The sequence below is a fragment of the Streptomyces sp. NBC_01352 genome, assembly GCF_036237295.1.
Classification (GTDB): domain Bacteria; phylum Actinomycetota; class Actinomycetes; order Streptomycetales; family Streptomycetaceae; genus Streptomyces; species Streptomyces plumbiresistens.
In genome coordinates this window covers 1,707,620-1,821,702 of the sequence record NZ_CP108354.1, presented here as the reverse complement: position 1 = coordinate 1,821,702, position 114,083 = coordinate 1,707,620, and the positions used below count along the sequence as shown (strand labels likewise).

The 114,083-nt window shown below is 70.9% G+C and carries 99 protein-coding genes and 5 pseudogenes; 47 read left to right on the top strand and 57 right to left on the bottom strand.

Translation table 11 applies throughout. From position 1 onward, the window contains the following. Nucleotides 1-131: 131 nt before the first annotated feature. The 3 genes from OG252_RS08740 to OG252_RS08730 all read right to left on the bottom strand — a co-directional run bounded on the left by OG252_RS08740 (nt 132) and on the right by OG252_RS08730 (nt 2,085). On the bottom strand, nt 132-647 hold the full coding sequence (locus OG252_RS08740) for a hypothetical protein (protein WP_266450802.1): 516 nt from the start codon (nt 645-647) through the stop codon (nt 132-134). Nucleotides 648-890: 243 nt separating this feature from the next. After that, nucleotides 891-1,655: a bestrophin-like domain gene (locus tag OG252_RS08735; RefSeq protein ID WP_266450804.1), complete on the bottom strand. Its 765-nt coding sequence runs from the start codon at nt 1,653-1,655 to the stop codon at nt 891-893. A gap of 172 nt (nt 1,656-1,827) precedes the next feature. Then, complete coding sequence (locus tag OG252_RS08730) at nt 1,828-2,085, bottom strand: hypothetical protein (RefSeq protein ID WP_329335004.1); 258 nt, start codon at nt 2,083-2,085, stop codon at nt 1,828-1,830. A 416-nt stretch (nt 2,086-2,501) separates the two neighbouring features. Between OG252_RS08730 and OG252_RS08725 the strand changes: the two genes are divergently transcribed. The 3 genes from OG252_RS08725 to OG252_RS08715 all read left to right on the top strand — a co-directional run bounded on the left by OG252_RS08725 (nt 2,502) and on the right by OG252_RS08715 (nt 6,656). Then, nucleotides 2,502-3,479, top strand: a complete 978-nt coding sequence (locus OG252_RS08725) for an SCO0930 family lipoprotein (RefSeq protein ID WP_266450807.1) — start codon at nt 2,502-2,504, stop codon at nt 3,477-3,479. A gap of 232 nt (nt 3,480-3,711) precedes the next feature. Further along, nucleotides 3,712-4,524 carry an SAM-dependent methyltransferase gene (locus tag OG252_RS08720; protein WP_329335002.1) on the top strand — a complete coding sequence of 271 codons (813 nt, stop codon included), beginning with the start codon at nt 3,712-3,714 and terminating at the stop codon, nt 4,522-4,524. Further along, nucleotides 4,521-6,656 (top strand): putative bifunctional diguanylate cyclase/phosphodiesterase, encoded by a 2,136-nt coding sequence (locus tag OG252_RS08715; protein ID WP_266450809.1) that lies wholly within the window; start codon nt 4,521-4,523, stop codon nt 6,654-6,656. Before OG252_RS08720 ends, OG252_RS08715 begins: the two co-directional genes overlap by 4 nt. 22 nt (nt 6,657-6,678) lie before the next feature. Here OG252_RS08715 and OG252_RS08710 read toward each other — a convergent pair whose 3' ends face one another. After that, nucleotides 6,679-7,524 carry a LysR family transcriptional regulator gene (locus tag OG252_RS08710; RefSeq protein WP_266450810.1) on the bottom strand — a complete coding sequence of 282 codons (846 nt, stop codon included), beginning with the start codon at nt 7,522-7,524 and terminating at the stop codon, nt 6,679-6,681. Nucleotides 7,525-7,653: 129 nt separating this feature from the next. On the opposite strand from OG252_RS08710, the gene OG252_RS08705 reads away from it, so the two are divergent. After that, nucleotides 7,654-8,544: an NAD(P)H-binding protein gene (locus tag OG252_RS08705; RefSeq protein ID WP_266450811.1), complete on the top strand. Its 891-nt coding sequence runs from the start codon at nt 7,654-7,656 to the stop codon at nt 8,542-8,544. 6 nt (nt 8,545-8,550) lie between these two features. Here OG252_RS08705 and OG252_RS08700 read toward each other — a convergent pair whose 3' ends face one another. Then, nucleotides 8,551-9,438, bottom strand: a complete 888-nt coding sequence (locus OG252_RS08700; protein ID WP_266450813.1) for a LysR family transcriptional regulator — start codon at nt 9,436-9,438, stop codon at nt 8,551-8,553. 119 nt (nt 9,439-9,557) lie between these two features. Between OG252_RS08700 and OG252_RS08695 the strand changes: the two genes are divergently transcribed. The 5 genes from OG252_RS08695 (at nt 9,558) to OG252_RS08675 (ending at nt 14,803) form a co-directional block, all read left to right on the top strand. After that, the gene (locus tag OG252_RS08695) at nt 9,558-10,226 is read left to right on the top strand and encodes a succinate dehydrogenase (RefSeq protein ID WP_329334998.1); all 669 of its coding nucleotides are present in this window, start codon (nt 9,558-9,560) and stop codon (nt 10,224-10,226) included. Nucleotides 10,227-10,228: 2 nt separating this feature from the next. Next, nucleotides 10,229-12,181: a fumarate reductase/succinate dehydrogenase flavoprotein subunit gene (locus tag OG252_RS08690; RefSeq protein ID WP_266450817.1), complete on the top strand. Its 1,953-nt coding sequence runs from the start codon at nt 10,229-10,231 to the stop codon at nt 12,179-12,181. Continuing rightward, on the top strand, nt 12,178-12,927 hold the full coding sequence (locus OG252_RS08685; RefSeq protein ID WP_266450819.1) for a succinate dehydrogenase/fumarate reductase iron-sulfur subunit: 750 nt from the start codon (nt 12,178-12,180) through the stop codon (nt 12,925-12,927). The genes OG252_RS08690 and OG252_RS08685 overlap by 4 nt, the downstream gene beginning before the upstream one ends. 308 nt (nt 12,928-13,235) lie before the next feature. After that, nucleotides 13,236-14,006 carry a GNAT family N-acetyltransferase gene (locus OG252_RS08680; protein WP_329334994.1) on the top strand — a complete coding sequence of 257 codons (771 nt, stop codon included), beginning with the start codon at nt 13,236-13,238 and terminating at the stop codon, nt 14,004-14,006. Continuing rightward, nucleotides 14,006-14,803, top strand: a complete 798-nt coding sequence (locus OG252_RS08675; protein ID WP_329334992.1) for a lysophospholipid acyltransferase family protein — start codon at nt 14,006-14,008, stop codon at nt 14,801-14,803. The genes OG252_RS08680 and OG252_RS08675 overlap by 1 nt, the downstream gene beginning before the upstream one ends. Here OG252_RS08675 and OG252_RS08670 read toward each other — a convergent pair. Next, nucleotides 14,800-15,387, bottom strand: a complete 588-nt coding sequence (locus tag OG252_RS08670; protein WP_329334990.1) for a TetR/AcrR family transcriptional regulator — start codon at nt 15,385-15,387, stop codon at nt 14,800-14,802. The two genes, OG252_RS08675 and OG252_RS08670, sit on opposite strands and share 4 nt — an antisense overlap. 84 nt (nt 15,388-15,471) lie before the next feature. Here OG252_RS08670 and OG252_RS08665 point away from each other — a divergent pair, with 84 nt between their 5' ends. Beyond that, the gene (locus OG252_RS08665; RefSeq protein ID WP_329334988.1) at nt 15,472-16,431 is read left to right on the top strand and encodes a DMT family transporter; all 960 of its coding nucleotides are present in this window, start codon (nt 15,472-15,474) and stop codon (nt 16,429-16,431) included. On the opposite strand, the gene OG252_RS08660 is transcribed toward OG252_RS08665, so the two are convergent. After that, nucleotides 16,406-17,416, bottom strand: a complete 1,011-nt coding sequence (locus tag OG252_RS08660) for an LLM class flavin-dependent oxidoreductase (RefSeq protein ID WP_329334986.1) — start codon at nt 17,414-17,416, stop codon at nt 16,406-16,408. The two genes, OG252_RS08665 and OG252_RS08660, sit on opposite strands and share 26 nt — an antisense overlap. Nucleotides 17,417-17,572: 156 nt before the next feature. Here OG252_RS08660 and OG252_RS08655 point away from each other — a divergent pair, with 156 nt between their 5' ends. Continuing rightward, entirely contained in the window at nt 17,573-18,304 is a 732-nt protein-coding gene (locus tag OG252_RS08655) for a nucleotidyltransferase domain-containing protein (protein WP_329334984.1), read from the top strand. Here OG252_RS08655 and OG252_RS08650 read toward each other — a convergent pair. The 4 genes from OG252_RS08650 to OG252_RS08635 form a co-directional block, all read right to left on the bottom strand. Further along, nucleotides 18,247-19,419: a GTP-binding protein gene (locus tag OG252_RS08650; protein WP_329334981.1), complete on the bottom strand. Its 1,173-nt coding sequence runs from the start codon at nt 19,417-19,419 to the stop codon at nt 18,247-18,249. The two genes, OG252_RS08655 and OG252_RS08650, sit on opposite strands and share 58 nt — an antisense overlap. Nucleotides 19,420-19,425: 6 nt before the next feature. Then, nucleotides 19,426-19,596, bottom strand: coding sequence for a 50S ribosomal protein L32 (gene rpmF, locus OG252_RS08645; RefSeq protein ID WP_095750490.1), 171 nt, complete (start codon nt 19,594-19,596; stop codon nt 19,426-19,428). An 86-nt stretch (nt 19,597-19,682) separates the two neighbouring features. After that, a complete protein-coding gene (locus OG252_RS08640) occupies nt 19,683-20,093 on the bottom strand; it encodes a (2Fe-2S) ferredoxin domain-containing protein (RefSeq protein ID WP_329334971.1) in 411 nt (136 codons plus the stop codon). Nucleotides 20,094-20,148: 55 nt separating this feature from the next. Then, nucleotides 20,149-21,363, bottom strand: a complete 1,215-nt coding sequence (locus OG252_RS08635; protein ID WP_329334969.1) for a right-handed parallel beta-helix repeat-containing protein — start codon at nt 21,361-21,363, stop codon at nt 20,149-20,151. A gap of 98 nt (nt 21,364-21,461) precedes the next feature. Between OG252_RS08635 and OG252_RS08630 the strand changes: the two genes are divergently transcribed. Beyond that, entirely contained in the window at nt 21,462-21,953 is a 492-nt protein-coding gene (locus tag OG252_RS08630) for a phosphatase domain-containing protein (RefSeq protein WP_329334967.1), read from the top strand. A 39-nt stretch (nt 21,954-21,992) separates the two neighbouring features. Here OG252_RS08630 and OG252_RS08625 read toward each other — a convergent pair whose 3' ends face one another. From OG252_RS08625 to egtA, 5 genes are all read right to left on the bottom strand, one after another. Beyond that, nucleotides 21,993-22,208, bottom strand: coding sequence for a dodecin (locus tag OG252_RS08625; protein WP_266450839.1), 216 nt, complete (start codon nt 22,206-22,208; stop codon nt 21,993-21,995). Between the two features lie 106 nt (nt 22,209-22,314). Further along, nucleotides 22,315-23,277 carry an L-histidine N(alpha)-methyltransferase gene (gene egtD / locus OG252_RS08620; RefSeq protein WP_329334966.1) on the bottom strand — a complete coding sequence of 321 codons (963 nt, stop codon included), beginning with the start codon at nt 23,275-23,277 and terminating at the stop codon, nt 22,315-22,317. Beyond that, nucleotides 23,274-24,065 carry an ergothioneine biosynthesis protein EgtC gene (egtC, locus tag OG252_RS08615; RefSeq protein WP_329334964.1) on the bottom strand — a complete coding sequence of 264 codons (792 nt, stop codon included), beginning with the start codon at nt 24,063-24,065 and terminating at the stop codon, nt 23,274-23,276. Before egtC ends, egtD begins: the two co-directional genes overlap by 4 nt. Next, nucleotides 24,065-25,405, bottom strand: a complete 1,341-nt coding sequence (gene egtB, locus OG252_RS08610; RefSeq protein ID WP_329334962.1) for an ergothioneine biosynthesis protein EgtB — start codon at nt 25,403-25,405, stop codon at nt 24,065-24,067. The genes egtC and egtB overlap by 1 nt, the downstream gene beginning before the upstream one ends. Next, nucleotides 25,402-26,781, bottom strand: a complete 1,380-nt coding sequence (gene egtA / locus OG252_RS08605; RefSeq protein WP_329334959.1) for an ergothioneine biosynthesis glutamate--cysteine ligase EgtA — start codon at nt 26,779-26,781, stop codon at nt 25,402-25,404. The genes egtB and egtA overlap by 4 nt, the downstream gene beginning before the upstream one ends. A gap of 312 nt (nt 26,782-27,093) precedes the next feature. Here egtA and OG252_RS08600 point away from each other — a divergent pair, with 312 nt between their 5' ends. Then, nucleotides 27,094-27,918 carry a TIGR02452 family protein gene (locus OG252_RS08600; protein WP_329334958.1) on the top strand — a complete coding sequence of 275 codons (825 nt, stop codon included), beginning with the start codon at nt 27,094-27,096 and terminating at the stop codon, nt 27,916-27,918. Here OG252_RS08600 and OG252_RS08595 read toward each other — a convergent pair. The 4 genes from OG252_RS08595 to OG252_RS08580 form a co-directional block, all read right to left on the bottom strand. Next, nucleotides 27,903-28,349 carry a type II toxin-antitoxin system PemK/MazF family toxin gene (locus OG252_RS08595; protein ID WP_266450850.1) on the bottom strand — a complete coding sequence of 149 codons (447 nt, stop codon included), beginning with the start codon at nt 28,347-28,349 and terminating at the stop codon, nt 27,903-27,905. The two genes, OG252_RS08600 and OG252_RS08595, sit on opposite strands and share 16 nt — an antisense overlap. A 95-nt stretch (nt 28,350-28,444) precedes the next feature. Next, complete coding sequence (locus OG252_RS08590; RefSeq protein ID WP_329334955.1) at nt 28,445-29,932, bottom strand: SPFH domain-containing protein; 1,488 nt, start codon at nt 29,930-29,932, stop codon at nt 28,445-28,447. A 134-nt stretch (nt 29,933-30,066) separates the two neighbouring features. After that, nucleotides 30,067-30,285: a hypothetical protein gene (locus OG252_RS08585; RefSeq protein WP_266450852.1), complete on the bottom strand. Its 219-nt coding sequence runs from the start codon at nt 30,283-30,285 to the stop codon at nt 30,067-30,069. A gap of 26 nt (nt 30,286-30,311) precedes the next feature. Then, on the bottom strand, nt 30,312-31,736 hold the full coding sequence (locus tag OG252_RS08580; protein ID WP_329334953.1) for an amidase: 1,425 nt from the start codon (nt 31,734-31,736) through the stop codon (nt 30,312-30,314). Nucleotides 31,737-31,992: 256 nt separating this feature from the next. On the opposite strand from OG252_RS08580, the gene OG252_RS08575 reads away from it, so the two are divergent. After that, nucleotides 31,993-33,381: a glycoside hydrolase family 43 protein gene (locus tag OG252_RS08575; protein WP_266450855.1), complete on the top strand. Its 1,389-nt coding sequence runs from the start codon at nt 31,993-31,995 to the stop codon at nt 33,379-33,381. A gap of 463 nt (nt 33,382-33,844) precedes the next feature. Here the strand turns inward: OG252_RS08575 and OG252_RS08570 are convergent, their stop codons facing one another. Continuing rightward, on the bottom strand, nt 33,845-34,246 hold the full coding sequence (locus OG252_RS08570; RefSeq protein ID WP_329334950.1) for a RidA family protein: 402 nt from the start codon (nt 34,244-34,246) through the stop codon (nt 33,845-33,847). Between the two features lie 101 nt (nt 34,247-34,347). Between OG252_RS08570 and OG252_RS08565 the strand changes: the two genes are divergently transcribed. Next, nucleotides 34,348-34,731, top strand: a complete 384-nt coding sequence (locus OG252_RS08565; protein ID WP_266450857.1) for a winged helix-turn-helix transcriptional regulator — start codon at nt 34,348-34,350, stop codon at nt 34,729-34,731. Nucleotides 34,732-34,907: 176 nt separating this feature from the next. Here OG252_RS08565 and OG252_RS08560 read toward each other — a convergent pair whose 3' ends face one another. Together OG252_RS08560 and OG252_RS08555 are read right to left on the bottom strand one after the other, a co-directional pair. Continuing rightward, a complete protein-coding gene (locus OG252_RS08560; RefSeq protein WP_329334947.1) occupies nt 34,908-35,030 on the bottom strand; it encodes a hypothetical protein in 123 nt (40 codons plus the stop codon). A gap of 77 nt (nt 35,031-35,107) precedes the next feature. Then, nucleotides 35,108-35,614: a CGNR zinc finger domain-containing protein gene (locus OG252_RS08555; RefSeq protein WP_329334945.1), complete on the bottom strand. Its 507-nt coding sequence runs from the start codon at nt 35,612-35,614 to the stop codon at nt 35,108-35,110. A gap of 113 nt (nt 35,615-35,727) precedes the next feature. On the opposite strand from OG252_RS08555, the gene OG252_RS08550 reads away from it, so the two are divergent. The 4 genes from OG252_RS08550 to OG252_RS08535 all read left to right on the top strand — a co-directional run bounded on the left by OG252_RS08550 (nt 35,728) and on the right by OG252_RS08535 (nt 41,185). Continuing rightward, nucleotides 35,728-36,603: an alpha/beta fold hydrolase gene (locus tag OG252_RS08550; RefSeq protein ID WP_329334943.1), complete on the top strand. Its 876-nt coding sequence runs from the start codon at nt 35,728-35,730 to the stop codon at nt 36,601-36,603. A 286-nt stretch (nt 36,604-36,889) separates the two neighbouring features. Further along, complete coding sequence (locus tag OG252_RS08545) at nt 36,890-39,145, top strand: MMPL family transporter (protein WP_329334941.1); 2,256 nt, start codon at nt 36,890-36,892, stop codon at nt 39,143-39,145. A gap of 7 nt (nt 39,146-39,152) precedes the next feature. Continuing rightward, on the top strand, nt 39,153-40,511 hold the full coding sequence (locus OG252_RS08540) for a sensor histidine kinase (protein WP_329334939.1): 1,359 nt from the start codon (nt 39,153-39,155) through the stop codon (nt 40,509-40,511). Next, nucleotides 40,508-41,185, top strand: coding sequence for a response regulator transcription factor (locus tag OG252_RS08535; RefSeq protein WP_266450866.1), 678 nt, complete (start codon nt 40,508-40,510; stop codon nt 41,183-41,185). Before OG252_RS08540 ends, OG252_RS08535 begins: the two co-directional genes overlap by 4 nt. A gap of 568 nt (nt 41,186-41,753) precedes the next feature. On the opposite strand, the gene OG252_RS08530 is transcribed toward OG252_RS08535, so the two are convergent. Genes OG252_RS08530 through OG252_RS08515 form a run of 4 tightly spaced genes read right to left on the bottom strand, consistent with a single transcriptional unit; the run spans nt 41,754 to nt 44,417 of the window. Beyond that, the gene (locus OG252_RS08530) at nt 41,754-42,608 is read right to left on the bottom strand and encodes an ABC transporter permease (protein ID WP_329334937.1); all 855 of its coding nucleotides are present in this window, start codon (nt 42,606-42,608) and stop codon (nt 41,754-41,756) included. 11 nt (nt 42,609-42,619) lie between these two features. Then, the gene (locus OG252_RS08525) at nt 42,620-43,549 is read right to left on the bottom strand and encodes an ABC transporter ATP-binding protein (protein ID WP_329334935.1); all 930 of its coding nucleotides are present in this window, start codon (nt 43,547-43,549) and stop codon (nt 42,620-42,622) included. After that, nucleotides 43,546-43,899, bottom strand: coding sequence for a transcriptional regulator (locus OG252_RS08520; RefSeq protein WP_266450870.1), 354 nt, complete (start codon nt 43,897-43,899; stop codon nt 43,546-43,548). Before OG252_RS08520 ends, OG252_RS08525 begins: the two co-directional genes overlap by 4 nt. Continuing rightward, nucleotides 43,896-44,417 carry a hypothetical protein gene (locus OG252_RS08515; protein ID WP_329334933.1) on the bottom strand — a complete coding sequence of 174 codons (522 nt, stop codon included), beginning with the start codon at nt 44,415-44,417 and terminating at the stop codon, nt 43,896-43,898. The genes OG252_RS08520 and OG252_RS08515 overlap by 4 nt, the downstream gene beginning before the upstream one ends. A 118-nt stretch (nt 44,418-44,535) precedes the next feature. On the opposite strand from OG252_RS08515, the gene OG252_RS08510 reads away from it, so the two are divergent. Further along, the gene (locus tag OG252_RS08510) at nt 44,536-44,676 is read left to right on the top strand and encodes a hypothetical protein (protein WP_329334931.1); all 141 of its coding nucleotides are present in this window, start codon (nt 44,536-44,538) and stop codon (nt 44,674-44,676) included. Between the two features lie 73 nt (nt 44,677-44,749). Here the strand turns inward: OG252_RS08510 and OG252_RS08505 are convergent, their stop codons facing one another. From OG252_RS08505 to OG252_RS08485, 5 genes are all read right to left on the bottom strand, one after another. Continuing rightward, a complete protein-coding gene (locus OG252_RS08505; RefSeq protein ID WP_329334929.1) occupies nt 44,750-45,178 on the bottom strand; it encodes a VOC family protein in 429 nt (142 codons plus the stop codon). A 285-nt stretch (nt 45,179-45,463) separates the two neighbouring features. Continuing rightward, nucleotides 45,464-46,306: a carbohydrate ABC transporter permease gene (locus OG252_RS08500; RefSeq protein WP_329334927.1), complete on the bottom strand. Its 843-nt coding sequence runs from the start codon at nt 46,304-46,306 to the stop codon at nt 45,464-45,466. 3 nt (nt 46,307-46,309) lie between these two features. Continuing rightward, nucleotides 46,310-47,314, bottom strand: a complete 1,005-nt coding sequence (locus OG252_RS08495; protein ID WP_329334925.1) for a carbohydrate ABC transporter permease — start codon at nt 47,312-47,314, stop codon at nt 46,310-46,312. A 63-nt stretch (nt 47,315-47,377) separates the two neighbouring features. Next, nucleotides 47,378-48,718 (bottom strand): ABC transporter substrate-binding protein, encoded by a 1,341-nt coding sequence (locus OG252_RS08490; RefSeq protein WP_329334923.1) that lies wholly within the window; start codon nt 48,716-48,718, stop codon nt 47,378-47,380. A 77-nt stretch (nt 48,719-48,795) separates the two neighbouring features. Then, the gene (locus tag OG252_RS08485) at nt 48,796-49,818 is read right to left on the bottom strand and encodes a LacI family DNA-binding transcriptional regulator (protein WP_266450885.1); all 1,023 of its coding nucleotides are present in this window, start codon (nt 49,816-49,818) and stop codon (nt 48,796-48,798) included. 181 nt (nt 49,819-49,999) lie between these two features. Between OG252_RS08485 and OG252_RS08480 the strand changes: the two genes are divergently transcribed. Next, nucleotides 50,000-51,349 (top strand): mucin-1, encoded by a 1,350-nt coding sequence (locus tag OG252_RS08480; RefSeq protein WP_329334922.1) that lies wholly within the window; start codon nt 50,000-50,002, stop codon nt 51,347-51,349. A gap of 29 nt (nt 51,350-51,378) precedes the next feature. Further along, nucleotides 51,379-52,590 carry a glycoside hydrolase family 1 protein gene (locus tag OG252_RS08475; RefSeq protein ID WP_329334920.1) on the top strand — a complete coding sequence of 404 codons (1,212 nt, stop codon included), beginning with the start codon at nt 51,379-51,381 and terminating at the stop codon, nt 52,588-52,590. A 42-nt stretch (nt 52,591-52,632) separates the two neighbouring features. On the opposite strand, the gene OG252_RS08470 is transcribed toward OG252_RS08475, so the two are convergent. The 3 genes and pseudogenes from OG252_RS08470 to OG252_RS08460 all read right to left on the bottom strand — a co-directional run. Continuing rightward, nucleotides 52,633-53,178, bottom strand: coding sequence for a kinase (locus OG252_RS08470; RefSeq protein WP_266450889.1), 546 nt, complete (start codon nt 53,176-53,178; stop codon nt 52,633-52,635). A gap of 59 nt (nt 53,179-53,237) precedes the next feature. Next, a pseudogene (locus OG252_RS08465) lies at nt 53,238-53,332 on the bottom strand (MarR family transcriptional regulator); the annotation flags it as partial. Between the two features lie 35 nt (nt 53,333-53,367). Then, nucleotides 53,368-54,081, bottom strand: a pseudogene (locus OG252_RS08460) (glycosyltransferase family 9 protein); the annotation flags it as partial. Nucleotides 54,082-54,122: 41 nt separating this feature from the next. Between OG252_RS08460 and OG252_RS08455 the strand changes: the two are divergent. Beyond that, nucleotides 54,123-54,776, top strand: a pseudogene (locus OG252_RS08455) (MFS transporter); the annotation flags it as partial. Nucleotides 54,777-54,802: 26 nt separating this feature from the next. Here OG252_RS08455 and OG252_RS08450 read toward each other — a convergent pair. After that, the gene (locus tag OG252_RS08450) at nt 54,803-55,516 is read right to left on the bottom strand and encodes an anti-sigma factor antagonist (protein ID WP_329334917.1); all 714 of its coding nucleotides are present in this window, start codon (nt 55,514-55,516) and stop codon (nt 54,803-54,805) included. Nucleotides 55,517-55,646: 130 nt separating this feature from the next. On the opposite strand from OG252_RS08450, the gene OG252_RS08445 reads away from it, so the two are divergent. After that, complete coding sequence (locus OG252_RS08445; protein ID WP_266450891.1) at nt 55,647-55,979, top strand: helix-turn-helix transcriptional regulator; 333 nt, start codon at nt 55,647-55,649, stop codon at nt 55,977-55,979. A 28-nt stretch (nt 55,980-56,007) separates the two neighbouring features. Here OG252_RS08445 and OG252_RS08440 read toward each other — a convergent pair whose 3' ends face one another. Both OG252_RS08440 and OG252_RS08435 read right to left on the bottom strand, forming a co-directional pair. Then, nucleotides 56,008-56,772, bottom strand: coding sequence for an ABC transporter permease (locus tag OG252_RS08440; protein ID WP_266450893.1), 765 nt, complete (start codon nt 56,770-56,772; stop codon nt 56,008-56,010). A gap of 133 nt (nt 56,773-56,905) precedes the next feature. Then, nucleotides 56,906-57,853 (bottom strand): methionyl-tRNA formyltransferase, encoded by a 948-nt coding sequence (locus tag OG252_RS08435; protein WP_329334914.1) that lies wholly within the window; start codon nt 57,851-57,853, stop codon nt 56,906-56,908. Between the two features lie 247 nt (nt 57,854-58,100). Between OG252_RS08435 and OG252_RS08430 the strand changes: the two genes are divergently transcribed. The 10 genes from OG252_RS08430 to OG252_RS08385 all read left to right on the top strand — a co-directional run bounded on the left by OG252_RS08430 (nt 58,101) and on the right by OG252_RS08385 (nt 81,500). After that, entirely contained in the window at nt 58,101-59,456 is a 1,356-nt protein-coding gene (locus OG252_RS08430; RefSeq protein WP_266450895.1) for a lysine N(6)-hydroxylase/L-ornithine N(5)-oxygenase family protein, read from the top strand. A 176-nt stretch (nt 59,457-59,632) separates the two neighbouring features. After that, nucleotides 59,633-60,691, top strand: coding sequence for a FecCD family ABC transporter permease (locus tag OG252_RS08425; RefSeq protein ID WP_329334911.1), 1,059 nt, complete (start codon nt 59,633-59,635; stop codon nt 60,689-60,691). Next, the gene (locus OG252_RS08420) at nt 60,688-61,779 is read left to right on the top strand and encodes a FecCD family ABC transporter permease (protein WP_329334909.1); all 1,092 of its coding nucleotides are present in this window, start codon (nt 60,688-60,690) and stop codon (nt 61,777-61,779) included. The genes OG252_RS08425 and OG252_RS08420 overlap by 4 nt, the downstream gene beginning before the upstream one ends. A gap of 39 nt (nt 61,780-61,818) precedes the next feature. Further along, nucleotides 61,819-62,658 (top strand): ABC transporter ATP-binding protein, encoded by an 840-nt coding sequence (locus tag OG252_RS08415; protein WP_266450898.1) that lies wholly within the window; start codon nt 61,819-61,821, stop codon nt 62,656-62,658. 112 nt (nt 62,659-62,770) lie between these two features. Next, the gene (locus OG252_RS08410) at nt 62,771-63,829 is read left to right on the top strand and encodes an ABC transporter substrate-binding protein (protein WP_329334907.1); all 1,059 of its coding nucleotides are present in this window, start codon (nt 62,771-62,773) and stop codon (nt 63,827-63,829) included. Nucleotides 63,830-63,832: 3 nt separating this feature from the next. Then, nucleotides 63,833-65,620 (top strand): ABC transporter ATP-binding protein, encoded by a 1,788-nt coding sequence (locus tag OG252_RS08405; protein WP_329334905.1) that lies wholly within the window; start codon nt 63,833-63,835, stop codon nt 65,618-65,620. 57 nt (nt 65,621-65,677) lie between these two features. Beyond that, nucleotides 65,678-76,594 carry a non-ribosomal peptide synthetase gene (locus tag OG252_RS08400; protein WP_329334903.1) on the top strand — a complete coding sequence of 3,639 codons (10,917 nt, stop codon included), beginning with the start codon at nt 65,678-65,680 and terminating at the stop codon, nt 76,592-76,594. Further along, nucleotides 76,581-78,284, top strand: coding sequence for an ABC transporter ATP-binding protein (locus OG252_RS08395; RefSeq protein ID WP_329334901.1), 1,704 nt, complete (start codon nt 76,581-76,583; stop codon nt 78,282-78,284). The genes OG252_RS08400 and OG252_RS08395 overlap by 14 nt, the downstream gene beginning before the upstream one ends. Before the next feature lie 358 nt (nt 78,285-78,642). Further along, on the top strand, nt 78,643-79,452 hold the full coding sequence (locus tag OG252_RS08390) for an MHYT domain-containing protein (RefSeq protein WP_266450903.1): 810 nt from the start codon (nt 78,643-78,645) through the stop codon (nt 79,450-79,452). A gap of 44 nt (nt 79,453-79,496) precedes the next feature. Next, on the top strand, nt 79,497-81,500 hold the full coding sequence (locus tag OG252_RS08385) for a sensor histidine kinase (protein WP_329334899.1): 2,004 nt from the start codon (nt 79,497-79,499) through the stop codon (nt 81,498-81,500). Between the two features lie 32 nt (nt 81,501-81,532). On the opposite strand, the gene OG252_RS08380 is transcribed toward OG252_RS08385, so the two are convergent. Continuing rightward, the gene (locus OG252_RS08380) at nt 81,533-82,636 is read right to left on the bottom strand and encodes an alpha/beta hydrolase-fold protein (protein WP_329334897.1); all 1,104 of its coding nucleotides are present in this window, start codon (nt 82,634-82,636) and stop codon (nt 81,533-81,535) included. A gap of 87 nt (nt 82,637-82,723) precedes the next feature. On the opposite strand from OG252_RS08380, the gene OG252_RS08375 reads away from it, so the two are divergent. The 3 genes from OG252_RS08375 to OG252_RS08365 are packed head-to-tail and all read left to right on the top strand — an operon-like array spanning nt 82,724 to nt 84,747. Continuing rightward, entirely contained in the window at nt 82,724-82,936 is a 213-nt protein-coding gene (locus OG252_RS08375; RefSeq protein ID WP_307678831.1) for an MbtH family protein, read from the top strand. 6 nt (nt 82,937-82,942) lie between these two features. Further along, entirely contained in the window at nt 82,943-84,520 is a 1,578-nt protein-coding gene (locus tag OG252_RS08370) for an amidohydrolase (RefSeq protein ID WP_329334893.1), read from the top strand. Beyond that, entirely contained in the window at nt 84,517-84,747 is a 231-nt protein-coding gene (locus OG252_RS08365) for a hypothetical protein (RefSeq protein WP_266450909.1), read from the top strand. The genes OG252_RS08370 and OG252_RS08365 overlap by 4 nt, the downstream gene beginning before the upstream one ends. 68 nt (nt 84,748-84,815) lie before the next feature. Here OG252_RS08365 and OG252_RS08360 read toward each other — a convergent pair whose 3' ends face one another. After that, nucleotides 84,816-85,361 (bottom strand): isochorismatase family protein, encoded by a 546-nt coding sequence (locus tag OG252_RS08360; protein ID WP_443068394.1) that lies wholly within the window; start codon nt 85,359-85,361, stop codon nt 84,816-84,818. A 308-nt stretch (nt 85,362-85,669) separates the two neighbouring features. Between OG252_RS08360 and OG252_RS08355 the strand changes: the two genes are divergently transcribed. Together OG252_RS08355 and OG252_RS08350 are read left to right on the top strand one after the other, a co-directional pair. Beyond that, complete coding sequence (locus OG252_RS08355) at nt 85,670-86,224, top strand: TerD family protein (RefSeq protein ID WP_406497104.1); 555 nt, start codon at nt 85,670-85,672, stop codon at nt 86,222-86,224. Between the two features lie 27 nt (nt 86,225-86,251). Beyond that, nucleotides 86,252-86,908 (top strand): annotated as a pseudogene (locus OG252_RS08350) (flotillin family protein); the annotation flags it as partial. Between the two features lie 21 nt (nt 86,909-86,929). On the opposite strand, the gene OG252_RS08345 reads toward OG252_RS08350, so the two are convergent. Then, nucleotides 86,930-87,511, bottom strand: a complete 582-nt coding sequence (locus OG252_RS08345) for an Rv1733c family protein (protein WP_266450911.1) — start codon at nt 87,509-87,511, stop codon at nt 86,930-86,932. Between the two features lie 198 nt (nt 87,512-87,709). Here OG252_RS08345 and OG252_RS08340 point away from each other — a divergent pair, with 198 nt between their 5' ends. Then, on the top strand, nt 87,710-88,723 hold the full coding sequence (locus tag OG252_RS08340) for a PucR family transcriptional regulator (protein WP_329345103.1): 1,014 nt from the start codon (nt 87,710-87,712) through the stop codon (nt 88,721-88,723). A 22-nt stretch (nt 88,724-88,745) separates the two neighbouring features. On the opposite strand, the gene OG252_RS08335 is transcribed toward OG252_RS08340, so the two are convergent. From OG252_RS08335 to OG252_RS08310, 6 genes are all read right to left on the bottom strand, one after another. Next, nucleotides 88,746-90,551 (bottom strand): RICIN domain-containing protein, encoded by a 1,806-nt coding sequence (locus tag OG252_RS08335; protein ID WP_329334891.1) that lies wholly within the window; start codon nt 90,549-90,551, stop codon nt 88,746-88,748. Nucleotides 90,552-90,591: 40 nt separating this feature from the next. Then, nucleotides 90,592-92,727, bottom strand: a complete 2,136-nt coding sequence (locus OG252_RS08330; protein WP_329334888.1) for a beta-galactosidase — start codon at nt 92,725-92,727, stop codon at nt 90,592-90,594. Nucleotides 92,728-92,774: 47 nt separating this feature from the next. Then, the gene (locus OG252_RS08325; protein ID WP_406497108.1) at nt 92,775-93,707 is read right to left on the bottom strand and encodes a carbohydrate ABC transporter permease; all 933 of its coding nucleotides are present in this window, start codon (nt 93,705-93,707) and stop codon (nt 92,775-92,777) included. Beyond that, nucleotides 93,704-94,600 (bottom strand): carbohydrate ABC transporter permease, encoded by an 897-nt coding sequence (locus OG252_RS08320; protein ID WP_329334886.1) that lies wholly within the window; start codon nt 94,598-94,600, stop codon nt 93,704-93,706. Before OG252_RS08320 ends, OG252_RS08325 begins: the two co-directional genes overlap by 4 nt. Before the next feature lies 1 nt (nt 94,601). Continuing rightward, nucleotides 94,602-95,993, bottom strand: a complete 1,392-nt coding sequence (locus OG252_RS08315; RefSeq protein WP_329334884.1) for an ABC transporter substrate-binding protein — start codon at nt 95,991-95,993, stop codon at nt 94,602-94,604. 372 nt (nt 95,994-96,365) lie between these two features. Further along, nucleotides 96,366-97,508, bottom strand: a complete 1,143-nt coding sequence (locus OG252_RS08310; protein WP_329334882.1) for a LacI family DNA-binding transcriptional regulator — start codon at nt 97,506-97,508, stop codon at nt 96,366-96,368. Between the two features lie 153 nt (nt 97,509-97,661). On the opposite strand from OG252_RS08310, the pseudogene OG252_RS08305 reads away from it, so the two are divergent. The 3 genes and pseudogenes from OG252_RS08305 to OG252_RS08295 all read left to right on the top strand — a co-directional run. Continuing rightward, nucleotides 97,662-97,810 (top strand): annotated as a pseudogene (locus OG252_RS08305) (alcohol dehydrogenase); the annotation flags it as partial. Continuing rightward, the gene (locus tag OG252_RS08300; RefSeq protein ID WP_266450917.1) at nt 97,807-98,472 is read left to right on the top strand and encodes an SDR family NAD(P)-dependent oxidoreductase; all 666 of its coding nucleotides are present in this window, start codon (nt 97,807-97,809) and stop codon (nt 98,470-98,472) included. The pseudogene OG252_RS08305 and the gene OG252_RS08300, both read left to right, overlap by 4 nt. 40 nt (nt 98,473-98,512) lie before the next feature. Continuing rightward, nucleotides 98,513-98,905: a hypothetical protein gene (locus OG252_RS08295; RefSeq protein WP_329334880.1), complete on the top strand. Its 393-nt coding sequence runs from the start codon at nt 98,513-98,515 to the stop codon at nt 98,903-98,905. 45 nt (nt 98,906-98,950) lie between these two features. Here OG252_RS08295 and OG252_RS08290 read toward each other — a convergent pair whose 3' ends face one another. The 3 genes from OG252_RS08290 to OG252_RS08280 form a co-directional block, all read right to left on the bottom strand. Next, a complete protein-coding gene (locus OG252_RS08290; protein ID WP_266450918.1) occupies nt 98,951-99,172 on the bottom strand; it encodes a helix-turn-helix domain-containing protein in 222 nt (73 codons plus the stop codon). Continuing rightward, the gene (locus OG252_RS08285; protein WP_329334877.1) at nt 99,172-99,669 is read right to left on the bottom strand and encodes a DUF2975 domain-containing protein; all 498 of its coding nucleotides are present in this window, start codon (nt 99,667-99,669) and stop codon (nt 99,172-99,174) included. The genes OG252_RS08290 and OG252_RS08285 overlap by 1 nt, the downstream gene beginning before the upstream one ends. Nucleotides 99,670-99,736: 67 nt before the next feature. After that, complete coding sequence (locus OG252_RS08280; RefSeq protein ID WP_329334875.1) at nt 99,737-100,828, bottom strand: fatty acid desaturase family protein; 1,092 nt, start codon at nt 100,826-100,828, stop codon at nt 99,737-99,739. 513 nt (nt 100,829-101,341) lie between these two features. Between OG252_RS08280 and OG252_RS08275 the strand changes: the two genes are divergently transcribed. After that, nucleotides 101,342-102,523, top strand: coding sequence for a N(5)-(carboxyethyl)ornithine synthase (locus OG252_RS08275; protein WP_329334874.1), 1,182 nt, complete (start codon nt 101,342-101,344; stop codon nt 102,521-102,523). 21 nt (nt 102,524-102,544) lie between these two features. On the opposite strand, the gene OG252_RS08270 is transcribed toward OG252_RS08275, so the two are convergent. The 3 genes from OG252_RS08270 to OG252_RS08260 all read right to left on the bottom strand — a co-directional run bounded on the left by OG252_RS08270 (nt 102,545) and on the right by OG252_RS08260 (nt 106,789). After that, on the bottom strand, nt 102,545-103,759 hold the full coding sequence (locus tag OG252_RS08270; RefSeq protein ID WP_329334872.1) for an LCP family protein: 1,215 nt from the start codon (nt 103,757-103,759) through the stop codon (nt 102,545-102,547). Nucleotides 103,760-103,789: 30 nt separating this feature from the next. Next, the gene (locus OG252_RS08265) at nt 103,790-105,868 is read right to left on the bottom strand and encodes a bifunctional polysaccharide deacetylase/glycosyltransferase family 2 protein (protein WP_406497116.1); all 2,079 of its coding nucleotides are present in this window, start codon (nt 105,866-105,868) and stop codon (nt 103,790-103,792) included. 264 nt (nt 105,869-106,132) lie between these two features. Next, nucleotides 106,133-106,789 (bottom strand): pectate lyase, encoded by a 657-nt coding sequence (locus OG252_RS08260; protein WP_443068393.1) that lies wholly within the window; start codon nt 106,787-106,789, stop codon nt 106,133-106,135. Between OG252_RS08260 and OG252_RS08255 the strand changes: the two genes are divergently transcribed. Beyond that, nucleotides 106,776-107,162, top strand: a complete 387-nt coding sequence (locus OG252_RS08255; protein ID WP_266453242.1) for a hypothetical protein — start codon at nt 106,776-106,778, stop codon at nt 107,160-107,162. The two genes, OG252_RS08260 and OG252_RS08255, sit on opposite strands and share 14 nt — an antisense overlap. A 235-nt stretch (nt 107,163-107,397) precedes the next feature. Next, nucleotides 107,398-108,231, top strand: coding sequence for a hypothetical protein (locus OG252_RS08250; protein ID WP_266450923.1), 834 nt, complete (start codon nt 107,398-107,400; stop codon nt 108,229-108,231). A gap of 13 nt (nt 108,232-108,244) precedes the next feature. Here the strand turns inward: OG252_RS08250 and OG252_RS08245 are convergent, their stop codons facing one another. After that, on the bottom strand, nt 108,245-109,285 hold the full coding sequence (locus OG252_RS08245) for an LLM class F420-dependent oxidoreductase (protein WP_406497118.1): 1,041 nt from the start codon (nt 109,283-109,285) through the stop codon (nt 108,245-108,247). A 71-nt stretch (nt 109,286-109,356) separates the two neighbouring features. On the opposite strand from OG252_RS08245, the gene OG252_RS08240 reads away from it, so the two are divergent. After that, complete coding sequence (locus tag OG252_RS08240) at nt 109,357-110,607, top strand: Nramp family divalent metal transporter (RefSeq protein ID WP_266450925.1); 1,251 nt, start codon at nt 109,357-109,359, stop codon at nt 110,605-110,607. Nucleotides 110,608-110,641: 34 nt separating this feature from the next. On the opposite strand, the gene OG252_RS08235 is transcribed toward OG252_RS08240, so the two are convergent. The 3 genes from OG252_RS08235 to OG252_RS08225 all read right to left on the bottom strand — a co-directional run bounded on the left by OG252_RS08235 (nt 110,642) and on the right by OG252_RS08225 (nt 114,015). Continuing rightward, entirely contained in the window at nt 110,642-112,120 is a 1,479-nt protein-coding gene (locus OG252_RS08235; RefSeq protein WP_329334869.1) for an aldehyde dehydrogenase family protein, read from the bottom strand. Nucleotides 112,121-112,187: 67 nt separating this feature from the next. Next, nucleotides 112,188-113,195, bottom strand: a complete 1,008-nt coding sequence (locus tag OG252_RS08230) for an LLM class flavin-dependent oxidoreductase (RefSeq protein WP_329334868.1) — start codon at nt 113,193-113,195, stop codon at nt 112,188-112,190. 46 nt (nt 113,196-113,241) lie between these two features. Further along, a complete protein-coding gene (locus OG252_RS08225) occupies nt 113,242-114,015 on the bottom strand; it encodes an enoyl-CoA hydratase/isomerase family protein (RefSeq protein WP_266450928.1) in 774 nt (257 codons plus the stop codon). Between the last annotated feature and the right edge of the window lie 68 nt (nt 114,016-114,083).

Here is a 114,083-nt window from a genome sequence, read left to right as displayed (position 1 = left end):
CGAGTCCGACACGTGATCTGGCCTCCCCCCTTCGGAGACAACGGATCGCACGTGCGCAGGCCTTCGCCCCGGTCCCTTCTTCAGGGATCCGGGGCGAAGGCCTGCGCGGATCACGCGGACGGGCGGTGCGCTCAGGCGCCGTCCTCGTCGGTGCGGCGACGGGAGAAGTGGTACGCGGCCCCGACCGACCCCGCGATGAGCGCGGCTCCCAGGCCGATCTCCTTGAGGTCGAACCCGGCGAAGCTGCCGCCCTCACCGGCGTGCACACCCCGGCTCGGGTGCACCGGCACCGGAGTCGGCGGGACCGGGCGGTCACTGGCGATGGTCAGAGTGGCGTTCTGCCAGAAGGTGCCGCAGTGGAACGTCACCTCGTACAGGGCGCCCGGTTTGGCGTCCCAGTCGACCATGGCGGTGGCCGATGTCTGGCCCCTGCGGATGGTGATGTCGTCGAAGACGCCGGAGGTGACGAGCACGTCCTGGTCGCAGCCGGTCGCCCGCAGGGCCACCTGTCCGCCGGCCGCGATGGTCGAGGGCAGGACGGCGACCCGGAAGCCGGAGCTCTCGGCGCTCGCCTGGGCGACGCAGCCGGTGACGGTCAGGGCGCTCACGCCCAGCAGTGCGGCCGAAGCGACGCGTATCGCGCGCATGATGAATCCTCCGGGTCCCCGAGGAGCAGGCGCGGACCTTTTCCGCTTGCGCCGGAAATGCACCTCGATGACCGAAACGCTAAGAACAGGTGTGCGTCTTGGCGATCGCAGTAGCGCGAATGGGGCAAGCGTGTGGGCCGCTCGGGCGACCGCGTTCCTGCGGCCGGGGGACGGCGGCGGCGTGCCGGGCGCTCCCCCGGCCGACTCTGTGGTGAGGACCTGTCGGCGGGCGCGGCGGTGCCCTCAGCCCTTGATGCCCGGGAAGAGACTCAGGAACGGGTCGGCCGAAGCGGTGATGCCCCGGCTGTAGGGCGCGTCGAAGTCCCAGATCAGGAAGAGCAGGAAGGCGATCAGCGCGGAGAACAGCCCGGCGAGGACCAGTTCCCGTGCCGTACGCCGGATCTGCAGCGCGAAGATCATCCCGATCGTGACGACACCGCCGCCGATCAGTCCGAACCACACCACGCCCGGCATGGTCGGTGCGGCCGAGTCCGCCCGGGCGTTGCGCGCCTGGTCCGCGGCGGCCATCTGGTCGAGGACCGGCTGGTAGGCCTGGGCCTCGAAGTCGGTCTTCGGCTGGTAGTCGGTGACGTCCGCGCGGACCTGCTGCAGGAGCTCGGTGCCCCGCTCGGTGACCTGACCGTTGTCGGCCATCCACTCCCACTCGGTGGTGACGACGTGTCCGACATAGGCGTTGACATCGTCCCGAATACGGTCACGGGCGTCGGCCGGGTAGACCCGGACCCGCTCCGAGATCTCGTGCAGCGCCTGTGCCTCCGCCTGGACATGGTCCTGCGCCGCGCTGCGCGCCTCCCAGACTCCCGCGATGGCCAGACCCAGGACGATGGCGTACACCACGCCGATCCACATCGTCATGTACTCGATGACGTCCGGCGTCTCGCTGGGGTCCTCGTCCTCGGGCGCCCTGCGATCCCGTACGACGGTGATGACGACCACCACGACGCAGGCGGCCAGCATCGCGAGGGTGAGAACAAGCCATTCCGGCAAGGGGTGCCTCCATGATCAGTACTAGCGCGGCCGCAGCGCGGCGACGGCGATCACCGCGGGGACGGTGATGAGCAGGACGTAGGTGACCGGCGACGTGGCGCCGTGGGCCGTGCGTTCGCGGGGGTGGCGCGCCGTGTACCGCGGATAGGTGACCGGGGCGGCGGAGGGGCGCTCAGTGGGCTTCGCCGACGGAGTCGGAGTCGGGGTCGGGGGCGGCGGAGGCGGGGGCGGAGTCGGAGTCGGAGTCGGTGTGGGGGTCGGTTGCGGACGGGGTGGCGCGGGCTGCGGTGCCGGTGGTGGCGCCGGCGGCGGCTCGGGCGTCGGGGTCGGCTTCGGCGGCGTGGGCGTAGGAGTGGGGGTGGGCTTCGGTGGAGTGGGGGTGGGCGTCGGAGTGGGGGTGGGTGTGGGTGTGGGCGTGGGGGTCGGGCACGGCGGAGGGGGAGGCGGTGGGCAGGCCGGGGGAGTCGGCCAGGTGAGGCCGCCGGCGACCGCCACCGCCTGCGTGCCGCCCGGCCCCGTCGAGGCGAAGGCGCAGGCGTCGGCCACGGCCACCTCGGCCGGGGCGCCCACGAGCAGCCACGTCAGTGCCAACAGGGCAAACGCCCGTATGGCAGGGGCGGGTTGGGTCGGTTCGGGTCGATGCACGACGGAGATCATGAGGCCTGGCGCGCCCTCGCACGCCCGGCCACGAGGGGATTGCCCCGAAAGAGGGAACCCCCGGAGTCACAGGTTTCGAAAAGAAATGTTCGAGGCGTTTGAACACAACCGTGTCCCCCGTGCGTACCCATGGTCGTGCAGCGGCGCAGCAGGGCGTTGCAACACCTTTGAAAGTATGGGGAGTTGACGATGAAGACCTCCTGGCGGAGCGCCTCACTCGTGGCGAGCGCTGCGGCCGTGCTGGCGCTGACGACCGCGTGCGGCCAGGAAGGCGGCACACCGTCGACCGGCAGCCAGAACGTCGGCGCGACGGCCGCGGCGGGCGACTACACCGTGGGCGGCATCGGTACCGGTACCGCTTCCGGCACGAGCACTCCGGAGGCCGGGCAGGGCGCAGCGGCCCAGGCGTCCACCGCGGGCGAACTGAACGTGTCCACCAACGCGGAACTCGGCAATGTGCTGACCGACAGCGCCGGCCTTACTCTCTACCGCTTCGACGAGGACACGGCCGAACCGCCGAAGTCCAACTGCAGCGGCGACTGTGCCACCGCCTGGCCGCCGGTTCCCGCGGACGACGCGGAGGCCGGTGCCGGTGTCGACGCGTCGCAGCTCGGCGAGGTCACCCGCGCCGACGGCACCAAGCAGCTGACCATCGGCGGCTGGCCGGCGTACCGCTTCGCGAAGGACACCAAGGCCGGCGATGTCGCAGGCCAGGGCGTGGGCGGCAAGTGGTACGCGCTGGCCCCCGACGGCAAGAAGGCGAAGAACGCCGCCGCCGCCGACCTGCCCGGGCTGTCCACCCGCAAGGACCCCAAGCTCGGTGAGATCGTCATCGACAAGGACGGCCACACGGTCTACCGCTTCATGAAGGACACGCAGTGGCCGATGTCCACCAAGTGCACCGGCGACTGCCTGGACAAGTGGCCCGTCGTCGCACCGGTTGACGCGAACGACACCAAGGGCATCGATCTGCAGGGATCCACGCCCAACCGGGGCTATGTGGTCTTCGACCGCCCCGACGGCATCAAGCAGCAGTCCATCGACTGCGTGCCGATCTACACCTTCGCCGGCGACAAGAAGCCCGGTGACACCAACGGCCAGGGCGTCGGCGGCACCTGGTACGCCGTGGCACCCGACGGCAAGCCGGTCGGAGCGCCCGGGCAGTAGCAACGGCGTATCCGATCAACCGGTCCGCCCCCTCCGCGCCGCACGGAGGGGGCGGACCGGTTTGCCGTCGTTCACCGCACTTTTCGTGACGGATGCGGCCGGGCATCAAATCGGCACGTGCCGCAGGCAGTGACCGGGAACGGACGGTCAATTTCCGTTTCTGCTCGCTCCATTGGCGGGCGATCAGTAGCCTCTGCTCGAACACCGGATCGCCTACGCCTTGGAGAGATAGATGGAGCGTCCCGCCTGGGCCCCACGAAGCATCGACATCTCGGTGCCGAGCGTTTCGCGCATCTACGACTACTACCTGGGCGGTTCGCACAACTTCGAGGTCGACCGGGAAGCGGCCCGCAAGGCCATGGAGTTCATGCCGGGTCTGCCCAAGATCATGCAGGCGAACCGGGCGTTCATGCGCCGCGCGGTGCGCTTCGCCGTCGACGAGGGCATCACCCAGTTCCTGGACATCGGCTCGGGCATCCCGACCTTCGGAAACGTCCACGAGGTGGCCCAGGCGGCGTGTGGCGACGCGCACGTGGTGTACGTGGACCACGACCCGGTGGCGGTGGCGCACAGCGAGGCGGTCCTCGCGCGCAACGAGGGCGCGGGCGTGGTCGCGGCCGACTTCCGCAAGCCCCAGGAGATCCTCGCGAGCCCCGAAGTGCAGCGGCTGATCGACCTGAACCGGCCAGTGGCGCTGCTTCTCGTTGCCATACTGCACTTCGTGGAAGACGCGGACGACCCGTACTCAGCGGTGGCCGAACTGCGCGACGCGCTCGCGCCCGGCAGCCTGCTGCTCCTGACGCATGCCTCGTACGAGGGAGTCCCGTTGCCGGCGGAACGGGCGGAGGGCGCGGTGGACGTGTACAAGGACATTCGCAATCCGCTGATCATGCGCTCGCGCGAGGAGATCGCGCGGTTCTTCGAGGGGTACGACATGGTGGAGCCCGGACTCGTGGCGATGCCGCACTGGCGGCCGGACACCGCACCGGAGGACGAGGATCCGTATGCGTTCTCCGGGTTCGCGGGCGTGGGGCGTACGGCGTGAGCGCGGAACCGGACGGGCCCGAGGACAGACTGCGGCGGTTCGCGACGATCTGGAGCCGGGCCGTGTTCCCGGTGACCTCGACGTCCGCGACCCGGCCCGAGTTCGAGCAGCAACTGCTGCCGCTGGCCCGGCGGTTGAGCGAGGCGCTCAAGGCCAGGACCTACGACGCGGACGAGGCGAAGGCGGTGGGCGCCGCCCTGGTCGACGTGCACTGCACCGACCCGGAGGCGCTGAGCCGCACCCTGGACTGCGTGGACGCCTACCTGGTCCTCTACTGCGGCGAGGACGGCGTCCAGGAGGATCTGCGGGCGCGCGCCGCTCGGCTGCAGCACGCCATGGCCGCCGGGTTCGCCGCGGCGCTGCGCGAGCGGACGCTGGCCGAGCAGGAGGCCATCGCGCAGGCGGCGTTGCAGGCGCAGGGCGTGGTCGCCCAGGCGCTGCACGCGACCGAGGCCCGTTTCCGCGCCGTGTTCGAGGGTGCGGCCATAGGCATCGGCATGGCCGACCTCGAAGGCAACGTCCTCCAGGTCAACGGCGCGCTGCTGCGCATGTTCGGCGTCTCCGAGCAGACCATGCGCGACCGCAACGTCATGGAGTGGACGCACGCCGAGGACGCGCCCCAGACCTGGAAGCTCTACGAGGAACTCGTCCGCGGCGAGCGCGAGCACTACCACACGGAGAAGGCCTTCCACCGCCCCGACGGAACGGTCCTGTGGACCAACCTGACGGTCTCCCTGCTGCGCGACGCCGACGGCAACCCGCAGTATCAGCTGGCCCTCATGGAGGACACCACCGAGCGCCGCCTGCTCAATCTGCGGCTGCGCTACGAGGCCACCCACGACGCGCTCACCGGCCTGCCCAACCGCACCTTCTTCTTCGAGCGCCTGGAGAAGGCACTGGGCGCCGGGAAGGGCCAGCGGTTCGGGCTGTGCTACCTCGACCTCGACGGCTTCAAGACCATCAACGACAGCCTCGGGCACGCGGCCGGCGACCGGCTGCTCGTCGAGGTCGCCGACCGGCTGCAGTCCTGCGCGACCGCACCCGGCGAGATGGTCGCCCGGCTCGGCGGCGACGAGTTCGTGGCGCTGACCACCGGGGCCGACACCGAGCGCGAGGTCGACGAGCTCGCCGCGCGCATCATGAACGCGATGATCGCCCCCATCAGCGTCGACGGCCGTGAGCTGACCGTGCGCGGCAGTATCGGCATCGTCGAGGGTCCGGCGGGGGAGCGCAGCCCGGCCGAGGTGCTGCGCAGTGCCGACATCACCATGTACCGGGCCAAGTCGGCGGGCGGCAACCGCTTCGAGCTCGCCGACCCGGAGGCCGACGCCCGTGCCATCACCCGGCATGGGCTGACCACGGCGCTGCCGACGGCTCTGGACCGGGGCGAGTTCTTCATCGAGTACCAGCCGCTGGTCCACCTCGGTGACGGCAGCGTGCGCGGGGCCGAGGCGCTGGTGCGCTGGCTGCATCCGCAGCACGGAGTGCTGGGGCCCGACCGGTTCATCCCGCTCGCCGAGCACACCGGGCTGATCGTTCCGCTGGGCCGCTGGGTCCTGGAGCAGTCGGTGCGCCAGGCCCGGGAGTGGCGGGAACGGTACGACGCGGCGGTCCCGATGCGGATCAACGTCAACCTCTCGCCCTGCCAGCTCACCCATCCCGGCCTGGTGCAGGACACCGTCGACATCCTGGAGCGCATGGGCGTCGAACCCGACGCGCTCTGCCTGGAGGTCACCGAGTCGGCGCTGATCGGCGCCGACGACGATCTGCTGAAGCCGTTGCGGCGGCTAGCCGAGATGGGCGTCGACATCGCCCTGGACGACTTCGGCACCGGCTACTCGAACCTGGCCAACCTGCGCCGTCTGCCGGTGAGCATCCTCAAGCTGGACCGCTCCTTCACCCAGAGCATGCAGCAGTTCCCGGCCGACCCCGTCGACCTCAAGATCGTCGAGGGGATCGTCTCCCTCGCCCACAGCCTGAACCTCGCGGTGACGGTGGAGGGTGTGGAGACCGGCGCCCAGGCCGAGCAACTGCGGATACTGGGCTGCGACACCGCCCAGGGCTGGTACTACGCCCGCCCGGGCCCACCGGAGCGGCTGCACGAGCTGGCGCTGGTGGACGCGACGGGCTGAGCCGAGGCGGTCGTACCGGATCTCAACCCGACTGCCGCTCCCGTACGGTGTCGGCCACCGACGTGGCGGCGCGGACCAGTGCGGCCGTGGCCGTCGAGCGGGACTGTTGCGGCCAGGCGATGGTCAGGACCGCGGGCGGCGCGTCCGGGGCCGGGCGGTAGACGACGCCCGGGCGCGGATAGCGGGCGGCGACCGAGGCAGGCAGCAGAGGGACGACGTCGCCCAGTGCGACGAGCATGAGCAGTTGGGCGAGGTCGCGGCCTTCGCTGCGGATCTCCCTGAGGTGGCGGCGCAGTTCACCGGGGTGCAGGCCGAGATCGGCGAGTGTCACGTGGTCGCGGGCGGCGAGCGGGTGCCCGGCGGCGAGAGCCGCGACGCGGGGTTCGGCGGCCAGCGTCTCGGCGTCCAGGCCGGTGCGGTCGAACGGTTCGTGGACCAGGGCGGCGTCGGCCTCGCCCTGGCGCAGCAGCCGCGGTTGTTCGTGCCACCCGCACAGTCGCACGGCGACGGGTACGGCCGCCGGCTCGTCGGCGTAGCGTGCCAGGATCGGCTCCAGCAGGCCCGCGTCCCCGTCGGCCTTGACGGCCAGGACCAGCTTCGGCTCCGGGGCCGCGGCGCGCCGGGCCCGCCGACCGGCCGCCTCCAGCGCCTCGAGGGCGAACCGCGCCTCGTCGAGCAGCACCGTGCCGGCCGACGTGAGGACCACGGTGTGGGTGGTCCGCTCGAAGAGGGTGGCGCCGAGCTCCGTCTCCAGTTGGCGGATCGCGCGCGACAGGGGCGGCGGGGAGATGCCCAGCCGCTCGGCGGCGCGGGCGAAGTTGAGTTCCTCGGCGACGGCGACGAAGTAGCGCAGCAGGCGGGAGTCCACAGGTGCCCCTCTGGAATCGGTATTGCCCTGAGGGTAACAAGCGAGAGGGAAGCGGTCCTTCAGTTCGGGCAGGCCGGGCCGCAGGCTCGACGACGTCAAGTGAAGCGTTCCTCGAGGGAGTTACTTTTCATGATCGTCGTCACCACTCCGACCGGCCAGATCGGCAGCCAGGTCCTCGACCGCCTCCTCGACGCCCCGGAGGACACCGGGGGGATCCGGGTGATCGTCCGGGATTCCGCCCGCCTGTCCGCGCGGGCGCGGGACCGCGTCGAGGTCGTGCAGGGCTCGCATGCCGACCCGGCCGCGTTGAAGGAGGCGTGCGCGGGCGCCGACCGCGTGTTCTGGCTGGTACCGCCGACGCCCGGCGCCGACACCGTCGAGGGCCACTTCCGCGCCTTCACCGAGCCGATGTGCGAGGTGATCGGACAGCAGGGCGTCGAGCGGGTCGTCGGCGTCTCCACCCTGGGCCGGGGTGTGGCGAAGAACGCCGGGCAGATCTCGGCGTCGCTCGCCGCCGACGACGCGATCGCGGCCACGGGCGTGCACTACCGGGCGCTGTGTGCGCCGTTCCTGATGGAGAACCTGCTCCACCAGGCACAGTCGATCCGCGACGCGGGGGTGCTACGCGTGGCACTGGCCCCGGACCGCGTCCTGCGGACCTGCGCCACCCGCGACATCGCCGCCGAGGCCGCCCGGCTGCTGCTCGCCCCCGACTGGACCGGACGGCGCGACGTCCCGCTGGCCGGACCTGACGACCTGACGCCCGAGGGCATGGCAGGGGTCCTCTCCGAGGTACTGGGCCGGCCGGTGCGCGTGGAGCGGACGAGCAGCGCGGAGCACCGGGAGACGCTGCGGCGCTTCGGGGCCACCGAGGCCTGGGCGCGGGGTCTGGCCGACATGGTGGACGCCCTGAACGAGCAGGGCTTCTACGGCGCCGACGCGCCGACCACCCCCGAGTCCGCGCCCACCGGCTTCCGCGAGTGGTGCGAGGAGGTGTTCGGGCCGGTCGTACGGGGCTGAGCCGCCTCAGCGCTCCAGCAGCATCCGCTGCAGCTCCCGTGCCGCCCGCGGCGGAGCCACGTCGCTGCGGTGTGCGAGGGCGATGATCCGATGCAGTCCGGGCCGGGCCAGCGGAGTGACCCGCAGCCCGCGCCCGGACCGGGTCGCCACCATCCGCGGCACGACGGCCACGCCGAGCCCCGCCCGTACGAACCCCAGCACCGCGTCCATCTCCCCGCCCTCCACCGCGAAGTCCGGCTCGAAGCCCTCGGCGCGGCACGCCGCCACGGTCAGCTCGCGCAGGTCGTAGCCGTGCCGGAACATCACCAGGCGCTCGCCCTCCAGGTCGGCGATCCGGACCGTGCGCCGGCCCGGGCCGCCCGGCGCCGGTGCCTCCGGAGACGAGACGACCACCAGGTCCTCCCGCAGCAGCTCCACCGTCGTCAGCGCGGGGGAGGGCGTCGGCAGCGGGAGGACGACCAGAGCCAGGTCGAGGGCGCCGCGTGCCAGTTCCCGTACGAGATCGTGCGAGCCGCCCTCCTCGATCAGCAGCCGGATGCCCGGGTAGCGGTCGTGGAAGGCGCGCAGCACGTCCGGCAGCAGACCCGTGCACAGGCTCGGGGTGGCGCCCAGCCGGACCCGGCCGCTGCGCAGCTGCACCAGTTCCAGCACCTCGTGGCGGGCGGTGTCCGCGTCGGCGAGGATGCGCCGGGCCAGCGGCAGCAGGGCCTCGCCCGCGTCGGTGAGCGTGATGTTGCCGCGCGCCCGGAGGAACAGATCCGCGCCCAACTCCCGCTCCAGCGCCTTGATCTGCTGCGACAGGGACGGCTGGGCGACATGGACGAGTTCGGCGGCGCGGGTGAAGTGCCGGGTCTCGGCGACGGCCACGAAGTACTGGAGCTGCTGGAACTGCATGGGCCTACGATAGCCGCAGGCTATGGAATCAAGCCGGACCATGTCTTGGACCGATCAGCGGCGCGCCCGTAGCGTGCTGTGACATGGCTCTGGCAACGCGGACGGACCGACGACCGTCCATGGCACGCACCGTGTGGGACTCCTCCGTCGGCAAGAAGTCCGTGATGGCCGTCAGCGGCCTGATCATGCTGCTGTACCTGGTCGCCCACATGATCGGCAACCTGAAGATCTTCTTCGGCGCGGGGGAGTTCAACCACTACGCGCACTGGCTGCGCACCGTCGGCGAGCCGTTCATGCACTACGAGTGGACGCTCTGGCTCATCCGCGTGGTGCTGGTGGTCGCGGTGGTCGCCCACGCCACGTCCGCGTACCAGCTCAGCCGCCGCGACATCAAGGCGCGCCCCAGCAAGTACGTCCACAAGAAGCCGCGGGCCAGTTACGCGACGCGCACCATGCGCTGGGGCGGGATCATCCTCGGTCTGTTCATCGTCTGGCACATCCTGGACCTGACGACCGGCACCGTGCACCCCGGCTTCCAGGCGGGGCGCCCGTACCAGAACGTGGTGGACACCTTCTCCACCTGGTACGGCAACGTGATCTACATCGTCGCGATGCTCGCCCTCGGCCTGCACGTCCGGCACGGCTTCTGGAGCGCCGCCCAGACCATGGGCGTCGGCAGCCGGGCCCGTGACCGCGCCCTGAAGACCGTCGCCAACGTCCTCGCGCTGCTGCTCACGGCCGGCTTCATCGCCGTACCCGTGGGCGTCATGACCGGAGTGGTGAGCTGAAGATGACTGCTGAGTACGTGGATTACACGACCGGAGAACCGGTCGTCGACACGAAGGCCCCCGCCGGACCCGTCAACGAGCGCTGGGACAAGCGCCGTTTCGAGGCCAAGCTGGTCAACCCGGCCAACCGGCGCAAGCACACCGTGATCGTCGTCGGCACGGGTCTCGCGGGCGGCTCCGCCGGCGCCACCCTCGCCGAACAGGGCTACCACGTCGTCCAGTTCTGCTACCAGGACTCCCCGCGCCGCGCCCACTCCATCGCCGCACAGGGCGGCATCAACGCGGCGAAGAACTACCGCAACGACGGGGACTCGGTCCACCGTCTGTTCTACGACACGGTGAAGGGCGGCGACTTCAGGGCGCGCGAGTCGAACGTCCACCGGCTCGCGCAGATCTCCGTCGAGATCATCGACCAGTGCGTGGCGCAGGGCGTGCCGTTCGCGCGGGAGTACGGCGGTCTGCTCGACACCCGCTCCTTCGGCGGCGTCCAGGTGTCGCGGACCTTCTACGCCCGAGGGCAGACCGGTCAGCAGCTGCTCCTCGGCGCCTATCAGGCCCTGTCCCGGCAGATCGCCGCCGGGAACATCGAGATGCACCCGCGGACCGAGATGCTCGACCTGATCGTCATCGACGGGAAGGCGCGCGGGATCGTGGCCCGGGATCTCATCACCGGGCGCGTCGACACCTACTTCGCGGACGCCGTCGTCCTGGCGAGCGGCGGCTACGGCAACGTCTTCTACCTGTCGACGAACGCCATGAACTCCAACGCCACCGCCGTCTGGCGGGCGCACCGGCGCGGTGCCTACTTCGCCAACCCCTGCTTCACACAGATCCACCCCACGTGCATCCCGCGCACCGGCGAGCACCAGTCCAAACTGACGCTGATGAGCGAGTCGCTGCGCAACGACGGCCGGATCTGGGTGCCGAAGGCCAAGGGCGACGACCGGCCTCCGAACAAGATCCCCGAGGACGAGCGCGACTACTACCTGGAGCGCATCTACCCGTCCTTCGGCAACCTGGTCCCGCGTGACATCGCCTCCCGCGCCGCGAAGAACGTCTGCGACGAGGGCAGGGGCGTCGGACCCGGCGGGCAGGGCGTGTACCTCGACTTCGCCGACGCCATCAAGAGGATGGGACGCAAGGCGGTCGAGGCGAAGTACGGCAACCTCTTCGACATGTACCAGCGGATCACCGACGAGGATCCGTACGAGGTGCCGATGCGGATCTATCCCGCCGTGCACTACACCATGGGCGGGCTGTGGGTGGACTACGACCTCCAGACCACCGTCCCCGGCCTGTTCGCCGTCGGTGAGGCCAACTTCTCCGACCACGGGGCGAACCGGCTCGGCGCCTCCGCCCTCATGCAGGGCCTCGCCGACGGCTACTTCGTGCTGCCGGCGACCATCAACGACTACCTCGCCCGCAACCCGCACCACGAGGCCGTCACCGCCGAACACCCCGTCGTACAGGAGGTGCTGGCGGAGACCGAGGACCGGCTGAACCTGCTGCTGAGCGTCGACGGCGACCGCACCCCCGACTCCTTCCACCGCGAGGTCGGCGAACTCATGTGGGAGTTCTGCGGCATGGCCCGCACCGACAGCGGACTGCGCAAGGCGCTGGAGCGGATCCCTCAGATCCGCGAGGAGTTCTGGCGGCGCATCAAGGTCCCCGGCACCGGCGAGGAGTTCAACCAGTCGCTGGAGAAGGCCAACCGCGTCGTCGACTACCTGGAGCTCGCCGAGCTCATGTGCCTCGACGCGCTGCACCGCGCCGAGTCCTGCGGCGGCCACTTCCGGGAGGAGTCCCAGACCCCCGACGGCGAGGCGGCCCGCCGGGACGACGAGTTCGCGTACGCGGCCGCCTGGGAGTTCACCGGCACCGGTGACGCCCCCGTCCTGCACAAGGAAGACCTGGTCTTCGAGTACGTCCACCCCACTCAGCGGAGCTACGCATGAAGCTCACCCTGCGCGTATGGCGGCAGAAGAACGCCGACGCCGAAGGCACCATGTCCACCTACGAGGTGGACAAGATCTCCTCCGACATGTCCTTCCTGGAGATGCTCGACACCCTCAACGAGGAACTCATCCTCAAGGGGGAGGACCCGGTCGCCTTCGACCACGACTGCCGGGAGGGCATCTGCGGGGCGTGCAGCCTGGTGATCAACGGTGACGCGCACGGCCCGGAGCGCACCACCACCTGCCAGCTGCACATGCGGTCCTTCAAGGACGGCGACACGATCGACATCGAGCCGTGGCGGGCGTCCGCGTTCCCGGTGATCAAGGACCTGGTCGTCGACCGGTCCGCCTTCGACCGGATCATCCAGGCCGGCGGGTACATCAGCGTGCCCACGGGCGCGGCGCCGGAGGCCCATGCCACGCCGGTACCGAAGCCGGACGCGGACTTCGCCTTCGAGCACGCCGAGTGCATCGGGTGCGGGGCGTGCGTGGCCGCGTGTCCCAACGGGGCGGCGATGCTGTTCACCTCCGCCAAGGTCAATCACCTGAACGTCCTGCCGCAGGGCGCGCCCGAGCGCGAGACCCGCGTGCTCGACATGGTGGCGCAGATGGACGAGGAGGGCTTCGGCGGGTGCACGCTCGCCGGTGAATGCGCGACGGCGTGCCCCAAGGGCATCCCGCTGGTGTCCATCACCGGCATGAACAAGGAGTGGCTGCGCGCGACCCGCAAGGTGGCGAAGCGCTAGGGGGCTTCTGATGGATCTCCGCGGCGTCGCGACGCCCGGCACGCACTCTCGCCGCACCGAACGCCGCTCCTTCTTCCACGGATATCCATCAGAAACCCCCTAGACGCCGCTGCTCAAGAACGTTCGCCGACAAGGTGCGGACGGGCGGGGCCGCCGTGGTGCTCAACCCCGGCCCCGCCAGGCACCCCTGGCATTCAACAAGCCCACATCAGGTCTCTCTGCGCGGGTCACGCGCCGGACAGCCGGCGTCGGCACAACAGGAGCGGCGGCACCGCTCGCCGCCTCCGGCCTGTGACCAGGAGAGTGCCATGACCGGCGTTTCCACGCTCGACCGTCCCCCGCAGTCCACCGCCCCCACCCGCTACACCGTCACCCTGGCCCGCGACGAGGCCGACGTGCGGGCCGCGCAGCTGCTGCGGCACGAGGTGTTCGCCGGGGAGCTGGGCGCCCTCCTGACCTCCGCGCAGCCCGGACTCGACGTCGACGCCTTCGACGCGTACTGCGACCACCTGCTCGTGCGCGACACGACGACCGGGCAGGTCGTCGGGACGTACCGGCTGCTGCCGCCGGAGCGGGCCGCGGTCGCCGGAAGGCTGTACTCGGAGGGCGAGTTCGACCTCACTCCGCTCGACCCGATCCGCCCGGGGCTCGTCGAGGTCGGCCGCTCCTGCGTCCACCCCGACCACCGGGACGGCGCGGTCATCGGCCTCATCTGGGCCGGCATCGCCCGCTACATGGTGGACCGCGGCCACGAGTGGCTCGCCGGCTGCTGCTCCATCCCGCTGGCCGACGGCGGCACCGTCGCGGCCGGTACCTGGGACCGGGTACGGGAGAAGCACCTGGCCCCGGAGGAGTTCCGGGTACGGCCGCTGCTGCCGTGGGTGCCGAAGGACGTGAGCGTCCCGGCGCGTACCGAACTCCCGGCGCTCCTGCGCGGCTACCTCCGCCTCGGCGCCTGGGTCTGCGCGGAGCCCGCCCACGACCCGGACTTCGGGGTCGCCGACCTGTACGTGCTGCTGTCGATGCGCCGGGTCAACCCGCGCTACCTGCGGCACTTCCTCTCCCTCGTCCCCGCCTGATGAGCGTCTGGCTGCCGGGCGCGCCCTGCACCCCCAGGGCGTGCGTGGAGCCGGCCGGGGCCGCCGTCGCCGTACCGCTGGCCGTGCTGCGGCTGGCCGCGGTGACGGTCCTGGTGGTCACCGGGGTCCTGCTGTCGCCGATCGGCGGGCTCGTCCCCACCGCCGTGGTGCGGTGGTGGTGCCGGACGGTCGTGCGGGCCGCGGGGGTGCGGGTCCGGATGACCGGCGCCGCCGCGCCCGCCGGCGGACTGCTTCTGGTCGCCAACCACATCTCGTGGCTGGACATACCGCTGCTGGGTGCCGTACGCCCGGCCAAGATGCTCGCCAAGGCCGAGATCCGGCGGTGGCCCGTGGCGGGGCCGCTGACCGCGCGGGGCGCGCTGTTCATCGAGCGGGACCGGCTGCGCGCGCTGCCCGCCACGGTCGCCGGTGTCGCCCGGGCGCTGCGCGACGGCTCCGCGGTCGTCGCCTTCCCCGAGGGCAGCACCTGGTGCGGCCGTGCCCAGGGGCACTTCCGCCGGGCCGTCTTCCAGGCCGCGCTCGACGCGGGGGCGCCCGTCCAGCCCGTTCGCATCCACTACCGCACGGCTCGGGGAGCGGCCAGCACGGCGCCCGCCTTCGTCGGCGAGGACACCCTGCTCGCCTCGCTGTGGCGGGTGGCGTCGGCACGCGGGCTGGTGGCCGAGGTCGAGGTACGGGCCGTGATCCCGGCGGGCAGTCACCCGGACCGCCGCGCGCTGGCCCGGGCGGCGCAGTGGGAAGCGCTGCCCGAGCCGGAGCATGCCCACGCGGCCTAAGGTCTGTCGTCGGCGTCCTTGAGGAGTTCGCCCGCCCGGTCGCGCGCGTGCCCGATCGGGTCGGGGAAGATCCGCAGACCGTGGGCGACCAGTGCCCCCTCGTGGATCAGCATGAGCGTGCGGGCCAGTTCGTCGGCCCGGGTCGGGGCGAAGGCCCGGACCAGGTCGGTGAAGAGTGCGAGCATCCACTGCTTCTGGCCGGTGATGATCGCGTAGGCCGGGTGGGCGGGATCGCTGATCTCGGCGTGCGCGTTGACCATGCTGCATCCCTTCGGGCTGCTCTCGGTCATCCATGCCTTCGAGGCGTCGAAGACCGCCAGTACCCGGTCGACGGATCCCGGCTCGGTCCGCTCCAGCCACTGGGTGACGAACGCCCGCCAGCGGTCGTCACGGTCGGCGAGGTACTCGACGACGATCTGCTCCTTGGACCCGAACCGGTCGTAGAGCGTCTTCTTCGTGACCCCGGCCTCGGCGGCGATCAGGTCCACTCCGACCGCGTGGATGCCCTGCTCGTAGAAGAGCCGCGAGGCGGCCGCGAGGGCGCGGCGTGCGCCGGGGGTCATCGTGATCCGCGTGGTGCCCATGGCTCAATGCTATACCGATCTGTATAGTGGCTCACGGAGACAGGTATACCGATCTGTATAGTCACTGTGGTGGGGTGATGAGTCGTGAACCTCTTGCTCTCCGTCGCCTTCGTGCTGTGCTGGAGCTCGGGGTTCGTGGGCGCCAAGCTGGGCACCGAGGACGCCGGTGCCGTGACGATCCTGATGTGGCGGTTCCTGCCACTGGCGGCTGTGCTCGCGGTGGCCGCCCTCGCTCTGGGCAGGGCCTCGTGGCGAGGACTGACCGCGCGGGATCTCGGCCGGCAGGCCCTGATCGGGCTGCTCTCCCAGAGCGGCTACCTCCTCACCGTCTACTGGGCGATCCAGCTCGGCGTCTCGAGCGGCACCACCGCCCTGATCGACGGCACCCAGCCCCTCGTCGCGGGCGCCCTCGCCGGCCCGCTGCTGCGCCAGTACGTCTCCGGCCGGCAGTGGCTCGGCCTCTGCCTGGGGCTCGCCGGCGTCGCCCTGGTCACCACGGCCGACGCCGGGGCCAACAGCGGGGTGGCCTGGTGGACCTATCTCGTGCCGTTCGCGGGGATGCTCTCGCTCGTGGCGGCCACGTTCCTCGAACAGCGCTCCCGTACGCAGGTCACGCCCGCGGTGTCGATGACCGTCCACTGCGTCACCAGTGCGCTCGTCTTCACCGGCGCCGCCCTCGCGACCGGGTCGGCCGCGCCGCCCTCCACGTCGTCGTTCTGGATCGCGATCGGGTGGCTCGTGACGCTGTCGACGTTCGGCGGATACGGGCTCTACTGGCTCGTGCTGCGCCGCTCCGGCGTCACCAAGGTCAACACGCTCATGTTCCTGATGGCCCCGGTCACGGCCGTCTGGGGCGCCGCCATGTTCGACGAACCGTTCACCCCGCAGACCGCCGCCGGACTGGCGGTCTCCCTCGGGGCGGTCGCCGTCGTGCACTCCGCGAGTCCTCGCGCGCCGCAGGCGCACGGCCACCACCCCGACGAAGATCAGGACGAGCCCGGTGACGGCCGCAGGTCTCCTACGCGGGTGACATGCCGGTCGTGATCCGGGCGAGCCGCCGATAGGAGTCCAGCAGGGCCTCGCGGTCGTAGGTGCTGGTCGTGACCAGGACCTCCTGGGCTCCCGTCTCCTTCAGCAGGGTCTCCAACTGGTGGGTCACCTGCTCCTCGGTGCCGGCGAGCTGCCCGGCGAGCCCGGACTCGTAGAAGCCGCGCTCCTTGGCACTCATCGTCAGCGTCTCCACACGCTCGGCGGGCGGAAGCGGCGGAAAGGTGCCGTGGGTGCGCGAGTACGCCATGGACCAGGCCTCGGGGACCAGCAGCCGCCGGGCCTCCTCGGGCGTGGCGGCCACCGCGATCGTGCCCGAGATGACGACGTACGGCTCCGGCGCCCAGGGCGAGGGGCGGAAGTGCGAGCGGTAGTGGTCGATGCCGCGCTGCATCTTGTCGCGGTTGCGCAGGTCGCCGATGACCATCGGCAGGCCCGCGCGGGCCGCGATGGCGGCGCCCTCGCCCATCGCGAGGACGAAGGGCGGCACGTGCAGACCCTCGGCGGGCCGTGCGTGCACGCGGGTCGGGGACGTACCCCGGAACCAGCCGAGCAGCTCGTCCAGCTGACCCTCGAAGTCCTCGGCGACGTCCTTGTCCCGCCCGAGCGCCTTGCGCACCCCGTCCGTGAAGCCCACCGAACGGCCGAGCCCCATGTCGATCCGACCCGGGAAGAGGGACTCCAGCACCCCGAACTGCTCGGCCACGACGAGAGGTTGGTGGTTGGGCAGCATCACGCCGCCGGTGCCGACCCGGATCGTCCGCGTCGCGGCGGCCACGGCGGCGGCCAGGACGGTCGGCGCGGAACCGGCGACCCCGGGCACGCCGTGGTGCTCCGACACCCAGAAGCGGTGATAGCCGAGCCCCTCCAGCTCCTGCGCGAGCCGCACGGTGTCGCGCAGTGCCTCGGCGTCCGGGTGGCCCTCGCGGGTGCGGGAGCGGTCGAGGACGGAGAAGCGGGTGGTGGCGATCGAGGAACTCACACCGGGTTCAACGCGTGACGGGTCGTGGCATTCCCGCCGGTTTCCCGCCGGTGCCGCCTCGCCGAAAACCCGGTGACCGCGTCCCCGCACGTCAGGACAATGGGGCGGCACGGCCCGGCATCGCCGGGTGCGGCGCGTGAAGAGGGGGGACCGGCCATGGCCGTCGCGAACATCCTGCTGTCCGGCATCGTCGGTTCGACCGCGTACGGCCTTGCCCACGAGGGCTCGGACATCGACCGGCTCGGCATGTTCGCCGCGCCCACCAAGGCCCTGCACGGGCTCCGCACGCCGAAGGAGTCCCACGTCAGCACGGCACCGGACCGCACCCTGCACGAGGCCGCCAAGTGGTGCCGCCTCGCCCTCGGCGGCAATCCGACCGCCATGGAGCTGGTGTGGCTCCCGGACGACCTGTACGAGGTGCGCACCCCCCTCGGCGAGGAACTGATCGGCATCCGCACGTCGTTCCTGAGCGCGGGGCGGGTCCGGGACGCCTATCTGGGCTACGCCACCCAGCAGTTCCGGCGGCTGGAGAGCCGCGGCGACGGTTCGTTCTCCGCGGACACCCGCAAGCGCACCGCGAAACACGCCCGGCACCTGAAGCGGCTGTGCCACCAGGGCCTGGCGCTGTACACCACCGGCCGGCTGGAGATCCGCGTCGAGGACCCCGAGGACTACCACGCCTTCGGCGAGCGCGTCGCCGCCGACCCGTCGGCCGCGCTGCCCCTGCTCAGGCACTACGAGGCCGCCTTCGACGAGACGCCCACCGTGCTGCCCGAGCGGCCCGACGAGGCGGCCGTCGAGGCGTGGCTGCACAGGGTCCGCGGTGCGTTCTACACCGCGGAGACCTCCGCCTCGTGCTCGTGCTCGCAGGCCTCGTCGATGCCGTAGGTGTCCCAGGCGGGGAACGGGTCGGCCGGCGGGGCGGGTTCGGCCGGGCGCAGAAGGCAGGCGGTGAGGGCGGCCCGAAGGGCGTCGGCGTCCAACTGGGTGCCGATGAAGACCAGTTCCTGTGCGAACGGGGCGTCGTGATCGCGGGCGGCGGACGGCTCGAACCGGGCCACCGCCCCGGCCTGCGACCACAGACCCGTCACATGCGGGCGGCTGGACAGGGTGAAGAACCCCTTCGACCGCAGGATCCGCCCGTACCGTCCGCTGTCCAGCTCCTCCGTCACGAAGTCCCACAACCGGGCAGGATGGAAGGGGAGTTCGGAGCGGAAGACGGTGGAGGAGACCCCGTACTCCTCGGTCTCCGGAACGTGCTCGCCGTTGAGCTCCCGCACCCAGCCCGGCGCCTGCTGGGCCCGGTCCAGGTCGAACAGGCCGGTGCCCAGCACCTCCCGCAGATCCACCCGTCCCTCCGTGGCGGAGACGATCCGTGCGACCGGGTTGAGCCGGCCGAGGGCAGCCCTCAGCCGGGCCGCGGAGTCCTCGTCGACGAGGTCGAGCTTGTTCAGCACGATGACGTCGGCGAACTCGACCTGGTCCACCAGCAGATCGCTGACCGTACGGTCGTCGTCCTCGAAGGGGGCGAGCCCGCGCTCGGCGAGTTCGTCGCCGTTCGCCAGCTCGGGCAGGAAGTTCGCGGCGTCCACGACCGTGACCATCGTGTCCAGCCGGGCGACCTCCCCCAGGGTGGCGCCGTCGTCACGGGCGAAGGCGAAGGTGGCCGCCACCGGCATCGGCTCCGAGATCCCGCTGGACTCGATCAGCAGGTGGTCGAAGCGGCCCTCGCGGGCCAGCCGGCCGACCTCCTCCAGCAGGTCGTCGCGCAGGGTGCAGCAGATGCAGCCGTTGGTCATCTCGACCAGGCGTTCCTCGGTCCGCGAGAGCGCCGCCCGACCGCCGCGCACCAGCGCCGCGTCGATGTTGACCTCGCTCATGTCGTTCACGATGACCGCGACGCGCAGGCCCTCCCGATTGGCGAGGACGTGGTTGAGGAGCGTGGTCTTGCCCGCCCCGAGGAACCCGGACAGCACGGTCACGGGCAACAGGTCGTACGACACCGGCGCTCAGCCCTCGGGGCGCAGCAGCCCGCGCTCGTACGCCTTGACCAGGTTCTGCGGTACGAGGTGACGCACGCCGTCGATCGTGACGGGCACCAGCGTCGGCGTGGCGGCCTTCCACTGCGCGCGGCGGTGGCGGGTGTTGCTGCGGGACATCTTCCGCTTGGGTACGGCCATGACGGTCCTCCTCGATGGGGTGAGCACCGAGGACGCTACATGAAAATGGATCCCATTAACAATTGCGCGCGGACGACCCGTGCCGCTCAGCGGCGGGATCGCACGCGCGCGTCCCGCGGCGGCCGGATGAACTGCATCTCCAGCGTGAGCGGCGGCTCGGCGACCCCCGGGCCGCCGGCGGCCGCCCACCGTATGACCTCCTCCGTGCTGTCGTCGTCCCTCACGAACCCGATCCACGTGGCCCGCCCGCCGGCCCGGCGTCCGGCGGCCGAGGGGCGGACCACGATGACGTTGGCCTGGTCGCACGGGCCCAGGCAGTCGGTCGTACGCACCTGGAAGCCGTGCTCGGCCGCGCCGGCGCGCAGCAGCTCCAGCTGCCAGGCCGGGTCGGTGCCGGGCTGCTTGCGGGCGTTGCCGCAGCAGCAGCCCCGGCAGACGACGAGGGTGCAGGAACCGGAACCGGAGCCGGTCAGGCGCGTACGGGGCGTCGAAGGCATGGAAGAAGCATGCGGCCTCCCCCGATCACCCGTCGCCGCCGGGGTGCCCTTCGCGTCAGAATCGCGCCCCGATGTTCGCCCCGTTCCGCGGGACGAGGAACGACGGTGCCGACGGCAGGGAACCGTCCGCCGCCCGCGCGCCCGTGAGGGGAGCCGGGTCCGTGCTCAGGACCGAGGCGGCGTTCCAAGTGCCGCCGAGATTCCAGGAGTTGCCGGTGGAGACGGTCGCCGAACCGAGCGCCACGGCACGTGCGTCGGCCACGGACAGGTTGGCGGTGAGGACGGCCTTGCCGCCCGAGACGTCGACGTCGAAGCCCGTACCCGCGTTGGAGAAGGTGGAGTTGCGGGTCAGCGCGAGGGCGCCGGCGTTGCTGTTGTCCGTGATGCCGTGCGCCGCGTTCTTGAACGAGACGCTGTTGCGCAGGGTGTGGGCCACCGCCGGGGCCGGGCTGCCGCCGCCGAGCTTGAAGCCGTTGCCGTCGCCCGCGAAGTCCGGGAAGCCCCAGCGGTTGAAGCCGTTGCCGTACGCGACCGTGTTCTCGACGACGACCGGCGAGGTGAACTTCCAGTTGTCGAAGCCGTCGTCGACGTTGTTCCACAGCCGGGCGCCGCGCACCACGTTGCCCGTGCCGCTGCCCTCCTTGATGGCGAGGCCGTCCGCGCTCTCGCCGTTCTTGCGCGGGTCGCGGTTGGCGTAACTGTCCAGGTTCAGGATCTGGTTGTTGCTGGAGGCGCCCTGGAGCTGGAAGCCGGACTCGTAGTTGTCGTGGGTCTTCAGCCGCGCGAAGACATTGCCGTTGCAGCCGTCGCAGTACACGCCGTACGGACCGTTCACGATCTCCAGGTCCGAGATCCGCCAGTACGACGCCTCCTGGTGGATCGCCCCGCGATCGGGCCGCGCGATGCTCCCGCCGACGGGGGTGTGGCTCGCGGGCAGCTGCTCGCCGTCGATGACGACCCGCTCGCCCTGGTAGGCGCCGAGGGTGATGGGCGCGGAGGAGGTGCCCGAGGTGGTGATGGTGATGTTGTCGGTGAGGGGGTACGTGCCGCCGCGTACGGCGATGGTGTCGCCGGGGGCGGCCAGGTCGACGGCCCGCTGAACGGTCCGCAGGGGCTGTGCGAGGGTCCCCGGTGCGGAGTCGTTGCCGCTCGTGGCGACGATCAGGGTCCTGGGGGCGGCCGATGCCGTACCGGCCGGGCCTAATGTCCCCAGCAGTGCCGCGCTCACCAGTGCCGCCGTCCAGATCGCTGTGCTGCGCCTGTCGCGCATGAGGTCTCCTGCCCTTGCCGTGCATGCCATGTCGCACAGCAGTGGCCGCCGGGGGCGCGAAGGTTGCCGGGTGTTGCCGGGTGTCTAGGGTGGGGAGCGTGACCGACAGCAACAGCCTCCCGCTCGCCGTGTTCGACCTGGACAACACTCTCGCCGACACCGCCCACCGGCAGCGGTTCCTGGAGACCAAGCCCCGTGACTGGGACGGCTTCTTCGCGGCCGCGCCGCAGGATCCGCCGATCGCCGAGGGCATCGCACTGGTCCTTCAGAGCGCGCGGGAGTGCGAGGTCGTCTACCTCACCGGGCGGCCCGAGCGCTGCCGGCGCGACACGCTCGCCTGGCTCGCCGCGCAGGGGCTGCCCGAGGGGCGCGTGTACATGCGGCGCAACGACGACCGCAGGCCCGCCCGGCGCACCAAGCTGGAGATCCTCCGCCGGCTCGCCCGCACCCGCGAGATCCGGGTGCTGGTGGACGACGACGAGCTGGTGTGCGAGGACGCCGAGCGGGCGGGGTTCAGGGTCGTACGGGCGCGCTGGACGGCCCAGTCCGCGGAGCTCAAGGTGGCGCAGGAGCGGGAGGGCCGGACCTGAGGCTTCGGCGACGGAACGCCGGGGCTGCCGGTCCGCCCCCTACTCCGACTCCTCCAGGCGGAAGCCCACCTTCAGGCCGACCTGCCAGTGCGCGACCTGCCCCTCCTCGATCTGGCCGCGCACCTGGGTGATCTCGAACCAGTCGAGGTGGCGGAGGGTCTGCGAAGCGCGGGAGATGCCGTTGCGGACGGCCTGGTCGACGCCCTCGGGCGAGGTGCCGACGATCTCGGTCACCCGGTACGTGTGGTTCGACATGCGGGGCTCCTCTCCGCGGTGACGGCCGTGTCACCTGTGAGTCGGGCGCGTCATTCCACCGTGCCCCAAGCCGCGGCGGAGCGCGAGACGGCTTGGGGCACACACGTCACCGCGCCACGCTGAGCGACAGCGCGAACCTGCCCTCCTCGTCGGTCCACCAGTGGGCCAGGTCGAGACCCGCCGCGGACAGCTCGGCGCGCACGCCCTCCTTGCGGAACTTGGCCGACACCTCGGTGCGCAGTTCCTCGCCGGCCGCGAAGTCGACCGCCAGGTCGAGCGCCGGGATCTTCGCGGTCTGTGCCGTACGGGAGCGCAGCCGCATCTCTATCCACTCGTGCCGGGCGTCCCACAGGGCCACGTGGTCGAAGGCCGCGGGGTCGAAGTCGGCGCCCAGCTCACGGTTGACGACGGTCAGGACGTTCTTGTTGAACTGGGCCGTCACGCCGGCCGCGTCGTCGTACGCCCTGACCAGGACCTTCTCGTCCTTGACCAGGTCCGTGCCGAGGAGCAGCGCGTCGCCCGGGGAGAGCAGGTCGCGCACGGAGGCCAGGAACGCGGCCCGCTCCACCGGCAGCAGGTTGCCGATCGTGCCGCCGAGGAACGCCAGCAGCCGCGGGCCGGGCGTGTCCGGCAGTGTGAGCCGCGCGGTGAAGTCGGCGATGAGGGCGTGCACCTGGAGGCCGGGGTGCTCGTCGATGAGCGCGTGCCCGGCCTGGGTGAGGGCGCTCTCGCTGACGTCGACCGGGACGTACGTGCTCAGGTTGTTCAGCGCTTCGATGAGGTGGCGCGTCTTCTCCGAGGAGCCGGAGCCCAGCTCGATCAGGGTGTGGGCGCGCGTCGCCGCCGCGATCTCCCCGGAGCGGGCGACCAGGATCTCCCGCTCGGCGCGGGTCGGGTAGTACTCGGGCAGTTCGGTGATCTGCTCGAACAGCTCGCTGCCGTGGGCGTCGTAGAACCACTTCGGCGGCAGTGTCTTGGGGGTGTGGGTCAGGCCCTGGAGGACGTCGGCGCGCAGGGCGGCGTCCGTGGCGTCCTCGGGCAGGGTGCGGGTGAGAAGGAACGGACTCACGTGCGGGGCTCCTTCGGAAGTGCGGGTGCCAGTGCGTCGCTCGGCTCCTTGAGCGGGGTGAGCAGCACGTCGGTGCGGCTCGCGGCGAGCAGGGTGCGGTCGGGGACCTCCTGCCAGTGCGGATCGTCGTCGTAGGGCTCGGAGGCCACGACCGTGCGGCGGCCGGGCTCCGAGAGGTACCAGAGGGTGTCGCCCCAGGCCGTCGCCGTGATGCTCTCGCCGTTGGTCAGCAGCAGGTTGAGCCGGGAGCCGGGGGCCGCCGCGGCGACCTCCAGGACGGCTTCGGCGAGCGCCTGGCCCGCCTCGTCGCCCTCGCGCAGCCGGGCCAGGACCAGCGCCCACACGAGCGCCGAGTCGTTGCGCGCCTCCAGCGACAGCACGTCCGTGGCGGGCAGGCCCGCCACGAGGGGCGCCAGCGAACCCGGCCAGCCCGTGACCGCGCCGTTGTGGCTGAACAGCCAGGGGCCGGTGGCGAACGGTGCCGCCGCGGCCTCCGCGTCCGCGCCCGCCAGGGTCGCGTCCCGTACGGCGGCGAGCACGGCCCCCGAGCGGACCACCCTCGCCAGGTCGGCGAGGGACTGGTCCGCCCAGATGGGCCCGGCCCGGCGGTAGCGGGCCGGCACCGGATCGCCCTCGGCGTACCAACCGACGCCGAAACCGTCGGCGTTGACCGTCCCGTACCGCTGCCGCCGCGGCGCCCACGACTGCCGGTACAGGCTGTGCGGCGGCTCCACGAGGATCCGGCCGAGCGGCTCCGCCGGGCCCAGGTATGCCAGGTGACGGCACATCAGACGGCTCCCGAACGGGCCGTGCGGAACCCGGAGAAGATCTGCCGGCGGATCGGGTAGTCCCAGTTGCGGAACGTGCCCCGGCAGGCCACCGCGTCCACGGCGAACGAGCCGCCGCGCAGCACCTTGTGGTCGGGGCCGAAGAAGACCTCCGAGTACTCCTTGTACGGGAACGCCTGGAACCCCGGGTACGGCAGGAAGTCGCTCGCCGTCCACTCCCACACGTCACCGATCAACTGCCGTACGCCGAGCGGGGATTCGCCCTCTGGGTAGCTGCCGGCCGGCGCCGGGCGCAGATGCCGCTGGCCCAGGTTGGCGTGCTCGGGCCCCGGGTCGGCGTCGCCCCACGGGTAGCGCGTCGAGCGGTCGCCCGCCGGGTCGTACCGAGCGGCCTTCTCCCACTCGGCCTCGGTGGGCAGCCGGCGTCCGGCCCAGCGGGCGTACGCGTCGGCCTCGTACCAGCACACGTGCAGGACCGGCTCCTCGGGCGGGACGACCTCGGTCACGCCGAAGCGGCGCCGCAGCCACTGCCTGCCGTCACGGCGCCAGTACAGCGGCGCGTGGATGGAGTGCTGCCGGATGTGGGCCCAGCCCGCCGCCGTCCACCAGCGCTCGTCGTCGTAGCCGCCGTCCTCGATGAACGCCTGATAGGCGCCGTTCGTCACCGGAGTCGTGTCGATGTGGAACGGTGCCACCTCGCGCGGGTGCGCCGGGCGTTCGTTGTCCAGTGCCCACGGCTCCGACGACGTGCCCATCATGAACGGGCCGCCGGGGACCAGGACTTCGGCCCGGCCGGTGTACAGCGGTACCGGGTCCGGGTCCGGGGCGGTCAGGGCCTGCGGGCCCCTGCGGAGCTGATGGGTGATCAGCATCGTCTCGTCGTGCTGCTGTTCGTGCTGCGCGATCATCCCGAAGGCGAAGCCCGCCTCCGTCAGCCGCGTCCCGTGGAACGCGGTGCGCTCCAGTACGTCCAGCACCCGGCCGCGTACGTCCGCCGCGTACGAGCGGGCCTCGGCGGGCGCCAGCAGGGGCAGCGAGGGCCGCTCGGAGCGCGGGTGCTCGAAGGCGTCGTAGATGCTGTCGATCTCGGGCCGTATCGCCTCCTGCCCGGCGACGGTCCGCAGCAGCCACTGCTCCTCCTGGTTGCCTATGTGGGCGAGGTCCCACACCAGCGGCGACATCAGAGGCGAGTGCTGCGCGGTCAGGTCCGGCCCCTCCACGCAGCTGGTGAGGAGGGTGGTGCGTTCCCGGGCGGTGACGAGGGTGCTCAGCGCCCGGTCGCGGAAGGCCTCGGCGTCGAGGGAGGCGTCGGCGTCGAGGGAGGGGGCGGGGTCGGTCATGTGCGGATGTCCTTCCCGTGGGCGGTGGGCGTCCCTCCGGTGGCGTGCAGCCGGGGCCCGGAGTGGTCCGTACCGCGCAGGTGTCGTTCCGTGTCGCGCGGGCTCTGGTCCGTGTCGCGCATGTGGTCGAGCAGGTCGTCGGCGGGGCAGCGGCCGGGGACCACAAACCGGTCCCGGTACTCCCGCACGGCGTCGACGACCTCGGTGGTGGCGCCGAGCCGGGGCAGGGCCTCCAGGGCGACCGCGAAACAGGCGACGGCCGCCTCGTGCAACTCGGGGTCGTTCAGGCCGCGGTGGGCCGCTTCGGTCCACAGCGGATTGTGCGGCGCGGGCAGCGACAGGGACCGCTCGGCCAGCGGCTTCACGATCCGGTAGGCGGTCTCGGCGGCCTCCGGGTCGTCGAAGAGCGCCGTCGTCACCGCCAGCGGCACGATCCAGCCGTCGTCGCCCGGCTGGGCGTCGATCATGCGCAGTTCGAGATGCCCGCGGGGTCTGACCGGCGGGAACAGCGTGCTGATGTGGTAGTCGAGATCCTCCCGGGTCGGCGGCTCGGGCGCCCCGGACCTGGTCCACTCCCGGAACGTCAGCCCCTCGGGCACGTCCCACGGGCCGCCGTCGCGGCGTACGCACATCACCGGGGCGTCCAGCACATGCCGGGCCCAGGCGGTGCGCGGATCCACGTCGAGCGGGGGAGCGCCCGCCCGGCCGGCGCCTATCTCCATCCACAGCAGCTGGCGGCTGGACAGCCAGCCGGTGGGCTCGTGCCCGGCGGCGGGGGAGTTCGCGAACGCGGCCACCAGGACCGCGCCCAGCTGGTGCGCCAGCCACCAGCGCCGCCCGAGACCGAGCGGACCGGGCTCCTCGTGACCGGCGTCCAGGCAGACCTGGACGGAGGCGGAGGTGCACATCATGGCGCGGCCGGCCGGGCCGGTGCGGTCGAGGCAGGCCTCCATGGCGTCGTAGCGCGGCTCGCGCAGGAACCTGCGGGGCGTGTGCCAGGGATCCTGGCCGATGCCGACGAGACCGAGGCCGTCCTCGGCCAGTACCGCACGGACGGCGGTGAGGTCGGCGGAGACGATACCGATGCACTCCATCAGGGAGGCGGCGGGCGGCGAGCTCAGTTCCAGCTGGCCGCCGGGCTCTGTGGTGAGCGCCGACCTCAGAGGCACGGTTCGCAGTGCGGCGTAGGCCGCCGCGAGTCGTTCGGGTGTCACGGGGAGCTGCGGAGTGCGCAGCTCGTGGACGAGCCATTCCACTTCGACCCCGAGTTTTCGGGGTGGACCGGTCTTGAAGCAGATGCCCCGGACCAGGGCCTCCACCTCGGCTTCGGTGACCGCGGTACGGGGCTCCGTACAGTCACTCGGCGTATCGGACATGTCGGGATCCTCCTGAGATTCCACCATGCCGTCGACCCGGGATCTGGTGAGGCGGGCCGACGTCACTCGTTCCACCCAAGACCCTCGCGTCCGTTCGCACAAGGGTGCACATCATCGCAATCGGGGCCGGGAATCTCCGTTTCCTGGGTGTTCTCCAGGAGTTTCCGGGGGCGGACAGACCCCGGAAACTCCGTTGCACCGCAGGACCAGAATCGCTCAGGATGCGTCTATGAGCACGACGGGGGAGAGGGCGGGGGAGATGACGGGGGAGATCGCGCGGCGCGCGGTCGTGGCGCGCACGGGGGTCGCGCCATGAGCGCGCGCCTGCGTGCCGTCGCGCAGCACACGGAACAGATCGTGGCGGCGGGGAGCTACCGCGCGCCGGACGGCCGCGAGGTGCCCGTCGCCGCCGAGATCGAGGCGGCCCGGGACGGCACGCGGATGTACGGGCCGGAGCCGGTGCGGGTGCCGGAGATCTCCACGGCTGACACGTTGTTCCAGGTCACGGGCGAAAGCAGCCTGGAGGCGGCCCGTCGGCTGGGCGGGCGGGTGGCCGTCCTGAACTTCTCCTCGGCCCGCAATCCGGGCGGCGGCTATCTCAACGGCGCCCAGGCTCAGGAAGAGGCCCTGTGCCGGGCCTCCGCGCTGTACACCTGCCTGGTCGAGGTCCGGCAGTTCTACGACCACCACCGCACCCACCGCGACCCGTTCTACACGGATCGTGTCATCCACTCCCCGGCCGTGCCCGTCTTCCGCGACGACCGCGGCCGCCTTCTGGACGCGCCGTACACCGCCGGCTTCCTGACGGCTGCCGCACCCAACGCCGGAGTCATCGTCCGTACGGCACCGGAGCGCGCGGCCGAGCTGCCGCGGGCCCTGGCGGTACGGGCCGAGCGGGTGCTGGAGGTCGCGGCCGCCCACGGCTACCGGCGGCTGGTCCTCGGTGCGTGGGGCTGCGGGGTGTTCCAGAACGATCCGGCGCAGGTGGCGGGCGCGTTCCGGGCGCTGCTCGGCCCCGGCGGCCGGTTCGCCGGGGCCTTCGAGCACGTGGCGTTCGGAATCCTGGACCGGACGACGGGGAACGTGGTCCGAGAGGCGTTCGTACGGGCGTTTCCGGAGCGTCAGCTCCAGCCGTAGCGTTCCCCCAACCGGTGCCGGACCAGGTTGAACCGCATGCGGTCCAGGGCGCACGCCTCCCGGCGCATACCGCCCTCGTGCAGGCGCAGTACGCGGTCCACGTCGACCCACGAGTCCCGCCCCGTCCGGTCCCAGGGCCCGCTGCCGATCGGCACCCACTCCCGGTCGCCGTCGTGCCGCTTGCTCGACAGCTGGACGGCGAGGAAGGTGCCGCCGGCCTCGCGGGCGACGACGAGCACGGGGCGGTCCTTGCCCCGGCCGTCGTTCTCCTCGAAGGGGACCCAGGTCCAGACGATCTCGCCGGGATCCGGGTCCCCGTCGTGCGCGGGCGAGTACTCCGTGCGCACCCGGCCGACCTCACGGGGGTCCGCCTGGGTGGTCGCGGAGGGGCCGAACCGGCCGGGGACGTTCTCATCGATAGACGCAGTCACGGGCGTAACGTTAGAGCCCGCGCCGCCGAACGTTGGAGCCCGCGTCCCCGAGCCGGTTCTCTCACCCCTCGCCCGGTTCTCTCACCCCTCGTCCGTCATCCCCCGTCCTTGTCCACCGGCACCTTCTGCACCGGCGGCGGGACAGCCCCGTTGAGGGACGAAGTCCCGTTCAGGGCCTGCCCGTTCTGGTTCATCGAGGCGAGCAGCTGCCGGGCCAGACCGAGGCCCGTGCCGCCCATGGTGAGCGCCTTGGTGAGCATGTCGGCCATGCCGTCGGCGCCGTTGAGGACCACCATGTTGTCGACACTGTCGAAGGCGGACGCTCCGGCCCGCACGATCTCCGGCCAGTTCTCGGCGAGTTGCTGGGCGACGACGGCTTCCTGGTTCTCGGCGAGGGCGGCGGCGCGCGCCTTGATGGCGTCCGCCTCCGCGAGTCCCTTGGCCTTGGCCGCCTCGGCCTCGGCGAGACCCCTGGCCTGCGCCGCGGCCGCCTCGGCCTCACCGGTGGCACGCGTGGCCGCCGCCATGGCGGTGCCCCGGGCCTTGGTGGCCTCGGCCTCCGCGCCCGCGGCCGTCTTGACCCGGGTCGCCTCGGCCGCGGCCGCGAGCTCCGTCTCCTTCGCCTTGGCCTGGGCCGCCGAAATGCGTGCGTCGCGCTCCGCCTCGGCCATCGTCCGCTTCTCGTAGGCCTGCGCGTCCGCCGGCTTGCGGACGTCCGCCTGGAGCTGCTGCTCACGCCGCTGCGCCTCCAGCTCGGCGACCCGCGTCTCCTGGACGACGACTTCCTGCCGGGCGGCGGCGTCGGCGAGCGGTCCGGCCTGGCGGGCCTTCGCACCCGCCTTGTCCCGCTCGGCCTGGTAGCCGGCCTGGAGGATCTCGCTGTCCCGGGTCGCCTCGGCCATCCGCGCGTACGACTGCTGCTCGGCCTCCGTGGCCAGGCGGTTGGCCTCCGCCTGCGCGATCCGCGCGTCCCGCTGGACGGCCGCCGCGTGCGGCATCGCCAGGTTCTGGATGTACCCGGTCGGGTCCTCGATCTCGTGGATCTGCAGCGAGTCCACGATCAGACCCAGCTTCTCCATCTCCGTGCCGCAGGCCGCCCGGGTCTGCCCGGTGAGCTTCTCCCGGTCGCGGATCATGTCCTCGACCGTCAACCCGCCCACGATGGACCGCAGATGACCGGCGAACACGTTGTGCACCCGCTCCGACATCAGTTTCTGCTGGTCGAGGAAACGGCGGCCCGCGTTCGCGATCGACACGAAGTCGTCGCCCACCTTGAAGATGACCACGCCCCGCACCTTGAGCGGAATGCCCTGGTGGGTCACGCAGTCCACATGCAGTTCGGTCTCGTTCAGGTCGAGCGAGAGCTTGCGCACCGCCTGCACTCCGGGCAGCACGAGCGTGCCGCGTCCGGTGACGATACGGAAGCCCATGCCCGCCTCGAGGCCCTCCGTCTTGTGCTTGGAGCCGGAGATGATCAGTGCCTCGTTCGGTTCCGCGACACGCCACATCATCTTGAACAGACCGATCAGAACGAGGACGGCGGCAACCGCCACCCCCGCAACGACGCCGACAACCATCGGCATACGCCCCCTTGTGATGGTGCCCTTTCGGCACCGAACGAAAGGGAGTGTGCGCCTGTGCGACGCCGGGGTACAGACGCTGGCGCATCCTTGTCGAAACCTTGATACAAACCAGTCTCACCTGCGGGGAAGCGGGCTCAACTGTCGTACGCCGCCTGGACGTAGACGGTCCTCGGCGGCAGGTACTCCACGACCATGACCACCGTGCCCCGCTCGATGCGGTCCGTGCCGGTGGCGGGGTAGGCGAGGAAGTGCTCGGCGCCGCCGCGCACCCGGACGATCACCTCGCCGACGAGCCCGGGCCCGATCGCCCCCGTGACCCGCCCCATCAGCCCGACCATCGACGCGTCGTCCATGGTCACAGGGTACGGGCCGAACGCCGTTACGCGGCCGGGGAATCCGTGACCGCGTGCTCCGGCGGCCAGGCCGTGTGCCAGCGCAGTCGCGCCTCCAACTGCGCGGCGAGGGAGATCAGGAGCGGCTCGCTGTTCGCCGGACCGAGCAACTGGGCGCCGACCGGCAGACCGCCGCCGACGAATCCGGCCGGGACGTTCACCCCGGGCCAGCCCAGCACGTTCCACGGCCAGGCGTACGGACAGGCCGCGATCATCGCACGGTCGGTGGCCAGTCCGCCGAGGCCCAGCAGCGCGCCGATGCGCGGCGGGGGAGCGGCCGTCGTCGGCGCGAGGATCACGTCGTACGTCGTGAAGAACGTGCCGATACGCCGGTGCAGGACCGCCTCGGCCCGCCGCGCCGCCCGCAGCGGCACCCCGCCGAGCAGCCCGCCCAGCCGGGCGGCGTCGCGGGTGCGGCGGTCGAGGAGGGTGGGGAAGGGCGCCTCGCGGACGCGCTCGGCGAGTCCGGCCGTGGCGCGGGGCACGAAGGTCAGCCCGATCTGCCCGTAGGGCGGATCGGCCTCCTCGACGATGTGCCCCAAGTCGCCGAGCTCCTCGGCGAGTTGGACGACCCTGGCCCGGACCTCCGGCTGGAGTCGCGCGGGCAGCGCGGTGAACGGCGGTTTCAGGGAGAGCGCGATGCGCAGCCGGCCGGGGTCGCGCCGGGTGGCCTGCAGGGCGTCGACGGCCGGCGGCCGGTGCGGGTCGAGGTCGTGGTTGCCGGCCGCCGCGTCCAGGAGCAGGGCGGCGTCGGCGACCGTACGGGCGAGCGTGCCGTTGACCGTGATGCCCTGGAAGGACTCGCCGCGCGGCCAGGTGGAGATCCGGCCGCGCTGCGGCTTGATGCCGATCAGGTGGGTCCAGGAGGCCGGGATCCGCACCGAGCCGGCGCCGTCCGAACCGAGCGCGGCCGGCACCAGACCGGCGGCGACGGCGGCGGCCGAACCGCCGGAGGAGCCGCCCGGCGTGTGCTCTGTACTCCACGGATTGCGCGTCGCGCCGAAGGCGGGCCCCTCGGTGAACGGCCACTGTCCGAACTCGCAGGTGTTGGTCTTGCCGACGATCACGGCTCCGGCCGCGCGCAGCCGTCGTACCGCCTCGCCGTCCTTGGCGACCGGCGGGAACTCGCCCCGGCAGCCGAACGCGGTCGGCTCGCCCGCCACGTCCATGTCGTCCTTGACCGCCACCGGCACCCCGAGCAGCGGCTTGCGCACCCCGGCGGCCAGTTCCCTGTCCGCGGCCTCGGCCTCGGCGAGCGCCGACTCGGTCCGTACGATCCGGAAGGCGTTCAGCGAGGTCTGCGTGGCCTCGATCCGGGCCAGCGCCGCCTCCACGAGCGACCGGGACGTCACCTCCCCGTCGGCGAGCGCACGGGCGGACTCCGCGAGGCCTGCGGAACGGTCGGACGTCATGCGGGGCACCTCCGGGACGGCACTGTCTACCGAACGGTAACGTCCGGCGGGGCGCGACGGAACGCCCCGCGCGGCAGAGCCGGCGCACGGTCGGCATCGGTGCACGCCACAGCTTTCCCACGGGGCCCACGGACTCGTGCGCAAACCATTGACGCCCCCGACCCTCACCCCTACCTTCTGATCGACTTTCCGAACCGAGTTCGGAATATCGAACGTCAGAGCCGCATGTGTGCTTGTGTCCGAGGGAGAGCCGCCCGTGACCACTCGACCCCCCATGCCGTCGCGCCGCACACTGCTGCGGGCGATGACCGTCCTGCCCGCCTCGGCGCTCGTCCTGGGCGAGGCGCCCGGACTGCTCGGCACCGCCTCCGCCGCCGCCCCGCCGAGCGGCTCCGCGACCCGCTACACCATCGTGCCGTTCCTCGACAGCAACGACGGCACCGTGAACGTCTACCAGTCCGACGACGCCACCGACTTCCGCCTGGCCAAGTCGTCGGCCTACACGCCGCCGAGCAACCGCATCCGCGACGCGAGCATCTTCAAGCACACCAACGGCTACTACTACATCACCTACACGACCCACACCTGGCAGGACCCGAGCACCACCATCGGCTTCGCGCGCAGCTCCGACCGGGTCAACTGGACCTTCCTGTACGACTACACGGTCCCGATCGCCAACCTGTCCCGGGCGTGGGCGCCGGAGTGGTTCGTCGACAGCGACGGCAGCGTGAACGTCATCGTGTCCTGCTCGACGGCCAACGACGAGTGGATCTTCACCCCGTATCTGCTGAAGGCCACGAACTCCGGCCTCACCGCGTGGAGTTCACCGGTCGCCCTGTCCGGCATCGGCGCCAACCACATCGACACGTACCTCGTGAAGATCGGCTCGACCTACCACGCCTTCACGAAGAACGAGACGACGAAGTACATCGAGTACGCGACGGCCTCCAGCCTCGCCGGCCCCTACACGATCCGCCGGACCGGCAACTGGGCGGGCTGGGGCAGCTACCGCGAGGGCGCGGCGCTGGTGCAGCTCGACAACGGCGGCTGGCGGATCTTCTTCGACGGCTACGGCGACGGCACCTACTACTACAGCGACAGCTACGACACCTTCGCCACCTGGTCCGCCCCGGCCGCGCTGCCCGTCGTCTCCGGTACGGCCCGGCACTTCACGGTGGTCAAGGAGACGGTGTCGGGCGGGCCGAGCCTGGCGAAGGGGGTGACGCGCTCGTTCCAGTCGGCCAACTTCTCCACCCGCTACTGGCAGTCCCAGTCGTCCCTGCTCAATCTCCCCGTGGTCAGCGGCTCCAGCCCCACCACCGAGAAGCAGGCCTCCACCTTCACGGTCGTCGCCGGCCTCGCCGACGCGAACGGCTACTCCTTCCGCGACGCCTCCGGCAACTACCTGCGCCACTGGGACTTCCGCGCCCGCTTCGACGCGAACAACGGAACGTCGACCTTCGCGAAGGACGCCACGTTCATCGCCCGCACCGGCACGACGAGCGGCTCCCTGCGCTTCGAGTCGTACAACTACCCCGGCTACTACCTGCGCCACTACAACTACCAACTCCGGGTCGAACGGACCGACGGGACGGATCTGTTCCGGGGAGACAGTTCGTTCGTGCCGGTGGCCGCCTGGGCCTGAGCTGCGGCTTTGCCGGCCTGGGCAGTTGTGCCGACGGCTGCGGAATACCTCTCGGCGAGGTCGGCCGGCGGGTGCAGGCCGGTGGTGCCCACGATCGGAGCGGCAGGGTGAGTCGGGGCCGTAGTCGGGACCGTAGCCGGCCAGGCGGGCATCGGCGGCCCATCAGGTCTCGGCGTGCACCGTCGCGGGAGTGCCGCTCCATGGGCGGCTACTCGCCGGGGCGCTTGGTATCGGGCCAGGTCAGGGCGTCGATCGGCGCCGTCCCAGCACGGCAGTACACCAGTCGCGAGCAGTTCCTCACAGAGGGATCGAGTCGAGGTCAGCGCGTACCTCGACATGAGGGCGGTGGAAGGCCTCGTGAACCGGGTGCCTTTGCCGTCGGTGTGACCTCGTCACCGGGCGGGGTGTTTCTCCCGCTTCTCGACGCCCCGACGCCGGCCAGTCGCGGTCTCTGCGGGCGAGCTCAGGCGGGCAGCCTCGTGTCGACGACGAAGCTGATCTCGATGACCTGGCCCGGCAAGGTCAGTTCGGTGACGCCCAAGACCGTGCTGGCCGGGCGGTGGTCGCCGAAGTACGCCAGGTTGCCCTCGGCCGTCGCCGCGGCGTTCTGCCGCAGGTTCACCACGTACAGGGTCTGCGAGACGACCTGGTTCCGGGTGACGCCGTAGTGCTCCAGGACCTTGTCCGTGTTGGCGTAGGTCTGCTTGAGCTGGGCGGTGAAGTCGCCCGCGTGGAGAAACTCGCCCGCCTCGTCGAACGCGAGCTGTCCGGAGATGTGGATCAGCTCGCCGGACCTGATCGCCTGTGAGTAGCCGAAGTCGCTCTCGGCCGGCACGTTGTGGTTGAAGGCATCGATGGTGGCCATGGCGCTCGCCCCTCCGGTTTGCTCTCTTGTAGTTACTCGGAAACTGTAGGAGAGTAAACGCTGACCTGGAAGAACGCACTTTTCGGTGACTGAGGAACGTGATGGTGACCAAGCAGCTGCTCAACGGCCTGCCCGAGGACGCGGACCTGAGGCGCGCGGACTCCCTGGCGCGGGAGATCTTCTCGGACGTCGCGAACAAGTGGGCGCTCCTGATCATCGAGGCGCTCGGCGAGCGCACCCTGCGCTTCAGCGAGTTGCGCAACGAGGTCGAGGGCGTCAGTCACAAGATGCTCACCCAGAACCTGCGCATGCTGGAGCGCAACGGCCTGGTCGACCGGAAGGTGTACCCCACCGTGCCGCCGCGGGTCGAGTACACCCTCACCGAGCCGGGCCAAGGCCTGCGCGCCACGGTCGATGCCCTCTGTGGCTGGACCCACCAGTACCTCGGTCACATCGAGGGCGCGCGCGGCCGTTTCGACGCCTGACAGGCACGCAGCACCACGCCGCGGACGGGTACCACCAGGCGGGCTTACCCCCGACCTCCTCATCGGCGGTCTCGACGATACTCAGGGCCGTGCGAGGGCCGCCACGCGCGTCGACCTGCCGGTGCAGCAGGTCTCGTACAGCACCTCCCGGTGCTTGGGCGACAGCCCCAAGTCGTTCAGCCAGGCGGTGCCGTCGACCTCCTGCGGACGGCCCGGACGACGATGACGAGAGCCAGGGCGAACAGCAGCCGGTAGCGCATCGCGACTTGGGCGACGGCGAGCGGGCCGGTGGGTGACATCCCTCCGGTCGACAGGCATACCGGGGTTCCGGTTCACTGCCTTTCGTCCTCGCTGCCGGCGCCGACTCGCCGGCGCTCTACTCGGGGTGTGGGGCCTCCCGTGCTCGAGCCTGGTGCCGGCGGGCTTTGAGCCGGTTCCCGCAGGTCTTCATCGAGCACCACCGTGCGGTGTTGGCACGACTGCGGTCCAGGAGGAAGAGGCGGCATTCAGGGTTCTCGCACGGCCGCAGACGGCCGGGCATGCGCTCTTTGACGTCCGCCCACGCGAGCACGAGTTCCACGGCGAGCCTGCGCTCCGGTGGCACCTCCAGGTGCCACTCGATGCCCGACGCGCTGGGCTGCGGGACTTTGCGAACGCCTGCGAGGACTCGGCGCAGACGGGGCTCCGCAGGCGTGTCCGACTCCACCGCCTGAAGCGCGTCCCGGGCGGTGCGCAGCCACCGGCGCTCCTCATCGCTGCCGAGACCCCCGTGCTCCCGCGCCCATCCGTCCACCTCGTGGTCGTCCCGCCACAGGTCCTGGCGTCGGCCATCCACGACAGGGGTGCTGTTCAGCGCCTGCATCAGGGCTTGGTCGTCCAGCACGGACCTCACCTTCCCGGCTAACTCCATCAAGTGGTTTGACAGGTTACCCCAAGGGAGGTCTACACTACTGGACGCCGAGAGGTAACCCTCAAAAGCCATTGAAGGGGTTAGGTATGGTTGAGGTCCGCCATCAATACGCGACGGTGCGGGGACAGCGCGTCTTCTACCGCGAGGCAGGAGCCCGCGAGGCACCCACGCTCGTACTCCTGCACGGCTTCCCCTCCAGTTCACGCATGTTCCGCCACCTCATTCCGGCGCTGGCCGATCGATTCCACGTCATCGCCCCCGACCACCTCGGCTTCGGCAACTCCGACGCCCCGCCCGTGGACGCGTTCAGCTACACCTTCGACTCCCTGACCGACATCACCGAAGCCCTGCTGGCCCAGCTCGACGTCACCCGCTACGCCCTGTACGTCCAGGACTACGGCGCACCCATCGGCTGGCGCCTGGCCCTGCGCACCCCGGACGCGATCACCGCGGTGATCACGCAGAACGGCAACGCCTACGAGGACGGCTTCGTACCGGATTTCTGGAAGCCCGTATGGGCGTACTGCGAGAATCCGGGCCCCGCGACCGAACCTGCCGTCCGTACCGCCCTCTCGCTCGACGCCATCCGCTGGCAGTACGTGCACGGAGTGGACCGACCCGAACTGATCGATCCCGACACCTGGGCCGCCGACCACCGCGAGGTCAACCGGCCGGGCAACGACCTCGTACAGCTCGCCCTGTTTCGCGACTACGCCAGCAATCCACCCCTCTACCCGCAGGTGCACGCCTACTTCCGGGAACGCCAGGTTCCTCTCCTCGCGGTCTGGGGCGCACGCGACGAGATCTTCGGCCCGGACGGAGCACGTGCCTTCAGAAGGGACCTGCCGGACGCGGAGATCCACCTGGTTCCCGGAGGTGGGCACTTCCTGCTCGAAAGCCACCTGGACACCGTCGCCGGGTATGTTCGCGGGTTCCTGACCGCCACCGAATCGCCAGCGTGAAGCCCGTGAAGAGTGCCCAGGTCGGGTTGATTGGCTCTTCCTGGCCAAGGCCGCCCACAGCGTGAAGTCCGGCTGCAGCTCAGGTGACTGAACTTCAGATCGAGCCCCGCCCGGCTCAAGTCGGCCTGTAGTGCGTGGGCACCAGGACACATGAGTGGCTGGTCCGGATGCACCAGGGGAAGACGGCGGCGGCAGACGATGTCCGGCAGGGCGCCGGAGGCAAGTGTGGGAGGCGCGTGAATCTCACGCATTCCCCTTGCCTCACGGCGTCTGGAGTGATCAGCAAATGGCGACATTTCTTTACCGGATCGGACGGTGGGCCTTCCGGCGGCGCCGGCTCGTGGGCGGTCTGTGGCTGGGGGCCCTGGTGCTGGCCGTCGCCGCCGCCGCTCTGGCGCCGGCCGGGGAGGAAGAGGACCTCTCCATGCCCGGCACCGAGTCGCAGAAGGCGTTCGACCTGCTGGACGAGCGCTTCCCCCAGAGCAACTCCCAAGGTGCCGAGGCCCGATTGGTGTTCCAGGCCCCGGACGGGCAGCGGGTGACGGCCAGGGAACACAAGGCGGCCGTCGAGGACACGCTCGGCTCGCTGGACGGGGGCGATCAGGTCGCGTCGACCACCGACCCCTTCGAGACCGGCGCTGTCAGTGAGGACGGCACCATCGCCTACTCCACGGTCACCTACGCCGTGGAAGCCGTCGACCTGACCGAGCCGACGAAGAGCGCCCTCGAGGACGCCGCGAGCCAGGCCCGGGACGCGGGGCTGACCGTGGAGATCGGCGGCTCGGCCCTGGACGCGGAAGAGGAACTGGGCGGTACGACGGAGCTCATCGGGGTGGCGGTGGCGGCGGTGGTGCTTGTCCTCGCCCTCGGGTCACTGGTCGCGGCCGGTTTGTCGCTGCTGACCGCCTTCGTGGGCGTGGCCATAGCCTTCGGCCTGGTCTCCGCGCTGGCCGTTCCGCTGGGCCTGACGTCCACCGTCGCCATCCTGGCGCTGATGCTGGGGCTGGCGGTCGGTATCGACTACGCACTCTTCATCACCTCCCGCTTCCGCGACGAACTCGCCCAGGACAGCGAGCCGGAGGAGGCCGCCGGACGGGCGGTGGGCACGGCCGGATCCGCCGTCGTCTTCGCCGGCGCGACCGTCTTCATCGCCCTGGTCGGGCTGGGGGTCGTCGGAATCCCCGAACTCACCAAGATGGGCATGGGCGGCGCGGGCGCCGTGGCCCTTGCCGTACTCGTCGCACTGACCCTGGTCCCCGCGCTGTTCGGCTTCTTCGGCCGGCGCGTACTGCCCCGCGCCGTCCGCAAGGCCGGCCGGCCGGGAAGCGAGCCCCCGCGCCGGGTGCCCACCGCCGACCGGCCTGGGCTCGGCACCCGCTGGGCACGGTTCGTGCTGCGTCGACCGGCGGCCGTGCTGGTGACCTCCGTACTCGGTCTCGGGGCCCTCGCACTGCCGGCGCTGAGCCTCGAACTCGGGCTGCCCGGAGACGAGTCGAAGTCGGTGGAGACCACCCAGCGCCGCGCCTACGACCTGCTGTCGGAGGGCTTCGGCCCCGGCTTCAACGGCCCGTTGACCGTGGTCGTGGACATGTCGGCATCCTCGGACCCCGCGGACACCCGGGCCACCACGGACCAGGTCGTCAAAACCGTACGGGGAGTGGACGGGGTCGCGTCGGTCGGTGAGCCGGTCCTCAACCGGACCAAGGACACGGCCGTCCTCACCGCCGTCCCGCGGACCGCGCCGAACAGCGGCGAGACCAAGGACCTGGTCCACGCGATCCGGGGCGAGGTCTCCGGCGTCGAGGCCGACACCGGCGCCGCCGTCCTGGTGACCGGCACCACCGCGATGAACATCGACATCTCCGAAGCCATGTCCGACGCCCTCATCCCCTATCTGACCGTGGTCATCGGCCTGGCGGTGCTCCTGCTGACGGTGGTCTTCCGCTCGGTGCTGGTCCCGGTCAAGGCCGCGCTCGGCTTCCTGCTGTCGGTGGGTGCCGCCTTCGGCGTGCTCGTCGCCGTCTTCCAGTGGGGCTGGGCGGCAGGCCTGCTCGGCATCGAACAGACCGGACCGGTCATGTCGCTGATGCCGATTCTCATCATCGGCATCGTCTTCGGCCTCGCCATGGACTACGAGGTCTTCCTCCTCACCCGGATGCGGGAGGCCTACGTCCATGGCGCGTCCCCCGGCGAGGCGATCGTCAGCGGCTTCCGGCACAGCGGACGTGTGGTGGCCGCGGCGGCGATCATCATGATCAGCGTCTTCGCCGGATTCGTGGGCATGAACAGCCCGACCATCCAGACGATGGGCGTCGGGCTGGCCGCCGCCGTCGCGTTCGACGCCTTCGTGGTCCGGATGGCGATCGTGCCCGCGGTCCTGGCACTGCTCGGCCACCGGGCCTGGTGGCTGCCTCGTATCCTGAACCGTGTGCTGCCGAATGTGGATATCGAGGGCGAGAAACTGAGCAGGCATGTCCTGGCCCCCGCCGCCGACCCGGACGCGGCGGTGCGGCGGCTCCCCGTCGGCCGGCATCAGCTCTGAGCCGACCATGACGGACACGGGTGGCGGTGGCCCGCGATCACGCGGCACGTGGTGGCGGGAGGCAGCGGTCACGGCGGCGGCGTTCGCGCTCTGCCTGCTCGGCGGCGTGGTGCAGGACGACGGCAGCACGCTGTCACCGCCGTCTGCCGCCGCCTACCTCATCGCCGTGGTGTCCTGTGCCGCGCTGCCGGTGCGGCACCGGGCGCCCCTGGCCACCATGGTGGTCACGACCGCGTGCGGCGTGCTGGGGCCGGTACTCGGCCTCCTGTTGAGCCCGCTCATCGTGGCCCCCGCCGTGATCACCGCCTACTCGTACGCGCTCACCGTGCGCAACGAACGGCGCGCGGCGAGCGCGGTGCTGCTCATCTCCGCGGCACTGCTGGTCGCCTCCACCCCCTTGTTCGGGGCCCTCTCGTGGAAGGACGCGAGCAGGGTGGGAGCGGTGGCGGCGTTCCCGCTGGTGGCCGGCGTTCTCGGTCACTCGGTGCGGAACCGGCGGGCCTACCTGGCGGCCGTGGAGGAGCGGGCCCGGCGGGCCGAGGAGAGCCGGGACAGCGAGGCGCGCCACAGAGTGGCCGAGGAACGGGTGCGCATCGCCCGGGAACTGCACGACCTCGTGGCCCATCAGATCACCCTGGCCAACGCGCAGGCCACGGTCGCCTCCCACCTCTTCGACGCCCGCCCGGAGCAGACCCGCAAGAGCCTGAAGGAGCTCGTCGAGACCACCGGTCACGCGCTCGACGAACTGCGGGCCACGGTCGGTCTGCTGCGTCAGTCCGGGGACGCGGCTGGGCCCGTTGAACCGGCGCCCGGCCTTTCCAGCCTTCCCACGCTCCTCGAGTCCTTCCGCCGCGCGGGTCTGGAGGTGTCGGTGCACCAGGAGGGCACGGCCAGGCCGCTGCCGCCGGGAGTGGACCTCACCGCCTACCGCATCGTCCAGGAGGCCCTGACCAACGTGACCAAGCACGCCGGTACCGGCAGCGCCCGGGTGCACCTCGCCTGGAACCGCGATCGCGTGACCATCACCGTCGCCGACGACGGAGTGATTGCCCGTACGGCGTCGACCGCGTCCACGGGACCGAGTGCGGCCGCGCTGTCGGACCGTCCGCCCGGTTACGGTCTGATCGGGATGCGGGAACGTGCCACCGCGGTCGGGGGACAACTCTCCGCGGGCAGGCGCCCGGAGGGCGGCTTCCTCGTCTCCACCCAGCTGCCCCTCCCGCCCGTCAAGGACACGACACGGAGCGACACGAGCACTGACGGAGCGACAACCACCGAGGAGGGGCGGATGGCCGACGGAGCGACAGGCGACGGACGTGCGGGCGGCGGACGTACGGGCGACGGAGAGGCCGGGGATGCGCCGTGACGCTCAGGGTTCTGCTCGCGGACGATCAGGCCCTGCTGCGCGGTGCCTTCCGGATGCTTCTCGACAGCGCCGACGACATCACCGTGGTCGGTGAGGCCGGCGACGGCAGGGAGGCGGTGAGACTCACCCGGGAGCTGCGCCCTGACGTGGTGGTCATGGACATCCGTATGCCCGAAGCGGACGGTCTCACCGCCACGTCGGAGATCTGCGCGGACCCGGAACTGCGTGCCAGCCGCATCCTGATCCTCACCACGTACGAGACCGACGAGTACGTCGCTCAGGCGCTGCGCGCTGGGGCCGGCGGCTTCATCGGCAAGGGCATCGGGGCCGAGGAACTGGCGGACGCCGTCCGTACGATCGCCGACGGCGACACGCTTCTGTCCCCCGCCGCGACCCGCTCCTTGGTCGCCCGTTTCCTGGCCACACCGGACAACGCCCAGCCGCACCACGCCGAACAACTCGCCGTGCTCACTCCGCGCGAACGCGAGATGGTGGCCCTGGTCGCGACCGGCCTGTCCAACCAGGAGATCGCCGAGCGGATGTTCCTCAGCCCCTTCACCGTCCGCGCCCACGTGCAGCGCGCCATGACGAAGCTGGAGGCCCGCGACCGGGCGCAACTCGTCGTCATCGCCTACCGGACGGGCCTGGCGGCGGCAGGGGAGAATGGGGCATGAGGATGTGCGAGAAGTGCGGTGCGCGAAAGCGCCGTTGGCCCCGTTCCTGCTCTGGGTGCCGTTCGGAGTCGGACCGGGCGTCCGCGGCCGCGGACGCCGGCGACCTCGCCGTGGCGTCAGGACTGCTCGGGTGGATCACGCGAGGTATTACGGGAGTTGTCCGGCTGGTGCTGCGTGCGCTCGACTGATGGCCGCGCAGACCGAGGCCGACCAGGCGACCGGCCTGATCGGCTCACCCCTGTGGCCGAAGCCAGGCCAGGCGCGACCCCGGACCCTGAACGCCGAAATCAGTAAGTCACGGCATCGGGGCGAATGCAGGCAGCGTAAGGGCTGAGTGGGCCGGTCGTGGAACACCAGGCAGAAATCTTCCACATGGCGATGCGGGACCTCCTCGAGGACATTCATCGCCGGATCCCCGCGCAGCCCATGAGGACACCGGCTGCGCCCTGACAGGCGGGGCTCTCGATACCCGGCTGCGTCCTCGGTGCGGTGAACGTCGCCGTGGGTCAGCCGCATCAGGAAGCGCAGCAGCGCCGGTCCGTATGTCGTCGGGGGTGGCGTCGACCGCCTACCCGGGCAGCACGCCGCTCTCTGCCGCCTTGCGGTGGCGCGCGGACAGGCGGGAGCCGGACTCGCGGCGGGCGGCGCGGCGCAGCAGGGGTACCGCGAGGAGGAACCCGAGGATCGCCCAGGCGGTCAGGACCAGGGCGACCATGGGCAGTTCCCAGGAACCGGCCGCCTCGGCGGTCCGTGCCGTGTCGGGGAGCAGCGCCGAACGCAGGCCCTGTGCCATCCACTTGAGCGGGAAGACCGCGGCCACCTGCTGGACCGGAACGGGCAGCGAGGTGATCGGGAACACCGTTCCGGAGGTGATCAGGAGCCCCATCGTCGGCAGCATGATCAACGCCAGCGCCTCGCGGGGGTTGGGCAGTACGGCGCCTATGGCCGCGCCGAGCGGTACGACGGCGAGCAGCCCGAGCGTGGTGACCCACAGCAGCGTCAGCCAGTCGTCCGGTCCGTGCGGCAGTGGCCCGTCCAGCAGCAGCGCCGCGGCCGCCAGGAGCAGGGCCAGGGTGCCGACCGCCACGACGACCACCAGTAGGCACTTGGCGACGAGGTAGGCCGGTATCCCGCCGGGCGTGGCGCGCAGCCGCAGCAGGGCGCCCTCCTCCCGCTCGGTCACGAGTATCTGCGGGAGGTTGATCAGCCCGATCTGGAACAGCAGGTAGGCGGCGAAGCCCGCCAGCACCAGATGGGCCATCGGGGTCCGGGTGCCGGGCACGTCGTCGCTGATGTAGGCGGCGACGATCAGCGCGACGACCACGTTGGTCAGGTGGCCGGACATCTCCTTGCCGTTGCGCAGGAAATGCCGCAGCTCGATGCCGCCGCGCTGGAGGCCGGCACGCGGCCAACCGTTCGTCATGGGTGTCCCCTTCATGCGGCCTGTGCCTCCCCGTCCGCGTCCCCGTCCCTGTCCGCGTCCCCGTCCGTGCCGTCGGCTTCCCGGTGCACCATGTGCAGGTACGTGTCCTCCAGCGTCGGGCGGCGGACCTCCAGGTCGGCGATCGGGCCGTCCGCGTGCCGGTGGAGTTCCCAGACCAGCTGTGAGGGGTCCTCGGTGCGTTCGCGTCGGGACGTCCCGTCGTCGGCCGTCCAGCGGACCTCGGCCTGGGCGGCGGCCCGCCGGGCCAGTTCCGCGGGCGTGCCACAGGCCCGGATCCGGCCGCCGACCAGCATGGCGATCCGGTCGGCGAGCCGCTCGGCCTCCACCAGGTCGTGGGTGGTGAGGAGGACGGTTACGCCCTCGTCGCGGGCCAGCCGTTCGACCAGGACGTGGAACTCGTGCCGCGCCTGAGGGTCGAAGCCGGTGGTCGGCTCGTCCAGGAAGAGGAGTTCGGGGCGGCCGACGATGCCGAGCGCGACGTCCAGCCGTCGGCGCTGGCCACCGGACAGCCGGCCCACCTGCCGGCCGGCCTGGTCGGTGAGGCCGACCAGGGCCAGCAGTTCGGCCGGGTCGCGAGGGTCGGGGTAGTACGTCGCGAAATGCGTCAGCAGCTCGGCGACCCGCCAGCGGCGGTGGTCGCGCCAGGACTGCAGGACCAGTCCGATCCGGCCGCGCCAAGCGTCTCCGCCCCGCTCCGGGTCCGTACCGAGGACGCTCACCTCACCGGCGGAACGCCGCCGGAAGCCCTCCAGGATTTCGACCGTGGTGGTCTTCCCGGCGCCGTTGGGTCCGAGCAGAGCGAAGACCTCGCCGCGGTGGATGTCCAGGTCGACGCCGCGGAGGACGTCGATGTCGCCGTACGTCATCGTCACGTCGCGCGCATGGACGACGGGCTGGGCGTGTGTGTCCTTCGGCGTCATCGTCCGGCCCCCGACGGGTGTCGCTGTTGAGGAGGTGTTTCGGTCGACGCCGGGGGACCGGCGCCCTCGACGATCGCCCGGAGTGCCGCGACGTGCCCCTCGAAGGCGGTGCGGCCGCGGTCGGTCAGCCGTACCCTGGTGCGCCGCTTGCGGCCGCCGCCCTCCTTGTGGAGCTCCAGATATCCGGCCTCCTCCAGGGTGTGCAGCTGTTTGGAGAGCGCGGAGTCACTGAGCGAGAGGCTGTCCCGGACGAACGCGAAGTCCGCCCATTCGGTGGCGGCGAGCAGCGCGACCACAGACAGCCGGGTGGCGGGGTGGATCAGTTCGTCGAAGCCGGCGGGGATGCTCATCGGTCCGCCCCTGTGCCCGCTGTTCCCGTGCCTGCCGTCCGCGTGCCGTGACCCCGCGCCGACCCGGCCGCCCAGCGGCTCGTCGGCCCGACGAACAGCACGAACACCGTCGCCGAGACCGTGGCCTGGATCAGGCTGCCGGACATCGGCTCCAGCGAATCGACCAGCCGGCCGGACAGCAGGGTCGTCCCGCCGGTCACCACCGCTCCCGCGACGAAGGTGGCGAACATCCGCCGGGTGCACCGGGTGTGGTGCAGGCGCACCCGGCTCCGACGGTTGTGGAGCACGGCCAGCACGCTCAGCAGCGCGACGTACGCGACGATGACCAGCCCCACGCCCCACCCGGGCAGGTCCAGGCCCAGCCCGGCCAGGAAGAGCCACATGAGCGCGGCCGTGGCCCAGAGGGTTCCCGAGCCGCCCGCAGCGGACCGCTCCACCTCGTCGTACACCCGCTCCTGCGGCACTCGGATGCGCTGCAGGTCTCTCCATGCCTGTTCGGCATCCACCGGCGCACTCACGTCCCTTGCCCTCCCGTCACCGCTTTACTTTCCTAGGTGGAAAGTTATCTTTGACTTTCCTGATGGGCAAGTCAGCAGTTCGCCGGTGCCGACACCGGCGGGAACGGGAAGAGGGCTCATGCAGCAGGACCAGCTCATCGTCGAAGACCTGATACTGAAGCGGCTGGAACAGGCGAGTTGGGGCGCCGAGGCGGTGAACACCGAAACGGCGATGTCGATCCAAGGCTCGATCGCCTCAACGGCTCCGGCTGCCGCGTGACAACCAGGTCAGTCGGCAGTGCACCCGCACCTGGAGGGGATCGAACGGCGGCTACCGGAGTACCGGCATACGCTCAGTCGATGCAGAACTCGTTGCCCTCGATGTCCAGCATCGGGATGCACGAATCATTGCCGTCATACAGCGTTCGCACGTGTACCGCGCCGAGCGGGATCAGGCGTGCGCATTCGGCCTCGAGTACGGCGAGGCGTTCTTCACCCACGAGTCCGGTGCCGACCCGCACATCAAGATGCACCCGGTTCTTGACGGTCTTCCCTTCGGGGACGCGCTGGAAGTACAGCCGCGGGCCCACACCTGAGGGATCTATGCAGGCGAACCATGAATCCCGCTCCTCAGGTGGCTGCGAACGCTTGAAATCGTCCCAAGTGGCAAACCCCTCCGGTGGCGGTGGGACGACGTACCCCAACACCTCGCACCAGAAACGAGCGAGACGCTCAGGTTCCGCGCAGTCAAAGGTGACCTGGAACTTCTTGATCGCTGACATCGGTGCACCGTACCAAGGGGACTTGGGACTCTGCCGCTCACTTCCCCAGGAGGCGCCCGCAACCACGTCAGGTCCAGGGCCATCTTCCCGTGCGCCGTCTCGGGTTCAAGAGGAGACCCCGGCCCAGTCGATTGCCGTCGTCGAAGGTGGCGGCAACCAGCCCATTTCGTCCAGACCCGCCGAGCTCGACGAGTCCCGGGTCGAGGAGTTGCCCGGCGCGTCGGAGCCCGTCCGGACCGCACACCGATGCGGTCCTGCCGAGGCGCGCACGTCGCCGGCTCTCGCTCAGCCCTTGACGGCGGAGCTGGCGACGCCCTGGACGAACCACCGCTGGAAGAAGGCGAAGACGATCAGGACGGGCAGGACCAGGAGGACGCCGAAGGCGAGGATCTGGCCCCAGTCCGGGGGCTGTTGGCCCTGGAAGACGCTCATCTCCAGGGGGAGCGGGCGGACCGACGGGTCGGAGACCATCAGCACCGGCCACAGGAACGATCCCCACTGGATGAGGAAGGTGAGGATCGCGACCGAGGCGAAGGCCGGCTTCGACATGGGGACGATGATCGCGAAGAAGGTGCGCCAGGGGCCGGCGCCGTCGATCCGGGCCGCTTCCTCGATGCTCGGCGGGATCGAGCGGAAGAACGTGTGGAACTGGTAGACCGAGAAGGCGTTGGCGATGAACGGGAGCGCCAGGATGTAGAGGGTGTTGCGCTGGTCGTTGAACATGTAGAAGAGCGGTACGGCCACCGACTCGAACGGGACCAGCATCAGCAGCAGGACGAGCGTGAAGACGGCGTTCCGGCCGCGCCACTTGAGCCGTGAAAGCCCGTACGCCGCCATGGAGTTGACGAACAGGCCGCCTGTCACCACCACGAACGCCAGCAGCAGTGAGACGCCCATGAAGCGCCAGAAGTAGCCGGTGCTGTCGGAGTCGAGGCTGTCGAGGACGGCCGTGTAGTTGTCGAAGGAGAGGTTGGTCGGGAGGAATCCGGACAGGCCGTTCAGGACCTCGTCGGACGGCTTGAGGCTGCCCAGGAACAGGTAGATCACCGGCAGTACGAAGACGAAGGCCAGCACGCTGAGTACGGCGTAGTCCAGGAAGCGGCGCAGGGCCGTAGGGGTCGTGCCCATGGGTCAGTCCTCGTTTCCGGGCCGGACGACGCGGCGCTGGATGAGCGTCAGGACGACGACGATCAGGAAGAAGACGACGGTGATCGCGGACGCCTGGCCGATGTTGTTCTGGTCGAAGGCCGTGGTGACGGCCTGGTACATCACGGTGCGGGTGGCGTCCTCGTCCAGGCCGCCGCCGCGGACGAGGACGTACACCTGGTCGAAGACCCGGAAGGAGAGCACCGAGGTGAGCATCGCGACGAAGACCAGGGTGCCGCGGATGCCGGGCAGGGTGACGTGGCGGAACTGCTGCCAGCGGGAGGCGCGGTCGAGTTCGGCGGCCTCGTAGAGCTCGCCCGGGATCTGCTGGAGGCCGGCGAGCAGGATGACCATCTGGAAGCCGACGCCCTGCCAGATGGAGAGCACGATGATCGAGGCCATCGCGGTGGCGCCGTCGCCGAGCCAGTCGAAGGCACCCCAGTTGCCGAAACTGACCGCGTCCAGCGCGGAGTTGAGCATGCCCTGGTCGCTGCGGGCGAGGATGAGGCGCCAGATCACGGCGACCAGCGCCATCGGGAAGACCACCGGCATGAAGAAGAGGGACCGGAAGAATCCGATGGCCTTGAGCTTGCGGTTGAGCAGGATCGCCAGGGCCAGCGCCAGAGCCGTCTGCACGGGTACGACGACCGTGGCGAAGGTCAGGTTGTTCAGCAGCGCCCGCAGGAACGGGCCGGACAGGTCCGGGTCGGTGAACAGCCGCCGGTACTGCTCGATCCCGAACCAGGTCGGTTCCAGCGGGGAGCCGAGGCGGACGTTGTAGAAGGAGAGGACGACGGCGTAGCCGAACGGGACGCCGACGAAGGCGATGAGTCCGACGACGGCCGGGGCGGACATGAGCAGTCCGTGCAGCCAGTCGCGGTTCTTGCGGCCCGGCCGTGTCGATCGCGTCGACGGCGCGGGTTTCACGGAGGTGGATGGGGCCTGCTCCGGGCCGGGCAGCGCGGTGTGCGCGGGTTCCACGGATGTCACGGGAGGGTCCTGTTCCCGGCGGGGCGGGTGCGGTGTGCGCGCTCCCGCCCCGGCCGATGGGTCCTACGGGATCTGGTAGCCGGCGTTGTCGGAGAAGTCCTGGTCGATGGCGCGGGCGGCCTTCTCCAGGGCGCTCTTCGGGTCGGCGCCGCCGTAGATGGAGTTCAGGGCCTCGCTGAACTTCGACGTGATCACGGGGTAGCCGGCGGTCACCGGGCGGGTGACGGCGACGCAGGACTTGGTGATGTCCTTGTCGCCGCACGGCTTGGCGAGCTGGTCGGCGTAGAGCTGGAGCGGGCCGCCCGGCTTGTAGAGGCTGCTCTTGGCGAGCGCTGTCCTGGTGGCGGGCACCGCTCCGTTGGCCGTCGTCATGGCGGTGACGTTGGTGTCGTCCAGGAGGGTGTCCAGGAAGGTGCCGGCGGCCTTGGCGTTCTTGGTGTCGGCGCCGATGCCCCAGGCCCAGGAGCCCTGACCGGTCTTGGGGCCGTTGCCGAAGTCGGGCAGCGGCAGCACGACGAGGTCGTCACCGAGAGCCTCGCTGTAGGCGGGGTACATCCAGTGGCCGACCCAGCTCAGGGCGACGCGGCCCTTGGCGAAGGCGTTGCCGTCGGTGTTGGGGTCGACGTACGTCTTCCAGGACTGGAAGGTCTTCATGGCCGAGACCACGGCCGGGGTGTCCAGGGCGCCCTCCGCCTTGCCGTCCTTGAGGAGGGAGCCTCCGGCGGACCAGACGATCGGTGCGAAGCCGTAGGTGCCCCACTCGTTGGCGTAGCCGCCGCTCTCCTGGAGGTCGAGGGTCTTGCCGTCGGAGTCCTTGGCCTTCAGGGCCTTGAGCGCGGCGGTGAACTGAGCGGCCGTCCAGTCGTCGGACAGGCCGGTCGGGTACTTCACCCCGGCCGCGTCGAGCAGCTTCCTGTTGCCGTAGATCCCGAGCCCGGAGTCGAACATGCCCAGGCCGTAATGCTTGCCGTCGACCTCGCCCTGCGCCTTGTTCGCGTCGGTGGCGTTGTCCATGGTCTTGGCGGAGACGTACGTGTCGATCGGCGCCAGCTTCTTGTTGTAGACGAAGTTGGCCATGGTCGGGCCGTCGAACTCCATCACGTCCGGCAGTTCGGAGGCGTCGGTGGCCGTGATGACCTTGGTGTAGTCGGCATCGGGTATCAGCTTCAGGTCGACCTTGATCTCGCTCTGCGAGGAGTTGAAGGACTTCACCGCGTCCTGCAGCGCGCTGGTCTCGTTCTTCTGGCCCTGGTGGGCCCAGACACTGATGGTGCCCTTGCCGCTCCCGGCCTCGGCGGAGGCATCGGTGCCGCCACTTCCGCCGCAGGCGGCCAGCGCCACCAGGGGGAGGAGGGCCAGGCCCGTACAGGCGGTGCGGCGGTACTTTCTGCTGGTCGAGCTCATGGCTGTGCCTCCGTGCTGTGGCGAGGGTTCGGCGTGCTGACGTACTGTCCGGACATGCGGATGTGGGGCTCGGGGAGTTACTGCGGTCCGCGCGGGCGCGGCGGGGCGGTGGTCTCGCGCAGGACGAGGCGGATGGGCATCTGCACCTGCTCGGCGGGTGGTTCGGCGTCGGGCTCGTCCAGCTGACGCAGCAGCAGCCGGGCGGCCTCGGCGCCCTGCGCGGCGACCGGCTGGGCGACCGTGGTCAGGCCGACCACGTCGGCGAGTTCGTGGTCGTCGAAGCCGACGACGGACACGTCCTGCGGCACCCTCAGCCGGTGGCGCCGCAGGGCCCGCAGGGCGCCCATCGCCATCTCGTCGGACTGCGCGAACACGGCGGTCGGCGGACGGGAGACGGCCAGCAGTTCGGTCATGGCCCGCTCGCCGCCCTCGACGGTGTAGTCGCCGTCCGCCTCCAGGGCCGCGTCGTGCTCGATGCCTGCGTCGCTCAGGACGTCCAGGTAGGCGTTGCGCCGCTCGATGGGGGTGGTCCAGTGCAGCGGCCCGCTGGTTCCGCTGATCATGCCGATCCGGCGGTGGCCGAGGTTGACCAGATGCCGTACGGCGCTCTCGGCGCCGGCCCGGTCGTCGATGCCGACGACGGTGAAGCCGGGCCGGGTGCCGCCGACCGTGGAGGCCATCGGCACCCCCAGTGAGCGCAGTGCGGCCGACTCCTCCTCGTCAGGGATGAGGAGCGACAGCACAGCGTCCACCCGCTTGCGGACCGGCAGCCTGGTGAAGAAACGCTTGCGTGTCTCCGGCGAACCCAGGTTGTACAGCAGCACGTCGTACCCGGCGGCGCTGAACTCCTTCTCGGCGGCGTCCACCACGGTGCCGAAGAACCAGCGGCCCACGTACGGCACCACGATGCCGATGGTGAAGGTACGCCCGCTGGCCAGGCTCGACGCGGAACGCGAGGCGGTGTAGCCGAGCCGGGCGGCGACAGCGGCGATCTGCGCCCGCACTTCCTCGGACACCCCCGGCCGGCCGCGCAGGGCGCGGGAGACGGTGGACGCCGAGACTCCGGCGGCGCGGGCGACATCGGTGATGCTGGCCGTCACGGCGCATTCCTCCCGTTGATTTCACTTCGGTGTGATCTGTGGGTGACGTGACCGTAAACCCGACCATCTTGTTGCGCAAGCGTTTGCGTTCATATTTACTTGGGCCGATCTGCAAGAGACCTCTTTGTTATCAAGCGTCAGCGCACACGTTTGGGCGCTGTGGAGCCGACAGGACCTGTGCATGCGATACGCCCCGCCCGGCCTCTGCGTGAACGACTTCGCCCTCCTGCGCGACGAGGACGGCACGTACGCGGTGCTGCACCTGCAGGGCCCCTGGACACCGGAGTTCGACCATCTGCGGATGGAGACCTCCTACGGCCGGGCCACCTCCGCCGACCTGGTCCACTGGCAGCCCCAGGGCACCGCCTTCGGCAACGGCCTGCCCGGTCGCTTCGACCAGCAGGCGGTGTGGACGATGCACCCTTTCCGGCACGGCGACGGAATGGCGATGTTCTACACGGGCGTCTCCGGTCTCACACCGGGCGGCTGGCCGCTCCAGTCGGTCGGACTGGCGTACTCCGACCGCACCGACGGCACGGGCTGGCGGCGCCACGGCACCGCGCCGGTCGTCGAGGCGGACCCGCGCTGGTACCGCACCGGCGAACGCATGGGCTGGCGCGACCCGTTCGTCGTACGTGACGACGCGTCGGACGGCTGGGTCATGGCCGTCTGCGCCAGCGATGCCTCCCTCCCGGTGGAGGTCGGCGGCTGCGTCGCCTGGGCCACCTCCGACGACCTGGAGCACTGGACCGTCCACCCGCCGCTCATCTCACCTGGCGACATCGACGAGTTGGAGTGCCCGGTCCTCGAACGCCTCGACGACGGCAGCTGGCTGCTGCTCGGCTCCATCGGCGCCACCCGCGGCTTCGAGGCGTGGACGGCCCCTCGGTTGCGCGGTCCCTGGACGCGTCGCGGCCCCCTCGGACCCACTGGGTCCTACGCCCCGCGGGTCATCCCCGCCCCCGACGGCACCCGCGTCGTACTGCACACCACGCCCCGCAAGGTCGGCCTCAGCGACACCGGGGAGCGCTGCCGCGGCATGCTCACCCAGCCGAAGTCACTTGTGGTGCAGGGCGATTCGGCCCCCCGCCTCGAATGGTGGCCGGGCCTGAACGCCTGGCTCGGCGAGGAGACCGACCGCCCCGCCCTGCACGCGGTCGGCGACATCGGCATAACCGGGCCCGTCGAGATCACCCTGCGCACTCACACCCCGGACAGCGACCGTCCCGCCCTCACCGTGGGCTGCGACGGCAAGAACCTCTGGGTCACGGGCCCCGACGGGACCCGGCTCGGCGAGACCGTCCTGACGGACCCCGCCGCCACGCTGCGCATCCTCACCATCGGTGAGTACGTCGAGGTCTACGCCGACAACGTCTTCGCCCTCACGACCCTGTGCTACTCCGGGCACCCCGCCCCGTGGACGGCCGTCAGCGAAGGACGCGAACGCACCGTCCCCGTCCGCCCGATCCGGCTGCCCGACCCGCACCGCGACGACGCCTCGGCCATCTGGCCCGGCCCGTCACCGCGCTGACCCGAACTCCCCTCCGGAAAGGCCCAGTCATGCCCGCCGTGAACGTCACCGCCGACGGTCTCCGCTTCCCCGACGGCTTCCTGTGGGGGGCCTCCACCGCCGCCCACCAGATCGAGGGCAACAACGTCAACAGCGACTGGTGGCAGACGGAACACAGCGGCGGCTCCGTCGCCGAGCCCAGCGGTGACGCCGCCGACAGCTATCACCGGTGGCGCGAGGACATGGACCTGCTCGCCGAACTCGGCTTCACCGCCTACCGCTTCAGCATCGAATGGGCCCGCATCGAACCCGCACCCGGCCACTTCTCCAAGGCCGAGATCGCCCACTACCGGCGCATGGTCGAGGGGGCGATCGAACGCGGCCTGCGCCCGATGGTCACCCTCCACCACTTCACCGTCCCGCGCTGGTTCGCCGAGCGCGGCGGCTGGACCGCGGACGGGGCGGTGGACCTGTTCGAGCGGTACGTGCGCGCCACCGCGCCGGTCATCGGCACCGGCGTACGGCACGTGTGCACCATCAACGAGCCCAACATGATCGCGGTCGCCGGCGCCGTCCGTGAACTGGGCACCGAGGCACCGCCCGCGGCGGGCCTCCCGCTGCCCGACAAGGCCACCACCGACGCCCTGATCCAGGCCCACCACCGCGCCACGGCCGCCGTCAAGGCGATCTCCGCGGACATCCAGGTCGGTTGGTCGATCGCCAACCAGGTCTACCAGGCCCTCCCCGGTGCCGAAGCCGCCACCGCCGCCTACAGCCACCCCCGCGAAGACGTCTTCATCGAAGCCGCCCGCGACGACGACTGGATCGGCGTCCAGTCCTACACCCGCACCAGGATCACCACCGACGGTCCCATCCCGGGGCCCGAGGACGCCGAACGCACCCTCACCGGCTGGGAGTACTACCCGCAAGCCATCGGATACGCCCTGCGCCACACCGCCGGGATCGTCGGCGACGTACCCCTGATCGTCACCGAGAACGGCATCGCCACCGACGACGACACACGCCGCATCGACTACACCACCGGCGCGCTCCAGGCAGTCTCCGCCGCCCTGGAGGACGGCCTCGACGTACGCGGCTACCTCCACTGGAGCGCACTCGACAACTACGAATGGGGCTCCTACAAACCCACCTTCGGCCTCATCTCCGTCGACCCCGACACCTTCGAACGCACCCCCAAGCCTTCCGCGGCCTGGCTCGGCGGCCTCGCCCGTGTCGGCGTACTGCCCCGAGCCGCCTCCTGATCGACCTGTGTTCGGCTCGCGACCGGTGCCGGGCCGGGGAGTTCAGCGATCGAGTGCGGGACGGCCGGCCAGGCCGGTATCGAGCATGATGCGGTCGACGGTCTCGGGCAGGGTGCTGTCGGTGCCGATGACGGTCTCGACGTCGCCGGGCAGCAGATCGAGTTCCCGGTACCAGTCGCGCAGGTCCCTCTCGCCGACCTCCTCGGCGATCGGCTTGGTGGCGTGGCGTACGAGGGTTTCGCCGAACGGCACGTGCAGGTAGTAGCCGTGGGTCGGGCCGCGGTGGTCGGCGCGCAGCCGCGCGAGCATCTCGCCGTAGCGGTCGGCGTACAGGATGCCCTCCAGGACGACGTGATATCCGGCGTCCAGGGCGTATCGGGCGACGGTGTCGATGAGGCCGATGTTCGCCGCGCCGGGCAGGTCTCTCTCCCTCAGCACGATCCGGCGGAGGTTGTCCTGGCCGACGATGGCCAGGCCGCGGCCGAAACGGTCCCGGATGCCGGCCGCCACGCTCGACTTGCCCGAAGCGCTGTTGCCCCGCAGGACGATCAGCCGGGTCCCTTCCGTGCCCACCACCACGGTGGCCAACCTACTCCGTCCTACTTTGTGCTCTCAGCTCATGGCTTTGCCGGTGTTCCGGATCATCTGCCGTGGCCGTCGGGGGAGAGGTCGTTCTTCGACAGGTTGCGCAGCAGCCAGTACTGAGCTGGGTGAAGCCGTGCTCAGCCTGCCGAGCCCGGGTCCTGAAGTCAGGTCGAGGGCAAGGCATGCGACGGGTCAGGCATGCTCCGTGATGAGTTTCTGCACCGCGCACACCACGTCCTGGCCGGTGACCTCGTCGAGGCCCGGACGACCGGGGACGTCGCTGTGCCGGGCCCGGCTGTCCGCGCCGGGCACGGCCCGATCGCCGAGAGGCAGGCTCGGGACGCCGTACGGCCCCCACGGCTCCGCCGGAACGACGGGCGTGCACAGGGACACCACCGGTGTTCTGACGGCCGCGGCCAGGTGGGCGGGGCCGGTGGTGCCGCTCGTCACGACGTCGGCCGAGCGCAGGACGCCCGCCAGGGTGCGCAGCGCGGTCCTGCCGCCGAGGTCCACCGCCACGTCCCCGCTGACCCGCCGGGTGAGCTCCGTCTCGCCGGGGCCGCCGGTGACGACGACGCGGTGGCCCGCCTCGACGAGGAGGGCCACGGCCTCGGCCCAGCGTTCGGGACTCCAGGCACGGTCGGGTGCGTCGGCTCCGGGGTGGACGACGAGATACGGGCCGTTGCCGGTCAGGGCGATCGTGTCGGGAGGCGGCAGAACGCGCAGCCGGCCGTCGTCCCCGGGACGCGGGCGGAAACCCATCGCGGCGGCGGTGTCGAGCGCGGCCTCGGCCTCGTGGCGGCCGGGGAGCCGCTGATGACGTACGTCGAGGAGACGGCCGGAACGGTCGATGCTGTCGGCGTCGGCCTCGGCGCCGATCCGTCCGACGCCGGCCAGCCGCAACAACGAAGGAGCACCGCGCTGCTCCGGAGCCGCGCGACAAGCGTGACGACATGTCCGTCCGAGAGGGGCTGGCCTTCTTCGCGCGTCGGCCCCGCCTGCTCGCGCTCGCCTGCGTCACCGGCATCAGCGCGGTCTTCGGACGCAACTACGGACTCACCCTCGCCGTGCTGGTCACCGGGCCGCTCGCGGGCGGCGCCGGCGCGTTCGGCACGGTCTCCACCGTCCTCGCCGTCGGCGGCATCCTCGGGGCGGTCCTCGGTGCCCGGCTGCGCAGGCCCTCGGTCCGGCTCGTGGGCACACTGGCCGCCGCGGGTGGGCTGCTGCAGGTGGCGGCGGGCTTGTCGCCGTCGCTGGCCGTGCTGCTGGTGCTCGTCCTGCCCATGGCCGTGGTGGAGTCCGTCTGCGACACCGCCGGAACCGCCGTACTGCAGACCGATCCGCCCGCTCACCTGCGGGGACGGGTGCTCGGGGTGTGGAGCAGCATCGGCACCGTGTGGGGTCTCGGCGGGCCTCCGGCGCTGGGCCTGCTCATGGAAACGGCCGGAGCACGCGGCGCTCTGGTGACCGGCGGCCTGCTCATCGCCGGCACGATCGGCGCGGGCCTCGTCCTGCGTGCACGCCGGACCCCGGAGCCGGTGGCCCTGCCGTCGAAGCCGGGCGACGTGGTGGGGCAGGAAGCGCTGAGGGCCGCTGCCTGAGGGCTGGTCCGGTGTGTCTGTGCTGCTCACGCCTCCTTGTCGCCGGCGGCCGCTGGTGACGTACGCAGTCGGGTCACCGTCGCGGCCACCTGCTGCCGGACCGGTTCCGGCAGTCCCTCTCCGTTGACGGCGTCGACCAGGTCGTGGGCCACCTCACGCAGCTTGGTGTTGGTGTTCTGAGAGGCCTCGACCAGAACCGTCCAGGCCTCCTCGGCGCTCAGTCCGAAGGAGGCCATCAGCACTCCGCGGGCCAGGTCGATGACAGGCCGGGTCTGCATTGCCCGCTCCAGGTGCATGATCTCGGCACGCAGCTCCGGCTCGGTCTCCGGGCGTGCCGCCCGCGCACCGGACACAGCGAAGAGCGACAGGGTTCCGGTGCCCGCGAGGAGTCTGCGCACCGCGGCACTGGTGGCCCGAACGGCCAGGTCCTTGCCACTCTCCCGGGCGTGCCGACGCACACGCACCAGGACATTGAGGCCGGAGCAATCACAGAAATCGACGCCGCTCAGGTCGAGATCGATTCCGTGGACCGATCGGCGGAGGGCCCCGAACAGGGCATCGCCGAGTTCCTGCACGCCGGCGATGTCGATCTCGCCGGTCACCACCACGGCCGTCCGGTCGCCCTCGGGCCGCGTTTCGATACCCAGCGTGGGCTGCTGGTGACCGCTCACCGGGCAGGTGTCCGCGGAGGCGGTCTCGTCTTCGGCTGTGAGCTGCGAAGGAAGCGTACGTTCAGACATCGTGGCCACTCCCCGAGGCGACGTGCGTCCTGCGATCCAGCGTGAGCCCGGCGAATCTCGTACGTCAAGAGATTCAGGAAATCTCATTCAGGCTTTTGAACGCGCGAATCGTGGCTCCTACTCTGTAGGCATGGGTGATGTACCTGAACGGCACATGGGGTGGACTTTCCTGACCAATCACGCTCGCGTGCTGGCCGCGATCGCTGACGATCCCACCACGCGCATCCGCGATATCGCCGCGCGATGCCGGCTGACCGAGCGAGCCGTCCAGAAGATCGTTTCCGATCTGGAGACGGACGGCTATATCAGCCGCACGCGTCAGGGGCGGTCCAACATGTATCGCATCGAAGAGGGGACGATCCTGCGTCATCCCGCCGACTCGGGGCTGACCGTATCGGGACTTCTCTATCTCCTCGCCCAGCACGACGCCGATCGCGGCGGTGAGCTCCCCAGCAGGAAGTGACGACTCGGGGGACAGGCCGTCAGGTGGGTCATGTGCCGCGTGACCGTCTGCTGATCTTGTTGCGGGCGATCAACTCCAGTACGACGGCGACCGCGACGGCCTCCACCGCCAGCAGGGCGATCAGCACGAACAGCTGGACCGCTCCGGCCAGCAGGGGTGACGCGCCGCCGAGCAGCATGCCGATGAACGCGCCGGGGAGGGTGACCAGTCCGACCGTTCTGGTCTGGTCGAGGGCCGGGATCAGCGCTCCGGCGGCCGAGGTCCGGGCGATCTCCAGCCGGGCCTCCCGGTCCAGGAGCCCGATGGACAGCGCGGCCTCGACCTCTCCGTGGCGCGTCTCCAGCTCCTCCAGCGCACGCCGGCCGGCGAGCACCGTCGCGGTCAGCGCGCCGCCGATGAGGATGCCGGTGACGGGGATGAGGGCGATGCCTTTGACCGGGAGCACCCCGATGGCCACGAGCAGGACGACGACCGGGAACGCGGCGCCGCCGATCGGAACGGCGGACCACCACCAGGTGCGGTTGTCGGTGATGCGGCGGCCGGCCGTCCACGTCGCCACACCGAACATCCCCGCGATGAAGACGAAGAGCAGCAGACGCGAGTCGAGCGCCCACCTGATGACGACGGCCACCGCGGCCAACTGCACCGCCGCCCGAAGCCCGGCGGTGACGATCGCGCGGGTGTGTCCCAGCCTGGCCAGTGCCGCCACCGCGGCCGCCGCCACGAGCAGTACCGCGAGCGCGATGCCCAGAGCCGGGTTCACCGGGAGCAGCGTGGAGGCCGACGTGATCACGGCTTCACCTTAGGCGGGGTGCGCCGCCGCGCGGACTGGGATCCGCGCGGCGGCGGTCTGCCGGCCCCCGGGACCGTGGTGGGGTCGACGCCTGTGAACACCGAACGGTCCGCGCGGGACCGTTCCCCGGTGGTCAGGGACGACTGGTCAGGTATCCGCCCATGGAGGTGAAGTACTCGGTCGCACCCAACTCCCGTCCGTCTTCGGTCCGTACGCGGGTGATGGCCAGGCCGCGGTTGCGGCCGGTACGGGCGTCCGCTCCGGCGACGATGGCCACACCGTCGCCCTCGCGATAGAAGATGCGGCCGGGTGTGCCGCCGTAACGGCCCTCGGACACCACGGCGGCGAGGACCTCGAGGCGCTTGCCCTTGTGGAAGGTGAAGGCGCTGGGGTACGGCTCGGACTGTGCGCGGACGAGGCGTTCGAGGTCCTCGGCGGGCCAGTCCCAGTTCATACGGATGTCCTCGGTGGACCGCTTGTGGAAGAAGCTGGCCTGGGACCGGTCCTGCTTGGTGAACTCCGTCTGCCCGGTGGCGATGAGGTCGAGCGCGCCGATGGTGACCGGGGCGATGAGGTCGACGGTCTTGTGGAAGAGGTCGGTGGTGGTGTCCGTCGGTCCGACCGGAACCGCTTCCTGGCGGACGATGTCACCGGCGTCGAGTTCGTCGTTCATCATGTGCGCGGTGACGCCCACTTCGGGCTCGCCGTTGATCAGGGCCCAGATCAGCGGGGAGAAACCGGCGTACTTCGGCAGCAGCGAGTCGTGCACGTTCAGCGTGCCGCGGGGTGGCAGGTCGAAGATGCGCGGGGGGATCCACGTCCGCCAGTTGTTCGCCACGATGATGTCCGGGGCGGCCTCCTTGAGGCGCTCGAACAGCTCGTCGTCGTCAGGGCGGTTGCGGATCAGCACCGGGACGCCGTGCTCTTCGGCGAGGTCGGCGACGGAGTCGCTCCAGATCTTCTCGTACGCGTGCTCGCTCTTGGGGTGCGTCACGACCAGAACCACGTCGTGGTCGGAGTCGAGAAGGGCTTGCAGGGTGCGGTGCCCCCAGGTCTGGTAACCGAACATGGCGACCCGCATGGGGTTCCTCCTCAAGGCAGGGAATGACCAGAGGACAGTAAAGCAAGGCTTACCTTAGTTTACAACGGGTGCAAACGGGGCCCTAGTTGACAGGCGTCGCCGACGGGTTGTCCGTTTCGCCCTATCGACAGCTCCACAGGATTAGCTTAGGCTCACCTAAGTTCCCGGCGGGCCGCTCCGTCGGTGTGCCCACCTGTCGTACTTTCCCCACGCCTGACAGGCAACTGCCCCGCACGATGGGAGTGACATGTCACAGGTTCTTCCTGATGACGCATCACCGGTCCACGACCTCATTGGCATCGGCTTCGGACCGTCCAATGTGGCCATGGCGATCGCACTCAGTGAGCACAACGCACGCGTCGGCGGGCAGGAGGCGATCACCGCTCACTTCTTCGAGCAGCAGCCGTGCTTCGGATGGCACCGCGGCATGCTGATCGACGACGCGACCATGCAGGTGTCCTTCCTCAAGGACCTGGTGACGCTCCGGAACCCGACCAGCGAGTTCAGCTTCCTCTGCTACCTGAAGAGCAAGGACCGGCTGATCGACTTCATCAACCACAAGAACCTCTTCCCCCTGCGGGTGGAGTTCCACGACTACTTCGAGTGGGCCGCGGCCAAGGTCGACGGCATGGTCTCCTACGGCCATGAGGTCGTCGGCGTCGCGCCCGTCGTCCGGGACGGAGCCGTGGAGCACCTGGAAGTGACGGTCCGGTCGGGGGAGGGGCTCGCGGTGCACCGGGCCCGCAACCTCGTCATCGGTACCGGGCTGCGTCCTCTCATGCCGGAGGGCGTGGAGCGCGGCGACCGCGTCTGGCACAACTCCGAACTGCTGGCGAAGGTCGACGAGTTGGAGGACACCTCGCCCTCCCGGTTCATCGTCGTGGGCGCCGGACAGAGCGCCGCCGAGAACGTCGCCTACCTGCACCGCCGCTTCCCCCAGGCCGAGGTCTGCGCGGTCTTCTCGCGCTACGGCTACAGCCCCGCCGACGACAGCAGCTTCGCCAACCGGATCTTCGACCCGGCGGCGGTCGACGAGTACTACGCGGCACCGGACGACGTCAAACGCCGGCTGATGGACTACCACGGCAACACCAACTACTCCGTGGTGGACATCGACCTCATCGACGACCTGTACCGGCAGATGTACCAGGAGAAGGTCCTCGGCACCGAGCGGCTGCGCTTCGTCAACGTCTCCCGGCTCACCGGCGTCAAGGAGACACCGGACAAGGTCAGCGCCACCGTGAAGTCCCTCGTCACCGGCGAGGAAAGCTCCATGGACGCGGACATCGTGGTCTTCGCCACCGGGTACAGCCCCGCCGACCCCATCGGTCTCCTCGGTGAGGTCGCGGACCGCTGCCTCCGTGACGAGGAGGGCCGCGTCCGCGTCGAGCGGGACTACCGCATCGCCACGGACCCGGACCTGCACTGCGGCATCTACCTGCAGGGCGGCACGGAGCACACCCACGGCATCACGTCGTCTCTGTTGTCCAACACCGCGATCAGGGTCGGCGAGATCCTGGACTCGCTCCTCGACCGGGGCGTCAAGTCGGCCTCCGACGAGGCCCGTCCGGTAGCCGACGGCATCGCCAGCACCGCCCGCTAGTCCGCCCACCCGTCCAGCCCCCACACCGCCGCGCCCCGCCTGGTGGAACCGCACCCGGCAGGCGCGGCACCTGTGTGGGACCCCGGGAAAGGAACCTGCGGCACACCGCTTCCTGAGCGTGCCGTGCCCGACCGGCCATGCGTACCGAGCTGATCAAAGGGATAACGTACGTCGACATGGGCACGACTGCAGTTGAGCGCCCCGCGCCCAGGGGCACAACAGAGGCCCGTCGGCGGCGGGTTGTGGGTTTGGGCACGCTGGTGGTGATCCTCGTGGTCACGGGCGCGGTGTCGTTGGCCGTCGGTGCGCGCGCGTTGAGTCCCGCCGAGGTGTGGCATGGGCTGTTCGCGGCGCCGGACTCCGACCAGCGGCTCACCGAGATCAGACTCATCGTGCAGACCGTCCGGGTGCCGCGGACGGTGCTCGGAATCGTGGCGGGGGTCGCCCTGGGGGTCGCCGGGGCGCTGATCCAGGGGTACACCCGCAACCCGATCGCCGACACGGGCCTGTTGGGGGTGAACACGGGCGCCTCGTTCGCCGTGGTGTCGGTGATCGCCGTGTTCGGGTTCTCCAACCCCTTCCAGTACGTCTGGTTCGCCTTCCTGGGGGCGGCACTCGCCGGTGTCGTCGTGTTCGGTCTCGCGAGCATCGGCCGGGGAGCCGGCAACCCCTTGGCGCTCGCACTGGCCGGGCAGGGGATCACGGTCTTCCTCATGGCGATGACCACGGCGGTCGCGCTGTCGAACCAGGCGTCGCTGAACGCGCTGCGGTTCTGGAACGCGGGCTCCGTGGCCGGTGTCGGATTCGACGTCATCTGGCCGGTGACCGCGTTCATCGCGGTCGGGCTGGTGCTGGCGCTGGCCACGCTGCCCGCCATCAACCTGCTCAACCTGGGCGACGACGTGGCGCGGGGGCTGGGACTGAACATCGCGCGGAGCCGGATCATCGGCATCCTCGCCATCACCCTGCTCGCCGGCGCGGCGACGGCGGCCTGCGGCCCCATCGCGTTTCTCGGGCTCATGGTGGCCCACGTGGCCCGGTATCTGACCGGGCCGGACTATCGCTGGCTGGTGCCGTACGCGGGTCTGCTCGGCGCCGTCGTCCTGCTGGTCTGCGACATCGTGGGGCGACTGGTGGTGCGGCCGGGCGAGTTGGACGCGGGTGTCGTCGTCGCTCTGCTCGGCGCCCCGTTCTTCGCGGGTCTGGTGTGGCGCGGAAAGTTCAGGAGCGCATGAACGGGACAGGCGTGAAGCCGACAGACGTGAAGCCGACAGACGCGAAGCCGTCGGTGGCGCCGGGCGTGCGGTTCGGCCGGGTGTCGTTCGTATGGCGGCCCTGGATGGCGCTCGTCACGCTGTTGTTGGCGACGGCCACCTTCCTGCTCTTCTGCCTGTCCATCGGCGTCGGGGACTTCCCCATCGGCCTGTCCCGGGTGATCGCCACGATCCTCGGCCGGGGCGAGCAGGTCGACGAGTTCGTGATCATGGACCTGCGGATGCCGCGTGCCCTGGCCGGGCTCGTCGTCGGCATCGCGCTGGGCGTGTCCGGGGCGATTACGCAGTCCATCGCGCGCAATCCGCTGGCCAGCCCGGACATCCTGGGGATCACCGGGGGTGCCAGCGCGGTCTCGGTGTTCCTGGTGACGGTGTCCGGCGGAGCCTCCGCGGCGATCATCGACTCCGTGGGCCTGTCCGCGGCCGCGCTGGCCGGCGGTCTCGGCACGGGTCTGCTGGTGTACTTCCTGGCCTGGCGGCGCGGGATCGACGGCTTCCGGCTCATCCTCATCGGCATCTCGGTGAGCGCCGTGATGGAGGCGATCACGACCTGGCTGCTGGTCACGGCCGACATCAGGGACGTGGCCCGGGCCCAGGCGTGGCTGGTCGGCTCGCTGGACAACCGGTCCTGGAACGAGGTCTGGATCGCGCTGTGGGGCACGCTGGCCCTCCTGGCCGTCGTGGCCTGTGTCGCGTTCCAGTTCAAGCCGATGCACTTCGGCGACGAGGTCGCGGCCGGCCTGGGCGTCCGGTACTCGATGGTGCGGGCGATCCTGCTGCTGTGCGCGGTCCTGCTGGCCGGCGTGGCGGTGAGCGCGGCGGGCCCGGTCCCGTTCGTCGCGCTGGTGGCACCACAGGTGGCGATGCGTCTGGCCAGGTACCCGACGCCGCCGATGGTGGCCTCCGGGCTGGTGGGAGCGCTGCTGCTGATCGGCGCGGACCTGGTCGCGCGCACCGCGCTGCCGATCAGTCTTCCGGTCGGCGTGGTCACCGCCGCGATCGGCGGCCCCTTCCTCGTCTATCTGCTGGTGCGGGCGAACCGCCGATAGATGGTACAAAAGTTAGGCATACCTAAACAGGGGGGCCTCGTGGGCGCTCAGTACATCACCGAGACCGAGTCCGGGGTCGTCGACGCCGCGCGGCTGGCAGCCAGAGGGGTGACGGTCGGGTACGGCGCCCGGATCGTCATCGACGATCTGGACGTGGAGATCCCGCCAGGGGTGATCACCACGATCATCGGCCCCAACGGCTGCGGGAAGTCGACCCTGTTGCGGACCCTGTCGCGGCTGCTCAAGCCGACCAAGGGGACGGTCGTGCTGGACGGCGACGACATCGTCAAGCTCAAGACCAGGGACGTGGCGAAGAAGCTGGGCCTGCTGCCGCAGGCGCCGGTCGCGCCGGAGGGGCTGACGGTGTCGGACCTGGTCGCCAGGGGCCGCCATCCGCACCAGAGCTGGCTGCGGCAGTGGTCGTCCGACGATGTGGCCGTCGTGGAGCGCGCGTTGGCGATGACCGGGGTGTCCGACCTCGCCGACCGTCCGGTCGACTCCCTGTCCGGCGGACAGCGCCAGCGCGTCTGGATATCCATGACCCTGGCTCAGGGAACCGACCTGCTGCTCCTCGACGAGCCGACCACCTACCTGGACCTGGCGCACGCGGTCGACGTGCTCGATCTGGTGGACGACCTGCACGAGTCGGGGTGCACGGTGGTCATGGTGCTGCACGACCTCAACCTGGCCACGCGCTACAGCGACAACCTCATCGTGATGCGGGAGGGGTCGATCCTGGCGCAGGGCCACCCGCGGGACGTGATCACCGCCGAACTGCTGCACGAGGCGTTCGGACTGCGCGCCAAAGTGATCGACGACCCGGTGGGCAACCGGCCGCTCATCGTCCCGATCGGTCGCACACACGTCCAACTCGACTAGTTCCCCATAAAGTTACAGAAGTTAGGCTAGGCTAACCTCACTTGTCCAAGGTAAGGTTTGCCTGCCCTTTAGACGGGGGCGCACTGGACAGCGCGAAAGCAAGGGACTTGGGATGCTCCTCCATCGATCGACGTTCAAGAGATCCCGACGGCGACTGGCGGCGGTTCTGTCCGTCGCGGCACTCGGCGTCGGCCTCCTCGCGGGATGCGGTTCCGACTCGTCGGACTCGGAGGACAAGGCGAGCGAGACCACCCCGGCTGCCGCCGCCGGCGCGTTCCCGGTCACCGTGGAGCACGCGTTCGGGTCCACGGAGGTCACCAAGGCCCCCCAGCGGGTCGTCTCCGTCGGCTACACGGACGACCAGACCATCCTGGCCTTCGGCATCAAGCCGGTCGGCATGGTCGACCAGTACCCGAACCCGCCGGGCAAGACCCCCGACATCAACACCCAGTGGCCGTGGGTGAAGGACAAGTGGGGCAGCACCCAGCCCGAGGTCATCATGAAGAACGGTGACTCCGGTCCCAACTACGAGAAGATCGCCGCCCTGCGACCGGACCTGATCATCGCGGTCTACTCCGAGATCGACCAGGCCGCCTACGACAAGCTCTCCAAGATCGCCCCGACGGTGGGCCGCACCAAGGCCGAGAAGGAGCCGTTCAGCGCGCCCTGGCAGGACAACGCGCTGCACATCGCCAAGGCGCTCGGCAAGGCCGAGGAGGGCGAGAAGATGGTCGAGGACATCCAGGGCCGGCTCGACGCCGCCAAGAAGGCGCACCCCGCGTTCGCGAGCCAGACCGCCGTCGCGTTGTCCTGGTACGAGGACTCCGTGGCGCCGTTCACCTCCACCGACGTGCGCGGACGGCTGGTGACGGGCATCGGCTTCAAGTACCAGACCGAGATCGACAAGATCGCGGACGGCAGCTTCTACACCCAGCTCTCTCCTGAGCGCATCGACCTGATCGACGTCGACCACATCTTCGTCATCAACGACAAGGCGGACACGGAGGCGCTGAAGAAGTTCAAGCTGTTCGCGAACCTGGACGCCGTGAAGAAGGGCAACGTGTCGTACCTGCTGGACAGCGAGGGTCCGGCGGTCGGCGCGGCCATTTCCCAGGGCACCCTGCTGTCGATGCCGTACGCGATCGACGAGCTCGTCAAGTCGGCCGAGTAGGTAGTGAGCATCACCGACACGCGCGTCGCCCCGGCGACCCTGCGCACGGCGACCGGACGCGAGGCCACCCGATGGGTCGCGGTGCACTGCCGCGAGGTGCCCTGGCTGACGGTCGCCACCGTGCTCACCACGGTGGCCGGGGCGGCGCTCCAGGTACTCCCGGTGCTCCTCCTCGGCCGGGTGGTCGACGGGGTCGTCGAGGGTGAGTCGCGCTCGATCCTGGTCAGGATCGGGGTGTTGATGGTGGCCGCCGCGCTGCTCGGCGCGGCGGCCACCGCGGTGTCGACCTACCTCATCGGACGGCTGGGCGCGGATCTGCTCGCGCGGTTGCGCGAAGGCGCCGTCCGGGCGGTGCTGGGGATGCCGAGCGCACGGATAGAGCAGGTCGGCCGCGGGGACGTGCTGTCCAGGGTCGGTGACGACGTGGCGGTGATCTCCAAGGGCATCCGCACGGCCGTCCCCACGGTTTTCTCGGCGGGCGTGCTGGTCGTCATCGCCACGGCCGGCATGTTCGGCCTCGACTGGCGGCTCGGCCTGGCGGGCGCCGGCGCGCTGCCCGCGTACGCACTGGCCCTGCGCTGGTATCTGCCCCGGTCCGCCCCGCTCTACCGGAAGCAGCGGGTGGCCCAGGCCGACCGTGCGCAGGCGCTGATGAGCGGTCTGAACGGGATCGACACGGTCCGGGCGTACCGCCTCGAAGGTGCCTTCCGCGAGAAGGTCACCAGCGAGTCGTGGCGGGTGCGCGATCTCGGCATCGAGGTGTTCCGGTTCTTCGGCCGGTTCGTCGGCCGGGAGAACCGTGCCGAGTTCATCGGCCTTGTCCTGATTCTCGTGGTGGGCTACGCCCTGTTGGAGGCCGACGCCGCCAGCCTGGGCGAGGTGTCGGCGGCCCCGCTGCTGTTCCACCGGCTGTTCACGCCGCTGGGCGCCATCATGTTCACCTTCGACGAGGCGCAGAAGTCGGGCGCGAGCCTGACCCGGCTGGTCGGGGTGCTCGGGGAGTCCGCGGAGGAACGGCTGGTGGGCGACACCTCCGTCGCGCCGGCGGACGCCGGGGCGTACCCCGTGACGGTGGAGGGGCTGACGTTCAGTTATCCCGACGCCGAGGAGCCGGTCCTCAGGGATGTCAACCTGACGATTCCGGCCGGGGGTTCGCTCGCGCTGGTGGGGGCGACGGGTGCGGGCAAGACGACCCTGGCCGCGCTGATCGCGGGCATCGGGACCCCGCAGGCCGGGTCGGTGCGTGTCGGTCCGACTGATCTCGCCGGTCTGGACGAGGCCGGGGCGCGGGCCCTGGTGAGCATCCTGACGCAGGAGACGCACGTGTTCTCCGGTTCGCTCGCCGACGACCTGCGGCTGGCCGCGCCGGAGGCGACCGACGCCGAGCTGATGGACGCGTTGCGCACGGTCGGCGCCGACGGCTGGGTCGACGCGCTGCCCGACGGGCTGGACACCCTGGTCGGCGAGGGCGGCGAGCGCCTGGACGTCACCAAGGTCGCCAAGATCGCCCTGGCCCGGCTGGTGTTGAGCCGGGCGCCGGTGGTGGTGCTCGACGAGTCGACCGCGGAGGCGGGCAGCGAGGGCGCCGCCGAGCTGGAGCGGGCCGTGCTGGCCGCGTGCGCGGGCCGGACCACGCTGTTCGTGGCGCACCGGCTGACCCAGGCGATGGCGGCGGACCGGATCGCCGTGCTGGACGCGGGACGCGTCGTGGAGCAGGGGACGCACGAGGAATTGGTCGCTCTGGGCGGCCGGTACGCGCGACTGTGGCGGGCTTGGCGAGAAGGTAGTTAGGTAATCCTAAGTTAGGCTAGGCTAACTTTCGCACCTGGAAAGGGCGTTGAGTCTTCGATGATGGAACCGAGCGCTCGTCACGTACTGCTGTCTCCCGCACGCCTGGCCGACGTGCGCCGGCGGACCGGCGACCATTCCGACCGGACCATCGCCGAAGCGTGTGCCATCGGGCTGTCGTACTGGGCGACGGGCCACAGCCCCGACGGTATCGACCTCGCCCCGGGCACGCTGTTCGCCGATGTTCTCGGGTGGGTCGACAACGGCGGGACCGGACCGGCCGGTTGGGAGATCGGCGCGGACGGCCGGAGCATCGCCGTCCCGGAAGGCGTTGCGGTGGGTGACGCGCAGCTCGCCCTTGACGACCTGGCCGACTTCCCCGACCGGCCCATCGGCACCATCAGCCCGTCCGGAGTGGCGGCGAGGCTCGAAGCGCTGGCCGAGTGGAACGACACCGAGGCCGACCGGGTCCGCCCGACCATCGTGGAGATGTTCCGCGAGCAGGCGCGGACCAGGCCGGACGCCGTCGCCGTCATCGACGAGCACCGCTCGCTGACGTACCGTCAGGCAGCCGAGCTGTCCAGCCAGTTGGCCCACCACCTGATCGAACGCGGGCTCACCGCCGAACAGGTCGTCGGCATCTCCCTGGGCCGCTCCGCCGACATGGTGATCGGGCTGCTCGGCGTGCTCCAGGCGGGGTGCGCGTTCGTGCCGCTCGACCCGCAGTGGCCCGCCGCGCGCCGGGCCGTCGTCATCGACGACGCCCGGGTCGTCGTACAGCTCAACGACTCGGGCGAGCACGACCCGAGTGAACCGGAAGCCGTGGCCGTCGACCTCGGCGACTGGCGGTTCGGTTCCTGCCCCACCGAGGGGACCGGGATCACCGTCCCCGGCGCGGCCCTGGCCTACGTCATCTTCACGTCCGGTTCGACCGGGCGACCCAAGGGCGCGATGATCCGCCACGAAGCGATCAGCGAGCGCCTGCTGTGGCAGGTCGACGAGATCCTGCGCTTCGGCCACGACGACGCCTCGCTCTTCAAGGCACCGCTGTCCTTCGACATCTCCATCAACGAGATCTTCCTGCCGCTGGTGTCCGGCGGCAGACTGGTGGTCCTGCGGCCCGGCGGCGAACGCGACCCGCACCACCTGCTGAGCGTCATCGCCGAACACCGCGTCACCTTCACCTACTTGGTGTCGTCCATGCTGGACGTGCTCCTTGAGATCGAGGGCGACTCCGGGCAGTTGGACAGCCTGCGCCACGTCTGGTGTGGCGGCGAGGTACTGACCCCGGAGCTGTACGAGCGGTTCCGCACCCGGCTCGACATCCCCATGTACCACGGCTACGGCCCGGCCGAGACGACGATCGGTGTCTCGCACGTCATCTACCGGGGCGCGGCGGAACGCCTGTCGACGTCGATCGGCAAGGCCAACCCCAACACGCAACTGTACGTGCTGGACGACGAGTTGCGCCCGGTCCCGGTCGGCGTCGGCGGGGAGCTGTACGTGGGCGGATTCCTCCTCGGGCGCGGGTACGTCAACGCGCCCGGCCTGACGGCCTCCCGGTTCGTGGCGAACCCCTTCGCCGACGACGGGTCCCGGCTGTACCGGACCGGCGACCTCGCACGGTTCGCCCCGGACGGGTCCCTGGACTTCCTCGGCCGCGCCGACAACCAGATCAAGATCCGCGGTATGCGGCTGGAGATCGAGGACGTCGAGGTCGGTCTCGCCGAGCACCCGGGCGTACGGCACACCTGCGTCGTCGCGAAGAAGAACGCGGCCGGCGGCACCTACCTGGTGGGATACGTGATCCCGGCCGCCGGGAACGAGGACCTGCGGGCGGACGAGGTCAAGGCCTGGGCCACCCTGCACATGGTCGAGTACATGGTGCCCGCCCACATCGTCGTGATGCGGGAGTTCCCGCTCACCGCGAACGGCAAGCTCGACCGGAACGCGCTGCCGGAACCCACGATCGCGACGGGCTCCCTCATACCGCCCACCACCGACAACGAGCGAGCGGTGTGCGCGGCGGTCGCCGCGGTGCTGCGGCTGGACGAGGTCGGCGTCGACCAGGACTTCTTCCAGCTCGGCGGAGACAGCATCCTGGCGATCTCCCTGCTGAGCGCGCTGCGCGACGCGGGTCTCCATGTCACGGCACGGCAGATCTTCGCCCACAGCACGGCGGGGGCGCTGGCGGCGGTGGCGAGCCGTGAGGACGTCTCCACCGTGGACCACGGCGATGTCGCGACCGGCTCCGTCGTGGGATCGCCCATCGTGCAGTGGCTCGGCGAGACCACGGACGCCATCGACGGGTTCGTGCAGTCGGTGGTGCTGAACACCCCGGCGGACCTGACCGCCGAGGCCCTCGACGAGATCCTCGGCGCCGTGGTCGGGCGGCACGACATGCTGCGCGCCAAGCTGGTGCGCGGTGACCGCTGGAGCTTCGACATCCCGGAGGCGGACCGGGCCGCAGGGGCATGGAGTGAGAGCGACCGGCCGCTCGACGAGTGCATCGCGCTCGCCACCGAGGGACTGGACCCGGCGGGCGGCGTGATGCTGCGTGCCGTCTGGCGCCGCGAGGCACGACAGCTGGTCCTCGTCGCCCATCACGTGGTGATCGACGGCGTGTCCTGGCGGGTCCTGATGGAGGATCTGGCCACGGCGTGGCGGCAGTTCACTTCGGGAGCGCCGATCGAGCTGCCTGCGGTAGGCACGTCGTTCCGGCGCTGGACGCAGCTGCTGGAGCGGGCCGCGTTCGACGCGGACAGTTCCTACTTCTGGCGCCCCCTGCCGGGAGCGGACGGGCCGGTGGGCAGGCGCGCGCTGTCCGAAGCCGACACCGTCGCGGGGGAGCGGGTGCGGACCGTCTCGGTCGGCCCCGAGGTCACGGCCGCCCTGCTGGGCGAGATTCCCGCGAAGTTCCACGCGGGCGTCAACGACGTCCTGCTGACCGCGCTCGCCGTCACCCTCGCCCGGTGGCGCCGTGACCTCGGGCAGGAGCAGACGTTCGCGCACATCGAACTCGAAGGCCACGGCCGCGAGGGACAGTTCGTGGCGGGCAGTGCCGGCTTCGAACCGGAGCTGTCGCGGACCGTGGGCTGGTTCACCACCCTGTTCCCGGTGACCGTGGACCCCGGCGCGGCGACGGACTTCACCGCGCCCGAGTACCTGGCCGCCGCGCTCAAGGCGGTCAAGGAGGACCTCGCCCGGGTGCCGGACAACGGCGTCTCCTACGGTGCTCTGCGCTACCTGACCCAGGTCGAGTTCGACGCGCCCGCGCCGCAGGTGCTGTTCAACTACCTGGGCCGCTTCGACGCGGGCGCGTCCGGGGACTGGCAACTCGCGGGCACGACTGGCCAGTTGGGCGAGAGGCGCGACCCGAGGATGCGCCTGCCGCGCGCCCTGGAGTTCAACGCGATCGCCGAACCCGCCTCGACCGGCGGCGAGTTCGAGCTGGTCACCGCTATCTCCTGGCCCGACGGGATGTTCACCGACGAGGACATCGCGACGCTCGGCGAGTACTTCCGAGTGGCCCTGGCCGGGCTGGCCGCGCTCGACCAGGGCGGCCACACTCCCAGCGACTTCGGCCTGGTGCCGCTCACGCAGGCCGACGTCGACGCACTGGACGGCCCGGCGCTGCGCGACATCCTGCCGTTGACGCCGTTGCAGGAGGGCCTGTACTTCCACTCGGTCTTCGACGACGACTCGGCGGGCGCCTACGTCGAGCAGCAACTGCTCACGCTCGACGGCGAGGTGGACGCCGGCCGGCTCGCGGCGGCGGCCACCCGGTTGCTCACGCTGTACCCGAACCTGGCCGCGCGGTTCGTGGCCCTCGCCGACGGCCGTGTGGTCTCCGTCCTGGAGAGCGGCGTGCAAGCGCCCTTCAGCACGCTGGACCGCCCCGGCATCACCGACGACGAGATACGCGAGCTCGCCGAGCACGACCGCCGCGCCGGGTTCGACCTGGCCACCGGCCCGCTGATGCGGTACACACTCATCCGCGCGGGCTCGGGGCGGAACGTCCTGGTGCAGACCGTGCACCACATCATCGCCGACGGCTGGTCGGTGCCGCCGATGCTCCGCGCGCTGCTGGCCGAGTACCACGCGCCGGGCACCCTCTACCCGCTCGGCGGCTTCCCCGACTACGTGCGCTGGCTCGCCGAACGCGACGACGAGAGCGACCGCGTCTGGCGCGAGCAGCTCGCGGAGCTGCCCGGCCCCTCGCTGGTGGCCGAGGGGCACACCCCGTCCGACCGGTTCGACGACACCGCCGTGGAGCCGGAGGACGACATCGACGCGGCCGTCCGGACGGCCGGCGTGCCGCTGAGCGTGGCCGTGCACAGCGCCTGGGCGGTGACGCTGGGCGGCCTCCTGCACGGCACGGACGTGGTGTTCGGCTCCACCGTGTCCGGGCGCGACGCCGATGTCCCCGGCATCGAGAACATGGTGGGTCTGTTCATCAACACGATCCCCGTGCGCGCTCGGTGGGCCGGCACGACCACGTCCCGTGACCTGCTCGCCTCCGTGCGGGAACACCAGAGCGCGGTGCTGCCGCACCAGCACGTCTCCCTGGCGAGGATCGGCCGCCAGGCCGGCGCCGGCTCCCTCTTCGACACCCTGGTGGTGTTCGACGTAGCCACCGACGTGGAGGGTCTGCGGGGGCCCGACCATGAGCTGGTCATCACCGACATCGTCAACGAGGGTGCTCCGCACTACCCGTTGACGCTGGTGGTGGAGCGCGCGCTCGACGGGCGTCCGCGCTTCAACCTGATCTACGACGGCGAGCTGCTGCGGGAGGCGAGTGCCGAGGCGATCCTGCGTACGTTCACCCGCACCCTCACCGGCCTGCTCACCCGGCCGGATGCCCTGGTCGACGACCTGGCGCGGGAGGACGAGCGGCGTCCCGCGCGGATCACACCGACGACCTTGGGCGGCCTGTTCGACGCCGCCGCGCACCGCGACCCGGCCGCCACCGCCGTCACCCAGTGCGCCCTCGACGGCGGTACCCGGTCCCTGACGTACGGCGAACTGGCCGACACGAAGAACGAGTTGGCGTCGGCCCTGCGCGCGGCCGGGGTCGGGCCGGGCAAGCGGGTCGCCGTCGTCGTCCCGCGCTCCGTCGAGCAGGTCGTCGCCCTGGTCGCGATCGTCAGCGCGGGCGGCGCGTACGTACCGCTGGACCTGGCGTACCCGGACGAACGGCTGGAGTACATCCTCGCCGACGCCGCCCCGCAGGTCGTCCTCGTGGACCGTGAGCAGCGGGACCGCTTCACGGCACTGCTGGACCGGGCGGGCGTGTCGGCGCGGGTGCTCGTGCAGGGAGACGAGCTGTCGCCGGCCGCCACCGATGCCCCGGAGCCCCAGGTCAGTTGGCACGACGCCGCGTACGTGATCTACACCTCCGGATCGACCGGCCGGCCCAAGGGCGTCGTCGTCCCGCACTCCAGCGTGGTGAGCCTGCTCGCGAACACCCGGCCCGACATGGACTTCGGCCCACACGACGTGTGGGTCCAGTTCCACTCCTTCTCCTTCGACTTCGCGGTCTGGGAGCTGTGGGGCGCACTGGCGCACGGCGGTGAGCTGCTGGTGCCGGAGTACGGGCTGACCCGCTCCCCGGTCGACTTCCACCGGCTGGTCCGCGAACGCGGAGTCACCGTGCTCAACCAGACACCGTCGGCGTTCTACCAGTTCGTCGAGGCCGACCGGCATGCCGACGAGCCGGTCACGTCACTGCGCCGCATCATCTTCGGCGGCGAGGCGCTGGATCTGGGACGGCTGCGCGGCTGGGTCGAGCGGCACGGCACCGGCTCGCCCGAGCTGGTCAACATGTACGGCATCACCGAGACCACCGTCCACGTCACCCACCGGGTGCTGACGGACGAGGACTTCGGGCTCGGCGACGACGTCAGTCCGATCGGCGGCCCCATACCCGGCCTGGCCACCTACCTGCTCGACGACCGGCTCCGCCCGGTGCCACCGGGCCGGGTGGGCGCCATCTACGTCGCCGGCGACCAGGTGTCGCTGGGCTACCTGGGCAGGCCGGGGCTCACCGCGGGACGGTTCGTGGCGAACCCGTTCGCGGGCGACGGCTCCCGCATGTACCACACGGGCGACCTCGCCCGCCGCACGCTCGACGGCGAGCTGGAGTTCGCGGGACGTGCCGACGACCAGGTCCAACTCAAGGGCTTCCGGATCGAGTTGGGCGAGGTGGAGGGCGCGATCAGGGAACTCGACGGTGTGGTCGACGTGGCCGTCACCGTCGCGGACAGCGGCGACCACCTCGTCGCGCACGTCGTGGGCCGGGTGCCTGGTGACTTCGTCGAGTCGCTGTCCATGAAGTTGCCCGTACACATGGTGCCGGGCCGGGTGCTGCGGGTCGACGCCCTGCCGCTGACGGTCAACGGCAAGCTGGATCGCAAGGCGCTGATCGAGCGGGCCGCACAGGACGACGCCCCGGTGGCCGCGACCGACTCCGTGCTCGCCACACTGATCGACATCTTCACCGACACACTGCCCGGCACCGCCGTGGACGCCGACACCGACTTCTTCCGCGCCGGAGGCGACAGCATCGTCGCCATCACCGTGATCAACCGGGCCAGGGCGCTCGGCCTGCCGATCGCGCCACGGGACGTGTTCCTGCTCAGGACACCGCGCGCGCTCGCCGAGCACCTCGGAACGAGCACCCCGCAGGCCTCCGCGTCCGCAGCCGCCCGCCGCGAGGACGGCCCGCTGACGCCGACGCCGATCATCCTGCGCCAGCGGGAACTGGGCGGATCGCTCGCCCGGTTCGCCCAGGCCAGGACGCTGGTGGCCCCCGAGGGCACCGGGTTCGCCGACGCCGAACGCGCCGCGAACACCGTAGCCGCCGCGCACCCGGCCCTCCGGTTGCGGCTGCGCGTCGAGCACGGGGTGTGGGCACTGCGCACCGAACCCGTCCGCGAGGTCACCGTCGTACGACCGGACACGACCGATGCGGCAACGGCGGCGAACGAGGCCGCCGGGCGCCTCGACCCCGAGTCCGGGGACGTCATCGCGTTCTCGTGGCTGGAGGCGAGCCGGACCCTGGTGGTCACCGTGCACCACCTCGCCGTCGACTCGGTGTCCTGGCTGGTCCTGCTGGACGACCTGGCCGCCGTACTGCGCGGGGAGACCCTGGCGCCGCCGACCACGTCGTACGCCGAGTACGCCGAAGCGCTGACGCTCCGGTCCGCGGAGGCCATCGACGATCTCGGCCACTGGGTCACCACCCTCCAGGCACCCGCGCTGCTCCCCTCGGTCGAGGGGCTGCGCGAGACCACGGTCGTACTCGCCCCCGAAGCGAGCGACCGCCTGACGCGTACCGCGCCCGCCGCACTCGGCGTCGGTCTCACCGAGCTGCTGTGCGGCGCGCTGCGCACCGCGCTGACCCACATCCAGCCCTCACCCGGCGATCTCGCCATCGAGCTGGAGCGGCACGGCCGGGTCCCGGTCCTCGAAGACCACGACTACACCCGCACGGTCGGCTGGTTCACCTCCATCGCGCCCGTACGGCTCACCGCGCACACCGACCCCGTCGCCGCCGCGCGCGAGGTCGCCGAACGCCAGCCGGACGAGTGCGGGCACGTCGCCTACGGCCGGCTCAGGTATCTCAACCCGCAGACCGCCCCGCTGCTGAACGCCCGCCCGCAGGTGCTGTTCAACTACCTCGGCCGGGGCAGCGAGTCCCAGGCGCTGCACATCACCGGCGGCGACCAGGGCAGCCGCAGCCCGTACGCCGTCGAGGTCAACGCGTGGACCGACGCGGCCACCGGAAGCCTGCACGCGGCCTTCACGCTCGCCGAGGGCATCCCCGACGAGATCACCGAGCACTGGCGCGGCGCACTGGAGCACATCGCGGACGTCTCCGCGACGGCCGAGCGCACGGCACCGGTCACCCCGCTCCAGCGGGGCCTGTTCTTCCAGGCCCAGATGGCCGGCACGGCCGGACACTACGTCGCGCAGAGCTGGTTCACCTTCGACCGGCGCCTGGACACCGACGCACTGGCCGAGGCGATGGCGTACGTGATCGCGCGGCACCCGGTCGTCGGCGCCGGCTTCACCACCGACGACGACGGGAACCCGGTCCAGGTCCTCGGCGCGGGGCGGCAGGTCGCCGTCCGCACGGTCGAGTTGGCGACGGAGGCGGAGGTCGACGCCCTGCGCGCCCGGGACCGCGACACCGGATTCGACCCCGGTGAGCCGCCGCTGATCCGGCTGACCGTGGTGCGGCTGCCCGACGACCGTGACGGTCTGCTGCTGAGCTACCACCTGCTGCTGTGGGACGGCTGGTCCCGCGAGATCGTGCTGCGGGACCTGTTCGACGCCTATCAGGCCGTCCTCGCGGGCGAGTCGCCGGCAGCGGCAGCGGCACCGGCCACGCCGAGCTTCGAGGACTACGCCCGGGCGCTCGACGCCAAGGACCCCGTCGTATCGGAACGCTTCTGGGCGGAGCACCTGGCCGGCCTCCCCGGCCCGACGCTGCTCGCCGGACCGGCGCCGTCCCTTCCGGACGACCTGCCGCGCGCGCTCGTACACACCCTGTCCGCCGAACAGTCGGACCTGCTGCGGGAAGCGGCCAAAGCGCACGGCGTCACGCTGAACTCCGTGCTGACCGGCGCGTTCGGTCTCCTGCTCGGCGCGCACACGGGCCGCAGCGACGCCGTGTTCGGCGTGACCGTCTCCGGCCGGGAGGGCGAGGGACTGGGCGACATCGTCGGCGTGCTGCTCAACACCGTGCCCATGTGGACGCGGGCACGGCCGGGCGACACGGTCCGCGCGTACCTGACGGCCGTACAGGCGGCCAGGGTCGAGGCGATGGAGCACGAGCACCTGGGGCTCGGCGAGATCCAGCGGGCCAGCGGTCACGACACCCTGTTCGACAACCTGTTCGTGCTCCAGAACTTCCTGGACATGGACGCCTTCGCCGAGATGAACGCCCGGCACGGCATCACCTCGGTGAAGGCCGATGACTCCACCCACTATCCGTTCACGTGGGTCGTGACGCCCGGCGACCGGCTCACGGTGAAGCTGGAGTACCGCGACGACGACACCGCGGGTGCCGGTCGTCTCCTCGACGACTATCTGCGCGTACTCGAGGACCTCGCCAGGTCGACCGGGCCGGTCGGTGCGTTGCGGGGGGTGGGAGCGCAGCCTTCGCAGGAGGCGCGGACGGACGTCGGCACGGACACCGTCGTCGACCGGTTCGACCGGGCGGCGGACCGCGACCCGCAGCGGGTGGCGCTCGTCGCCCAGGGCTCGACCATGACCTTCGCGGGGCTACGGGACCGCAGCCGTGCGGTGGCGGGTGTGCTCGCCCGGCGCGGCATCGGCCCCGAGACGACCGTGGGTCTCGCGATCCCCCGCTCCCTCGACTCGATCGTGGCGCTGTTCGCCGTGCTGCGCGTCGGTGCCGCGTACGTGCCGCTGGAGCTGGACCACCCGGACGAGCGGATCGCCGCGATCGTCGCGGACGCCCGCCCGGAGGTGATCCTCACCGTGAGCGCCGTGTCGCCCCGATTGACCGGCGACCTCATCGAGCTGGACCGCCCCCTGCCGGAGGCCGACCCGTTCGGGACGTTCGCGCCGGACGACCCGGACCGCCTGCGGCACCCCGCCTACACGATCTACACCTCCGGATCGACCGGCAAGCCCAAGGGAGTGGTGACCGAGTACGCCGGGCTCACCAACATGCTGATCAACCATCAGCGTCGCATCTTCGAGCCGGTGTTGGCGGAGCACGAGCATCGGGTCTTCCGGATCGCGCACACCGTGTCGTTCGCGTTCGACATGTCGTGGGAGGAGCTGCTGTGGCTCGCCGACGGCCACGAGGTGCACATCTGCGACGAGGAACTGCGGCGTGACGCGCCCCGGTTGGTCGAGTACTGCCTGGAGCACGGGATCGACGTCATCAACGTGACCCCGACCTACGCGCAACAGCTGGTCGCCGAAGGGCTGTTGGACAACCCGGCACGGCGCCCCGCACTGGTGCTGCTGGGCGGCGAGGCCGTCACCCCGACGTTGTGGCAGCGGCTCGCCGAGACCGAGGGGACGGTCGGCTACAACCTGTACGGACCCACCGAGTACACCATCAACACCCTCGGCGTCGGCACCTTCGAGTGCCAGGACCCGGTGGTGGGGGTGGCGATCGACAACACGGACGTGTATGTACTGGATCCGTGGCTGCGGCCCCTGCCGGACGGGGTTCCGGGCGAGCTGTACGTGTCGGGCATCGGCATCGCGCGCGGCTACCTCGGGCAGCCCGCCCAGACCGCGCACCGCTTCGTCGCCTGCCCGTTCGGCGCACCCGGCGAGCGCATGTATCGCACCGGGGACCTGGTGATCCGGCGGCCCGACGGCAACCTGATGTACCTGGGCCGCACCGACCAGCAGGTCAAGATCCGGGGTCACCGGGTCGAACTCGGCGAGGTGGAGGCCTCGTTCGCGGCGCATCCGGCGGTGCGGTTCGTCGCCGCGGTCGCCCAGCCCGACCCGCAGGTCGACGGGGCCTACCGGCTGGCCGCCTACCTCGTGCTCGACGGCTCCGCCGACCTGGCGGCGGTCGCCGCCGAAGTGGGCACCGGGCTGCCGGACTTCCTGCGCCCGACGCACTACGCCCAGGTCGACGGCATCCCGCTGACGGTGAACGGGAAGGCTGACACGAAGGCGTTGCCGGAGGCCAAGCCGCTGGGCGCGCTGACCACGGCGCAGGAGCGCGGCCCCGAGACCGAGACCGAGACCACGGTGTGCGAGTTCTTCGCCGAGGCACTGGACCTGGACGACGACGAGGTGAGCGCGGTGAGCGACTTCGTGTCCCTCGGAGGGCACTCCATGCTGGCGGTGCGGCTGATCGGGCTGCTCCGCCGGGAGTACGGTCCAGTGATCACCATCCGTGACCTGTTCACCCTGCGAACCCCGGAAGCGATTGCCCGCCACCTCGATGACCACCTCGATGACAACTCCTGACACGCAGCGGCCCCGCCCGGGGGCCGACATCATCCGGACCGCACTGCGTCGCAACGTCGGCGCCATGGTCTGGGGCACCGTCCTCATGGGCCTGTACCAGGCCGGGGAGACCGCCTTCCCCATCGCGCTCGGCCTGATCGTCGAACACACGATGAAGGGGGACCGGAACCTCGGTTCGCTCGGCCTGTCGATCGGCGCGCTGGCCGTGATCATCACGACCGTGTCGCTGTCGTGGCGGTTCGGGATGCGCGTCCTGCAGAAGGCCAACACGACCGAGGCGCACCGCTGGCGGGTGCGGGTCGCGGCCTGCGGACTGCAGCCGGTGGCCCGGGACGTCGACCTCAAGTCCGGTGAGGTGCTGACCATCGCCACCGAGGACGCCGACCAGACCGCCGACATCATCGAGGTGGTGCCGCTGCTGATCAGCTCGCTGGTCGCGGTGCTGGTCGCGGCCGTCGCGCTGGGCCTGGCCGACATCCGGCTCGGCCTGCTGGTGATCGTGGGAACCGTCGCGATCCTGTCGATCCTGAGCGTGATGTCCAAGCGGATCGGCGCCAGTACCCAGGAACAGCAGGCCCGGGTGGCGCGGGCCGGCGCGAAGGTCGCGGACCTGATCATCGGCCTGCGTCCGTTGCACGGCTTCGGCGGCAACCACGCGGCGTTCCGGTCCTACCGGAAGGTCAGCACGGAGGCGAAGCACCAGGCGATCACCGTCGCCCGGGTGAACGGCGTGTACGCGGGCACCGCGCTGGCCCTCAACGCGGTCCTCGCCGCCGCCGTGACCCTGACGGCGGGCTGGCTGGCGTTCGAGGGCCGGATCACCATCGGGGAGCTCGTCATGGCCGTGGGGCTGGCGCAGTTCATCATGGAGCCGCTCAAGCTGTTCTCGGACATGCCCAAGTACGTGATGATGGCGCGCGCGTCGGCCGAGCGGATGGCGCTGGTGCTGGCCGCGCCGCCGGTGACGACCCCGGGCCCGGAGCGTCCGGCCGCGGGCGGAGACCTCGAGATCGACGGCATCCGGTACGGGTCCCTGCGGGAACTGAAGTTCCACGTGACCGCCGGTGAGTTCGTGGCCATCGCCGTCTATCAGCCGCGTGCGGCGGCCGACCTGGCGTCCATCCTGGCCGTGAACGTCCCGCCCGGGGCGTACGAGGGAGTGGTGCGGGTCAGCGGGCAGGAGCTGGCGGACCTGTCGGTCGAGGCGGTCCGCGAGCACATGCTGGTGAACCCGTACGACGGGGAGATCTTCGCCGGTACTCTCCGCACGAACATCGACCCGTCGGGCACCAGCCGGACGGTCCCGGAGGCCGTCGAGGCCTCCATGCTGACGGACGTCGTCGCCCTCCGCCGCGAAGGTCTCGACTACGCCGTCCGCGACCGGGGCGCGAACCTTTCCGGCGGGCAGCGCCAGCGCCTGTCCCTGGCCCGCGCCCTCGCCGCAGACACCGACGTCCTCGTCCTGCACGATCCGACGACAGCCGTCGACGCGGTCACCGAACAGCTCATCGCGCGCAACCTCGCCGAGCTGCGCCGGGGCCGCACCACCATCGTGATCGCCAGCAGCCCGGCCCTCCTGGACGCCGCCGACCGTGTCCTCGTCCTGGACGACGGCGTCATCACGGCCGAGGACACCCATCGCAACCTCCTGGCCACCGACGAGGACTACTGCCTGGCGGTGGCCCGGTGACGCGCCGCGGCGGACGGTCGTCGCGGCCAACCGGGTCTGGATGACCACTCGTTGGTCAATTTTCGGCCATGCTCGGGGTGTACGGAGCGCTGCCGTCCTGGACGTCTTTCCGCCCGGATCTGCGGCCGTTCCCGTGGCCTGTGGCGCGGGCGAGCCGTGTCGGCGGCGAACGTACAGGCCCCGTAAGGGGTATGTGAAGCACTTGCGTGCAAACGGGTCCGTAACCCACACCGCAGTACTTTAACCCTCACCGACCTCCGGCAGGCAGTGGCGCGATCTCGTTCCTCCGAGCCCCTGTTACCGGCGGTACCTACGTGCGCGCTGAGCTCTCCGCCCGGCGGGCGAGAGGGGTTTCCTCGTGGGGCACATGGACCACTTCAGCGCCGGATGGGTCACACCCGTCCTCTCCTACGCCATGGCCTGTGTCGGCTCGGCGCTCGGACTGCGGTGCACCGTCCGGGCCCTGGAGGCCGACGGCGCCTCGAAACGGAACTGGCTGACGCTGGCCTCGTTCGCGATCGGCTCCGGCATCTGGACCATGCACTTCGTCGCGATGATGGGCTTCGGCGTCGAGGGCACGCCCATCCGCTACGACGTCCCGCTCACCGTCCTCAGCCTCGTCATCGCCATCGCCGTGGTGAGCGCGGGCGTCTTCACCGCCGGGTACGGGCGCTCGCGCGTCGTATCGGTGGCGCTCGGCGGGCTCGGCACCGGACTGGGCGTCGCGGCCATGCACTACACCGGCATGGCCGCCCTCAACCTGCACGGCACCGTCGACTACGACCCGCTCCTCGTCGCCGTCTCCGTCGTGATCGCCGTCGTCGCCGCGACCGCCGCGCTCACCCTCACCCTCATCGTGCGCGGTCCCGTCCTCGCCGCCGTCGCCGCGCTCGTCATGGGGCTGGCGGTCAGCAGCATGCACTACACCGCCATGTACGCCGTCGGGGTCAGCCTCACGCCCAGCAGCGCGGAACTGTCCGGGGCCACGGCCACCGAGTTCCTCTTCCCGCTCGCCGTCGTGCTCGGCTCGTTCCTCTTCCTCACGTCCGCGTACGTCGCGCTCTCCCCGACCGGCAAGCGTGCCGAGTCCGTCGCCGCCGAACTGCTGCGCGAGGTGGAGCTCTCCACCGCGACCGTCACCGAGCCCGCCACCACGGCGACCGTCTGAGCCGTACGTCCGCAGCACCGCACCACACCCCCTCGAGGTATTCCATGCGTGTCACCCGAACAACGGAACGGCTGCGCCCCAGGTCGGTCCGGGCCAAGATCGTCGCCCTGCTCATGCTGCCCATCGTGTCCCTCATGGCGCTGTGGGGCTTCGCCGCGGTGACCACGGCCTCCAGCATCGACGACACCCAGCGGGTCAAGGACGTCAACGCCGAACTCCTCGCCCCCCTCGACGACTTCGTCTCGGCGCTGCAGACCGAACGGACCGCCGTCGCGCGCCGCGCCGCCGCGCCGGACCCGGCCGGACTCGACGCGATCGAAGACGCACGCAGGGCCACCGACCGGGCCGCCGCCGCCTTCCGTAACGGCGCCAACGCCGCCACCGCGGACGCCGAGCTCCTCGACGCCGGGCTGCCCGCCCGCATCGACCGTCTGGAGGCCGACGCGCGCGGACTCACAGCGCTGCGCGAGCGGACCGACGGGAAGGGCACCGCCCAGGCGGCGTTCACCGGGTACTCGACGGTCATCGAGCACGCCTTCGCCGTCACCGGCGCGCTCACCGGCGAGAACGGCACCGACGCCGCATCCGAGGCACGGGTCGTCCTCGAACTCGCCCGCGCCCGCGAGGCCGTGGCCCAGGAGCAGGCCGTTCTCGCCGCGGCAAGTGCGGCCGGGAACCTCACCACGCAGCAGTACACGCAGTTCGTCGGCGCCGTCGCCACCCAGCGGGAGCTCCTGAGGCCCGCGGTCGCCGACCTGAAGCCGGCGCACCGGGCGGCGTACGACGCGGTGCTGGACAGCGGTGGTTACGACGGGCTCGCGGCCGGCGAGGACCGGGTGCGCGGCGCCGGGCCCGGCGCCTCGGTCGTCTCCGCGGGCTTCCTGAGGGACTGGGACCAGGCCGCCGACGCCGTGCTGAAGGGGCTCGCCGCGGCCGAGTCGGACGCCGGCACGGGGGCCACGGCCAAGGCGAACCCGTTCGGCTGGGACACGCTGGGCGCATCCGGCATCGCCGTCGTCCTCGGTCTGGTGGGTGTACTGCTGTCGCTGCTCGTGTCCGTGGGCGTCGGACGCGGGCTCATCGTCGAACTGCTCGACCTGCGCAACTCCGCCCTGGAGGTCGCCGGGCGCCGGCTGCCGAAGGCCATGCGCCGACTGCACGCCGGGCAGGGCGTGGACATCGACGCCGAGGCCCCGATGCGCCGCCTCGTCGGCGACGAACTCGCCCAGGTGGGCTCCGCGCTCACCGCCGTGCAGCGGGCCGCGCTCAAGGCCGCGTCCGAGCGCGCCGAACTGCTCAGCGGCATCTCCGGGGTGTACGTCAGCCTCGCCCGCCGCAGCCAGGTGCTGCTGCACCGCCAGCTCGACCTGCTGCACCGACTGGAGCAGCGCCCGCGCGACCCGGCCGAGATGCAGGAGCTGTACCAGGTCGACCACCTCGCCACCCGGATGCGCCGCCACTCCGAGAGCCTGCTCATCCTGTCCGGCATCGCGCCCGGACGCGGCTGGCGCGACCCCATCCCGCTGGTGGACGTCCTGCGGGCCGCCGTCGCGGAGATCGAGCAGCCGGGCCGGGTCCAGATCTGGGCCGTACCGCGCGTCTCCGTCCACGGCGGCTCCGTCGCCGACGTCATCCACCTGCTCGCCGAACTCGTCGAGAACGCGGCCTCCTTCTCACCGCCCAGCGCCCATGTCCGGCTGCGGGCCGCCCGGATGCGCGAGGGCCTCGTCATCGAGATCGAGGACAGCGGCTTCGGCATGGACGAGGAGGCGATGGCCGAGGCCAACCGCAAGATCCAGTCCGAGAACGTCGATCTGCTCGACGCCAAGCAGATCGGGCTCTTCGTGGTCAACCGCATCGCCGCCCGGCAGGGTCTGAGCGTCGAACTGCGTTCCTCGGCGAGCGGCGGGGCCACGGCGGCCGTCCTCATCCCCGAGAACCTGATACGGGACGACATGCCGGTGCACGACGCGGCGCTCCCCGGCGACCAGGACGGCGGCCGGACTCTGGCGCCCGCGTCGGCGTTGATCCCGCAGCAGCCTGGGTGACGAAGGCCGCAGCGCCGATTCACCTCACTGCGTCAGCCGTTGTGATCGAGTGCCCAGGCGACATCCCTGAGCAGGGCGTGCCGCCAGCCCGCGCGGTCGTGGCCCGACGCCGACCGCGCGACCCGTACGGTCGCACCGGCCTGTTCGGTCAGGGTCTCGGTCAGCTCGCAGTGGGGCAGCATCCGGGTCTCGTGTTCCCCCACGTCGAACGCGACCCGCAGACCGGACAGGCCGGGCCCAAGGGTCCGCAGGCGCGCGGCGACGGCGCCGCCGACCGGGCCGCCCAAGGGGTCCGCCAGGTCCATGGCGTCGGGTGTCCACCAGAACGACCCGGACTGGCAGGCGACGCGGGACACCAGGTCCGGGAACTCCATTGCCGCGTACAGCGCGCTCAGCCCGCCGAGGCTCTGCCCGGCGACCACCAGCCGGTCCCGGTCGGCGGGTACGCCGGACTCCGCCACCAGGGGCAGCAGTTCGTCCCGGACCGCCTCCCACAGCTCGGGCCTGCACCCGAACTCGGCCTTCCTGTCCTTGGCCGGCAGGAAGACGAGGGTGACCGGGGGCATGTCGCCACTGGCGACGGCGGAGTCGAACGCGGTCATGGCCGGGTGCAGGTACAGCCAGTCGTCCCCGTCGAGCAGCAGGACCACCGGTCCGCCGCCGCCCACCGGGTGGACGCGTACGGTACGCCGCCCGCCGAGCCGTTCACTGGTCCAGCGGATCCGGGTGCGCGGGAGGGGCAGGACGACATCGGCGCCGACGACGGGCCAGTGCGGCTGGGCCGGGGCGTCCGGGGTCGCGGCGATGGACCGGTCACCGCCCGCACCGACCGGGTTGAGCGGGTCGGCGTACGCCGCGTCGCCCGCCAGGAACTGGTAGGTCACCCGCAGCCGCGCGGGCATGCGCACCTCGGCGTACCAGCAGTCCGTGTCGCCCCACCGGCGCAGGGGTACCGGATCCGACCAGCTCTCGAAGGCGATGCTCGCCGCGTCGGACCCGCGCCGCAGGAACAGGGTCACCCAGCCGTCGCCGTCGGGTATCGACGCGGGTGTGCTCGCGGCCGCCCAGAACTCGTCGGTGCCGGGTGCGCCGGGCAGTCCGAACGCGGCGAAGGTGTCGTCCCCCACCAACCTCATGAACGTCTCCTTGTGGAGCGGAAAGTGAGAAGGCTAAGCTCATGCTGATTAGGCGAGCCTAACCTTATTCCCCAGGAGGCACCGCGCATGAGCACCAACCCCTTCGACGACGCCGACGGCCGTTTCCTCGTCCTCGTGAACGACGAGGGCCAGCACTCGCTCTGGCCGTCCTTCGCGGAGGTGCCCGGGGGGTGGACGATCGCCTTCGCGGAGAACACGCGGGACGCCTGCCTGGAGTTCGTCGAGGCCAACTGGACCGATCTGCGCCCCCGTTCCCTCGCCGAGTCCATGGACGCCTGACGCCCGATGCTCTCCACCAGGCTGACGAACGCCCGCTTCCTCACCATGGACCCCGACCATCCCGTCGCCCACGACCTGGGCATCTGGCAGGGCCGGATCGTCGGTCTGGACGAGGCCGTGACCTCCCTGCCCGCGCGCGAGGTGATCGACCTGCAGGGCGCCACGGTGCTGCCCGGCTTCATCGACGCCCATGTGCACCTGGCCTGGACCGGGTTCAAGCAGCACACCCCGAGCATCGCGGGCCGCACCCGGGTCGACGACGTGCTCGCCGTCGTGGAGGAGGCCGTCACCCGGAAGGGCTCGCCCGGCGCCTGGGTGAGCATCGCCGGCTACGACCAGCGGGCCCTGGGCCGCCACTTGACCGCCGCCGAACTGGACCAGGTCAGCCACGGGCACAAGCTGTTCGTGCTGCACGACTCCGGGCACGGCTGCGTCGTCAACTCCGCCGTGCTCGACCTGCTCCCCGCCGACATCCCGCACGACAACGGCTTCCTCGCCGAGGGCGCCATGGGAGCCGCCCGCGCACTGCGTCTGCCCCACTCCCAGCAGGAGCTGGCCGAGGCGATCGGGCGCGCCGCCCGGGCCTGCCTGGCCGAGGGAGTCACCGCCTGCGCCGAGGCAGGCATCGGCGGCACCCTCCTGGGCCACAGCCCGGTCGAGCTGGGCGCCTACCAACTCGCCCGTGAGATGGGTCTGTTGCCGCTACGGGTGCAGCTCATGGTGTCCGCCGACCGGCTGCACCCGGTCGCCGCACACACGGACGACGGCATTCCCCGGGCACTCGACCTCGGCCTGCGTACGGGGTTCGGCGACGACCGGCTCTCGGTAGGCGCGCTGAAGGTCTTCACCGACGGCGGCATGATGGCCCGCACCGCCGCGCTCAGCAGCCCGTACGAAGGGCTGGACGGCGCGGGCCAGTTGCAGGACGACCCGGACGTGCTCGCGGACACCATCGTGGCCGGCCACCTCGCCGGCTGGCAGCTCGCCGTCCACGCGATCGGCGACCGCGCGGCCGACGTCGCCCTCGACGCTCTGGAACGGGCCCAACGGCTGCGCCCGCGCCCCGGCGCCCGGCACCGCATCGAGCACGCCGGACTGATCCGCCCCGACCAGCTCCCGCGCTTTGCCCGACTCGGCGTCAGCGCCGTCGTCCAGCCCAACTTCCTGCGCTACTTCGGCGACGACTACGCGGCGATCATGGGGGAGGAGCGTGCCCCGTGGCTCTACCGCGGCAGGGCGTTCCTGGACCACGGCATCACCCTCGTCGGCAGCTCCGACCGCCCCGTCACCGACGGATCCCCGCTGCGGGCCGTCCAGTTCATGGTCGAGCGCGCCTCCGAGTCCGGCCGGGTGATCGGACCGGACGAGGGCATCACCGTCGACGAGGCCCTGCACGCCTACACGGTCGCCGGCGCCTTCGCCTGCCACTGGGAGGACCGCGTGGGAACCCTCACCCCGGGCAAGCTCGCCGACCTGGTCGTGCTCGGCGACGACCCCCGGCGCGTCGACACGTCGCGGATCGGAGACATCGAGGTCGTGGCGACATACGTCGACGGCCGTGACACCTGGAAGGCGGCATCATGAGCGGGAAGACGGCACCGGTCGAGAGCTACGCCCACCTCTGGGAGGACGACGGGCACCGGCACCGCTGGGTGATCTGGAACACGGCCGGGGAGACCCTGGTCTTCGACAGGGACATCAACTGCCCTGTGGACGGGGGTGACGAGACGGTCCAGCCCGAGGTTCTGCGCAGGATGCGGGAGGCGGGCGTACCGGAGACCGACGAGTATCCGGGCGGCCCGTGCGCGTAGGCGCGACCCGGCGACCCCCAAGGCCGAGCGGTTGCCGGCCACTTGGGAGTGTGTGATGTCCAGCCCGGTCAGGTGTTCCGGCGCCCGCGGTGCAGGAGCAGATCGCGCAGCAGGGCGGCCGTCGAGCAGACCACGCCACTGCGCGCCGCCCACCGAAGCGCCATGGAGTGTTCCTCGGCGGAGAGGTCGGCCACGGCGTCCGCGACGATGAACGGCTGGATGTCGTTCATGAAGGCGTCCGCCGCCGTCAGGAGGACGCCGCGGTGCGCGTACACCCCGCACACGATCAGCTGGTCGCGGCCCTCCGAGCGCAGCAGCCGGCCGAGATGGCTGCGCAGGAAGGCGTTGTGGCGCACGTTGCTCAACAGATGCTCGCCGGGGCGCGGTACGAGCGGCTCTATGATCGCGGCGGCATCCGGCCCATGGCCGGTACCCGGCCCCCAGACCTCGGCCATGAGACCACGTCGGCCCGGCCGTTGTCCGGTGGACTCCGCGCTGAAGACGACCGGCAGGCCCAGGGCTCCGGCGAGCTCCCGGAGCGCGACGATGTTGTCGACGAGTTCCACCACGGGAGAACGCCCGGCCGGAAAAGCGCCGACGAAATGGTTCTGCATGCCGTGGACCAGGAGTGCGCAACGCGCCGGATCGATCCTCCAGGAGACGTGCGGCCGAGGGAGAACGGAGCTGCCCGGCATGGGATACGAGTCGATGGCCGGCAAGCCCATGGGCGATTCCCCTCTGCGTGACGCGCCCGCGAAACAGAGCCTCCAAGGCGTATTAGCTTAGCCTAACCTAAGTTGCCGGTGGGGGCTCTGTCGACGTCTCATCACCCCCGCTTTACCCGATCAGGCGCTCTCGGTCGGCATCAACGGGGCGTCAAAGAGCCATACTTGACCAGGCAGGATCGTCCAGTGGTGGCACCATGCGGGAGAGGCAGCTTTCGGTGAGCAGCGTCGGCAAAGGGCTCGAGAAGGTCGAAGTAAGGCTCCGCTGGGATCCCAGTTCCTGGGACCAGCCACCTCACCATCTCGACATCATGGCCGCGACCTACTCCGTCGACGACCCCTACGGGCGACCGGCATACGTGGTGCACACCGAAAGCCGCTCGCCGGACGGCACCATCAACATGAGCCGACACAGCGAGACCGGCCAGGGTTTCGGATTCGTCGAGGTGATGGTGCTGGAACTCGACCGGCTGGCACCCTCGTTCGCGCGCGTGGTCGTAGGGGTGGCCATCCATCAGACCGGCGGTCACAAGACCTTCGGCGACCTGACGAACACAGGGGTCGTCGTCGTCCAGGCGTACAAGGAGCTGCTGAACGACGACTTCACGCGGGTCGCCGGAGCCACCGCTGCGACGGTTGCGGAATTCGCCAGGGATTCCTCCGGCGGATGGGAGTTCCACGAGAGGATCCGGGGCTTCGACTGCGATCCCGTGGCGTTCAGCGCCGAAATGGGGAGCGTTCGGCACCCCTGACCGACGGGCCGAAGCAGGCAATGTAATGGGGGGGGACTCCCGCATGTGGGCATGCCTTCATCAGCGCAGGAGGCCGACATCGCCGAGGCGATGGCCCGGCGCGCCGCCGAGCAGGCGCGACTGAAGGCCGAGACCGACGAGGCCGCCGCGCGCGCCGCGGGTCCGCCGGCCGAGGCCGCGCGCAGCCAGGAGGTCCTGACCGAACAGGAGAAGGTCGCCGAGCGCCGCAAGCCCGCCGACGCCGCCCGCTACCAGGCCGAGCAGGAGGCCGATGCCCGCCGGATCGCCCTGGTCAAGCAGGCCGAGGCGGACGCCCAGAGGTCCCGTCTGACCGGTGAGGGCGAGAAGGCGCACCGCGCCGCGCTCGCCGACGCGGTACGCATCGAGCGCGAGGCCGAGGCGGCGGCGATCGGCGCGAGGGGTGCCGCCGAGGTGTCCGAGCCGCTGAGCGCCATCGACAAGATGAAGGTGATCTCGACGGACGGCGCGAGCCGGCTGTCGCGAACCGTCGCCGACAATGTCGCCAAGGGGGTCGAACTCCTCGGCTGCTCCACCACCGGAGTCGACCTCGCCGAACTGCTGAAGAACCTCACCCAGGGGCGAGGCAGCGATGCGCAGCCCGTGACCATGTCCCCGACCACGGCTCCCGCCGAAGCCAACGGGAAGATCGACGTCACCGGCTGACGTCGAGAGTGGCTCGTACAATCAGCCCGTCTTCCAGCCCCGCCGTGTGTCGATCCGCTCCCACTCCGCGGCCCACTGCGCCATACGCCCTCGCTCGAGCCCCAGGCGCGCCACCCACACCGTGCCCAGGACCGCCCCGCCCGCGCTCAGCGCCGCGAGGACGCCTCCCGAGACCGCGTGCAACCGGATCTCCCCCTGGTCCAGGGGCTTGTCCGTGATCTTGCCGTTCCGGTCCGTCCACACGGCAACCGTCGTTCCGGCCCGGGTCTTGGCAGGCACCCGCGCCTCGTCCGTGCGTGTCGAGCCGTCCGGCGCGGTCCAGCGCACCGTGGCCCGCACCCGGTAGTCGCTCCCCACCCGCGCGGGCGCCTGGTCGTCCGCGTCCTCGACGAGGACGGCCGCGACCTCGCGGCTCTCGGCCCGCTGCCGTTCGGCGGACCGCTCCACCGCGTCCGCCGTCACCTGGCCGACGAGCAGCCCACCCACCAGGGCGAACAGCCACCCCGCGAGCACCACCCAGGCCTCGATGACGTCGCTGCGCCGCCGAAGCGGGCTGCGCCGCCACCGCCACAACCGCACGCGCGCACACCGTGACGCGGCCATCGGCCGACACCCCCTTGTGAGCACCGACAGCACACCACCAGTGTGCGCCCGGGGGAACGCGCCGCGTAAGTTGCGCGTCAATGTCCTGGCCGGCCGCGGCAGCACGTCGAGGACACAGTCGAGGACACAGTCGAGGACACAGGAGGACAGGTGGCAGGGCGGGAGATCCCCGACGAGTATCTGGAGGGGTATGCCCAGATGCTGGCCGAGGTGTGTGCGACCGGCCGCCGCCTCACCCGGGACGAACTGGAGGCCCTGAGGTCCAGGGGAGAGCGTGCCGCCGAGGCCGGCCTCGGTCTGCGGGCCCTGGTCCGTCGGCATCTGTCCGTGACGCGCGAGAGCCGGCCCACCTTGTCGTCGGCCGAAGGCGATCGCCTGCTCGCCGCCGTGGAGCAGGCGATCGACGCCTTCGCCGAAGGGCACGAACGCGCGCAGACGCTCGCCGTGCGGCAGGAGGAAGCCGTACGCCGCGAGTTCATCGACGACCTGCTCTACGGCCGCAGTGACCTGGGCCGCCTGGCCGAACGAGCCGTACGCTTCGGGCTGCTCCTGTCACGTGCCCATGCGGTGGCCGTCGCTCAGGGCGGCAAGCCGGTCGAGGACATCGACCCGGCCACCCGGCAGGTGGAGAGTGCCGTGACCGGCCGGTTCGGCGAGCGAAGCATCCTGCTCACCACGAAGGACGGGCGGCTGGTCTGTATCGCGCCCGGCGACCAGGACGACGTGCTGGTGTTCTTCGCCGAACAGGCGCACGCGGCCACCGACGGCGGTCAGGTCGCCATCGGGCGCCCCCACCCGGGCGCCGGGGGAGTCGTCCACTCCTACGAAGAGGCCCTCAACGCCCTGGACCTGGCCGACCGGCTGCACCTCGACAAGCCGGTGCTGCGCGCCGCGGACCTCCTTGTCTACCCCGTCCTGACCCGCGACCGGCAGGCCATGGCCGACCTTGTTGCCAACACCCTCGGCCCGCTCCGGACCGCGCGCGGCGGAGCCCGCCCGCTCGTCGAGACGCTGACCGCCTACTTCGACTCGGGCTGCGTCGCCGCGGAGGCGGCACGCCGCCTGAACCTGAGCGTGCGCGCCTTCACCTACCGGCTGGAGCGCATCCACAAACTGACCGGCGCCGATCCGGCCGACCCGGTTCACCGCTACACCCTGCAGACCGCGGTGATCGGCGCCAGACTGCTGGGCTGGCCGGACACCGACGTGTGAGGGCGGCGGCACGGCGAGCGGCCTACTGGACGAGCTCCCAGTCCTGCGAGCCGTCCGTGGTCGCGGTCTGCAGGGTGAGCGCCGCCCCGTCGGACGCCCCGGTCAGATACAGGCTGGTGTTCTTGACCGCCTGCAGTTTGTAGAACCCGTCGCTCGTCCTGATCAGGTTCCAGCTGCCGGTGGCGCTGTTGTCGACCCACTGGCCGATCCGCTGACCGGCCGTCGCGTTCCCCGTCCAGATGGCCGCCGCCCGGCCGCCCGACTTGTTCAGCAGGGTCGTGCCGCCGTTTGGCTCGGTCACCACGTGCCAGTACTGGGTGGCCGGGTTCGCCGCCGCGCCGGGCTCTTCCAGGACGACATCGGGCACGTCCGCGTTGCCGATGTTCGCGTCGGTGGTGTTGTTCCCGGTGCCGATGACCTGGTCCGTCTTCCGGTTCACCACCTGGTGGTAGGCGCCGTCCGAGTTGCCGAGGTCCACCTCGGCGAAGGCGAGCGTCGAGGTGCCCTGGTTGTTGAGGATCGCGATGCGGCCGGTGCCCTCGACGTACTGCAGGTTGCGGCTGTATCCGGCCGGTGAGGTCGTCTGGTACTCCTTCCACGTGCCGTCGCTGCGCCCGCTCTCGTTGACCCAGACGTTGCCGCTGCCGGCCGCGTTGTAGACCAGGCGCCCGCCGGGAAGCCGGATGATGACCGGACTGCCGCCCCCCGAGAGGGGACGGGAGCCGGTGGCGACCGGCAGAGAGCCGACGTCCGTTCCGGTGGCGGAGCCCCGGTAGAACTCCAACGGGCTGTCGGCGAGCACGTACCTGGTGTTGGCTCCGCCGGCCCAGTACTCGAAGGGGAGCATCCACTTGCCGTCCGTCGTGCGCACGACGTTCGTCATGCCCGGCCGGCCGCCGCCGATCTCCGTCTTGCCGCCTCCCATGTTCTGGGTCAGTCCGGCGATGTCGAGGACGGGGGAGCTCCACTGGGTGCTGCGGCCGTCCCAGGTCCTGTGGGCGAGGATCTGGCCGTGCGAGTCGGGCGCGGTGTCGTTCGCCGGGTCCAGGGTGGGCACACCGGTGGCGGAGTTGAAGCCGATGTAGTCGTTCTCATCGGAGTAGTAGCAGACGAGCTTGCCCTTGTAGACCATCAGGTACGGCTCCCACAGGGGATCCACCTGCTTGTTCGTGTTGGCGTTCGCGATGTTCTGGCCGACCGCGCCCGCACTGCCGCCCTGCCAGCCGCCCGTCGCGACGATGTTGAGGACCTTCCACGTCGCGCCTTCGTCGGTGCTGGAGTACAGGGCGATCGCCAGGTCCTTGCGGTCGCCGTCGTTGGACGGCGTCCAGTTCGGGTCGGCCGCCTTGTGCTCCTTGTAGTAGTAGTCGTCGCCCGACACGACGCTCGCGAGGAGCAGCGTGCCCTGCTTCAGATCCCCCACGTCCTGCGGCAGCGTGTACAAGTACGGGTTCGTCCAGTTGCTCGTGTACTTCGCGTACTTGGGGTCGCTCGAGAGGTACGCCGGCGCCTTGACCTCGGACAGCGGCTGCCACGAGGTTCCGTGGTCGTCGCTCTTGTGCACGGGGAGCGTCTGTCTGTCGGCGCTGCCGGTCGCCGTCACGACCGTGGACTTCTCGAACGACGCGACCAGACGTCCGCTCGGCAGCTGCGCCGACTTCGGGTAGACCGCGCAGTTGCCCCGCCCCTTCAGACACGGTTCGCTTCCGAGCTGGTAGAGGATCCCACCGGTCGGGTTGTACGCCTGCGCACCGGTCATGGGTATCGCCAGCATCGCGGAGGCCGCGACGAACGTTCCCAGCGCCTTGCCCACTCTTCTTCTCCGCATAGCCCCTCCTCGGGGGACGACCATGGTCACAGGGGTTCGATCAGGAGACGAGGACACGGACGTCCCAGGCGCCGAGCTCCAGCGCCGCGCCCGCGGGCAGGGACGTGCCGTCCAGGGCGTCGGAGAGGTCCACCGGGACCGGGACGCTCGCCGGCTCCCAGCTCCAGTTGTGGACGACGTGGACGCGGCGCCCGTCGGGTGACGTGCCGGTCGTCGCGGTGACGGAGGCCGGGAGGTCCCGCCACGCGCTGCGGGACGCCGGTGCCATCCAGGCGGCCAGTGCCCGGGCGAGGTCGCGGCCGGGGACGGTGCCGACGCAGGTGACGCGGCCCGCGCCGTGACGGCGGGTGGTGACCGCGGGCCAGCGGCCGAAGTGCGGGTGGTCGTACGTGACGAGGACGTCGGCGTCGGTGACGGTGAGGCCGTCCGCCCAGCGGGTCGCCGTCGCCCCCTCGGGCAGGTCGAGCGGCCCGCCGGACTCCGACCGCACGGGGACCTCCCGTACGAGGTTGCTGAACTCGTCGTAGTGGACACCCGCGGCCTCCACCAGCCGTCCGGGAGCCGGTTCCTGCCGGGCGCGGGCCTCGTGGTCGGCGTAGCCGGTGCGCGGGCCGAGGACCAGGTGCCCGCCCGCTTCCGCGTAGGCCGCGAGCCAGTCGAGCGTCGAGTCGGCGGCGATGTACAACGCCGGGACGACGAGGACCGGGTGGCGGCCGACGGCCTCCTCGGGTGTCAGGCCCTCCCGCTCGCCGCGCGGGTCGTGCAGCTGGCGGGCGTGCACGATGCGCACCTGGCGGCCGGCGTCGAAGGCGCCGCGGTAGAGGGGGTCGAAGATGCGGTGGTAGGCCTCCGGGTCCGGCTCGCCGTCGGGTGTCGCGAGCGGCGGGTACTTCTGCATGAGCCACTTGCTCGGCGTCGAGTACACCATCGTGATGTCCGCGTCCGGTTCGAGCCCGGCGACGAGCGGACCGGCCGCCTCGAACTCGGCGCCGAGACGGGCGAGTTCGGCGTACGTGCGGCCCGGCCGGCCGGTGTGGGGCAGGATGCCGCCCCAGTAGGTCTCCGCGCCGAAGTGCAGCGTGTGCCAGTGCCAGTACTCGATCATGCGGGCACCGCGTGCGACCAGCGCCCAGGCCGCCTGCCGCCACTGGCCGTCGTAGGCGGGCCGGTTCTCCCAGGGGAAGCCGATCGAGCCGGCGTTGGTCTCGGTGACCAGGAACGGCTCCTGGCGCGAGGAGAACATCCAGTCGGCGGTCTGGTAGAGGGACCACACCCCGGTCGTCTTCCAGGTCTGCCGGTGGTCGTCGGGCGTGGGGTCGGGGAGCAGGAGGCCGTCCTGCATGTCGTAGTACGGGTTGCCGGATGCGATGTCGAGGCGGTCGGTCAGCTCGTCGTCCTCCACGCCGGGACGCTTGTAGGAGATGCAGGTGGTGACGAACTGCTCGGGGCCGGCGTACTCGCGGACGATGTCGGCCTGCCAGCCGATGAACTCGGTGACCTGGCGGGCCTGGAACTCCCGCCAGGCGACGTCGTACTGCGGCTGGGCGTTGCCGTCCGGTGTCCACAGGTCGGCCCAGGTGGAGAGGCGGTGGGACCAGTAGACCAGGCCCCACTCGCGGTTGAGGGTCTCCACGTCGCCGTACTTGGCGCGCAGGTGGTCGGTGAAGCGCTGGAACACACCGTGGTTGTGGAACAGTTCCAGGCCCGGTTCGTTGTCGACCTGGAAGCCGATGACCGCCGGGTGGTCGACATAACGGGCGACGATCTTGCGGATGACCCGCTCGGCGTGGAACCGGAACGCGGGGTGGGTGAAGTCGACTTCCTGGCGGGCGCCCCAGCCGATGCGCTCGCCGGTGCGCCGCTCGCCCGTGATCTCCGGGTACTGGCGGGCCAGCCACGGCGGGACGGCGTAGGTCGGGGTGCCGAGGACGACGGAGATGCCGCGCTCGTGGGCGCCGTCCAGGACCGGCTGGAGCCAGTCGAGGTCGAACCGCCCGTTCTCCGATTCCCAGGTCGACCACACCGACTCGCCGACCCGGATGACGGTGACATGCGCGTCGGCCATCAGGTCGAGGTCGGTCTTGAGGCGTTCGTCGGGGCGTTCGGTGCCGTAGGGCGGCTGGTACTCGTGGTAGTACGCGGCGCCGAAGAGGACGCGGGCAGGCAGAGCCGCCATGAAGGAAACCTCCGGGGAAAGGTGGGGTGACAACGAGGGCTGCGTGCCTACTGCTTGACGCCGCCCGCGGCCAGGCCGCTCTGCCAGTACCGCTGGAGCAGCAGGAAGGCCGCGACGAGGGGAAGGATCGAGATCAGGGAGCCGGTCACGACCAGCGCGAGCATGTCGCTGCTGGCGCCGGCCCCGCCGTTCTGGGCCTGGGCGGCCCAGGAGGAGAGCCCGACCGTGATGGGGTACAGGTCCGGGTCGTTGAGCATGATCAGCGGCAGGAAGTAGTTGTTCCAGGTCGCCACGAGCGTGAACAGCAGGACCGTCACCAGGCCCGGCGCGAGCAGGCGCAGGGCGATGGTGAAGAAGATCCGGGCTTCCCCGGCGCCGTCGATGCGGGCGGCCTCCAGGATGCTGTCGGGGACGGCGTCCTGGGCGTAGACGCGCATGAGGTAGAGGCCGAACGGATTGACCAGCGAGGGCAGGATGATCGCCCAGGGGGTGTTGACCAGGCCCGCCTCGGCGAAGAGCAGATAGGTCGGGATCGCCAGGGCGGTGGTCGGGACCATGACGGCACCGAGGACCAGGTTGAAGGCGGCCCGGTCGCCGCGGAAGCGGAACTTGGCGAAGCCGTATCCGGCCGCGGCCGCGAGCAGGGCGGCGCCGAGGGCGCTCACGACGGCGTACAGCAGTGTGTTGAGCAGCCACTGCACGAAGACCCCGTCGTCCTGGGTGAAGGTCTCCTTGACGTTGGCCAGCAGCTGCGGGGCGTCCGAGAACCACAGGCCGAAGCTGTTGAAGAGGTCCTGGGTGCTCTTGGTCGAGGCGATCAGCAGCCAGAACAGCGGGAGGAGGAAGTAGGCCAGGACGGCCAGCATGGCGATCGTCAGGGGGGTACTGCGACGCCGGGAGGACGACGGCCCGCGCCTGGCGGGAGGCTTGGTGGGTGAGCGGTCCGTGGTGATCGGGGCCGCGGGGGCGGTCGTCGTCACGGTGTCCTCCTGCGGTTCGCGGTGAGCAGGACGGCGTAGGAGGCGATCACGATGACGAGGCCGAGGAGGAAGGACACCGTGGCCGCGTAGTTGACCTGCTGGCCGGTGAAGGCGAGTGAGTAGGCGTAGAGGTTGGCGGTGTAGGAGCTGCTGATGACGTCCGGGGCGATCTTCATCAGCAGGTTCGGTTCGTTGAACAGCTGGAAGCTGCCGATGATGGAGAACAGCAGGGTGAGCATGAGCGCGGGTCGCAGCGCGGGCAGCTTGACGGACCAGGCGGTCCGCCAGGCGCCGGCCCCGTCCACCGCGGCCGCCTCGTACAGCTCCTGGGGGATCGTGCGCAGCGCGGCGTACAGAATGATCATGTTGTAGCCGACGAACTCCCAGGTCACGATGTTCGCCAGACTGCCGAGCATCCAGCCCTCGCTGAGGAAGTCGGGGACCGGCAGGTCCAGGTTCCGGCTCAGCTGGGCGAACGGGCCGAAGTCCGGACCGTACAGATAGCCCCACATGAGCGCGGCGACCACGCTCGGCACGGCGTACGGCACGAAGATGCCCAGCCGGATCACCCGGGCGAGCCGCAGCAGCCCGCTGTCGAGCGCGAGGGCGAACAGCAGCGCCAGCAGCAGCATCACCGGGACCTGGATCACGAAGAACAGCGCGACGCGTCCGACACCGTGGATGAGCAGCGGGTCCTGGACGGCCTTGACGTAGTTGTCCAGCCCCACGAACGCCGTCCCGCCGATGAGGCGTTCCTGGAACAGGCTCAGGTAGGCGGCGTAGCCGAGCGGGGCGAGGAAGAGCAGGAGGAAGAGCACCATGAACGGGGCGACGAACAGCGGTCCTGCCGCACGGCGCCTCCCCTTGGCGGAGGTCGCGGTGGTGACGGCCATCTCAGCCCCCCTTGACGGTGAAGCCCTGGTCCTTGGCGTACGTGGTCAGCCGCGACTGCCAGGTGCCGAGCGCGCGGACGGGGTCGGTCTTGTCGGCGAGGGACTTGCCGACCGTCTCGGTCCAGTCGGTGGCCGCCTGGTCGAGGAACGGCGGCCACTGGAAGGAGGCGTTGACCGTGGAACCGATGTCGGCGAACAGCTGGTTGACCTTCTGGCCGCCGTAGAACGAGGACGCCTCGCCGACGAACTCGGCGTCCGTGAGCAGGGACTTGGTCGCCGGGAAGAAGAACTGCTCGGTGGCGAACATCCGCGCGCTGGCCGGGTCGGTGTTGAGGAACTGCGCGAACATCGCCGCCGCGATCGGGTTCTTGGTCGAGCGGATGACCGCGGTGGTCGAGCCGCCCCAGTTGCCCGAGCTGGGCTTGGCCGTGTCCCACTGGGGCAGCGGGGCCGCCCGCCACTTGCCCGCGGTGTCCTTGGCGGAGCCGGAGAGGAAGACGGGGCCCCAGGCGGCGGTGATCCAGGTGGCGTACTTGCCCTTGTTGAGCGCGGCGTACCAGGCGTCGGTGAAGTCCGGCTCGACGCCGATGACGCCTTCCTTCGCGAGCCCGCCCCAGTACTCGCCGAGCTTCCTGGAGACCGCGTCGTCGACGCTGATGGTGATGTCGCTCTTGCCGGAGGTGACGTACGGCTTGGCGCCCGCCTGCCACTGCAGGCCGTGCCAGGCGGCGGGCTGGTTGGCCGCGAGGTTGGTGAGAAAGACCTCGGGGTCGGCCTTGTGCAGCTTGCGCGCCGCAGCGGCGAACTCGTCCCAGGTACCTGGGACTTCGATGCCGTGCTTGTCGAAGATGTCCTTGCGGTAGAGCATGCCCATCGGGCCGGTGTCCTGGGGGATCGCCCAGACCTCGCCGTCGCTGCCGCTGACCTGGCCCCATGTCCAGTCGACGAACTGCTCCTTGAGCGCGGAGGCACCGTAGGGCCGCAGGTCCAGCAGGCTGTTGGTGATCGTGAAGGTCGGGATGGCCTGGTACTCGATCTGCACCATGTCCGGAGCGCCGCTGCCGGCCTTCAGCGCCGTACGCAGCTTGGTGTACTGCGGGGTGCCCTGGCCGGCGTTGACGATCTTGACCTTGATGGCCGGGTACTTCTTCTCGAAGAGCGCGACCTCCTTGGCGATGTTCGGGACCCAGGTCCAGAACGTCAGCTCGGTCGGCGTCTTCATCGCCTTGTCGATGTCGGCCTGGCCGACCGGGTCGGCGGCGGCGGAGGAGTCGTCGGAACCGCCGCCACCGCAGGCGGACAGCGCGGCACTCAGCGACAGCGCTCCCGTCGCGGTGAGGAAGAGCCGACGGTTCATGGAGGAGGAGCCGGCGAAGGATCCGGATATGGGCATGGTGAACTCCCGCCGATGGCGAAGGGGTCAGCACGCCGGGCGAGGGCGTGCCGAAGGGGGATGACGAAGGGGAGACAACGCGCGGACGTGACGACTGGGCGTCGAGGCCGACGGGTTGGGGAGCCCGGCTGCGCGGGCTGCGACCGAGATGCGGCACACAGGTGCGTGAAGCGGAGAGCCGCAGAGCGCTGCGGCATGCGGCCCGACGGCCGCCTGGCGAAGGGGAACGCGCGCGTCGTCCGTGGTGCGGGGTCGTCCGCAGCGGCGGGGACGCGATCGGGAGGAACAGGGCTGAGCGATGGCCGGTTCGGCGGCTCGCCCCGGGATCACAGGCCCGGTCCGAGCTCGGTGGCCCGGACTGGTCGGCCCTGTTCAGTGGTGGGTGGACGAACCTCCGTTCGCGGGCGGGGGATCGTGCGGCCCGCCACCGGGTCGGGAGGCGGTATGTCGTCGACGTCCCGGGGGCCGCCGGGGCGGCGGGGGCTGGGTCGAGGCACGGACGACCAGGTGCACCGGTGGGTCGCTCGCGGGCAGCGCCTCTGCCTGCGGGTTCTCGATGGCATGCACGAGTCGCTTGAGCCCTTCCTGCGCCACGGTGTCGAACTGCTGCCGCACCGTGGTCAGCGGAGGAGTCACATAGGCGGCGACCGGGATGTCGTCGAAGCCGACGACGCTGACGTCCTCCGGAACCCGTCGGCCGGCTTCCGCCAGGGCGCGGATCAGGCCGATGGCCATGTCGTCGTTGGCGGCGAACACCGCCGTCACCTCGGGGTCGGCGGCCAGTTCCCGGCCCGCCGCGTAGCCGGAGGCGGCCGACCAGTCGCCCTCGATCACCGGCGGTCGGTCCCTGCCGTGGGCGGCCAGCGCCGCCCGCCATCCCTCGAGACGGTCCTTGGCGGCGTACCACCGCTGGGGACCGGCGAGATGATGAACGGTCGGGTGGCCCAGGTCCAGCAGGTGCTCGATGGCCGCCCGTGCCATCAGGTCGGCGCCGCCCGCCCCGTACAGCACGGTGGAGGCCGTGAAGGGCGGGGGCGCGCCGAGGACCAGGACCGGCACGTTGACGGGGACCGTGAGGTCTCCTTCGGCGCCTTCCTCCTCGATCGGCTCGGAGATGACGATGCCGTCCACGCCCTGGTCCAGGAGCGAGCCGACGGCGCCGGCGAGGCCCGCCGGGTCACCTTCCATGGTGTTGACCACGCGGAGCGCGTAGCCCGTGTCCCTGACGACCCGTTCGACGCCCATGAGCAGCGAGGCGGGTCCGTACAGGGCCGTGCCCAGCGTGACCACGCCGATCGAGCGGGTCCGTCCGGAAGCCAGCGCGCGGGCGGCGTTGTTGCGGCGGTAACCGAGCTGTTCGGCGGCTTCGAGGACGCGCCGGCGCACCTCGGCGGAGACGTACGGCTCGTCGTTGAAGACCCGCGACACCGTCTTCTGCGAGACCCCGGCCAGCCGGGCCACGTCCACGCTGCGCGGCGCCGCGGGGCTTTGCTCCCGCCCTGTCCCTCGCGTCATCACGCCTCCCGACGGCCGCACGATCGAGCCCAATGATGTCAGACGCCGTTTGTCTGACTGCGCTGTCATGTCTACGCAGTCATAAGACGGGCGTCAAGAGTTCGGAACACATCCGTAACCGAGTCGGTCGGTGTGAGGGGCCTCGACGAGGCGGCTCTCGACTTCTGCGCCGAGTACGGTGTGGGCGCCGAAGCGGAGGTCATCCCGCCGAGAGGATCAACGAGGCGTACGAGCGCGTCCTCGCCTCCGACGTGCGCCACCGCTTCGCCATCGACACCTCCACCCTCAAGGACGTCTCATGACCACCATGGCCATCATCGGAGCGGGACCGGGCCTCGGCGCCGCGGTCGCCCGTCGGTTCGGCGGCGAGGGCCACGACATCGCGCTGATCGCCCGTGACCAGGGGCGGTTGGACACCCTGGCCGGCGACCTCCTGCGCGACGGCGTCACGGCGCGCGGCTTCGCCGCCGACGTACGTGACCCGGATGCCCTTCAGGCCGCCCTGGACGCGGCGCACGCCACCCTGGGCCCGATCGAGATCCTCCAGTACAGCCCGGTCCCGCACCGGGACTTCATGCGGCCCGTGCTGGAGACCACCCCGGCCGACCTCGTCGGTCCCCTCGCGTTCTCCGTCCACGGCCCGGTCGCCGCCGTGCGGCAGGTGCTGCCGGACCTGCGGGCGCTCGGCCGCGGCACCGTCCTGTTCGTCAACGGCGGCACCGCCGTCGTCCCGCACCCCGACCGTGCGGGCACCTCGATCGCCTTCGCCGCCGAGAGCGCCTACGGCCGGCTGCTGCACGACACCCTCGCCCCCGAGGGCATCCACGTCGCACAGCTGATCATCCCCGGCGCGATCGTCCCCGGCCACCACCGCAAGGACCCGGCCGTACTGGCGGACACCTTGTGGGCCATCCACCGCGACAGGCAGGGGTTCCGGCACTTCGCCGACGACCTCGACTCCTGACCGAGCCGGGAGACGACCGCTTCCTATCGCCCCGCCCGGCGTGCCGCTCGGCTGCGGAGCGCTGCGCGGCTTCGCGTCCGCGCTGCCGCACGACATGACCACCGTCGACGCGACCGGCACCGGAGTGCGCCGGCACCGGGACGGCACGCGCGCCGTACTGGAGGCCGTCGGGCACATGCCCGCCTACGAGATGGCCGGGGGCGATCGGCCGGGTCGGTGTCCCGCCGTGCGAGGGCGCGCCCGTCGGCTTCGGCAGTCTCTTCGGCTCGAACGTCCCCTGACCGGTGGTCCCGCGCCGGTGCGCGCCTGCATCGACGAGCCGCCGCTCGCGGTCCTGGACGGCACCGTCGAGCCGGGTCGTGTCCTCGCCCGCGCCGTTCCCTGGAGGCCGTACCCGAGGGGTACCGGGCCATGGACGACGGGGAGGCGCTGAGGGTCATCGTCGCTCCGTGACGGCAAGGATCCCGGGCGTTGGCCGTCAGCCGTCCGTGGCGTCCTCGGTCTCCCAGCGCAGCAGGTCTCCCGGCTGGCACTCGAGTACCTCGCAGAGCGCGGCGAGTGTCGTGAAGCGCACCGCCTTGGCGCGGCCGTTCTTGAGGACGGCGAGGTTGGCGGGGGTGATTCCGACGCGGTCCGCGAGCTCGCCCACGGACATCTTGCGCTTGGCCAGCATCACGTCGATGTCGACGGTGATCGGCATCAGATCACCTCGGACAGCTCGGCCTGCATCTGCGTCGCCTCGACGTCGCGCGCGACGGCCTGGGCGAGCAGCAAGCGCAGGACGAGCACGATGAGGGCGATGCCCAGGATCGCCAGGGCGACGCCGCCCAGCAGGAGCACGACGCCCGGGGCCACGGCCTCGCCCGGCGCCAGGACCACTCCGAGCGCGAAGACCAGGAGCGCGGCCGCCACCATCGCGCCGATCACGATGTGCACGTACCGGAAGGCGCCGTGGGAGAACACCGTCCCGCGTCGCACCATCGTCACCAGCCGCCACACGCAGACCAGGACCACCTGGACCGTCACGATCCCCAGGACCGTGATCACGAGGAACGGGGTCCGCAGGTACGCGTAGTCGGCGTTGAGCCCGTCCAGGTCCTCGGCCAGCAGCGGCACCATCACTGTCTGCACGAACAGGGAACCGGCGAGCAGCGCCACGAGTACGGCTCGCAGCGCCAGCACGGGCAGTTTTCCCATCGTCTCTCCTTCGATCGAGGCGCGATGGGAATCTATCGATATTCGATAGGCGTGGCAAGGGGGCCGGTCAGTACTCCAGCTCCGGGCGGAGCGGGCCGCCGACCGCGTGGAGGTGCCGCAGTACCTGGGCGTAGGAGTCGAGGAGCCCGGTCTCGTGGTAGGCGACGCCGTGCCGGGCGCAGAACGTGCGCACGATCTGCTGGGCATGGCGCAGGCTGGGGCGCGGCATGGACGGGAACAGGTGGTGCTCGACCTGGTAGTTCAGCCCGCCGAGCGCGAAGTCGGTGAACCGGCCGCCACGGATGTTGCGTGAGGTCAGTACCTGCCGACGCAGAAAGTCGATCTTGTCGTCCTTGGCGAAGATGGGCATGCCCTTGTGGTTGGGGGCGAAGGAGCACCCCATGTACAGCCCGAACAGTCCCTGGTGCACCAGCAGGAAGCACATGGCCTGGACGGGAGGCAGCACCCAGAACACGGCGGTGAGATAGCCGACGAGATGCGCCGTCAGCAGGCCCCCCTGGGCCACCTTGCTCATGCGGGAGGCACGGGCAGCGGTGCCGTCCCACAGCGCCTTCACACCGGCGACGTGCAGGGCGAGCCCTTCCAGGAGCAGCATCGGGAAGAACAGCCAGGCCTGGTGACGGGCCAGCCAGGCATACGCTCCGCTGCGGACGCGGGCGTGGTCCTCGGTGAAGGCGATCGCGCCGTCGGCGATGTCCGGGTCGCGGTCGACGTGGTTGGGGTGGGAGTGGTGCCGGTTGTGCTTGGCGATCCACCAGCCGTAGCTGAGGCCGATCAACAGGTCGGCGTGCACGCGGCCGAGCAGGTTGTTGACCCGCTTGGAGGCGGCGATCTGCTGGTGCCCGGCGTCATGGCCGATGAACCCGGTCTGGGTGAACATCACCGCGAGGAAGGCGGCGGTCAGCAGCTGCCACCAGGACTCCCCGATCAGGGCGAACGCGGTCCACCCGGCGGCCAGCAGGAGGAGGTTCCCCCCGACCTTCACGGAGTAGTAGCCCGGGCGCCGTTTCAGCAGCCCGCTCTCTCGCACCTCGCGGGACAGCACGGCGTAGTCGCTGCCCCGGCTGCCGGGCGCCGGTTCCGGGGTCCCGGTGGGATCCGCCGGTTCGATGCCCCGGTTGATGATTTCAGTGGTCACGGTTTTCCTTTCGGGGAGGATGCGGGCCGGTGTCGACGGCGCGGGGGCAGGGCGCCGGATGCGGGTGGCCCGTAGGGAGGCAGCGCGAGGCAGGCCCGCGGCGCGGGCCTGCCTCGGAACGTGACCTCAGAGCGCGCGGACTCGGTCCGCGCGCGGGCCCGTGGGGCCCTGGGTGCCTTGAGTCATGGATGTCTCCTTCGAGATGGCGAGAGGTCGCAGAACGCGCGCTCGCGCATTTGCGGGCTGCTGGTCGCCAGCCGTCGAAGAAAACCCCCGGAACGACGAAACGCCCGCTGTCAGAACTCCGCGGGCGCTTCCACGTTCGCAAACTTCAACTACAACCACTGCTCTCAACGTCCGGGGCGCCGGCAGGGTTCCCGGTGCGGCGGGGAGGGTTCGGCGACGCCCTGACGGTCGGCTTCGGGGGCCGGACGGGAGTACGGTTGAGGCACCGAGCGCACTTCGTATGCCGTCATCCGTCACGGCGTCGCCCTCGGGACGATGAGGAAGCGCATGAGCCTTTTGAGCCTCGGAGTACTCGCCTCCTCCCGCAAGGAAAACGAGTTCCGGCTGCCCTTGCACCCCGCCCACCTCGACCGGATCGACCCGGACGTACGCGAGAAGATCTTCCTCGAGCAGGGCTACGGCGACCGGTTCGGCGTCGCCGACGACGCGCTGCGGCCGCTGGTGGCGGGTCTGCGTTCCCGTGAGCAACTCCTCGCCGAGTGCGACGTGCTGCTGCTGCCCAAGCCCATGCACGAGGACGCCGCCGCGCTGCGCGAGGGCCAGGTGCTGTGGGGCTGGCCGCACTGCGTGCAGGACGAGAGGATGACCCAGATCGGCATCGACCGACGGCTCACCCTCATCGCCTGGGAGGCCATGAACCACTGGACCTCCACGGGCGCCTTCAGCGTCCATGTGTTCCACAAGAACAACGAGCTCGCCGGCTACTGCTCGGTGCTGCACGCCCTGCAGCTCGGCGGACTGACCGGCAGCTACGGTCGCCGCCTGCGCGCGGTGGTCATCAGCTTCGGCGCCACGGCCCGCGGAGCGGTGACGGGTCTGGGCGCCATGGGCGTGTCCGACGTCACGGTGCTCACCCAGCGCGCCGCGGCGGCGGTGGCCTCGCCGATGCCGTCGGTCGTGATGGGTCACTTCGAGGAGCAGGAGGACGATCCGTCGCGCCTGTGGGCAGTCACCGCGGCCGGTTCCGTGCCGATGGCGGAGTATCTGGCCGGGTTCGACATCATCGTCAACTGTGTCCTGCAGGACACCGACGCGCCGCTGATGTTCGTCACCGAGAAGGACCTCGCGCTGTTCCGGCCGGGGACCTTCTTCGTCGACGTCTCCTGCGACGAGGGCATGGGCTTCGAATGGGCCGAGCCGAGCACCTTCGGCGAGCCGATGTCCACGGTCGGACCGGGCTGTCACTACTACGCGGTGGATCACAGCCCGTCCCACCTGTGGAACTCGGCCACCTGGGAGATCAGCGAGGCGCTCCTTCCGTACCTGCGCAAGGTCATGAGCGGCCCCGCGGCCTGGGAGGCCGACGCCACGGTGAGCAAGGCCATCGAGATCCGCGACGGCGTCGTACGGAACCCGAAGATCCTGTCCTTCCAGCACCGGGCCGCCGCCTACCCCCACGTCCCCGAGGCCCTCGCCCTGGCAGGGCACTCCGCCGCACGGCCGGCCTGACGCATCCGCGACCGGTCGAGGTCAGCTCCCCTGCGGGAGAGTCACCGGCCGGTCGTCGCGCAGTTCCGCGAAGAGTTTCCGTGCCCGGCTGTCGTCCCACTTCACGGCGCTGCCCTTGGAGGTGGCGAGAGCGGGGTCGGAGACAGGCACGTTGAGCTGCCTGCCGCCGCCCGCCGTGACGCCCTGCATCGCCCGGAACAGCGACATGAGATCCGGCAGGTCCGTGTCCTTGTCCACCACGAGCGTGTCGAGGCCCGCGCCGAGGGTGGGGAAGGACTTGGCCGGGTTGAGGAGGGTCTTCGGCGTGACGGCCTTCTTGGCCAGCGCGGTCAGGAACTTCTGCTGGTTGCGGGTGCGGCCCAGGTCGCCCTGGGCTTCCTGTTTGCGCTGCCGGACGAACGCCAGCGCCTCGGCGCCGTCGAGGGTCTGGCAGCCCCTCGGCAGGTCCGCGCCCGACTTCTCGTCCTTGACGGCCCGGTCCAGACACAGGTCCACACCGCCGACCGCGTCCACCACACCGACGAAACCCGCGAAGCCGGTCTCCGCGTAGTGGTCGATGCGCAGCCCGGTGTTGCGCTCCACGGCCCTGACGAGCAGATCGGGGCCGCCGAGGGAGAACGCCGCGTTCAGCTTGTCCGGCTCGGCGCGATAACTCCTGCCGGTCTCGGGGCGGACGTACGGCGGGACGGTCACCCACGAGTCGCGCGGCAGGCTCAGCATCGTGGTGCCGTTCGCGCCGGTGTGCAGCAGGATCATCGAGTCGGTGCGGCGGCCCTCGGCCGAGCCGGTGCGCAGATCCTTCCGCGCCTGCTCGGACAGCCCGGCGCGGCTGTCCGAGCCCACGATCAGGTAGTTGGTTCCCCTCCCGTCCGCCGGGCGGTCCGGGAGCGCGCCGAGGTCGACCTCCTGGTCGAGCTTGGTGTCGGCCCACACGTACGTGCCGACGGACGAAGCGAGCAGCGCGCCGACCACGAGGACCGTCAGCCGCACGATCCTGCGGCGCCGGGTGGGGGGCGGCTTGGGACGGCGGCGGCCGCCCGCGTCGCCGGGGGGCCTGCGTCCGTGGCCCGTGCGGCCCGGAGTGGCGGGGGAGGGCATGCCCGGCAGCGGTGCCGTACGGGTCGTGGGCAGGGCCCCGGTCCCGCGCGCCGCCCGGCCCGCGGCGACGCGCGGCGGCTCGGCCACCCCACCGCTTCGGTCGTAGTGGCCCGCCGGGCGGTCGGTCCCGTCACTCATCAGCCTGCTCAGTCCCTCACCACATCGGGATCACCTCGTCGGCACGCTCTTATACGGGGCGGGGCCACCGATCTGTTCAGCGGCCGTACCGGAACGCTTCATGCGCTGCCAGGTCAGCCGGCTGCCCAGCAGGGCGGCGACCACGGACTGGATGACGACGAGATACATCAGCTGCCGGTAGACGAAGAGCTGGAAGGGCATCGACCACAGGGCCCGCTTCCGCTCCCCGTCGAGCTTCAACGCGTAACCGGCACAGACCAGTTGGACGCCCAGGAAGGCGAACCACACCGCGGCCGCGCTCAGTGGATCGAGGAACAGCACGCCGTACAGGGCGAACACGTCGATGATCGGCGCGAGCAGCGGAAGGACCACCTGGAAGAGCGCGAGGTACGTCAGTCCGCGCCGGCCGAAGCGCCCGGCCACGCCCACCTCCACCACGGCACGGCGGTGCTTCCACATGGCCTGGATGGTGCCGTAGCACCAGCGGTAGCGCTGGCGCCACAACTGGCGCAGCGAGGTGGGCACTTCGGTCCAGGCGACGGCGGACTCCTCGTAGAGCACCCGCCAGCCCGCCCGCCACAGCGCCATGGTGAGGTCGGTGTCCTCGGCGAGGGTGTCGTCGCTGACCCCGCCGACGCCCACCAGCGCGTTCCGGCGGAAGGCACCGATGGCACCGGGGACGGTGGTCATGCACTCCAGCACCTCGAACATGCGGCGGTCGAGATTGAAGCCGAAGCAGTACTCGAGATGCTGCCACTTGGCCAGCAGGCCCCGCCGGTTGCCGACCTTGGTGTTGCCGCTGACCGCGCCGACGGCCGGGTGCGCGAGCGGCTGGACGAGATGGTGGATGGCATCCGGTTCGAAGACGGTGTCGGCGTCCACCATGACCACGATGTCGTGACTGGCCTGGGCCAAACCGGTGTTGAGGGCTGCCGCCTTGCCCCCGTTGGGTTTGCGGATCACCAGCACGCGCGGATCGCCGATCCCCTTGGCGAGCTCGGCCGTTCGGTCCGTCGAGCCGTCGTCGACCACGATGATCTGCAGCTCGGGGTAGTCGCAGGCCAGCAGGGAGAGGACGGTGGACTCGATCCCGGCCTCCTCGTTGTAGGCGGGCACGAGCACCGTCACCGGTTCCGTCACCTCCCGCAGCCAGGGCGCGCCGGGCCGGGAGCGCTCCAGACGCCGGACGTGGGCACGCGCGAAGACGGCGAGCAGCAGCAGGCGCAGCACCCCGAGAGCGCCCGCGATGCCCAGCGTCCAGGTCATGGCGTTGGAGAACGCCCGCCCGACGGCGGTGGCCCGGACGAGAGCGGTGCCGCCCCACCTGTCGAGGGCCGACACCGGCGCGTACGGGGTGAGCCTCAGACCCGCCGAGACGGTGGTGAAGCGGTCGACGCCGCGGTTCTCGAGCAGCTTCTTCGCCTCCCGGTAGGCGGTCGCCGTCTGGCTGAGCTGCCGGACCAGGCCCTGCGCCGGCTTCCGGGACGCCTTGTCGGCGGCGACGAGCACATAGCCCTCGGCGGTGGCGCGCCGTGCCGCCTGCCACTCGCGGCCGCACAGGGTGTCCGGCGAGGTGGTGCGCGGCATCCGCAGCAGATTGGTGCGCAGACCCGCGGTCCCCGCCAACGCGCTCTGGGTCAGGTCGAGTTCGGCCGAGAAACGGACGGGGGACGCCTCGCCCAGGGCGCCACCGGTGTAGGTGTTCGAGCCGATCTCGTGCCCCTCGTCGCGGATGCGCCGTACCAGGTCCGGATGGCGGGCCGCCTGGGAGCCGAAGAGGAAGAAGGTGGCGCGCGCCTGGTGCCGGCGCAGCAGGTCGAGCAGGCGCGGGGTCCACACGGGGTCGGGGCCGCCGTCGAAGGTGAGCGCGACGGTGCGGGCGGGCATCGAGCCGGTCTGTATGCCGTTGCGGTTGATGCCCACCACGGGGCCGCCGCCCGCCACGGCGTCGGGGGCGGGCGCGGTGCAGGCGGACCGGGTCGTCGCCGCGTCGACCTCGTGGTTGGTCCAGCCCTCGAAGAGCAGGGCCGCGAACATCGCGGGGAGGACGAGGATCAGTAACAGCCAGTGTCCGCGGGGGTCGCGGGACTGCTTGTGCCGAGCCTTCACGGGACCTCGTCCCCCCTTTCGGCCGACGCGCCGAGCAGGTCGCAAGTGGCGTGTGCCCCAGTCGAGTTGAGGCGCGCCCGGTCGCCCCGACAGGCCGCGTTCCGGGCCCTTCTTCTCCAGTCGTGCGCGTCGGGGCGCGCGGTGCGAGGGGACGTCTTCTTCCACTGCCTGACGGGACTGGAGGTACGCATGGGGCGCGAGTCTAGCCACAGCTTTTCGGTTGCATGGCCATAACACCGAGCCTCACAGGAACGCGGCCCCGGGTCACTTGTAGGTGATGCCCGATGCGCTGTAGCGGCAGTACGTGCCGTCCGGACCGCTGCCGATCTTGTCCGGCTCCGCGCCGCTGGTGTTGCCCTGGAAGCGCTCGCAGACGGTGATGTCCCTGCCGCTGTCACCGACGATCGTCACACCGGAGAGGGTGGCGGTGTCCCCGTAGTTGGCGTTGACGCCGGCCAGTACCTTCCCGGGGCTGGTCACCCTGACGTTGTCGATGACGACGTGCCGCTCGTACTGCGTGTCGCAGTTGCCGCACGAGCGGTACAGCTTGCCGAACTCGGCGACCTGGAAGTTCCTGATCGTCAGCGTTCCGGCACCGTTGTGCTGGAAGACCTTGTCGTCCGCCTTCCGCGCGCCGCCGCCGACCACGAGGTACCTGGCCGAGGCAGACGTGCCCTTGAAGGTGGCCGCGTCCTCGCCGACGTCCTGCCACCACACGTTCTGCAGGGTGCAACTGCCCAGACAGTGCACGCCGTCGGCGGCCGGCGCGCCGAGGACGACGTTCTTCAGGACGGCTCCGTCGGCGAGCTCGAAGACCGGGTCCTGGTCCTCGTCCTGGCCGTCGCCGCCCAGCGCGCCCGAGCCGTAGTAGCGTCGCAGGCCGCCGTCGTAGCTGCCGGAGACCTGGATGGTGGCGGTCACCGGCCTGCCCCCGGTGGTGGTGGGCCAGGAGCCGAGGGCGGAGACGGGGGACGGGGGCGGGGCGGCGGAAGCGGCAGCGGACTTGCTCGCCGAAGCGGAAGCCGACGTCGAGGCCGACGCCGACGCCGACGTCGACACCGACGGGGACGGGGAAGGGGACGGGGACGATGCCGAACCCGAAGGCGACGCCGAAGTGGTCGGCGAGAACCGTCCCTTGACCGCCTTGCCCGCCTCCGGCCCGGAGTCCGATGACCTCATGAGGATGCCGCCGGTGATCGCGCCTGCGACCAATGCGGTGGCCACCACGCCGATCGCAACGGTGCGGCGGTTCGTTCTCCCGCGCCGTGACCGGCGGTGCAGGGCTGCTCTTTGACTCACGGGGTGACCTTCGTTCGGCAGTTCGTGGAGCGCGTCACCTACCAGTCGCCACCGCTCCGGGAAAGGTTGCCGCGATTCCGGAAGGCCCGCGATCCGGCGAGGTTTGTCACGACCATTGATCCCGCCCATCCCCTCGCCTAGTCTCGGGCTGATTATTCGACTGACCGGTCGACATAATCAATGGGTCTCATGCGGGAGCCGCGGCCCCTGCCTGTCACGCGGGAGGGCAGATGAGCGAATCGACGAAGGCGCCGGTCGGGACGGAAGCGCGGGTCGCGCGGGTACCGGGCACGAGCCCGCGAGGCCGGACGGACATATTGGTCATCGGGGCCGGGGTCACCGGCATCTACCAGCTCCGTCTGGCCCGGGAGGCGGGATTCTCGGCGCAGCTGCTGGAAGCGGGCAGCACCGTCGGCGGTACCCGCCGCTCACGCTCCTACCTGTTGTCGCAGAAGCTGAGGGAGGAGTGGGAGCGGTCGAAGCGGATCGCGCGCCGGTCGCAGGACGACCGCTACTTCGACTACGTGGTCGACCGGTTCGGTCTGCGGTGCGACATCACTCTCCGGACCAGGGTGACCTCCGTCGTCTACGACGAGCGGTCCGGGACGTGGACCGTGCGGGCCGAGGACGGCACCACGTTCCGTACCTGCTTCCTCATCGCGGCCACCGGCGCGCTCGCCGGCCTGGAGATACGCGGCCGAGGAGGCGTCCCGCTGGCGGAGCACTGGGCGGACGGACCGCGCACCTACCTCGGGGTCGCGACCGCCGGTTTCCCGAACCTCTTCTTCCCCGGCGGCCCGGACGGCGGTCTGGGCAACGACCCGTGCTACTCCGGGGATCAGGTGGATCTCGTCATGGACGCCCTCGTCTACACCCGTGACTACGGCCACGACGTCATCGAGGTCGATCCCGTCGCAGAGAAGCAGTGGACGGACATGGTGAACGACACCACGTTCTCCTTCCCGCGCAGCAGCCGGATGATGGCCGAGGTCGTCGAGGACGACTACTCGACCTTCCTCTTCTCCGGGGCCGCGTTCTCCGCGACCGCGCACGGACGTGGGTAGCAGCTCCGGCCGTTCAGGAGGCCATGACCTTGAGGGCCTCGACGTCGGACAGCCGCCGCGCGGGGTCCGGGGCCACCGGGTTGACCCGCAGGGTGGTGACTCCGGCGGCGCGGAAGGCGTCGAGCCGCTCGGCGACATGGGACGCGGGGCCGATCAGGGCGGTCGCGCGGAGCAGGTCGGCGGGTACGGCGGCCGCGGCCTCGTCCTTGCGGCCGGACAGGTAGAGGTCCTGGACGGCGGCCGCTTGGGACTCGTAGCCGTAGCGGCGGGCGAGGTCGTTGTAGAAGTTGCGTCCGCGCGCCCCCATTCCGCCGATGTACAGGGCGAGTTGGGGCCTGGCCAGGTCGATCAGGTCGTCGATGTCTTCGCCGATGGCCAGCGGCGCCGAGACCATGACGTCCAGTGTCCCCAGCGCGGCGTCCCGCCGGGCCGAGCCCTCGGCCAGCGCGGGGCCCCACACCTCGTCCGCCTTCTCGGGGTGGAAGAACATCGGCATCCAGCCCTCCGCGATCTCCGCGGCCAGCGCCACGTTCTTCGGGCCGATGGCGGCGAGCGCGATCGGGATGCGTTCCCGCACCGGACGGTTGATGAGCTTCAGCGGCTTCCCCAGGCCGGTGCCCTGCTCGGGCGGGAGCGGGATCCGGTAGTGCGTGCCCTCGTGCACGACCTCCTCCCGGCGCCAGACCGACCGGCAGATCTCCACGATCTCGCGGGTGCGGGCCAGGGGAGCGGAGTACGGCTGTCCGTGGAAGCCCTCGACGACCTGGGGCCCGGAGGCGCCGATACCGAGGGTGAACCGGCCGTCGGAGACGTAGTCCAGGCCGGCGGCCGTCATCGCGGTCAGCGTGGGGGTGCGGGTGTAGATCTGCAGGATGCCGGAGGCGATCTCCAGGCGCTCGGTGCGGGCGGCGACGAACCCGAGCTGGCTGATCGCGTCAAAAGAGTAGGCCTCGGGGACGAAGACGATGTCCAGTCCCGCCTTCTCGTAGTCACCCAGCGCGGCCACGGATTCCCGGAAACCACAACTGTAGTTCAGGGTCATACCGATTCTCATCTCGACCTCCACCCTTGCTGCCCAAGCGAATACAGTACACTCTATGAGCCATCCTCGGCGAAGGTGGTGCTGTGAACTCTCCCGCTCGGATCTCGTCCGACGCTCCCCCGGAGGTCCCTCTCCGCATAGGGAGGCGGCGTGTTGTCTCCCTGATCGGCCCGGCGTTCGTGGCCGCGGTCGCCTACATCGACCCCGGGAACTTCGCGACCAACGTGGAGGGCGGTACCCGCTTCGGGTTCCTGCTGCTCTGGGTGGTCCTCGCGGCCAACGTCGTGGCCATGCTGCTGCAGTACCTGTCCGCCAAGCTGGGGATCGCCACCGGCCGGAACCTGGCCGAGCTGTGCCGTGACCACTACCCGCGGCCGGTCGTCCGGCTGTTGTGGCTCCAGGCGGAGATCGTGGTGATCATGACGGACCTCGCCGAGCTCATCGGCGGCGCGATCGCCCTGAACCTGCTCTTCGACCTGCCCCTGCTGCAGGGCGGTCTGCTGATCGCCGCCGCGTCGTTCGTCATCCTGGCCGTCCGCACGGCACGCCAGCGCAGGTTCGAGGCGCTGATCACCGCGATGCTGGCCGTGATCGCGTGCGCCTTCCTCTACCAGACGCTGACGGCCGACGTCCCGCTGGGCGGCGTGGCGTCCGGTTTCGTCCCGCGGTTCGACGGGAGCGAGAGCGTGCTGCTGGCGGCGGGGATCGTCGGAGCGACCGTCATGCCGCACGCCATCTACCTGCATTCCGCCCTCACCCAGGAGCGTTTCGCCCCGGGGCAAGGCCTTCGACGCCCAACCCTGCTGCGGGCCCAGCGCGTTGACGTCGTGCTGGCCATGGGAGTGGCGGGACTGATCAACATGGCGATGCTGGTCGTCGCCGCGACCACCCTGCGCGGAACGGGCGCCGAGCCGACCATCGAGGGCGCCCACGCCCAGTTCGCCGCGAGCTCCGGTGCGCTGACCGCCCTGCTGTTCGCCATCGCCCTGCTCGCCTCAGGACTCGCCTCCTCCAGCGTCGGCGTCTACACCGGTCAGGTCGTCATGCAGGGCTTCCTGCGCCGCCGTATCCCGCTCTACGTGCGCAGGTCCCTCGCCGTCGTCCCCGCGCTGGCGGTGCTGGCGATGGGCGTGGATCCCACCCGGGCCCTGGTGCTCAGCCAGGTGACGCTGTCCTTCGGCATCCCCTTCGCCCTCGTCCCGCTGGTCCTGCTGACGCGGAAGCCGGAGATCATGGGCGACTGGATGAACCGCAGGCTCACGACCGCGCTCGCCACCGGCGCGAGCCTCGTCATCATCGCCCTCAATGTGGTGCTGCTGACCCTGGCTTTCTGACCGCGGGGCCGTCTGCCTCAGTGGGCCGCCCGCCTCAGCGGGCGGCCCAGCTGACGCTCTTGGTCTGCAGGTACTCGTCGAGCCCGAACTCGCCCCACTCGCGGCCGAGTCCGCTCTGCTTGTACCCGCCGAACGCCGCGCGCGGGTTCACCCCGGTGCCGCCGCCGTTGATCGCGACGCTGCCGGTGCGGACGCGGGTCGCGATCTCGTAGGCGGTCGCCGTGTCGGCGCTCCAGACGCCGCCGGACAGGCCGTAGGGGCTGTCGTTCGCGATCCGGACCGCCTCGTCGACCGTGCCGAACGGGACGACGACGCCGACCGGGCCGAAGAACTCCGTCTGCGCGATCGTCATCGCGTTGTCCACCCCGGCGAAGAGCGTCGGCTCCACGAAGTAGCCCTTGTCGAGACCGGCCGGGCGTCCGCCGCCGCTGACGATCCGCGCTCCCTCCTCCTCGCCGGTGCGGATCAGCTTCTCGACCTTGGCCCGCTGCGCCTCGCTGATCAGCGGGCCCATCGTCGTGGACTCGTCCGCGGGATCGCCGACCTTGACCCGGGCCAGGCCCGCGCGGATCCGCTCGACCAGTTCGTCGTGGACCGAGGCGTGGACGAGTGTGCGGGTGAGCAGCGAGCAGCCCTGGCCGGCATGTGTCGTGATGCCCGCGAGGGCGGCCCGGGCGGCCGCGTCGAGGTCGGCGTCGGCGCAGACGATGCTCGCGGACTTGCCGCCGAGTTCCAGGACCACCTTCTTCATGGAGGACGCGGCCTGCGCGTAGACCATGCGCCCGACCGTGTCCGACCCGGTGAAGCTGACCAGGTCCACCATGGGGTTGGTGGTCAGTTCCCGGCCGGCCTCGATGTCACCGGTCACGACGTTCACCACGCCCGGCGGCAGCCCGGCGGCCTCGGCGAAGTCGCCGATCAGCAGCGATTCCAGCGGAGTCGAGGGGGCGGGCTTCAGGACGACGGTGCAGCCCGCCGCCAGGGCGGGGGCGAGCTTCATCATGCTGAGGAAGAACGGGAAGTTGTAGGCCGGGATCAGGGCGCAGACCCCGAAGGGCTCGCGCCGCAGCACTCCCTGGGAGATGCCCCTGCCCGGCGTGACGGTGGGATCCATCGGCCGCTCCCACGCGAAGGCCGGCATCACCCGCTCGGCCATGTCGCGCAGCTGCGCCACCGGGATCCCGGTCTGGATGCTCTCCGCCAGCCAGTGCACCGAGCCCGCCTCGGCCATGTTGAGGGCGACGAGTTCGGGGAGCCGGCGTTCCATCTCCTCGGCCATGCGCAGCAGCGCCGCGGCCCGCTCGGCCGGCCTCATCCGCGGCCAGGGCCCTTCGTCGAAGGCCGTGCGCGCCGCTTCGACCGCGCGGCGCACGTCCGCGACCGAGGCCTGGGGAACCTCCGCGATCGTCTCCTCGGTGGCCGGATTCCGTACGACGTCGATCGCGTCGGAGCGGCCGTCGGTGCGGCGCCCGTCGATGTAGAGCTGCGATGAGAACGAGTACGCCGTCGTCATGGGCCGTCTCCTGCGGTTGTCTTGGTCCGGAGTACGTGGTGTCGAGCGGTGGGCCGGCGCGGCGGGGTCAGGCGGCTGTCGGCACGGCGTCGATCAGGGCGAGGCTCGAACGGGCGTAGGCGGCGCGGCGTCTGCCGCTCACCAGGAAGCTCGGGGGAGCGAAGTACCCGACGTCGCGGGGGAGTGAGCCGGCGCGGCGGGCGAGCGCGGCCTTCGCGTCGGCGGTGGTGCCGCAGAGGGCGATCTCGGCGAGCATCTCGTCGGTGACGGCGGCGGCCATGGTGTCGGTGTCGCCGGTCCGGAACGCCTCGCGCAGGCGCGCGACCGGTTCCTCCCAGCCGTGATGGGCCACGAAGGGGTCGTACGTCTTCACCGTGAGGTAGAAGGCGATCATCCGCCGGGCGTCGGCGATGGCGCGCTCGGGAGCGGCGTCGTCGACGGCGGTGATGATCCAGCCGTGCTCGACGGGAGGTGCCGGGCGCGGGCTGTCGGCCGTGCCCTTCTCCACCGCCGGGCGCACGACGTCGTTCCACCAGGAGCGGGTGAACAGGCCGTGGCCGATCACGCCGTCGGCGACCCGGCCCGCGGTCCGCGCCATGCCCTTGTTGAAGGCGGCGAGCAGCACCGGGATGTCGAGGCGGCCGAGCACGGGTGCGCGGACGTCGGCGTCGATCGAGTGGAACTCGCCCGAGTAGCGGACCCGTTCGCCGTTCTCCGCGTGCAGCCAGGCGCGCACGGCGCCGACGGTCTCCGCCATCCGGTCCACCGGCCGGTCGGCGGGTACGCCGAACCAGTCGCGGTTGATGCGGTACGCCGCGCTGCCGAGCCCGAGGAACAGCCGGTCCGGTGCCTGCGCGTGCACCTGCCGCAGTGCGGTGGCGTGGGCGTAGGGGGTGCGGGCGAACGCGTAGGCGATGGCGGGGCCGATCAGCGCCCGCTCGGTGTGCGCGGCCATCTCGGCGAGCGTGAGGTACGCGTCGTGGTCGACGAAGTCCCCCGTGCAGAACGCGCCGACACCGGCCTGCTCGGCCTCGCGGGCGAGGCCGGCGCCGGGCCAGGGCATGCCGAAGCGCATCAGTGCCTCCTTAAAAGTGCACTCTTTTTGGGAGCGTACGGGAGCGTCATCGCAGCGTCCACTGTCTGCGGGGCACCGAAGAACGATCCACCGCCGCCTTCCCGACCGGGTTGCCGATCTGGGTGTACGACAGCCCGGTGCGCAGCGCCTGGGTGCGGGTGGCGTCGAGCGACTCCCAGACGGCCCGGACGGTGCCCTGGATCGCGGCGGGCGGTTTGGCGGCGATGATGCGGGCGATCTCGTCGGCCCGCTCCCAGAGCTCCGCGCGCGGAAGTACTTCGCTGACCAGGCCGATCTGCAGGGCGCGGGCGGCGGACAGGCGTTCGTCGAGGCCGAGCAGTGCGATCCGCAGGGTCTCGCCGAGGGGGATGCGCCGGGCGAGGCCGATCGGCTCGAGGGCGGCGGTGAGGCCGTAGCTGACATGCGGGTCGAAGAAGGTGGCGTCGTCGGAGCAGATGAGGATGTCGGCCTCGTTGAGCCAGTAGAACGCCCCGCCGGCCGCCATCCCGTGCACCGCGCACACCAGCGGTTTCCACACCTGGTTGAGCTTGGGCGACAGATACTCGCCCGGGTCGCTCCGGCTCCAGACGTTGGGGTGGCGGTCGATGCCCTCCTTGACGTCCATGCCGGTGCAGAAGGCGCGCTCGCCCGCCCCGCGCAGCACCACCACGTGTACGTCGTCGTCCGCCTTGACCGTCCGCCAGATCTGCTCGAAGTCGTCGAGCATCGCCTGGTTGAAGCCGTTCATGACCTCCGGTCGGTTCAGGGTGATCGTCGCGACATGGTCGGTCACCTCGTACAGGACGGTCTTGGGCTCCATCCGGCACCTCCTCTTCTGGCCCTCTGGCGGCTCGGCCGATCCGTACACACTTCCCGTCGGTCCCGAAA

Bases quoted from the DNA above. Each gene is read 5' to 3' on its own strand.
- OG252_RS08635 (WP_329334969.1), bottom strand. From the start codon at position 21,363: ATGCGCGACAGGCGCAGCACAGCGATCTGGACGGCGGCACTGGTGAGC.
- OG252_RS08475 (WP_329334920.1), top strand. From the start codon at position 51,379: ATGCCCGCCGTGAACGTCACCGCCGACGGTCTCCGCTTCCCCGACGGC.
- egtB (WP_329334962.1), bottom strand. From the start codon at position 25,405: ATGACCGACCCCGCCCCCTCCCTCGACGCCGACGCCTCCCTCGACGCC.
- OG252_RS08315 (WP_329334884.1), bottom strand. From the start codon at position 95,993: ATGCCCATATCCGGATCCTTCGCCGGCTCCTCCTCCATGAACCGTCGG.
- OG252_RS08585 (WP_266450852.1), bottom strand. From the start codon at position 30,285: ATGGACGACGCGTCGATGGTCGGGCTGATGGGGCGGGTCACGGGGGCG.
- OG252_RS08580 (WP_329334953.1), bottom strand. From the start codon at position 31,736: ATGACGTCCGACCGTTCCGCAGGCCTCGCGGAGTCCGCCCGTGCGCTC.
- OG252_RS08560 (WP_329334947.1), bottom strand. From the start codon at position 35,030: ATGTCACCCACCGGCCCGCTCGCCGTCGCCCAAGTCGCGATGCGCTAC.
- OG252_RS08705 (WP_266450811.1), top strand. From the start codon at position 7,654: ATGATCGTCGTCACCACTCCGACCGGCCAGATCGGCAGCCAGGTCCTC.
- OG252_RS08425 (WP_329334911.1), top strand. From the start codon at position 59,633: ATGGGCACGACTGCAGTTGAGCGCCCCGCGCCCAGGGGCACAACAGAG.
- rpmF (WP_095750490.1), bottom strand. From the start codon at position 19,596: ATGGCCGTACCCAAGCGGAAGATGTCCCGCAGCAACACCCGCCACCGC.
- OG252_RS08725 (WP_266450807.1), top strand. From the start codon at position 2,502: ATGAAGACCTCCTGGCGGAGCGCCTCACTCGTGGCGAGCGCTGCGGCC.
- OG252_RS08680 (WP_329334994.1), top strand. From the start codon at position 13,236: ATGACCGGCGTTTCCACGCTCGACCGTCCCCCGCAGTCCACCGCCCCC.
- OG252_RS08365 (WP_266450909.1), top strand. From the start codon at position 84,517: ATGAGCGGGAAGACGGCACCGGTCGAGAGCTACGCCCACCTCTGGGAG.
- OG252_RS08285 (WP_329334877.1), bottom strand. From the start codon at position 99,669: ATGGGAAAACTGCCCGTGCTGGCGCTGCGAGCCGTACTCGTGGCGCTG.
- OG252_RS08225 (WP_266450928.1), bottom strand. From the start codon at position 114,015: ATGGAGCCCAAGACCGTCCTGTACGAGGTGACCGACCATGTCGCGACG.
- OG252_RS08625 (WP_266450839.1), bottom strand. From the start codon at position 22,208: ATGTCGAACCACACGTACCGGGTGACCGAGATCGTCGGCACCTCGCCC.
- OG252_RS08275 (WP_329334874.1), top strand. From the start codon at position 101,342: ATGAGCCTTTTGAGCCTCGGAGTACTCGCCTCCTCCCGCAAGGAAAAC.
- OG252_RS08430 (WP_266450895.1), top strand. From the start codon at position 58,101: ATGTCACAGGTTCTTCCTGATGACGCATCACCGGTCCACGACCTCATT.
- OG252_RS08700 (WP_266450813.1), bottom strand. From the start codon at position 9,438: ATGCAGTTCCAGCAGCTCCAGTACTTCGTGGCCGTCGCCGAGACCCGG.
- OG252_RS08480 (WP_329334922.1), top strand. From the start codon at position 50,000: ATGCGATACGCCCCGCCCGGCCTCTGCGTGAACGACTTCGCCCTCCTG.
- OG252_RS08740 (WP_266450802.1), bottom strand. From the start codon at position 647: ATGCGCGCGATACGCGTCGCTTCGGCCGCACTGCTGGGCGTGAGCGCC.
- OG252_RS08300 (WP_266450917.1), top strand. From the start codon at position 97,807: ATGACCACCATGGCCATCATCGGAGCGGGACCGGGCCTCGGCGCCGCG.
- egtC (WP_329334964.1), bottom strand. From the start codon at position 24,065: ATGTGCCGTCACCTGGCATACCTGGGCCCGGCGGAGCCGCTCGGCCGG.
- OG252_RS08435 (WP_329334914.1), bottom strand. From the start codon at position 57,853: ATGCGGGTCGCCATGTTCGGTTACCAGACCTGGGGGCACCGCACCCTG.
- OG252_RS08550 (WP_329334943.1), top strand. From the start codon at position 35,728: ATGGTTGAGGTCCGCCATCAATACGCGACGGTGCGGGGACAGCGCGTC.
- OG252_RS08270 (WP_329334872.1), bottom strand. From the start codon at position 103,759: ATGAGTGACGGGACCGACCGCCCGGCGGGCCACTACGACCGAAGCGGT.
- OG252_RS08320 (WP_329334886.1), bottom strand. From the start codon at position 94,600: ATGGCCGTCACCACCGCGACCTCCGCCAAGGGGAGGCGCCGTGCGGCA.
- OG252_RS08540 (WP_329334939.1), top strand. From the start codon at position 39,153: ATGACGGACACGGGTGGCGGTGGCCCGCGATCACGCGGCACGTGGTGG.
- OG252_RS08330 (WP_329334888.1), bottom strand. From the start codon at position 92,727: ATGGCGGCTCTGCCTGCCCGCGTCCTCTTCGGCGCCGCGTACTACCAC.
- OG252_RS08335 (WP_329334891.1), bottom strand. From the start codon at position 90,551: ATGCGGAGAAGAAGAGTGGGCAAGGCGCTGGGAACGTTCGTCGCGGCC.
- OG252_RS08380 (WP_329334897.1), bottom strand. From the start codon at position 82,636: ATGAGGTTGGTGGGGGACGACACCTTCGCCGCGTTCGGACTGCCCGGC.
- OG252_RS08500 (WP_329334927.1), bottom strand. From the start codon at position 46,306: ATGGGCACGACCCCTACGGCCCTGCGCCGCTTCCTGGACTACGCCGTA.
- OG252_RS08675 (WP_329334992.1), top strand. From the start codon at position 14,006: ATGAGCGTCTGGCTGCCGGGCGCGCCCTGCACCCCCAGGGCGTGCGTG.
- OG252_RS08525 (WP_329334935.1), bottom strand. From the start codon at position 43,549: ATGACGCCGAAGGACACACACGCCCAGCCCGTCGTCCATGCGCGCGAC.
- OG252_RS08450 (WP_329334917.1), bottom strand. From the start codon at position 55,516: ATGTCTGAACGTACGCTTCCTTCGCAGCTCACAGCCGAAGACGAGACC.
- OG252_RS08520 (WP_266450870.1), bottom strand. From the start codon at position 43,899: ATGAGCATCCCCGCCGGCTTCGACGAACTGATCCACCCCGCCACCCGG.
- OG252_RS08370 (WP_329334893.1), top strand. From the start codon at position 82,943: ATGCTCTCCACCAGGCTGACGAACGCCCGCTTCCTCACCATGGACCCC.
- OG252_RS08230 (WP_329334868.1), bottom strand. From the start codon at position 113,195: ATGCGCTTCGGCATGCCCTGGCCCGGCGCCGGCCTCGCCCGCGAGGCC.
- OG252_RS08420 (WP_329334909.1), top strand. From the start codon at position 60,688: ATGAACGGGACAGGCGTGAAGCCGACAGACGTGAAGCCGACAGACGCG.
- OG252_RS08510 (WP_329334931.1), top strand. From the start codon at position 44,536: ATGCAGCAGGACCAGCTCATCGTCGAAGACCTGATACTGAAGCGGCTG.
- OG252_RS08445 (WP_266450891.1), top strand. From the start codon at position 55,647: ATGGGTGATGTACCTGAACGGCACATGGGGTGGACTTTCCTGACCAAT.
- OG252_RS08545 (WP_329334941.1), top strand. From the start codon at position 36,890: ATGGCGACATTTCTTTACCGGATCGGACGGTGGGCCTTCCGGCGGCGC.
- OG252_RS08590 (WP_329334955.1), bottom strand. From the start codon at position 29,932: ATGCCGATGGTTGTCGGCGTCGTTGCGGGGGTGGCGGTTGCCGCCGTC.
- OG252_RS08375 (WP_307678831.1), top strand. From the start codon at position 82,724: ATGAGCACCAACCCCTTCGACGACGCCGACGGCCGTTTCCTCGTCCTC.
- OG252_RS08690 (WP_266450817.1), top strand. From the start codon at position 10,229: ATGACTGCTGAGTACGTGGATTACACGACCGGAGAACCGGTCGTCGAC.
- OG252_RS08685 (WP_266450819.1), top strand. From the start codon at position 12,178: ATGAAGCTCACCCTGCGCGTATGGCGGCAGAAGAACGCCGACGCCGAA.
- OG252_RS08505 (WP_329334929.1), bottom strand. From the start codon at position 45,178: ATGTCAGCGATCAAGAAGTTCCAGGTCACCTTTGACTGCGCGGAACCT.
- OG252_RS08255 (WP_266453242.1), top strand. From the start codon at position 106,776: ATGGTGGCGGTCACCGGCCTGCCCCCGGTGGTGGTGGGCCAGGAGCCG.
- OG252_RS08600 (WP_329334958.1), top strand. From the start codon at position 27,094: ATGAGCGCGCGCCTGCGTGCCGTCGCGCAGCACACGGAACAGATCGTG.
- OG252_RS08400 (WP_329334903.1), top strand. From the start codon at position 65,678: ATGATGGAACCGAGCGCTCGTCACGTACTGCTGTCTCCCGCACGCCTG.
- OG252_RS08490 (WP_329334923.1), bottom strand. From the start codon at position 48,718: ATGAGCTCGACCAGCAGAAAGTACCGCCGCACCGCCTGTACGGGCCTG.
- OG252_RS08570 (WP_329334950.1), bottom strand. From the start codon at position 34,246: ATGGCCACCATCGATGCCTTCAACCACAACGTGCCGGCCGAGAGCGAC.
- OG252_RS08360 (WP_443068394.1), bottom strand. From the start codon at position 85,361: ATGCAGAACCATTTCGTCGGCGCTTTTCCGGCCGGGCGTTCTCCCGTG.
- egtA (WP_329334959.1), bottom strand. From the start codon at position 26,781: ATGTCCGATACGCCGAGTGACTGTACGGAGCCCCGTACCGCGGTCACC.
- OG252_RS08345 (WP_266450911.1), bottom strand. From the start codon at position 87,511: ATGGCCGCGTCACGGTGTGCGCGCGTGCGGTTGTGGCGGTGGCGGCGC.
- OG252_RS08565 (WP_266450857.1), top strand. From the start codon at position 34,348: ATGGTGACCAAGCAGCTGCTCAACGGCCTGCCCGAGGACGCGGACCTG.
- OG252_RS08670 (WP_329334990.1), bottom strand. From the start codon at position 15,387: ATGGGCACCACGCGGATCACGATGACCCCCGGCGCACGCCGCGCCCTC.
- OG252_RS08340 (WP_329345103.1), top strand. From the start codon at position 87,710: ATGCTGGCCGAGGTGTGTGCGACCGGCCGCCGCCTCACCCGGGACGAA.
- OG252_RS08310 (WP_329334882.1), bottom strand. From the start codon at position 97,508: ATGACGCGAGGGACAGGGCGGGAGCAAAGCCCCGCGGCGCCGCGCAGC.
- OG252_RS08695 (WP_329334998.1), top strand. From the start codon at position 9,558: ATGGCACGCACCGTGTGGGACTCCTCCGTCGGCAAGAAGTCCGTGATG.
- OG252_RS08395 (WP_329334901.1), top strand. From the start codon at position 76,581: ATGACAACTCCTGACACGCAGCGGCCCCGCCCGGGGGCCGACATCATC.
- OG252_RS08355 (WP_406497104.1), top strand. From the start codon at position 85,670: ATGCGGGAGAGGCAGCTTTCGGTGAGCAGCGTCGGCAAAGGGCTCGAG.
- OG252_RS08720 (WP_329335002.1), top strand. From the start codon at position 3,712: ATGGAGCGTCCCGCCTGGGCCCCACGAAGCATCGACATCTCGGTGCCG.
- OG252_RS08655 (WP_329334984.1), top strand. From the start codon at position 17,573: ATGGCCGTCGCGAACATCCTGCTGTCCGGCATCGTCGGTTCGACCGCG.
- OG252_RS08410 (WP_329334907.1), top strand. From the start codon at position 62,771: ATGCTCCTCCATCGATCGACGTTCAAGAGATCCCGACGGCGACTGGCG.
- OG252_RS08245 (WP_406497118.1), bottom strand. From the start codon at position 109,285: ATGAGAATCGGTATGACCCTGAACTACAGTTGTGGTTTCCGGGAATCC.
- OG252_RS08290 (WP_266450918.1), bottom strand. From the start codon at position 99,172: ATGCCGATCACCGTCGACATCGACGTGATGCTGGCCAAGCGCAAGATG.
- OG252_RS08640 (WP_329334971.1), bottom strand. From the start codon at position 20,093: ATGCCTTCGACGCCCCGTACGCGCCTGACCGGCTCCGGTTCCGGTTCC.
- OG252_RS08530 (WP_329334937.1), bottom strand. From the start codon at position 42,608: ATGACGAACGGTTGGCCGCGTGCCGGCCTCCAGCGCGGCGGCATCGAG.
- OG252_RS08250 (WP_266450923.1), top strand. From the start codon at position 107,398: ATGAGCGAATCGACGAAGGCGCCGGTCGGGACGGAAGCGCGGGTCGCG.
- OG252_RS08235 (WP_329334869.1), bottom strand. From the start codon at position 112,120: ATGACGACGGCGTACTCGTTCTCATCGCAGCTCTACATCGACGGGCGC.
- OG252_RS08385 (WP_329334899.1), top strand. From the start codon at position 79,497: ATGCGTGTCACCCGAACAACGGAACGGCTGCGCCCCAGGTCGGTCCGG.